This is a genomic window from Paenibacillus mendelii (genome assembly GCF_024498075.1).
Taxonomy (GTDB): Bacteria; Bacillota; Bacilli; order Paenibacillales; family Paenibacillaceae; genus Paenibacillus_Z; species Paenibacillus_Z mendelii.
Genome location: NZ_JANHOF010000003.1, coordinates 1 through 115343 on the forward strand (window position 1 = coordinate 1; position 115343 = coordinate 115343).

The following is a 115343-nucleotide window of genomic DNA, read 5'->3' on the forward strand; positions in this document are numbered from 1 at the left end:
AGCCCGTATCGTTCAGCTGCAAATTCGAAGGGGATCCGAAGCCGTCTGTCAGCGTGAAAATATGTGCGTGGAGCGATCCGGAGACGGTGGAAGCGATGACGGGCAATCTGGAGGGCAGCGTTCTATGAGTCACGGTTATGACCGAATGATAAACGAAACCGGCTGCGGAATGGCTTTCAAGCTGACCCAGTACGATGGAGCCAAGCCGATCCGATCAGCAACGGGCAGCTGGGCGGAATCAAGCGGCGAACAGCAGCTTATTCTGGGCGAGTCGTTGTGGAATGTCCGTTATTCCTCGCAATCGGTCGAAGGTAATAAAGAGGCGATCGATTGCCAAGCAACGTTTAAGGTTATCAAGGGAAGCTTGAACGAAGCGGGTGTATCGGTCGGACTGAGGCTGGACCGTTGGTCGCAGGAAGACTACCTGTTGATGCCGGCGGCAGCTTACAACGGCAACCGTTATCGGGTAAGCAAACAAGCGTATCCCCCGATGCTGAGCCTCGAGGATGAGATCGGTCTCGACATTCCGACGACGATTACCGATGTGCCGAGACTCAATCGGAATGAAGGGCCGTCGAAAATCGAATTGCGGACGGGGGATCTGGCTTCTCCAGCCGTCGGGTGCTTCTTGCATCAACAGCAGAAAGGCTTGTTTATGCTGACTTATCAGCGAACGGCTCTAGGCGATTCCGGCTTAACCGTTGAAGAGAATGGCGATCGTTCGGAAGCGCTGATCTCGATTGCGGCTCCTGCAGTGAGAAACTTTACCTACTCGATGTGCAATACGGAAGAGCCTTCCGGCGATCGCGGATACGATTTTCAAGAACAGGACGAGGTGACAATCAAGTTCAGGCTTTATCTGTTCGATTGTCCCGGCATTCCGTCGTTGTTCGATTACTTCTCGCGTATCCGGAAAGACCTGACCGGCCCATCGGCGTTTCGGCATGAAATCCCGTTCTCGGCTTCGTGGGACATTCTGGAGGAGAAATATAACCGGGACAATTGGCAGTCTGATTCCGGCTTTTACCGGTCGTCGACTTCGCCGGATCCGGTGTTCGGCGAATGGCAGACCGGCTGGGTCGGCGGTGCGATCAATACTTATCCGATGCTCGCCATCGGAAGCGGATTGTCCAAAGAGCGATCGATTAGAACGTTGAATTTCTTGTTCGATTCGATCCAGGCTCCTTCGGGATTTTTCTACGGTATCTATTGCAAGGGAAATCGATATGGCGACGCTTTCCGTCGACATGAGGAAATTTCGATCGTTCTGCTGCGCAAAAATGCGGATGTCCTTTACTTTATGGCCAAACAGCTGATGCTGCTGGACAAATTAGGTGAAGAGATCCCGATCGGTTGGAAAGAAGGATTGATTCGGGCTTGCGATGCGTTCGTTCGCTTGTGGAACAAATACGGTCAATTCGGCCAGTTCATTGATCTGGACAAGGAAGAAATCATCATAGGAGGCAGTGCTGGCGCGGGAATTGCTCCTGCAGGGCTAGCATTGGCAGGCCGATATTTCAACCGGCTGGATTACGACTCGATAGCGCAGCAAGCAGGCCAATATTATTACGATCATTTCGTGAAGCAGGGCGTTACGACGGGCGCACCGGGTGAAATATGCCAATGCCCGGACAGCGAGTCGGCATTTGCGCTGTTGGAGTCTTATATCGTCTTGTACGAAGCGACTGGCGACCGCAAATGGCTGGGCATGGCTGAAGAAACGGCAAACCTATGCGCGACTTGGGTTGTGTCTTACGATTACGAATACGCTGAAGAAACGGAATTTCACAAGCTCGATTTGCGTTCATCCGGCGCGGTCTGGGCAAGCGTGCAAAATAAGCATGCGGCGCCGGGAATATGTACGTTATCGGGCGCATCCTTATTTAAGCTGTATCGTGCGACAGCTAACGAATTTTACCTGGAGCTGCTCCAAGATATTGCGCATAACCTGCCGCAATACATGTCCAGGGAGGACCGGCCTCTTCGTATTTCATGGGGCGGCAACCGCAATGGAACCCAATACTCGCCTCCGGGATGGATGGGGGAGCGCGTCAATCTGAGCGATTGGGAAGGCAAAGAGAATATTGGCGAAGTCGCGGGCGGTTCTTGCTGGTGCGAAGTTTCCAACATGTTAACGTATTTGGAAGTGCCCGGCGTGTACATTCAGCCGGATACGGGGAACATTCGCACGATCGATCATGTTGACGCAGAGATCGTTGACAATAATAACGCAGCAATGACGGTGAAGCTCGCAAACCATACGAAATTTACGGCAAGGGTCCGAATATTTGTGGAAAATTCGGACGAGATGAAAAAGGTGTTAGGAGAAAATACATTGCTCGATCATCAAATTATTGTCATTGAGCCTTTCTCCCAATATAGCTTGACAATTCATAAATAGTAAAAACATCTTGCATCGTTCGCGAACTGGAGGCTGAGCTCGACACGGAACTTGGCTATGTAAAGTGGAGCAGCGAAGTTATTATTATTTGTGGCGGAGTGGATGGCTGCTCGTTAACTTAACCTTTGGACGTGAGGGGATATCTGTAACAAAATCTTATTTCAAGCAGATGTGAGAAGGATCCGCCATCGGATCCTTCTCAGGTTTGTTATTGAACTCTCGTACTCCGAAAGCTTAACGTAGAAGAGAATTAGATTTGTTTATCCTCAAGTAACATTCAAATTGACCTTACATTCGTACAAAAAACAGGCAATCTGCTAAATACACCTTTCACCTGTTATGCTATTTTATTGTTGAAAGCAAATAAAGGATGCAACCAAGTGGAAAGGGTGTCATACAGTGGATCCCAAATACTTATTGACTGACGAACAGGTCATTCGGTTTATTACGAGAGGTTACTTAGTGCTCGAGAACGATCTCCCGCCCAGCTTTCATCAATCAATATTGGACAGCATCGCATATCGGTTCGCCGAAGAGGGCAACCCGGGAAACAATATACTCCCGAGTGTCCCACAGCTTGAGAAGTGCTTCAATACACCGGTCGTACAAGGTGCGCTAACCAGTATATTGGGTGACAACTACTACATGCATCCACATCGCCACTGCCATTACAACCAACCGGGTCAAGCCGTCGCGCAAGGATGGCATAAGGACGGTTACTGGAGCTCGATGCGGAGCCATCGGCCATGGTGGGCGATTGTGTTCTACTATACACAGGATATAACGGAAGAGATGGGACCGACCGAGATTATGCCGGGCTCCCAGTATTATGAGAAGTATGCAGGCGAGGATATGGAAACGGGATTGCCGTATGGCAAAGCCGGAACCATGGTCTTGGTTCACTTCGACATGTGGCACAGAGCCTCGCTTAATCGGACGAATATCGACCGGTATATGCTGAAGTTCCAATTTGTCCGGTTGGAACAGCCGGCATATCCCACATGGAATCACCAGAATCCAGAGCTGATCGTACCCGAAGACGCCATATCGCTCTATGATCACCGGCCAATTTGGAATGATGTATGGAATTGGATGCTCGGCCAAGGAAATGAGCGCCGCGGAGGCACAGCAATAGCCGTTCAAGAGCACACCGCGATTCTGCAGGGTGATGATGAGCCGGCGGCATTGAATGCGGCGTATACATTAGGCCAAATGGGAACCGAAGGCGCAGCCGCCTTGCTTGCCGTTATGCGGGACGGCGAAGAAGCTGCAGCCCTCCGTGCCGCATACGGGGTATCGACAGCCGGTCAGGATGCGGTGCCCGGACTGATTGAAGCGTTGAAGACAGAGAATGACAGGCGGGCCGGATATGCGGCATTCGCACTCGGTATGCAGGGGCATACGGCACACCTGGCGGTTCCGGCTCTTATTGAATCACTGGATCACAGCTCCAAGTGGGTCCGGCGGAATGCCGTCGAGGCGTTGGGTATGATCAGACAGCCAGCGAATGAGGTCATTCCGGCGTTAATCCGTGCGCTGAGCATTGAGGATGAGGACGGCAGCGCGGACAAGAGAGCGGATAATCAGAGATATATTCTGCATAAAGTACGATATGCGGCGGCCCTGTCACTCCTGAGAATCGGCCAAGAATCGGCAGCCCGCGCGGCTGTGGCTGCGCTGCGCGACGCTCTGGAGGATGAAGACCGCTACGTAAGGGCGTATGCAAGCGAAGCGTTGACCTTTATCAAGTCTGATGAGGCCGTCGAAACGCTGATTGCATTCTTCCGCAAATCCCGCTGGTGCTCCTCCACCAACAAGAGCAGTACATTTTAGAGAGTGTTAGATAAGATATGCGTTAGAGTGAGGACTTCATTATTCGGAAGTCCTTTGTTTCTTTGCGTGCATGGTTTATGAACAGCAGAACAAGACCATTCTGCTCCGGTAACGGATGATGGAAGGATTGGAAGAACCAAGCGTGAATAATTAATAGGATAGAGATCATAGAGGGGTAGGCCGGCCCACACCGGAGAATATAACGCGGCTTTATGACTGGCAAGCAAACAGCAAGCTTCATTAAGAAGAGCTCCCAGCCTGCAGCAGGAGTCCCTGGCAAGGTTATTCATCTCATAAATTGGAGGAGAGACCATGAAAATTACGAAGGTCGAAAGCTTCGTCCTGCATGTGCCGATTACGCCCCCGATTACAGACGCGATTAATGCCGCGACGCACTGGGGGCTTGCCGGAATCCGCATCTATACGGATGAAGGGATTACCGGGTATGGTTACACGGGCACTACCGCCAAAGGTGACGAGATGATCGTCGAAACGATCGACCGTTACTATGGACCGGCGCTGATCGGGAAAGATCCGTTTATGGTCAAGGAAATTTGGGATGAGCTGCGCTTTGGCAGCATGCACTGGATTGGCCGCGCAGGCATCACGCATATGGCGCTTGCCGCAGTGGACATCGCCCTATGGGATATTATGGCGAAAGCGGCAAACAAGCCGCTGTGGCAGTATTTGGGCGGACATAAGTCCAAGAAGATTAAGGCTTACAATACGAACGGCGGATGGTTAAACTGGAGTAAAGAGCGTTTGATCAAGGACGTGACCGAAATCGTAGAGTCCGGCTTTACCGGTGTCAAAATCAAAGTCGGCAAGCCGGATCCGCGCGAGGATTACGACCGGTGCAAAGCGGTGCGCAAGGTCATCGGAGACGACGTCATCTTTATGATCGACGTCAATCAGCAGTGGAACATCAATACGGCGATGACATGGGGCAAGAAACTGGAAGAGTTCGATCTCTATTGGCTGGAGGAGCCGCTCAACCCGGACGATGTAATGAACCACCGCAAATTGGCCGATGCGCTGAATGTGCCTATTGCGCTTGGCGAGCATGTATACAGCAAGTACGCATTCCGCGATTATATCCATCAAGGAGCGGTCGAGTATGTACAGGTTGACGTGACACGCGTAGGCGGCATTACCGAGTGGATGCAGGTGGCGGGGCTTGCAGCTTCATACGATTTGCCGATATGTCCTCATGTAGGCGATATGGGACAAATTCATCAGCATCTCGTCGCCTCCACGCAGAATGCGATTATGCTCGAGTACATCCCTTGGATTCGCGACATCTTCGTCGAGCCCGCAACCGTTAAGGACGGCCATTATGTGCTGCCGGAGCTGCCGGGGGCTTCGACAGAAATCATTCCCGCATATTTTGACAAATATCGTGTTAGATAAAGATGATTTGTATTCTCTTTCCGGAAGGGGAAGCTTGCAAAAATGGCTGATCCAGTGAAGGCGGTGGAAGACGATAGACTTCTCGCAGCTGCATCCCTATGTCTACTTCGCCACGCGCTATTCTTTTGTTAAAGAACAGTCCAGCTTGTCCAGGATGTGCTATACCAGCTCCCTGTACCTGATCAGCGAGGGGAAGGGGGTTATCCGTACAGACGGACGCAGCTATGAAACAAGTGCGGGAGCCCTGGTCTATATTCCCGCCGGGCAGCCTCACGACTGGATCGCCGACCCGCTTGATCCGATGGTTCATATTTGCTGCTATTTCGACTGGCACTATGTGGACCGCAAGCAGGAATTCGAGTGGCCTAGCTACATTTGCTATGATCCCGAGCTGTTGCGTCCTTCGCTTGTCGGTCCGAAGTTCCCTTTTGCCATTCCGGAATATACGAAGGTAGAGAATCTTCAGGTCTGGATAGATTGGTTTCGCAGCTTCTATACGTCCAATAAATATTCGAGCGAGGCGACGTATATGCGAAGCCTGAACGTTCAGAGCCACTTCCAGCGGTTTATCGAATACTTTCTCGCTTACGTGCTGGATCACGACAAAATTCCTGACCCGCGTATGGATAAAATCTTGGAGCAGCTGGAACGGGACCTGCTCAGCGGGCCTCCCAAGCCGCTCAAAACGTACTACGAGAATCTTCATATAAGCGCGGGATATTTTTTTGAGCTGTTCAAGAAGGGGACGGGCTTCACCCCTATACAATATGTTCATCGCTTCCGAATTAACCGATCCAAGGACGACCTGCTGCACTCGGAGCTTAGCGTAACGGAAATCGCGCAGAAATATCATTTTGCTTCCGTGCACTATTTCTCTAAGCTGTTCCGCAAGGTAACGGGGCTTTCGCCTCGCGAATACCGGGATCAGATGGGAGCCCATGACCGCTGAAGGATGTACAGTTCTGCTTTGCCGAGTAGACGCGTTAACACCCATATGCGTTGTTTCATATTAATAAGAAGCGGACCGGTGTTGCGAACCGGTCCGCTTCTCCTATGTTGTCGGAACGCAGACCATGAATGCCGCAACAAGCGTGTCCGAATTATTAAGCAAACCTTTAGGAGAAAGGGTGCAACATAAATTTGACCAGAGACGTTATGGTTATGAATTGGGCCAGCAGCTGTTATCATATTAGTAAAAGTGAAACAACATGCTGAAACGTGTAAGAATATATTGACGAAACCGAAACATAATGAATAAAATGGATAGTGTAAGGTCATACCAAAGGATAATTATCGCAGGGGGCTGAAATGCTAACGGAAGAGCGTCGACAACAAATATTGGAACTGCTTCAACGGAACCAACGCATCGTTGCCAAGGATCTTGCCGACATGTTTCAAATATCGGTCGACTCCATACGCAGAGACTTGACGATTATGGAAGAGCAGGGGCTGCTGAAGAAAACGTACGGGGGAGCGATTCCGGTCACGCAGCTTCGAAGCCCCCCACTTCCGGAGTCCTTACGTTATGGAGAAGGGGCGTACCATCAGAACGCAATATCCAAGCTGGCTGCCACCTATATAGAAGAAAATGATAACGTGTTTATCGGCGGCGCCGGTATTCACTATGGCATGCTGAAGTATCTTTCCAGAACGATGCCTTTCACCGTCGTAACGAATTCGCTAAAAATTGCCCAGACGATTAGAGAATGGGACAATATCGAATCCTATTTGATCGGCGGAAGGCTCAGATCGGCTTCCGGGAATCTCATCGATCCGTTAGCGATTGAACAAATCCGCCGATTCTCGTTGGATGTGAGCTTTCTAACAGGTGGAGGAGTATCATCCAAAGGCATAAGCACCACAACCCCGGATGGAGCTAGCTTTGCCCGGGCGGTAAGCGAGATATCGCGACGAAAGATAGGCCTTGCCCCCCATGAGAAATTAGGGATCGATATGTTCGCAAGGACACTGCCCATACACGAATTGGATTTGGTCATCACGGATGCGGAAGCCCCGGCAAGCGTCATCCAAGAAATCGAAGGCAAAGGTGTGGAAGTGGTTATAGCTGCCGTGGAAGCTGATTCGAGCGGGTTATAGCCTTCCACCTCTATCACAGACCAAGAAAGAAGGGGAAAAAACATGAGATGGATCGAAGTGGAACGCGCTTCGGGCTTGAATGGGACAGTCAAGATCCCCGGCTCCAAGAATAGCTCATTAGCTTTACTGGCTGCCGCCTGCTTGTCGGATGAGCCTGTGAGATTGATAGGTATACCGGAGATTGCCGACTTTAAGGTGATGTGCGAAATCGCTGAAGATATCGGAATACAGATGTATCGCGAGTCATCCGGAGAGGTGTATATTGATCCGCGCCATATTCAAGCCGCATCGATCGATCCCCACAAAGCAGCTATGTTCCGTACATCCTATTATTTTGTCGGAGCGCTTCTTGCCAAATGCGGGAAGGTCACTGTCGGGTATCCCGGCGGCGATGATTTTGTGAAACGCCCTATCGACCAGCATTTCAAAGCGTTAAAGTCACTGGGAGCATCCGTTGCGCATTATCAGCATCATTATGAAGTGAAAGCCAAGGAACTGAAGGGCTCGGATGTTTACTTCGATATGATAACGTCCGGCGCGACCATTAACAGCATCCTGGCAGCCGTTCGCGCCAAAGGTCAAACGGTGCTGCGAAACGCCGCGAAGGATCCTGAGGTCGTCGATACCGCCATACTCTTGAATCAGATGGGTGCCAGAATCAGCGGTGCCGGAACGGACACGATTCGTATTGAAGGCGTCCGGTATCTTCGAGGCTGTACGTATACGGTCATACCGGACCGGTTAATTGCAGGATCGTTCCTGATTTCCGCCGGCATGACAGGAGGAGCAGTAACCGTCGAGGATGTCATCCCGGAGCATCTGAACTCCTGTATCGCGAAGCTAAAGGAAATCGGTTTGCATATCGAGACAAGTGCGAATGCAGTCACGGCATATTCAACTGGAGCATTAAGAGCTACGCGGGTTAGGACGGCCATGTATCCCGGCTTCGCGACCGACCTTCAGCAGCCTCTGACAGCCCTGCTTACCCAAGCACCGGGAAAAAGCATCATCAGCGACAGGATCTACCCCCAAAGATTCAATCATGTGTATCAATTAAGACGGATGGGAGCGAATATCGACCTTCGCGCGGGAACCGCATTTGTGAAAGGCGGCGCTCCGCTTCGGGGTAATTTAGTGCATGCAACCGATATTCGGGCGGGCATTTGCCTTCTTCTTGCCGGTTTGGCTGCGGAAGGACGAACGAGCATTACCGGCATTCAACATTTCGAAAGAGGCTACGAGAACATTGTTGAAGCATTCCGTTCCTTGGGCGCGAACATTGGGGAACATGATTCGAACGATGGCCATATGGAGCTGTTGCAGGTAACACGATCTTAATCAAAGTCGTATGAAAGACTGCCGCGGGGCAGTCTTTTTGGCTTTCTCTGACGAAGCATGAAGCTGTTATCTTCGAAATTTGGAATAGAATATCCCCCGTAGCCCATGTAGAATATGGAATAGGGAGTGTGATCCAAGTTGAAAATCAAAGTCATCATTGCCGATGACAATTCTTTCGTCCGGGAAGGGATGAAGATTATTCTGAACACCTTCGATGAGTTCGACATTCTGGCGACCGTGGAGGATGGCGAGGAAGCCGTACAATACTGCGAGCACCATGCCGTGGATGTAGCGCTGCTGGACATTCGAATGCCGAAGATGAACGGGGTGGAAGCGACCAGGCTTCTGTGTGAGCGAACGGCAACGAAGCCGCTCATCTTGACCACGTTCGATGATGATGAATATATTCTCGATGCAATTAAATACGGAGCCAAGGGCTACCTGCTGAAGAATAATGATCCGGAACGGATCCGAGACGCCATCAAGACCATCTATAACGGGCATCATGTGCTGCAGGATGTGGTATTGGATAAGCTGAAATCCGGTCTCGTCACAGGCAAGGAAAGCGCGACCAGCGGTGGGGACAAGATCGATAGAAGCCAATTCACGGAGAGAGAACTGGACATTATGGCGCTGATCGCCAAGGGGCTGGCCAACAAGGAGATTGCGAAGAAGCTGTTTATTTCGGATGGAACCGTGGCTAACCACATTACCTCGATCCTGAGCAAGACGGGACTGGAGCATCGGACGCAAATTGCCATCTATTATCTGACAGGAGAACGAAACTGAGTGTACGAACGAGGAACGTCTATGGAGTTCTGGACAATCATCAATAAGATCGTCCTGATGCTCTACGTCATAAGTCTGACCTACGTCTCCGCAGCCGAAATAACGCCATGGTATACGTTATCCGTTCTGCTGTACCTATGCTTGAATATCGCGGTCTATATTCTGAAGGCTAACGTAATGCCTCTGATATCGGCGCTTACCGTCGCGCTGATTGCCACCGTATTTGTCTACGTCCACCCGCTGCTGATCCTTCTGCTCCCGGTGAGTCTATATGAGCTGGTATCGTACTATAGCAAGAGAAGCGTCATCGTCTTCTTGTTGATGCTGGCCCCTTGTACGTTCCTTCCGCATGATCTGCTCATCGAATACGGGTTCATCGCCTTGCTGAGCGGTGCTTATTTGACTCTCCTCAGAACGTACTCGGGGAGAATCAAATCGTATAGGGAAGAGCTGGAGCGCATGCGCGGCGATCTCCATCAATTAACGAACCGTCTGCACGAGAACAATGATTATATCAGGCAGTCGGAGTACATGTTCAAGCTGGAAGAACGCAATCGGCTGTCTCAAGAAATCCATGACAGTATCGGGCATTCCATGACCGGTGCGCTCATCCAGATGGAAGCCGCGAAGCGATTGATTACCGCAGATGCGGAGAAGTCGGCCGAGCTGCTGCAGAATGCAATCCATATTTCCAAAGACGGGATCGAGAGCATCCGCCTTGTACTCAAGAATATGAAGCCGCCTACGGAACAGCTCGGCATCAACCGCATGAGAATATTCATCGACGAGTTCGCGGCTAAACATCCGATCAAGCCCGCATTCACCTACGAGGGCAATGTCGATCTCATCTCCCCGTTTCATTGGAGAATCATTCAGGAGAATGTGAAGGAAGCATTGACCAACACCATGAAATATTCGAGCGCTACCGCGATTTCCATACATATTCAGGTGCTGAATACGCTTATTAAGGCTCAAGTATCCGACAACGGCAGTGGAGCGTCGAAAGTGGTCAAAGGACTAGGGATCATCGGCATGGAGGAAAGGGCGGCGGCCGTTAACGGCACGGTTATTGTGGACGGCTCACGGGGCTTTTCCGTCACTACTTTGATTCCATACCAGGATCAATGAATATTTGGGGATCGCATAACATGAAGATTCTCATGGGTAAGGATGAACTTGTGCACTACCGCAGGTTCATCCTTTTTTTGTACGATAAGAGTAACTTAAAGACGAAGCGGGAGGATGCAGCGTATGAACGTTCTTGAGATCAATAAGCTTACGAAACAATTCGGTGATTTCATCGCCGTGGATAATCTATCGTTGTCCATCCAGGATGGCGAGATATTCGGATTTCTCGGGGCGAACGGAGCGGGCAAGAGCACGGCGATCAATATGATTACCTCGCTGCTGCCCATAACCAGAGGCCAGATCGAAATCCTCGGCAAGAACATCGTGAAGCATAGCAAGTTCGCGAAGGCGAATATCGGTATCGTGCCGCAGGAGCTGGCGATCTATGAGGATATGACGGCGTATGAGAACGTTCAATTTTTTGCCGGACTCTATGGATTAAGGGGTTCGTTATTGAAGAGCAGGGCAGAAGAAGCGCTCGCGTTCGTCGGGCTCGAAGACAAGCATCGGAGCTATTCAAAAAATTTCTCAGGGGGCATGAAGAGGAGGCTGAATATCGCCTGTGCCATCGCCCACAGGCCGAAGCTGATCATTATGGATGAACCGACCGTGGGCATCGACCCGCAATCCAGGAGCTATATTCTGAATTCCATCAAGAAGCTGAATGAGATGGGAAGCACGATTATTTATACGAGCCATTACATGGAGGAGGTCGAGGAGATTTGCACCCGAATCGCCATCATCGACCATGGCAAGATTATTGCGCAAGGGACGAAGCAGCAGCTCAAAGCCATCATTACGAACCAGAAGAACATTAGCATTGAAGTCCGATCGGTCGAGCAGCTGGATGTGGAGAAGCTAAGGGATATCGTCGGCGTCAATACGGTCGAGTTGGCCGATGCGGTCATTAGAATCAGCTCCGATGCCGAGATTAACAACCTGAACAAAATCATTCAACAATTGATGGCAAGCGGGATGGAAATCCGTTCAGTGGAGGCGGATGAGCCGAATTTGGAGACGGTGTTTCTGACATTGACCGGCCGGAGCTTGAGGGACTAGGAGCCGATTTAACCTTAGGGGGCAAGAGTAATGAATATCCTTCGAATTGCGATAAAAGAATTGAAGGTCTTCCGGGATTTCAAGATGGCTGTATTCATGTTGATTACACCTGTTGTACTTATACTCATATTAGGTACAGCGATGTCGAATATGTTTAACGGCAGCATGGCAGTGGGCGATATTCGTGTTCTGTATCAAGACAATAGCACGCCCGGCAGCGCGATAGCCAAGCAGTGGGAATCCTTCGCCCGGGAGGCTGGAAAATCCGGCATTCTCTTCGAGAAGGCGGGAGGGGATAAGGATGGCATACTGGAGGTGCAGAATAGCCAGTATACCGGGTTTACGGTAATTGCCGACAGCGGACTGAGTTATTACGGGAACAACCGCAGCAGTGTTGAAGGCAGTATCGTTCAAGGGATGCTTGCGGCCTTCGCGGATCGTTATAAGCTGGCCGCCGAAGTGGCGAAGGCGGACTTGAAGCTGCCGGCGAACCCGGCTCAGCCGGGCGCGGGAGGCGGGGATTACGTGCAAGAAGCCTCGCTTGATGCAGCGAAGCAGCCGGGTTCCTTGGATTACTTTGCCGTCGCAGTGACGACCTTGATCATCTTGTACAGCGCACTATCGGCCGACCATTTGATCAAGAGCGAGAAAAAACGTCATACGGACATTCGATTGATGGCGTCTCCGATAACCAAAGCGGAAATTTTGACGGGAAAGATTGTGGGTACATTTCTGCTTAATTTCCTGTTCATGATCATCGTTGTCCTCATCAGTAAATATGTATTCGATGCCAATTGGGGCGACAATATGGGCCTGGTAATCCTGGTCCTATCCACAGAGATTGTATTCGCTCTCGGCTTGGGACTTGGGATCAGCTATATTATCAGAGGGGAAGCGTCGGGAGCGGTTATTATGATTATTATCCAGATTGCGGCCTTCGTGGGAGGATCGTACTATCCGAGCGAGGATAGCACGGGAATCTTTCGGACATTATCATCCTATTCACCGCTGCAGTGGACCAACGACGCTATCCTGCAGTTGATCTATGCGGATCATATCTCGGCATCCATAACCGCCATGCTGCTTAATATGGGCGGCGCTGCGCTGCTGCTGACGATTGCTGCCGTAACAATGCGAAGAAGGGAGGGGCTGTAAATGAGCGACACATTATGGTTGATCCGCAAAACGTTGATCACGACCTTCAAAAACTACAAAAATTTACTGCTGTATATCGGCATGCCCATCGTTGGAATTCTATTGGCTAGTCTCATTCATGGCGGTTCGGGAGAGACCACGCTGCGCCTTGGTATCGTCAATCACGATGAAGGCCAGACGGTGACGGAAGATACGGTTCAATTCATCAAGCAATTGGATCATGTAGAGGCAAGCGGGATCAAGGAGTCAGAAGCGAATGATCTCATCGTGTCAGGGGAATTGGATGCCGTTCTGATCTTTCAAGGCGGTTTCGCAGAAAGCTTACGGAGCGGCAAGCCGGAAAGCGTCCGGATCGTCTCGATCAAAGGGACGCAGGTTACGGGATATGTCAGTTCGTACTTGAACGCCTATATTGACAATTTGGCCACTATCGGCCGGACGGTTCAAGGCGATGCGGCATCTTTTGACGTCATCTATAACGGATATCGGCAGGCGGATTTCGAACTATCGAAGACCATGGTAGAGGATCGGTCCGTAAGTCAAGGAATGACCAAGCAAACCATCGGCTATCTCCTTATCTTCATGCTGTTCTCGGCAGTCAATTTGTCGGGCATTATCATCAAAGAAAAAGAGAACCGGACCTACTTCCGGCTCCTAGCCTCGCCGATTAGCGCCCGAACGTATGTGATCTCGAATGTGATCGTGAATTTATTCATGATGATGATCCAAATTGCAGTGACGCTGATCGTCATGATCCGGATGTTCGATATTGATCCAGGTATTCCGTTCTGGCAAATGTTCTTGATCCTTCTGCTGTTTGCTCTCGTAGCGGTTGCCTTGTCCCTCGTGATCGTGGCGTTCGCGGGCAGCTCCATGGCGGCAAGCGCGTTGCAGAATATGCTCATCATGCCGACCTGTCTTCTTGCCGGATGCTTATTTCCGATCGAACTCATGCCGGCATCCATTCAGCGCTTCGCGGAATTTCTGCCGCAGCATTGGCTGCTGGATACGTTCAGCAAGCTTCAACTCGGTAGTTCACTCGACAGCGTATTATTGAATCTTGGGATATTGCTGGCATTCGCCGCGGCGCTGTCGCTAATTGCTATCTATAAGTTTGGAAGGAATCGAGATATGCGAAGCTATATATAAGCGCGGATAGAATGCAATTGCTGATAATAGACTCCGAACGGAAGGGCTGCCGGTTGGCGGCCCTTCGTGTTGGATGGCAGGAACCCCATTGATCGTATCCATATCCACATCCACATCTTCAAGCAGGGCAGGCTCAGAATAAAAAGCGAGGTGGGCAGAGAAGGTCAGCTCACACTCGCTTTTTTTGTAGACGCTTCAAGCCAATGGGGCGCTTGTCGTTTTTTTAATAATCATTTTACCCGCGAACAAAATTTTCTCATAGTCCGCAGCGGGTTGTTCGGAGCGTCTTTGCAGCATTTCGACCGCTCTTCTGCCCAGGGCGTTCTTAGCGCTGAGAACTGTCGTAATCCCAAAAGAATGAGCGTCAAGGTCATCGAATCCGGTAACGGAGCAATCACGCGGAACTTGAAGCCCCATTACTTGAAGCGTTTCAATAACGACGTCGGCCATATGATCGTTAATGCAAACGAATGCTGTGGGAAGAGCGTTCTTGGATTGGAGCGCAATAAACTGACTCAACGCCGCTTCACGAACCTTTTCCGGCTGCATATCGAATAATTTGAGCAGGTCGGGGTGTTGATTCGAGGCGATTCCATTATCCTCCAACGCCGCCGAATAGCCCTTCCATCTGTCATAGTAGCTTCTGATAATGGAAATATCGCCTACGAATTGCAGGTTACGGTGGCCGAGACCGATCAAGTATGAAGTAAGCTGCCTCGTGCAATCGAAATTGTTCATGAAGATCGAATCCGATGGGATAAAAGGATCCTCATGATCGACCAGTACGAAGGGGAGGCCGAGATTGTTGATTTCCAGAACGATTTGCGTGGGGATGAACCCGACGCATATATAGCCTAGCAGCCCTTCTTGGTTAATGGCCGAGAATAAATGATCGGATAGCTGCTCGGTGATGAGGATCATGTTTAATTCTGCTTTTTCGATGCTCTCCGTTATGCCTTCAAGAATTTTTCCCCAATAGGGATTGTCCTTGGTCTGATCCCTTAAATTCGGAATAACGACGGCGATGACTCTCTTGGCAGGAGCGCTGCTTTGGATCTCGCGATCTTTCGTTTTCGCTTTATGCGATTTCGACAGTTGGTTGAAATATCCGAGCTTCGTAGCGGCCTCGATGATTTTGTCGCGCGTATCGGGAGTGACTCCCGATTTCCCCGCTAGCGCCCGAGAAACAGCAAACTTCGAGAATCCGACTGAATCGGCGATACTTTGCAGTGTTACTTTACGAGACATCTTTCTCTCTCCTTCTGAAAACGAACAAATCGATGATCTTCTACCCTTAATCATATAAAAAAAATAACGAAATAACAACCTGATCATTGTTATTTGTTGTATTTTCATTTTTGTTAGATAACAAATTTGAATTAATATTCCGCTGTCTAAAGGAGGTTAACACTGGTTTTGAGCTGGTTTCGTTACAAAAAGCAACAGGTTAGTTAGGCTGAATAATAGGGTTTTTAAAATAACGTATTGACTTTTGTTTTCCCTATGTTATTCTTAAAAACGAAATGTTAGATAACTTATATGATAATTTTTTGGTCTTTATCTAATATTTTGGATTTCTGCAAACGTTTGGAGGCGGAAAGCGGATGGTGTGAAACGAAGCGATAGGTTGCTGCAGAACAATGCACGGAATTCATACTTATATTGGGGGTTAGGTAAATGAAAGCTGTGAAAGCGGTTTTATCATTAAGCTTGATTATTGCCATGCTGGTGGTTACGGCGGCGTGTTCGTCAGGAAACTCCTCTTCGGAGACGAATGCAAGCAAAGGCGGCGCGGATAATGATGCGCAGCAGAATGATGGGTCGAAGGAAGTTACAATCAAATATTCGCGTTGGGCTACTGGAGAAGAGGAAGTGAATTTCCGGGCATGGTTGGATGAGTTTGAGAAATCTCATCCGAATATTAAAGTGGAGTCTGAATTTATGCCTTACGATACATACAACTCCAAAGTGAAGACGGATCTGATTTCGGGCAATGCCCCGGACGTCATCGGTCTTACTGCCAGCGACTGGTCAGCCTACATCTACTCGAACGTTTTCTTGGACCTGAATACACTGCCGGGAGCAAAGGAAGTTTTCGGTCAGTTAACTGAGGATTCGGTAACCGCTTTCAATGTAGAAGGTGCACAATTAGGGGCTCCGGTCGGTGTAGGCCGTAGGGTTCCATTCATCAATAAGGATTTGTTCGCCAAAGCCAACGTGCCGCTTCCTTCCCAGACAGAGCCCATGACCGCGGCTCAATGGGTGGACATGATGAAGAAGGTTCAAGCGGGACTTGATGGCGACATGATGGCGGCCAATTTATTTCCCGAGGAGCTATTGGATTCCTTAGCGTTAAGTGCCGGTGCTCCGATTCTTTCCCAAGGCGGTAAGAAGGTGATGATCAATACGCCGGAGGGAGTAAAAGCGATTCAGGCATTCAAGGATATCATGGCAAGCGGAGCGCAAGTACCAATTCTCGATGTATGGAAGGGCGCTTATGGAAATCCGGACAGCGCGTTATCAACCGGAAAAGTGGCGATTGGCTGGACAGGAACCTGGAGCGTGGGATCGATGAAAGAAGGCAGCATCAACTACATGTCCATTCCGGCACCAATCGTGGAAGGCGGGAAAGTCACGCAAGTCGGCTATCTCAACTCGCATGTCATCCCTGCCGCGTCGAAGAATAAAGAAGCCGCATGGGAGCTTGTCCAATGGATGGTTTCCAAAGAAGGGCAGCTTTCGTTCGGTAAATTTTCCGATCTACCCGTTCACAAGGAAGCGCTGGATGAGACACAGAAGGCGCTTGAAGCTGAGGATCCAGACGCCTTTACCGGATTCGCCGCTGCTAAGGCAAGCGTCGTTCCGACTCCTCCATTCCCGTCGGACTTTGACACGCTGCGGAAGGGACTTCAAAGCAAAGTCGTTTCGGATAAAGTGACGGCGCAGCAATTCGCCGAGCAGCTGGAGAAAGACGGCCAGCCGATGCTGGACAAGTATCAAGCAAATATCGGAAAGTAAGCTGCAGCAGAAAGGGAATGCCCTCCGGGTCCGGGGGGTATCCCGATTTCCGGACGTGCAACGTCGCAGCAGTTGGGGGGAAACAACCTTGGGTTTAGGCAGAGGTAAAATGGGGATTGAACGGCGGGAAAAGCTGGCGGGGCTGCTATTCGTATCTCCTTGGATGGTAGGCTTCCTGCTATTTGGAATTTTTCCGATGGCAGTCTCGGCGTATCTTACGTTCGTCAAATGGGATTTTCTGAGGGAGCCGCGATGGGTAGGGCTATCCAACTATGTGGAAGTGTTCCAAAGCCCGATTTTCTACAAAGCAATGGTAAATACACTAATCATTACATTCGGAAGCAGTTTGATTTATCTGGTGCTCGGCGTCATCGTCGCCGCGATGCTGGCCAAGGACTATCTGGGATCGAACGTCTTTCGAGCAATCATCTTCCTGCCATCACTCGTCATTGGAACGGCCTTGGCCATGATGATGGGGCCGGTATTCGGCAACGGCAAATACGGGCTTCTCAATCAAGTGTTGAGCATGCTCGGCATGCCGAACCAATCTTGGTTGACTGAGCCTGGTCAAGCCGTATGGGTCATTGTCGGCATGAGCTTCTGGTATCTGGGCAGCAGTGTCATCATTTATTTGGCGGGAATCAAAGGGATCGATCCTTCCTATTTCGAAGCGGCCATGATTGACGGTGCTACCGGTTTGCAGCAATTTTATAAGGTAACCATTCCGCTCATTACGCCGGTTCTCCTGTTCCAGACCATTATGGGGATTATCGGAGGCTTGCAGGTGTTCGATTTGGCACTGACGCTTTCATCCGAATTCAAGACAGGCGGAATGGGCAACGACAACTCGTTGGCAACGTTGGTTTTCTATCTATATTCACTGGCATTCCGCGACTATGACATGGGTTCGGCGGCTGTCGTAGGCTGGACCATTTTCATTATAAGTTTACTGCTCAGTATGGTGATCTTCAGGCTATCGAGAAGGTTCCAGTTGTTCGGTGAGGAGGAGAGCAAATGAGAATTAAAAAGGGTCTGAAGACGGGAGAAGTATTCGTCTTTTTGTTTCTCGCCTTATTGTCGTTCGTGATTCTCGTTCCATTCGTTTACCTGTTTACTTCGTCCTTAAAGACGAATGCGCAATATTTTAAAATACCGATCGAATGGATTCCATCACCGGCCTTATGGAGCAACTATTACTACGTGTTCGTAGATCTTAAATTTTATGTCTATATGTGGAACAGCACGTTCCTGGCCGCTAGCTCGGTCGTTTTATCTGTTCTAAGCTCCTCATTGATCGCTTATGGTTTTGCGAGGTTTAGATTTCCGTACCGCAATGCGATGTTCATCGTCGTTATTGCCACGATGATGCTGCCGAGTCAGGTCAGTATGATCCCGCTGTTCATTTACTTCAAGTCGATCGGTTGGCTAGACAGCTACAAGCCGCTGCTCGTTCCGCAGTTATTCGGTTCTGCATATTTGATCTTTCTGATCAGGCAGTTCTATATTACGCTGCCGCGGGAGGTCGACGAAGCAGCGACGATCGACGGATGCGGTTACCTGCGCATATGGTGGCATGTGATCATGCCGCAGGCCAAGCCGGTTCTTGTTGTGTCGGCTCTGTTCGTCTTCCTCGCCTCGTGGAAGGACGTTTTCGGACCGCTCATTTATTTGAGTGATAGAAGCGCTTATCCGCTGGCGGTGGGGCTGCTGTACTTTACATCCCCTACCTCCAACGCCTATACGCTTATATTGGTAGCCATCGTGATCGCGTTAATTCCAACGCTGTTGTTTTTCATCCTCTCTCAGAAGTATCTGAATAAAGGAGTCAACATCGCGAACTTAAAATAATAGCACCGCAAACAATTAAATAACGGAGGGTATCGCATGCGCCACAAATCCTTATGTTTGCTAGTTGCGTTAAGTCTTCTATCCGGTGTATGGCCAAGCGGCAGGGAAGTGGCGGCAACCGCCTCATCTCCTTACGCATTTGACGGGAAAATGTCCCAAGAAACGCTCAATCGCTATTTGTCCCGGTCCGTGCAAATCATGGACATGTTCTGGTTCAATCTGGATAACGGAAAGAAGCAGGAATGGCTGCGGTTTATTCAAAACACCGGCGCCAAGCTGATCGGCCGGGCTGCTATGATCTGGACGAACTTCCAGGATGACGAGACGATGTTTACGAATGCCGGGCAGATGGCCGAAGCCGTTCATGCCCAGGATCCGGAAGTTATTCTACAAGCGGCAATCTTCGAAACGACGGCACAAGCGGTGAATCAAATCCCGATTCCGGCATGGGTGTTCGAAGAATTCGGGCTGCAGCCGTCAGCTCGAAACTTCAATTACGATTCGATGCTGTTCCGCGATGGGAGATATGTGAATACCTGGGGAGCGGGACAGTCCATTCCTGATATTACGTCTTTGGAAACACAAATGTTTTTCTACTACCGGGCGAAGAGATTTATCGATCTGGGCTACGAGTCGATTCACTTCGGGCAAGTAAAGCTGATGGGCGAAGCGGATCCGTTCTATCTGAACTGGAACCGCCTGTTGAACCGTGTCCGTGAATATGGGGAAGCTCATGCTAGAAGGCATAACGTGTTGTTGGATGCCCATGTGAATGAAGTGTACGATAACGCGAGCCCGTTATGGCATACGGCTAAGGGGCAGTTCAGATCCGAAGCTCCAGGAGATACGAGTAGTTATTATAATGGCGACGCATCCCGTTTAAATCGCGAAGACGGGGTTCAATCGGCGGATGGGCATTACATCGTCTATAAATTGGAAGGCGCGACCGGATTTGAAGTGATCTCTGCGAACTGGGCAGGCGCCGGCGATCATCCCGACGGCTTCGATCTATATTCGTCTCCGGATGGCCAGAACTGGACGCCGGTCAGCAAAGCGATTCAAGAAATACATCGGACAGAGCACACATGGCCGAATTACAAAACGACGAACGGAAGCGCGCTGCCAGCCGGCACGAATTTTGTGAAGATAAGCTGGAAGGTCATGCCGTATATATGGATGATTCAATTGTTGGACGTGAAGATTAACGCCGCTGGCGCCACCCTGCATGACACGCTTGAACAGCCCAATCCTGCAGTTAAGAAGCTTGCTTTCGACTTTGTGGGGTATCCTGCCCGAATGAAGGGAATACCGAATTTTCCACAGGAAACGAAGCTGGATGCGAATTACTTGGACAGCCTGTATGGAAAAACGATCGGAGGCTTAAACCCTCAAGGGTGGGTGACTCCGCATTCCCCTTATTTGATCGAACTGGACAATTACGGGGGAAGCAACGGATCTCCGGGAACGGACTCGCCTTACTGGCCGTGGGGATATGACGAAATCGCATGGTTTGCTCATCAGAACGACGATTATCGGCGCTCTTGGTTGAAATATGCCTATGATTGGTTTAGAACGAATGACTCGTATGGTCATTTGCAAATGCCCGCATATCGAACGTTGGGCAATGCTCCGGTCAATGGGAGCGATGTGTACAATGCGATAACGACGAGTGCAGTTTACCCATCGGCTGTCAGTGACGAAGAGGCCATTAAAGCGATCTGGAGCAGTGCGCGGAACAATGGAGCGATCGAGGACGATGTGCGTGATTTGACGAAAATATACAGGCTTAGCTCGCAGCTGATCAAGGACGGCAGCAGCTCCGGCTCTTACGGAGGGGACAGCACGAGACTGACCAGAACGGCAAACGCTAGCGAATATGTCATCTACAAGGCTCCCTATGTGACCGATCGGACTAGACTGACCGGCTTCGTGGTCGATACCTGGTTCTCATCTAATGAGCCTATAAAGGACTTCAAGTTCTATACCTCACCGGATGATTTAACTTACACGTTGTATACGCCTATGAAAAAGACGGTGAGCGGGGATAAGAACAAGGTCACTTACGTTGGTAGCAGGCTGCCGGGCGATACCAGATACGTGAAGATCGCGTTTAACGACGGTATGGCGGGTGCAGCGAATCCGCAAATAGGGAATGTCTTGACATTCTATGCTTCCGCGGTGAGTTCCAATGGTGAAATCGATGATTTCGAAAGCTACGGAGGGTCCGATCTAGCGCTCCAAGCGGCTTATACGGTTAATCCGAATACGGATCCGGTCACGATCTCGTTGGATACGACGCATAAATACGGCGGGGATTACAGCTTGAAATATGATTACAATGTCGGAGTCGTAACCTATGGCGGAATGGCATTGGATCTTGGAGACTGGATTGGTCTGAATACGATACTCTTCGTTTCTGGTTCAAGCCCGACGGCTCTAATCGTAATCTCACCATTCAAATTCAAACCGCCAGCGGAGATTATTGGGATAAATTGCTGGATTTATCGGATGCGACGGCAAGGATGATCGAAATTCCGTTCAATGATTTCGTGCGGCCGTCATGGCATAACGGCAGCGGCCCGATGGTCTTGTCATCGGTCGCCAGTCTCTCCCTTTATGCAGGAGTAGGGGCTGGTAGTCCTGGTTCGGGCACGTTGTATTTTGATTCGATTGAAGTGATCAAGAGCTAAGGGAGGACTCTCGATGAGTTCCGATATGTATAGGCTGGAGGATAAGTATGTTTGGGATTTCTGGTACGCCCGGAAGGGCGACGAATACCATGCCTATTATTTGCAGTATCCAAGGGAAGGCGACCCGGAGCATATTCATTCCCGCCAGTCGGTAGGCCATGCGATATCGAGGGATTTACTGCATTGGGATGAGCAGCCGGCGGCACTGCAGCCGCTCCCGGAAACATGGAACGACAAGGGAATCGCTACGGGCAGTGTCATCTTCAAGGACGATGGGTGGTATATGCTGTTCACTGGAAACTCGAACCGGGACGAAGGGGGAATCGGGCTCGCCTTGAGCCAAGACTTGATGAACTGGTCCAAAGTCGGCGACGCACCGGTCATCCCGAAACCCTGCTCATTCACCGCGAAGTGGGATGGAGAAGCAATAGTGGCGTCTCCGCTCGCTGATCCGTTCGTTTATCCGGAAATGATAGACGGGTGGCATTATATGGTGATCAACTCGCATGCGGTTCAAGCGCCTGAAGGCAGCCGGGGCTGTCAGCTTATGCTGCGTTCCCGGAACTTGACGGACTGGGAGGCGCATACGATCGCCGCTTATCCCAAGCGGTTCGAAAGAATGGAAACATCCCAAATCTGGACTCATGACGGCCGGTGGTATATGTATTTCGGCGGCGTGACCTCTGACAATACATTCGAGAACTGGATCTACGTCGCCGATCGATTCGACGGGCCCTACGAAGCTAAGCCTTGGTCTAGAATAACACTGCCTGACGTCAGTTACTTCTACATCGCGAAGGTCATACAGGATGTGAATGGGGAAGATATCTTCCTTGCCAACAGCGCGATAGAGTCCCTTCTGAGAGGCTACAGAATTGTCTATGGAGAAGAGGGCTCTATTACACTAGAAGGGCGGTAAACCATGCGAAAGCTCATCATAGTCGTGGTAGCGGTGAGTTTGCTGGCGGGAATCTGGACGTTAAGCGTCGAGAGGCGCAGCGGGAAGAAAGATGTTTCCGGCTATGCGTTCGACGGCAGCATGCCAGAAGAGGTGCTTCATCGTTATTTGTCCCGGTCCGTGCAGATTATGGACCTGTTCTGGTTTAACCTGGATCCGGGCAAGAAGCGGGAATGGCTGCGGTTTATTGAGAATACGGGCGCAAAGCTGATCGGACGGGCGGCGATGATTTGGGCGAACTTCGAAGACGATGAGACCATGTTTGCGAATGCCGGGCAGATGGCCGAAGCCGTCCACGCCCAGGATCCAGAAATCATTCTGCAGGCTGCCATCTTCGAAACGACAGCAGAATCGGTGAACGATATCCCGATTCCGGCTTGGGTATTTGAGGAATACGGGCTGCCGCCGGAGAAGCGGAATTTCAATTATGAAGCGATGCTGTATCCGGACGGGAGATATTTGGACAACTGGGGAGCGGGAAAATCGGTTCCGGATATTACGAGTCCGGAGACGCAGCTGTTTTTCTTTTACCGGGCCAAGAGATTTATCGATCTTGGCTATGAGTCCATCCACTTCGGGCAAGTGAAGCTGATGGGGGAAGAGGATTCTTCCTATGCCAATTGGAACCGATTGTTGAAGCGGGTTCGAAAATACGCTGCGGAGCACGGAAGACGGCATAACGTTCTGCTTGATGCACACGTGAACGAAGTCTATGACGATAGCTTGGGCAATTCTTCATCCGATTCGAATCCACCCGTTAAGCGGTTATCGTTCGATTTTGTCGGTTATCCGGCGCGCATCAAACCGCTTCCCCGGTTCCCTCAGGAAACGAAATTGGAGATGAACTATATCGACGCGATCTATGGGAAGACGATTGGGGGAATAAGTCCCCAAGGGTGGGAAACTTCCCATACGCCTTATCTAATCGAAATGGATAATTACGGAGGCACGAATGGCATGCCGGGTACGAATCAACCCTTCTGGCCTTGGGGATACGACGAGATTGCCTGGTTTGCCCATCAGAACGATGCTTATCGCCGTTCTTGGCTGGCATATGCTTACGATTGGATCCAGGCGAACGATCCGAACGGTCATATTCAGATGCCTGCTTACCGGACACTCGGCAATGCTCCCGTCGGCACCAATACGGAATACAATGCGATTCAATCAAGCGATGTGTTCCCGGCGTCGTTCGGGGACGAGGAAGCGATCAAGGCGATATGGGGGGCTTCCGATGGATCTGGTGTGGTGGAGGACGAGCTGCAGGATTTGACCAAGACGTACCGGCTGAGCAGCAGGCTGGATTATGACCGAAGCCCAGCCGCCTCGTATGGAGGAGATCGTTCAAGAATAACGACGAGTGAATCCGCTTCGGGCGAGTATGTGATTTATAAGGCTCCCTTTGCATCAGGGCAAAGCCAATTGACCGGTTTTGCGGTCAATGCCTGGTTGAACAAGGATGAGCCGGAAGCCAAGCTTATGTTTTACGTTTCCTCGGATGATGAGAATTACAGCTTGTACACACCTGATAACAAGCCGGCGGCGCATGCAGAGAACCAGGAGGTTTATTCGGGCAGTCACCTTCCTGAGGGAACGAAGTACCTGAAGATCCGGTTTCCAGATCACCCCGGAGCTGCGCAGATCGGCAAAGTAACGCTGAACTACGAGAATGCCGAAGACTAGACATAATGAAAAGGATGAAACTACACAGATGATGAACACAGTCGTATTCTATGACGCTTCTTTTCCTTATGATGGACAGCGTCCGGACGATGCGGTAATAGATAAGCTCCAGAGCACGTACAAGGTGGTCGGCGCGCATGAATTGGCCGAAGCGCTCGATATCGCGGACAATTACATTCATGTTCACGGCCCCTATTTTCCGAAGCAGGCATGGGAGTCCATCGTCCAGTATCTTAAAAAGGGGAAAGGAGTTGTTCATTTGGGTGGAGGCGCGTTTCGCAAGCCCGTCTATTACGAGCAGGGAACATGGCACGTAGAAGGGGAACAGACGGCTTATCATCGACAGCTTCGCATTCATGAGATGCTGGAAGTGGATGCGGACCGAATAACCAAGCTGGAGGCTAATCCGGACATTCCCTTGGTTGCTGGCTCCGAGGCGTTGTTTGCCATCGAACCTACTTATGCGTTCACGCTTCACATAACCCGGACGGAAGACCATCCTAGTGAACTGGGGTCAAGCGGGCCGATGGATGGCCATATTTATCCGCTGTTATACGGCGTTTCGCATGATGGGAGGAGGCTGTCCGCTCCAATCGTATTAATCGAGAATACGAAGGGGGTGTTCGCAGGAGGGCGATGGGTGTTCGTCAATCAGCGAATCAGCCAAGCATTCTGGGAATCCGGCGGCCTGGATGCTATCCGCGACTGGGGAGCGTATTGCGCGGAAGGCGTTACAGAATTATGGCTGAAACCGAATTATTCCTGTTATGAGCCTGGCGAGCAGCCTATCCTGAGCTTGCACATGCAGGAAATGGGGCCAATTCCTCCTACCTCCAAAACATGGCGTTTCAATCTTGCTCTATATGCGGATGGGGAACGTGAGGCGCTGTGGGAGAAGGAAATTAGCTTGAAGTCTTCCCGAGAGCTCAGGATCGAAAGGGTGCCGGTCCCCGTGCCGGTTGCTCCGGGCTTCTACCGCGTCGTCTGTGAGGCGTTTTCCGATTCGGGGGAGCGGCGCGTGCTGCGGCAAGGTTTCTGGGGACGCGGTAACCGATTGCTGAGCGAGGGTGAACGGATGACCGTCAATCGTGATTACTTCGTGAAGGCGGGCAAGCCGATGCCGATCGTTGGCATGACGTACATGGCGTCCGACGTCGCGAGGAAGTTTCTGTTCATGCCGAACGCCGGATTGTGGGACGCGGATATGGCTCACATGAAAGAAGCCGGCATCAACATGATTCGTACCGGAATATGGACGGCCTGGCGCCAGGTCATGTTCGTTGATGGCCATCCTTATGAGGAAGTGCTAAGGTCGATCGACTCCTTTATATTAACAGCCAAGAAGCATGACTTGGAAGTGGTCTTTACGTTCTTCGCATTCACTCCGGAGATGTGGGAGGGTGTCAATCCCTATCTGGATCCCAGAAGCGTGGCTGCCCAAAAACGATTAATCGCCGCGGTCGTGTCCCGTCATGTGGCCTCGACCAACGTTCATTGGGATTTGATCAATGAACCGGCAATGTTCGATCCGAAACGATTGTTCTCCGGGCCTCGAACTGTCGGAGATGTCTATGAGCAATCAGCCTTCACGGAGTGGCTGCAGAATCGCCACCGTACCGTTCGTGAGCTGCAGGAGCGTTGGGATATGACCCCCGATGAGCTTCCTGGATTCGCTTCCGTAACGCTGCCGCAGCCGGAGGACATCAGCTTCGACATCATGGATAATGGATCTTCGAAGAGAAATGGAATATGGCTGGACTACAGCTTGTTCACGATGGAGATGCATAACCGATGGGCCAAGGAATTAACCGCTACAATCCGGTCGTATAACGAAGCCCAGTTGGTGACGGTAGGTCAGGATGAAGGACTTGGCTCGCAGAGGCCGTCGCCGTTCTTTTATGCCGAGGCCGTTGATTATACGACGGTGCATTCATGGTGGCTGATGGATCACCTGCTGTGGGACAGTATATTCGCCAAAACAGCGAACAAGCCGAATTTGATTCAAGAAACGGGCATCATGTATGCCGAAACGCCGAACGGGCGGGCGAAGCGGTCGGAGCTCGAGATCAGAAACATATTGGAAAGAAAATACGCCTATGCTTTTGCGGCGGGCGGAGCCGGTGCGGTTCAATGGATTTGGAATACGAATTATTATATGAACAACGTCAATGAATCGAATATTGGCGCACTGCGCGCCGATGGTACGGAAAAGCCGGAAGCCGACGTATCCTATGACTACGGCCGTTTCATGGGTGAAATTGGACATCTATTCACGAATCGGGAGCTTGAAGAGGTCGTCGTCGTATTCCCGTATTCGAATGATTTCTCGAATAGACGCCTCGCTTTCGACGCGACCACGAAGCTGACGCGAGTCCTCGCTTACGATATGAATGTTCCGTTCCGGGGAGTCGGTGAATATCATCTGGAATCGCTGGAGCAAGCACCACCCAAGCTGATCATCGTGCCTAGCCCGCATAATTTCAGCAGGGAAGCACTTGATACGATTATTCATCATGTGAAGACGATAGGCGGAACCGTACTGTTCACAGGGCCGATCGGGCTTGATGAATATTGGAGGCCGGAGTCCCGCTATGTGGAGGAGCTAGGGGATTATGTGCTTAGCAACGTTATGCGGGAGGAGGCCATTGAGGTTGACGGCAGGGTACTGCCGGTTTCTTACGGGGCCAAACGCATTGCAGAGGTGAATAAGGAACTGCCTGAGAGCGGCACCCGCGCAACGGGATCTGCTGCGGTGCGGAAGTCGGAGATTGGACAAGGGGTCTTCATTCATTGTCCGCTCCCGATCGAATTAAACGACAGACCGGAAACGATAGCCGCGGTGTACGGGTATGCTTTGTCAGCCGCTGGATTCCAATCCTCTATGGAGTGGGTGCATGGCGGAAATCTGCATGGGGTGTTCGGATCCAAGATCGCTTTCGGTGAGGGAGCTTTGTTCATGTTCGTGTCGGAATACGCCTATGATGCCTCGATTGAAATTATAGATCCCAAGACGGGCAAAGGATATGCGTTCGAGCTGGAAAGCGAGCGGACGGTACTGTTTGCTGCGGACGCCGAAGGGCGGTTGTTATCGGTGTATAGAGGGGATGAAGTCCTCGTACGGGAGTATGAGGCGGAACCGGTCATGTAAGCTGCAAGTGACAGGATGAAATCACTGTAAATGAAGAAACGGTCCTTGGCTTTAGGCTAAGGGCCGTTTCTTGTATTGTGACGATCAAGGGTTCTAAATGTACCGCTCGGCATAGCGGCGATAACTATCCTAGCACGCCTTAAAACAGGTCAATCTTCCGTTTCAAATCTTCCCGCAGCGTCACCTTGGAGTCATTCCGTATATAATGGCAGACATAGGATCTGCGGAATCTGTCCTTCGTTTTGTTGCGGGTGGAGGAATGGACGAGCAGACTGTGGAAAAACAGGATATCCCCTTTGTCCATTACAACGGGTATTTCTGCCGTCAAATCCACGCCTTCCGTCTCTGTAGTCCAATCTGCATGCTCCAATAGATTCTTCACCTTACCGTGGCGCAGAGGTCCCAGCTTGTGGCTGCCCGGAATAACGCGAAGGCATCCGTTCTCTTCATCCGTTCTCTCCATCGCGATGGAGGTAGCAATCATTGTGTTCGGCTCATGATGGATATATTCATAAGTAGAAAGATGACGATGGACAAAAACAGATTAACACCGAGTGATAAGACTAGAATAACGTATTCGGCGGAGTCTTTGTTCCGTTTCAGCGTCCGATCACGGAGCCTCACCCTGATTTTTGCTCAGTTAACTCCAACTAACGGCCTTACAGCTGAGCATTTCAGCATATGCGATGCCTGTAACGCCGTTTTGTTCTGTTTCAGCAGCCCGATCCGTAACGGGGCACCTTATTATGAGATGAGTACAACGAAGACGAGGGTACATGGTCGTGCACGGCGAGAAAAAACTCTAGTTCCGAAGAGGCTATCCTCAAGCTCAAGCTCAGGCTACCCTCATGCTCATGCTCTCAGGCTATCCTCGTGCTCATGCAGGAATTGACATCTCCTTTAGAGAAGTAACTACTAGTGCAGTTGAGAGTCATAACCAAGTGGCTTCAATGGTCATAGTTAACCTGACGGACGTTTGATAAGTAACCATGTTGATGTAGGGGGAATATATGGGTGGCGGCATCCAAGGAACTTTCACTAACCGATCTGGAGTCAGTAGAAAACTGCGTCGGATCGCTCTTAACGGTTACAAGAATGTCGAGTGGATATAGCAATGACAATTACATACTTACGACAAGCCAAGGCAAGTACAGACTACGAGTACCGCAGTATTCAAATCAGTTAGACCAATTGATTGCAGAACAAACGGTTTTGAAATGGTCATCAGAAGAAAATCATACGATTGTTCCTCTTCTTTATCTTGATACACTGCCGAATGGTACGTATGTAAGTGTATTTCCATTCCTTGATGCTGACCCTACGTTTGATCTGCATAACGAGCAGCTGGTGTTTAGTGCTGGCCAAGCTTTAGCTGAATATCATGTCTCTATTGCGGAGTATGAGGGTAAATTACCATGGGAGACGTTGCCCGAGTCATTCCATTCGGATCCGGAAGACATGGATGAATTAAAGATGACGATCAATGAACAATCGATATCGGAGTACCCTGAATTTTGGCATGCAGTAGAAAACTTATTGTCCAGGTTGAACAAGCTCGGGAAGCAAATGAACGAGGAACCATACCGTTCATTACCTCATCTTTCGTGCCACGGGGATTATGCACCTGCTAATCTACTAGCTCACCATGAAAAAGTAGTCGGAATTATCGATTTCGAGTGCTGTCGACGAGCACCGAGAGTACTTGATTTGGCCTCCTTTCTGCAAGCTTTGCAGGAAGATGAGGGATATGAGGCGTCCATGTCATCCTGGTTCCTGAACGGGTACCAATCCACAATAACGTTATCGGAGATTGAACTGGAGTTGATTCCGGTTTTTCAAATGTCGCGTTCCTTGGAAGCAGCTAAACGTCACTTTAATAGGGTTATTCAAGGAGAACACCACGTACATGCGGGCTTAGTCATGTATTGGGATCGTATTACTTCAAAGCTTAACGATTGAGTCCAATTTGGACTGGACATGCAGCCTGCATAGCGGTTGTTGTGTGTTCAAATCATGCGTTACTTCTAATAAGGGCTTTAGCTTCTTATCCACCTGTCGCGTTTCCCGAGAAAGAAAAGAGACCCGATTAGGAGAGCCCTGCACAATTCTTCTTTGTCAGAACAAGAAAAATAATCAAAGAAAAACGAGCCTCTAGAATCGCTTCTAAGACTCGTTTCGCATGCAGGGGGTCATATTGGATCCCCTTAATTTTTGATTTTTTCATATATACTATTTTTTGCAACGGTCTCGATTACTGGTCTCTAAAATTGAAAAAGCGTAGGCGGTCGCCAGGGGTTCACCTATTACAACCAATGCCTTAAAACAGGTAGATTTTTCGTTTCAAATCTTCTCGCAGCGTCACCTTGGAATCGTTCCGTATATAATGACAAACATAGGATCTGCGGAATCTGTCCTTCGTTTTGTTGCGGGTTGAGGAATGGACGAGCAAACTATGGAAGAATAGGATATCGCCCTTTTCCAGTACAACAGGTATTTCTTCCGTCAAATCCACGCCTTCCGTCTCCGTGGTCCAATCCGCATGCTCCAATAGATTCTTCACCTTACCGTGGCGCAGAGGTCCCAGCTTGTGACTGCCCGGAATCACGTGAAGACATCCGTTATCTTCATCACTTTTCTCCATCGCGAGAGAGGTAGCAATCATTGTGTTCGGCTCATGATGGATATATTCATAATCTTGATGCGCTGCTTGGCCTTTTGAACCGGGTTCCTTGAAGAAGTACATGCTCTGCACGCCAACCGCTTCATCGCCCATCAATTGGGCCAACGCTCCTCTTATAATAGGAAGCTTGAGCATCTGCAAGGAGAAGCTGTCTTTCAGATGGGGATTAAAGACCCGGAAGGAGAATGTAGCTTTCTCAGCCGAATCCGGTTGATCGGGTATGTCATTCTTAGCAAGATTGTACATATGCCGGTTATAGATATCGAGTAAATCGTTGCTGCAAGCCTGACGGAGAATAAGATAGCCGTTAGTGGCGAAGAAAGAAATCTGTGCATCATCCAGTGGGGAAATACGGTCGATGGTTTCTATCATAAGCTCACCCTTCTCAAAAGATTTTCCTTCGGTATCAACCTAGCGCTGGGAGCTGCGGTTTCGCTCCATCCATTCAAGTAGAAAGATGACGATGGACAAAAACAGATTAACACCGAGTGATAAGACTAGAATAACGTATTCGGCGGAGTCTTTGTTAACAATAAATAGTAAGAGGACGATCAAGACTATGAAAAAGACACAAATCTTAAAGATTACTTTACGGTAGCTATGGTCCATTGCGGTACCTTCTCTACGTGATGACATGACACAATCGTATTGCCGTAGGGCATCAGTGACGGTGCGGTTTGCTCACATGTCTGGCTCGCGTATAAGCATCTTGGATGAAAGGAGCAGCCGGACGGCGGATTCATAATACTTGGCATATCTAAGCTTTTCAGCGGCAATTCTCTCTTCGCTTTGGCGATCCTTGGATTAGGGACCGGAACGGCAGATAGAAGCGCTTGCAAATAAGGATGCTTCGGAGCGGCAAGCACATCATGCACACTTCCTTGCTCAACAATCTTTCCCAAGTACATGACGGCCATCCGGCCATACTGCGCAATATAGCGTGCGGTAGCCAAATCATGCGTAATATAGATAAAGGCAATGCCAAGACTCTTATTCAAGTTCGACATTAACCGCAGGATCGCCATTCGTAAAGAGACATCAATCATGGACACAGGCTCGTCGGCGACAATGAGCTTCGGCTTCAAGGAGATCGCTCTTGCAAGCAGCACCCGTTGTCTTTGCCCACCGCTCATTTGATGGGGATACTTCTCGATATACTGCTCGGGCGGCGTCAAGCCAACCGTATCCAGCAGTTCACACACCCGATCATATGCCTCTTTGCGGCTGCGAACCAATTTATGCTGAAGGATGGGATCGGATAGCGATTGGAAGATGGTTCGCATCGGGTTCAAGGCCGCATAGGAGTCCTGCTGTACAAGCTGCACGCTGCGACGGTACTCGGAAAACTCTGCTTTATTCATCTTCCATACGTCTTTGCCTTGATACAGAAGCTGCCCTTCGGTCGGCTTATGCAGGCCTGTGACGACTTTGCCTAGCGTGGTTTTGCCACAGCCGCTTTCCCCTACAAGTGCTACAATCTCCCCAGGCTCGAATGATAACTGAACATCGACCATAGCGGGGATGGGTGTCGCTTTGCCAAACAGCCCCGATTTTTGCTCGAAAACCATGCTAATGTTGTGAAGTTCCAGCAAACTGCTCAAGCCAGCATCTCTCCCTTCTCATTCAAATGACATGCAGCCAAACGATCCTTCCCTACAGAAATTGCACGAGGCTGCTCCAGCTTACAGAGATCTGTTGAAAATTCGCATCGTGGATGGAAAGCACATCCGGTCGGCAAGTTTAATAAATTCGGCGAGGATCCTTTGATGGATTTGTTTTCGCTAACATCATCTAATATGGAGGGAGCCGCTTGGATGAGTCCCGCCGTATAGGGATGCTTGGCATTCTCGAACATCTCGAACGTTTCCCCAAGCTCCACAATCTTTCCGGCATACATGACGCCAATGCGGTCAGCCACTCTGGCAACAACAGAAATATCATGTGATAGAAGAAGCATCGTAATGTTCATTTCCTTATGAACCTTTAGCAGAATATCAAATATGTAATCTTGTGTGATGACATCGAGTGCGGTTGTCGGCTCGTCCAAGATGACCAGCTGCGGGTCAAGCAGCAGACTGAAGGCGATCATGACACGCTGCTTCATACCCCCGCTTAATTCATGCGGGTAAGCCTTCAGCACGCGGCCTGGCTCAAGCCGGACATAATCGAGCAATTGCGATGCCTTCTCGATGATCTCCGGTTTACCCATCTTTTTATGAGCCAGAACAGTCTCAATCATCTGCTCTCCAATGCGCATGACAGGGTTCAATGCGTTCTGTGCAGCTTGAAATACCATGGATACATCCGACCAGCGATAATGGCGTAATCGATTGGCGTTGTACCGCAAAATATCCTCTCCATTAAGAAAGATACTTCCGTTCTTGATGGTTCCTGGCGCTGAAACGATATTAAGAATAGCGGAAGCCAGTGTCGATTTGCCACTGCCGCTTTCTCCGACCAAGGCTGTCACTTTTCCTTTCGGAATATCAAGCGAAACATGGTCGACAGCTCGAATCGTTCCCGAGCGAAGTTTGAATTCGATGGATAAATCTCTAATTTCAATAATATTGTTCTCGTTCATGGCGTCTCCCTTCTATCCCCTTAGCCTAGGATTGAGTGCTTCATCGATCCCATTGGCAAAGAAGATCGAACCCAGTTGAAATAATGCCAGACAAAGAATTGGCGAGAACAGATAAATGAAGCCCAGCGGATTAAAGATACCCCCTGTTTGAGAAATGGCAAGATTAAGCATCTGGCCCCAATTGGTCGGGGAGTAGGGGGCAAGCCCCAGCATCATAATACCTACGCTGCCTGTAATGGCACCGCGCATTGTCATTATAAAACTGATCGATAAGAAGGAAGTGATGCTAGGCATAAGCTCTTTGAAAATAATATGCGGCTTGCTCATCCCCATAACCTTACAGATGACGATGAAATCCCGTTCCTTCAGTGAAATAATTTGTGATCGGACAGCGCGTGTCAGACCGGGCCAGCTCCAGGCGCTTAATACAAGGGCGAAGGAAATGGGGTCTCGGATTGAGAATATAGCCGCCATAATGATCAGAATCGGGAAGCTGGGGATCGTAAGAAACAAATTGGTAATCAGCATAATACCCGCATCTAGTCTTCCGCCAACAAGTCCGGAGATTGTCCCGAGAAGCGCGCCGACAAACAAGGTGAAGAAGGCGGCTAACAAGCCGACAAGAAGAACTTCCTTGGATCCGTGCACTAATTGAATAAACGTATCTCTTCCGGCAAAATCGGTTCCAAGCCAGTGCTCGAACGATGGTGTCAGGTAGCGGTTGTTATAATCGACGGTCATATTAAGCTTAAAGACAAAAGGCCCGACAGTCGCCATCAAAATGAAAATGACCAAAATGATTAACCCAATAAACGACCTTTTGTTATGGCAGATGATTCTGAAAAAATCGATCATTCCTCGCATGGTATGATTACCCCTCTACCTTGATTCTCGGATCAAGCTTGGAATAAACCAAATCTGCAATGAGATTGGCAACGATCATCGTGACACTGAGAAACAACATGATTCCTTGCATAACTGTATAATCTCTTGTTCTCGTCGCTTCCCCTAAGAAGTACCCGATTCCAGGGTATTGGAAGATATTCTCGATTAGCGTTGCTCCGCCAAGCATTCCGCCGAAGGTGACGGCCAGCATCGTGATCATCGGCAGCATCGCATTCTTCATGACATAGCGGTTCATGATGACAGAGTCGGAAATTCCTCGGGCCTTCGCTGCGATAATATAGTCTTCGCCAAGTATGCTTACGGCATTGCCTTTCATCATGAGCGCCCATCCGCCGATATTGGTTATAACGAAGGTTAAGATCGGCATTGCTGCGTAGTAGAGCACGCTCACAATAAAGTCGATGTTGAAGCCGGGGGTCACGAAGGGATCGTATGCCCCGTTAACGGGAAACCAGTCTAACCCGTATGCAAACACAACCAACAATAGAATCGCAAAGATGAAATCCGGTATGGCTGAGGTAATAACAGTAAATAAGGAAACCGACGGCTCTAGAATAGAATTTCGTTTCCAAGCCATTCTCACGCCCAGCAGCATCCCGATCACAAAGCTGATAAGGAGTGAAATGGTTGCTACGAAAATCGTCCAAGGCATTGCGTTTGCAATAATGGAGTTAACCGTAATTTGCTGGTAAACCATTGAAACGCCAAGGTTTCCCTGGAGGAGACCTGAAATATAACGAATAAACTGTTCGTGTAACGGTTCGTTCGGATTGTAATTAATCATGGCTGCTATACGCCGGTAGGCTTCTTCCAATGTAATCCCGAATTGAGTTGCATAATCACGGGCCCATCCGTCAATAGCGTTACCCGGTGTTAAGCGGAGCAATATGAAGGTCATCACTGTGGCTAGGCATACTGTAACGAAAGCCATCCCAATTCTTTTTAACACAATGACGAGTGTCACATTCTGGCCCTCCTTCAGAAAATGGGGTGGGTTTCGGGCTTCACAACGATAGACAACGTACACAGGTCGGATGATCGACGTGAAGCCCGAATAGGGTTTGATCATGGAGAAGCGTTAGTCAAATCGAAAGCTCGAAATCAGGGTTACTCCCTTGGCGATAATCTGCCTTCAACGAAGTATGTGATTCCCCCGAATCCAAAGTTGATCTCAGAAACTGCATCGATGTCGTCAGGCTCAGTCGGCACCGGCAAGCTGCGATCGTACTTTTCGAATTCATCCTCTCTCGGCCAGCCCTTGATCGTTTTTACATTCTCGAAATACCCGGTCGTATTTTGGAAGAAGCCTACTCCATAGGCGTTCTCATTCGTAATCCATGCCAGCTTGAAGATGGCGTCCTTACGCTCCTCATCCTTTTGCAAATAAGGCATACTCTGTAATGTCTTCTCAATGTCAACAACCTGCCCGTCGGGACCTGGCAGCTTCATATTCAGTTTTCCTTTGTCCGGGCCATCCTTAAATTTAGGCAGATGAGCCATATTTCCTATGCCGCCCCAGTAGAAGTTCCGCAAGGAATTCCACGGGAACATGAAGCCCCAGGAAACGTCAACCCAGTCGACAGACATATGGTAAGCACCTTTGTCCTTGGTCGAGTTGTTATAATACACACTGCCATCGACAGCCAGCAATTTCGTCGGAAGACCGAATTTCGTCATCTGCTCGGCAGCGATCTGGGCAGAGTTCACTGCCTGCAGCCAGCCTCCGCTTACCCCGATAATAAAGTTCGGCGTTGTGCCGCTCGGGTCCGCCCAGTTGCCGTCAGCACCTTTCTTCCAGCCTAGCTCGGTTAAGAGCTCGCCTGCTTTGTCAGGGTTATACGTGAATTTCGTCATGGTCTCGCGGTTCTCCGGCGTGATCCATTTGGTTAGCTCGGATTGCGGCATCCCGGTCATTGAGACATCTGCTTCTTGCCCATAGTAGTTGCCGACCTCGCGAATCTTCGTTCTATCCAGCGCGTACACGACGGCCTGACGGAATTTCTGATTATCGAATGGCGGTTTATCCAGATTGAATACCATTCCGATTGTCGCAGGGTCAAACATACGGTAATGTACAAGATCCTTGTTGGTAGCCAGCATATTTTCCAATATATCTCTTGGTGGCGTACCCGGATATGTATCGATCTTGCCCGATTTCAGCAAAGCTAAGCCGGAGGAATCAGACCCCGGATTCTTAATAAAGATCCGGTCAAAATGAATATTCTCAACCTTCCAATAGTTCTCGTTCTTCTCCAGAATCATATCGGAGGCGGTTACTTTCTTCACGATAAACGGGCCAGTCCCGACAGGCATCTTAGGACCCGCTGTCAAAAAGTCCTGCCAGTTTTTATCGATATCTTTGCGCAGCTTATCTGTAATTTCCAAGCCGAACGGCCCTTTTTTATTGGGATCGTCTGTCTTCTTGGCTTGCTTTAACAATTCATCCACCTTATCGATGTACTTACCATAGAGATGATAAGGAATTGTGGCCTGTTGATCCTGCGCAAGGAACAAATCCTTCATTTCCGTAAACGGTGAGGGCTCCTGCCACTTAAAAGTAATTGTCGTATCGTCGACGATTTCAATGCTGGTCAGATGTTTGGTGATCTCGACGCCGTTATTGAGCATGTAATAGCTCCAAACATCCTTGCTTGTAAATGGCTTTCCGTCCTGCCAGGTTACACCCGGTCTTATTTTGATGATGGTTTCATTCCCTTTATGCTCTACCGATTCAGCCAGACGTTTGTAAATCTTATCTGTTGAGCGAACGATCTGGAATAGTCCCTCGAACGTATACTGCGAAGCTTGGCCTACACCACCGGAGGCGAAAGGGTTGCCTTGAAATAACGGAGGCTTTGGCCACCCGCCTAAGTCCCGGAACACCTTCGTGTTATCTTCCGTACATCCATTCAAAACAACGGTGGCAACCAGTACAAATGAAAGCAATAAAAGCTTTAATTTCCTTGCTCGCATCAACAAACCTCCTTTTTTATTCTAAAATATTCCAATTAGCAGACTTACATCTAGTTTATAAATGTAAGCGTTTACTAACTATTCTAAGATTATAATCAATTCCGTTTATTTCCGTCTTTGTATATTAAAGACGCATTATTGCATTCTTACGCCATGCTCCAATCCAATGCTGTCAGCCCTAATGCACACCTGATCCAATATCGGCGGCAGTTGTTCCTTCTTTTTTTTGGATTATTCCGTTTGTTATTGCAGCGTTAAGCTTCAAATGAAATAATGCGTAAAAGCGACTATGAGTCTCTTAATTCGCAAAGCTCTCTGGCGCAAATACATTAAGATTTACTGGGTCGGGAATATAGTAATATTGTTTTAAATTGGAAGAGTGGGAAGGGTAGAGAGCTCACATACACTAACTGATAAGGAAGATTACAGATGAGAGAACGATTCTATTTCATCGTATAACTGTCGTATTGATGATCAGCTGCGGATTTAGCGAGATACGTTGGCTCGGATGGAACCTACTACGATGATGTTTCCAGCTACTGCTTTTGCGTAAGTACAGAAGACGATGAAGCACGGGGGTAAGTTAGCACTGTAAAAATCCCCATTACGGTTGACACAAGAAATATGTCGATCGTAATGGGGATTTTACTATTCAAACTTATCAACTTTACCCGTACCTAAACAAAAATAGAGGTTTTTTCGCCTCATATTCCATCACCTCCCATAACGTTTTTATTTGACGGCTATTCAAATAGTGTGGCGCTTCGGCCAAGAAAGTTTCGTGAATGGTCCTCCAGCATACATAAATCGCCATAAGCCCTTTACATATGTATTTAATGTTCCTACAACCAATTCCCGCGGCAGCCTAAGTATGATAATAACACCAAGACATCAGTACATAAGATCAAATTTTGAGCAAGTAAAAAGGACCCGCCGCGGCGGATCTTTCTGCTGTTTAATTGAGCTATCGTTTCTTGTGAAATTAAAGGGTCTTAATGGAGACCACAAGTACATATAGCGTTATAGATTCTCCTAATCGATCAGGGCTGTGATTCCCATCTTGATCTTCATTAACCTCCCTGCTCACCTTCTTTCAAAAGCGGATGGAAGTGAGTGGTTAAGTTTATTCAGTATGATCACTATCATAAGGTATACGTTGAACAAAGCATTGAAGAATTACTATGGAGCCAGCAGCTAGACACGCTAGATCATTGAAAGCTATATCAGCAGGCTGCCGTACGGCTGGTTGGGTAGTTGTTGACATATTACTCAACATGTGTAAAATGAGAATTACTGGAAGGTGGTGGCATCCTTGAGCGAATTTGGTGAACTTCTCCGCAATCTGCGAAAGCAGCGCAAGGTAACACAGCGGCAGCTTGCTGAACGCGTAGGCATTGATTTTACCTATATCAGCAAGATTGAGAGCAGCACGATGGATCCACCGGCAGAAGATAAGATCATCCGTATTTCGGAAGTGCTTCAAGTAGAGCCGGAGGAGCTTATTCTAGCTGCAAAGAAGGTTCCGAAGAGCTTTCAGAGGCTCATTACGGAGAATAAAGAGATCCCGGTCTTTCTGAGGAAAGCCTCCGACCTGTCTTCCGCGCAATGGAGGAAGATTAAGGAGATTATCGACGAGGAAGGCGAGGGGTAATCTGCTATGAAATCCTCCAGATTCATTACGCGTGAACAGATGGAAGCGCTAACGGAACAGATCCTGGAAGATTACGGCTACGACCCGCGCGGCAAATTCATTCAACCGGTGTTGGTCAGCTGAAGCGATTAGGCCGTATCCATCTCTCGAATCTATATGGATTGGCTGATTGTTTTCGGGTCTCGATCTCTGCGTTATCGGTGCGATTAACCCAACTTCAACTGCTGCGCATCGATTCCAACGGTAATGTCAGTCAGCCAGATCCGGCAGTTGGCAAGGGGGAATATGAGCAGCTGAAGTTGGATTTTTAATTTTTTTTACCGTGAATGTTGAGTTGAATATCAACACAACTTTATAGAATAAATGATATCGGAGGTCGATGATGATGCCTTACCCAAGCAATCAAGACCATGCTCCTATCCGGGAATGTTGTTACAACGCCGCTCGCAAACGTTATGGAGATGAAGTTCCCGAGGCTGTCGCTTCTCGTTTGGAGGAGGAGCTCCAGCATATCCTCAGGAACGGGTTCACCGAGCCTTATATGATTGCCGCCCGTATCGTGGACAAAGCGGCTGCCGATGGATATATGATGGCGATGCGGGGCTCTGTCGGATCCAGCTTCGTGGCTTATCTGCTTGGCATAACGGAGATCAATCCGCTGCCACCCCATTATCGATGTCAGGAATGTAGTCGTATTGAATGGGCAGGAGACGACGTAGCCAGCGGTTTTGATTTGCCGAACTTGCTGTGCTCTGCGTGCGGAGGGGAGTTCGTGGGAGACGGGCATCGCATTCCATATCAGATGTTTCTGGGGGTGGATGGTAATACCCCTCCGAATATCGATTTATATGCGGCCTGGGAATATGAAGAGCATGCGAAGAATGAGCTGGAATTTCATATGAGTAATCGCGTATGGAAACGTACGATCCCTGTACCGGATATCATCCCGCACAACGATGAGTCTATCATGAAACGGTTGCACGCACTCACGGGTGTTAACCCCCGAAGCATTCCGATGAACGATCGTGCTGTGTTGAGCTTATTTCGGTCCACTGACGCGCTTAATGTGACACCGGAACAAATCATGAGCGAGACGGGAACTTACGGTATTCCGGAAATGGGTATCGGCTGTGTGCGGGACATGCTAAGGCTGACGCAGCCGGCATCGTTTAGCGATTTGGTTCAGATCAGCGGACTTTCACATGGCAGCGGAACCTGGGAAGGGAATGCGAGGGAACGGATCCAAGCAGGGACTGGCACACTCCGGACATCTTTAGCTTGCCGGGACCAGCTGATGATGGAACTCATTCAATATGGCATGGATAGCGAGTCAGCCTACGCCGTCACAGCAAGCAAGAGGAAGGACCTCCCGGTTTCCGAGTCGATTGAAGCGATGCTGCAGAGCAAAGTACCGGCGTGGTACCTGGAATCGTATCGGAAGATTGAATACTTGTTTCCCAAGTGGTTTGCGGTCTCCTATGTGATCTCGGCCGTGCGGAATGCGTTCTATAAGCTGCATTATCCGCTAGAGTTCTATGCGGCCTATTTCTCCGTGTACTCCGTTCATAATGATGATGCAGATATGGAATTATGTACCCAGGAAGGCGATGCCATTAGGAAAAGTCTGGAGGAGATTCAGCATGAAGGTTATCATCCTCTGCTCGAGCTGGCACTGGAGATGAATTCAAGAGGGCTGCGAGTCAAGAAGGCACCGTCGAGCACAGGCGATAGGTATAGGATCGAGAGTGACGCCTACGGCTCGCTTGAAATCCCGTTCATGCCCAATCAACAAGGTAGTCGATTAATTAGTAGGGAATGAAGCATGGGTTTCGATAGGAGTACAGGTAATGTTTCGGAATTATTCGCGATTTCAGTCGATGTGGAGATGCTATACCCCGATTAGACCATGTCGAAACAATTATTTGACTATTGTTTGCATAATAATGCAACCTTCGCCATTTTTCTGCGTCTATCATTTGGTAACACTATCACTTGATCGAGGTGGATAATGAAAAGCAAGGTTGCACTACTATTAACGCTATTCTTTGTTCTATTCGTCGCTATTCCCAATGCCCAAGCTGCAACAGCCGCACCGGCTGCTGCAATAAAGCTCTACCTCAATGGTCAAGAACTCACATCAACCATTCCGCCGCGTGTTATCAAGCAGACGACGATGGTCCCGATCCGGATTATTTCGGAAGGATTAGGTGCGCCTGTTTCATGGGACAAGGCCGAACAGACCGTTAACATAACTCAACAACAAACCGTTCTTGTGCTGGACATTTCTAATTCTCAAGCCTATGTTAACGGACAAGCCGAGAAATTGGACCAACCTCCGACTGTGGAGAAGGGGACCACACTGCTGCCCATCCGTTTTGTGTCCGAGCGTCTGGGTGTAACCGTAATATGGGATGCGCCTACGAATTCGGTACATTTATGGAAGGATGATTTGAATGTCCCCGGCAGTGATCCAGCAGTCAACCCGGACGGCGAAGTTACTCCCGAGATTCCATCTACATATCCGGCTTTACAATCGATTAAGCTGGTCAATAATCAACTGCTGATTCAAGCGAATGGCAGCCTTACGCCCAACGTATTTACCTTAGCGAACCCGGATCGTCTCGTGATTGACCTTCCAGGCCTACAATTTGGCGATCTAATCAGCAATCCGCTTCCGGGTACGACGGGGGTACTCGTGGATCTTCCGGCGGACAACCCTTCGGTTGCCAACATTCGCTACGCGATGAGTATTCCTGAAACCTCCACGATCCGTATTGTGGCGGACCTCAAACAACCGATCAACCATCAACTGGTCCCTACAGGAGATACAAGCAATCTGACGATTAACCTAGAGCCTTATACCACTGTAACGCCAGGGAATGCAGCTGTTCTTATCTACCATTCGCATAATCAGGAATCGTGGTTGCCGGAATTGCCGGGCGTAACCAATCCGAATTTAGCTTACAGCCCTACCAAGAATATCACTACCGTGGGTGAACGGCTGGCCATGAACCTGCAAGGCATGGGAATGGAAGCTTTTCATTCTGCAGAAGACTATCAGAAGAGTTACGGGAAAAACTATAAGAGCTCGCAATCCTATATCTATTCCGAGAAAACCGTCAGAGACCATATGACTTCACATCCGCAAATCAAATATTTAATTGATATCCATCGTGATTCCAGCTCTCGCGGATCAACTACACTCAATATCAACGGCGTGAGTTATGCCAAACTCTATTTCGTCATCGGTTTGGAAAATCCGAACTGGAAGCAGAACGATGCGTTCGCGAAGCAGATTCAAAGTATGATGAACGAAAGATATCCCGGCATCTCCCGAGGGATTTATTACAAGGACCGAAAATCGGGGAACGGCTGGTACAACCAACAGCTTTCACCTACTAGCGCTTTAATTGAAGTTGGCGGCGTTGAGAATACAATCACCGAGTCGAATCGCACGATCGATATTCTTGCCGATGTCATCAACCAAATACGCATTGGCAACCAACTGAGTTCTGAAATTAAATAAGCATTAATCATAGAGGAAGCCGTGGATGAACGTTGTTCATTCCACGGCTTCCTATTTTATTAAAGGTAAGACTTGTGATGGCTGCGGCCTCATATAGTTCGACGTAATTATGTGATAATAATCTTTTTTTCTAAGAGAAGAGATGATGTAGTATAGATAAAATGAATGGTGTCCGCATCCGCCTGCGGACGGAGTCTAAGGAGAAACTGTTATTGAGATTCCGATCCTAGTAAGAGGAGCTGATAGCTTGACTTTATCTGGTCTTATAAACATTGTACTCAATGTTTTGTTGATGGCTTTGCTTGTATTCGGACTTGTACAGTGTAAAAAGCATTCCTTTATGGCTGGCTTCTATTTCTTTCTCATCCTCATTGTTAATCAGATTGCACCTTATCTTTACAGAAATTACATGTATACATTGATAGAAAGAGACACATCTCCGCCTATGGGACTGAGTATTGGCGAACTGGTCATGTGGCTTTCTCTAATTTCTAGATTTATTGAAGTGGTCGCTTTCAGCTTCATCGTGATTGGGCTGTTCCGGTTGTGGAAATCGAAGAAGACCGTTGAGGATCGCTAGAAGGCTGCATGAAGAGAATAAAGTTTAATTGAATAACAGGCAGATGACCGACCTCGCACCCAGGATTGTCACTAAATATATATTGACTTGAAGAGAGGCTAGGTTTATTATTTTCACATTAATTGATAATAATTATCAGTTCTGAACGGATGTCGGAGGAAGATGAATGTGAACATAAGGGTTGCAAGGTTAGTCCGCTTGCCCATGTTGATTCTTCTAATGGTCCTGTACCTCTTTGGCCAGTCGGACGTCGCCTCCAAAGCTTATGCCAATGGCAACATTGGGAACGAGTCGGAGATATCCGCGCAAGTCGACCAAATGTATGCTGACCTGGAGAAGAAAGACAACAAGAAAGCCGAAGAAGCGTTTAAGGCAATCAAGAAGTGGTGGACGCTGAACAAGGCGGTGGTCAAGTCCAAATCCTTTGATCTGGCACTAGAGATCGACAAGCAGATCGCTGCGCTATCCTTAGCCATGCTGACAGAGGATAATTCCAAGTCGTTGGACAGTGCGGCTTCCTTAAGATTCTCGCTCCACAATTATGAAGACGGAGCTTATGTTGGCGACGATGGGAAGTCGAACATGACGCTATCTGCCTTTATAAGCAAGCTGTTGCAGGCCAAGCAGTTGGCCGACGACAGGAAGTGGGATGAAGCTGAAGAGCTCATCAAGCGGCTTCAGAGCCAATGGCTCTCTGTTGAGGGCGACGTAGTTAGCCGTTCCCAGAAAGTCTATAACAATACGGAACGGGATCTCGTCATGGTAGATGCCTATCTCACTAATGAAGGCCAGCGTTCGCAGGCGTCAGCGGTTCTCGCCAGAATGGCAGACAGCCTGACTCCCCTCGTAGATGCGGGCTACTCCTGGTGGGATGCTGCGCTGATTCCGCTTCGTGAAGGGCTGGAGGCCGTACTGGTTGTCGGTGCTCTGCTTGTAGCAGCGGGACGTTCCGGCTCCAAGAAAGCGAAGCGCTGGGTCGTGGGAGGTGCAAGTGCCGGTGTAATTATCTGCCTTGCTGCCGGGTTTGCTGTGTCCATTCTTCTCTCATCGGCTGCGTTCGGAGGCAGCAACTCGCAGATCAACGGATGGACTGGCGTCATCTCCAGTATCATTCTCTTGTATGTTAGTTACTGGCTTCATCGTAATGCGGATATTAAGAAATGGAATTCCTTCCTGGGGCAGCAGAGCCATAAAGCATCTTCAACGGGGAGAATGATCAGCTTTGGTTTCCTCGCTTTCTTCGCCATCCTGCGCGAAGGGCTGGAGACGGTGCTCTTCCTGATTGGAATGGCAGGCAAAATGCCGGTTGGAACTTTGGCTGCGGGCATGGCGGCAGGGTTCGGTCTGCTCGTTGTTCTGGCCTGGCTGATGCTGAGAGCGGGTTCGAGGCTGCCTGTGCGTCCTCTCTTCCTCGTATCGAGCCTGGTCGTGTTTTACTTGTGCTTCAAATTCCTCGGCTCCGGTATTCATAGCCTGCAGATGGCTGGCGTGATTCCACCCACAGTGGAGGATTACCTGCCGGAGATGGCAGCGATCAGCCTGTATCCGTCCTGGTACAGTACGCTGCCGCAGCTGGTGTTTGTCCTCATAGGTCTTGCAGTCGTGCTGCCGCAATTTGCAAAGCGAATCTTTAGCCCAACAAGAACGGTTTCATAGGTATGATCAGATATTAGGGGGTTCTTATTCGACATGTTTAAACGTACTCAAGTCTTGACAGCTTTATCTCTTGGCGGCGTTCTGCTGCTCTCCGCTTGTTCTGGCAATAACAACGATCCGGGCCAAGCAGCCCAAAATACTCCGGGAGTCCAACAGCCGGCGACAGACCAGAATGACAGCGGACAAGGTGGAGATCAGGCCATCTTGGACGGCACAGCCAAGATGAAAGAAGAAACGGTGAAGCTGCAAGCAGCCTTGACCAAGCAGGATACGGACGAAGTGAAGAAGCAGAGCAAATCGATCAACGATGTCTGGCTTTCATTTGAAAATACTGTGCGCAAAATTTTTCCCCTCGAGTATACAGAGGTAGAAAAGTACGAAATGCCGATTTACTCTGCATCTGCTTATGACAAGGTGGATTTTGCTTCACTCACAACCACAGCGCAGAATCTGATGGCAGCGCTGGAGGCATTAGAGCAGGCTAAGCCTTCGAGCGGCAGTTCATCGGAACTGCTGAACAAGGCTGTTGCGAATTATGAAGCGTTCGTGAAGGAGCAGGCCTCCAAGTTTGCGGAAGAGACCAAGTTGTTCACAGCTGCGGTTAATGCCGGCAACGTTGAGGAAGCGAAGAAGGAATACACGAAAGCCCGTGTCTACTTCGAAACGATCGAGCCGGTGGCGGAGAGCTTCGGTGATCTCGATCCACGCATTGATGCGCGTTTGGCCGATGTGGAGGACGAGACCACATGGACGGGGTACCACCGCATCGAAAAAGCTCTGTGGTTGGATAAGTCGCTTGAGGGAATGAATGTATATTCCGACCAGCTGGTGAAGGATACCGAGGAGTTAGCAAGCAAGGTCCAATCCATCAAGCTCGATGCCAAAACGATGGTAGCCGGTGCGATTGAGCTCATCAATGAAGCCGCTACATCCAAAATCACTGGTGAAGAAGAAGTGTTCTCCAGAACGGACTTGGTTGACTTGGCAGCAAACATCAATGGCTCCAAAACGGTGTACTTGGCCATCATCCCGGCGCTTAACGAGCATAACCCGGATCTGGCTACCAAGCTGGATAAACAGTTCCAAGACATGGAGTCCATGCTGCTGACGTACCAGAAAAGTGGTGAATTCATCACATACGATCAGCTCACTACGGAACAGATTCGTGAGATCAGCGACAAGCTGAGCCAGCTTTCCGAACTGATGACCCAAACAGCAGCGATTTTGTAAGTCCACAAGGTACAGAGAGGAACGGGGTACGACCATGAAGGAAAAACAATCCCAGGTGTCTCGGCGAGATTTTCTCAAGATGTCGGCGGTAGCCGGAGCCGCGTTTGCCCTCGGAGGTGGAGGCGTGGGCACGGTCATGTCGGCACTCAACCAGAAGACGGCTTCAGCGGAAGTCTCACCGGCCAGTCAGGTGGCATTTTACGGCACTCATCAAGCAGGTATTGTTACTCCCCAGCAAACCTATATGTATCTAGCTAGCTTCAGGATCATTTCCAAATCCAGATCCGATCTTATCTCCATGCTTAAGGAATGGACACGTTTCAGCGATCTTAGCGTGGCTGGCGGATACAGGCAGAGCAGTGGCAATGAGCAGCTTCCCCCGTCGGATACGGGCGAGACGATAGATCTGGGGGCTTCGAACCTGACGATGACTTACGGATTCGGTGCGGGCTTTTTTATGAAGGACGGCAAGGACCGGTTCGGTGCAGCGTCCCGCAAGCCGCTCTATCTGCAGGATATTCCCCGAATGCCTAATGATCATATCGACGCCGATTTTCAGGCCGGGGACATTGTTGCACAGATCTGTGCGGACAATCAACAGGTTGCCTTCCATGCGCTGCGCAACCTGATCCGTCTTGCCTCCGGCCAAGCGGTGGTGAACTGGATTGAGGAAGGCTTTATTAGTGCACCTGAGGGCAAGACGCCTCGAAATTTATTCGGCTTCAAGGATGGAACCGCCAATCTCCAGCATCAGAACCCAGAAGGGTTTAATCAGGTCGTATGGGCGGATGCCGGAGAGCCGGCTTGGATGAAAGGCGGTTCGTATCTGGCCTACCGAAAGATTCGCATGCTGCTTGAGGTGTGGGATCGTACATCCCTGAAGGCCCAAGAGGATACCTTTGGCAGGGCCAAGGAAAGCGGGGCGGCTTACGGGGCCAAGGAGGAATTCGAGCCTGTGCAGTCATCAGAGCTGCCGCCAACTTCGCATGTCTTTCTTGCCAAACAATCCAGGCAAGCTATTCATCGCCGGGCTTATTCCTACACGGGTGCAATTGATCCTCGGACAGGACAGCTCGATGCCGGGCTGCTGTTCCTGAGCTACCAGCGCAATCCGCAGGAGCAATTCATCCCTATGCTGAGAATGATGCAGAGCAAGGACAAACTCAACGAATATACCCAACATATCGGCAGCGCCATGTACGCATGCCCTGGCGGGTTACTCGAAGGACAATACATCGGCCAGGCGTTACTCGAAGGCTGAACAGGACAGTAGAAGGGGTATTTCCGTATATTACGGGAATACCCCTTTTTAGCCATGAGTTTGTCACGCGTGGTGCACCAGCTGCCAACACACCACTTTGTTGCGCGGGCTGTTCATGGGATAACAACGAGAACGCCCCCTGCATTCACTTGGATGACGTCCCCCGAAACAAAATTTACAATCCCAACGTTAAAATGTAACCCTTCTGTAACAACGTCTTCATCTTCCGCTAATGTTAGGAGGGTATAATGTAACTACCCCCCCTTTTTATTGATATAAATTTGGAACCCGCAGCTACGGCTGGCGGGTTTCTGTGCGTTATGGGAAGCGAGGTCAGCCCGTCCACAATCGCTGTATGGCAGGCGACTCCTGGTGAAAGGAGAGCTGGTATACATCCGGATTAGATAAGGCCGCCCACTCGCGGAATCCGATATGAGGATCATAATATTTCAGCAGAAGTGATATCAGGTTTCCATGCGAGACGATCAAGATATTGTCGTAGGCGCTGTTCAATGCTTCATCGACGACAGCAATTGCGCGGGTCATGGCCGTGCGGCTGGACTCTCCGCCCTCATAGCAAAGATCCAGATCGTCATAGGTTCTTCGAAGTCTTTCACGCCACTCCGGATGATTAGGATTGGATAATACGCGTTCCGTTAAGCGATCCTCTAATCTGACATCCACTCCGAGCTTGCGGGCGAGCGGCTCAATAGATTTCGTTGCCCGTTCGTAGGGGCTCGAGAGGATATGCTGGATATCCCGATCGAGGAGGAATTCAGCGAGCTGATCGGCCTGTTGCAATCCGGCAGCTGTCAAGGGGGCATCAGCCGCTTGACCCTCTGCCTGGCAGTGTCGAACAATATACAACGTTTTCGTGTGTTGTGTTTGTGGATTCATGCAGCAGCTATCCTCCCCGCTTGATGGAATAAATCTCTATTATATTAGTTGATATCCCGATCTAATTCACCTCTTAGTTTTTCTTTCCATTTCGTAATGTTATCGATGGCATGGCGTTCACCGCCCAGGTAGATGTCTTCAATGGTCATGGACCACCATCTACGTTCACGTTTCCTATCTTTATTGGGAAGCGGATTGGTTATTTTGCTTAAGTTGGCTGTGATTTCCCGATTTTTCTTCAGTATGTACGAGATGCTCCAATCGTTATCATAGGCCTCAATGAATAATTGAACCAAGAGTTTGTAGCCTTCAACGGTATAATTAGACGGGTGTTGGATCATGTAACAGGATACAAGCCAAAAATGCAAGGCGTATAATTCGGGATCATTATGCTCCCAAACAAGGGGGAAACCAAATAGATCAAAACAGGATAGCCCATCGATCTCTTTGGCACCACATTCGATACATCTTCCCGCTTCCATAACCGTATTGTTATCGACCGCCACGATCATTTCAACCACCCTTCTAATCTACAATATGTAATCATAACAAGAAAGCCGCCGATCCCGTTACGGTCGACGACTCTCGTGCGGACTTGTTATTGTAGGCGGTAATCGTCTATTTTCTCGCCATCCTCCCAGATCTCGACGAACAGCGCATCGCAATTGTCAAAATCAGAGGGGCTCAACGAGAGTGCTTTTTCCTCGTCCTCACCGACATACACATTGTCCATCCCGTCCTCATTGAACGAAAGAACGACATAAAGTTTCATACGGTAGACCTCCAACCATTCGATATGGTGAATTATAACATAGCGGCGGAGCTGATGCTTTGTTTAGAAAGCGGAAATCAACGAACGCTTCAGCAGAGCTTTCTTTTTCGAGGGGGAACAGCGTCTGAAAGAGTCTGTACAGGAGTGGAGATTGATAATGCGTTCATGCAGAAAATACGAAAAAACTGATGATTTCCCACGAGGCGAGCTGCAGCGAATAGAACGGAAACTAGAGATTTAAAGTGCTGTATAAGCGGTAACCGGATGCTTATTTTCCCCCGACCCTAAATTTCCATTGACTGTCTTAGTGATTCGATGATAGAATTGAAAAAATTTACCCAAATGAAGGGCAGGGGGATCCCGCATCATGGCAACGTATTACAACGAACCATCAAGGACGTTTAGCGAATATTTGCTCATTCCGAATTTAACGACTAAGGATTGCAATCCATCGAATGTGAGCTTGAAAACACCACTGGTTAAGTTTAAGAAAGGCGACAAACCGGCCTATTCGCTTAACATCCCGTTCTCCTCGGCGGTCATGCAGTCGGTCTCCGACGATAAGATGGCGGTAGCGCTTGCAAGATGCGGGGGCATCTCATTCATCTTCGGCTCCCAGCCGATCGAGGAACAGGTGAATATGGTCCGCAAGGTCAAAAGCTATAAAGCAGGCTTCGTCGTCAGCCGCTCTAATCTTACCCCTGACCACACCCTCCAGGATATCCTGAACCTGAAAGAAAAGAACGTACACTCCACCTTCGCCATCACCCACGATGGTACCGCTAATGGCAAGCTGCTCGGCATCGTAGCCAGCCGGGATTACCGGATCAGCCGCGATGCACGGGATAAGAAAATCAGCAGCTTCATGACCCCCTTCGATTCGCTCGTATATGGTAAAACGGGCATTACGCTATCCGAAGCCAACGACCTCATCTGGGAACACAAGCTCAATTGTCTGCCTATTGTGAATGAAGACCAATGTCTCGATTATCTCGTCTTCCGCAAAGATTATGACGCTCACAAGGAATATCCGTATGAACTGCTGGATGCGAACAAAAGCTATATCGTAGGAGCGGGCATTAACAGCAAGGACTATAAAGAACGTGTACCGGCGCTCGTGAACGCTGGCGTAGATGTACTTGTCATCGATTCCTCGGATGGATACAGTGAATGGCAGCGTGAGACGATCGAATATGTGAAGGCGAACTTCGACGTGAAGATCGGCGCGGGCAACGTGGTTGACCGTGAAGGATTCTTATATCTGGTGGAAGCGGGAGCGGACTTCGTGAAGGTCGGCATCGGCGGCGGTTCCATCTGTATTACTCGGGAGCAGAAGGGAATTGGGCGCGGTCAAGCGTCGGCAGTTATCGAAGTTGCTGAAGCGCGCGAGCAGTATCTCAAAGAAACGGGCATCTATGTCCCGATCTGTTCGGACGGCGGGATTGTTCACGATTACCATATTACGCTCGCACTTGCCATGGGTGCTGATTTCGTGATGATGGGGCGTTACTTTGCCCGCTTCGACGAGAGCCCAACGCGCAAGCTGAAGGTCGGCAACAATTTCGTGAAGGAATTCTGGGGCGAGGGCTCCAACCGTGCGCGCAACTGGGAACGGTATGATACGGGCGGCAAGTCCGGCCTGTTGTTCGAGGAGGGTGTCGACTCTTACGTGCCTTATGCGGGCGGCATTCAGGAGAACCTGGACAAGACACTCGGCAAGATCAAGTCCACGATGTGCAACTGCGGCTCCAAATCCATTGAAGAGATGCAGCGCAATGCGCGCATTACGCTAGTCTCGGCGACGAGTCTGGTCGAAGGCGGCGCTCATGACGTCATCTTGAAGGAAAGCAGCTTGTCGGGCGAGTAGGACGCATAAGTTTCGTGAGAAGAAAAAGAGGGCAGGCGCTTTGCCCTCTTTTTGGTTTATACAGCGAGGCAAACGAATGCGCTCTAGCGCATTCCGTTGCTGTAACGCCCAAAAGCGGCGTAACAGCTTGCATTTGGCCGCGCAAGAAACGCTGTAACGCCGCTTTCTACCGTTACAGTGCCACAAACGAATGCGCTCTAGCGCATTCCGTTGCTGTAACGCCCAAAAGCGGCGTAACAGCTTGTATCTGGCCGCGCAAGAAACGCTGTAACGCCGCTTTCTACCGTTACAGCGCGGCGCATTCATGCCGACTTATGCCGGCAGCATAGGGTTGATGGTTATTTAGAGGAACCAGCTCATCAGTACCAGGGAACGCTTAACTTCGGGCTCGTATTCGTTCTCGTTCTCGGCCCGTGCTTGTGCTCGAGCTCGAACTCGAGTTATCAAGTTGATCATGACGCTGTTGTTCAATTTAAGAAGTATCTTTCAAGTGTAAGGAACCAGCAGCTATTGAAGTGGGGTGAAGGGATCCATAATATACAGGCGATTGTGCTGGATCTGGATGGAACATTGTTGAATTCGAATAAAGAAGTGTCCAGCAGAAACTTGCAGGCGGTTATGAACGGCCATCGAGCGGGGATGAAAATCATCATTGCGACAGCTCGTCCCCCTCGTTCCGTCAAAGCGATGCTGCCCCTGGAGCTGCTCAATCTCTCCTCCTTAATCTGCTATAACGGCGCATGGGTATGCGATGCGATGGCGGGTATTGAGGAGCATATTCCTATATCTCAGACGGCAACAGCGAGAATCATTGAGTTCTGCTTGGAGCATTTACCCCGGTGCATCATCAGTCTGGAAGTGCAGGACCAGTGGTATTCCAATCAAGACATAATCGACTCTACGATTTATGATCCTCAATTTCATCCCATTATGTCGACAGTCGATCAGTTGAAAGCCTATCATGCAACGAAAATCCTCCTGACGGAATTCGACGCGTGGGATCATCTGCAGCTGTTATTTGGTGAGGAAGCGAATATTGTTGTAACCGATCAAGGGAAGCTCATTCAGATCATGAATAAATCGGTGTCGAAGGACACGGGCATCATGAAATTATGCGGTCATTATGGGATCAAACCAGACGAAATCATCGTCTTTGGCGATGATTATAATGATATGGAGATGTTCCGGATGTCCGGTTATTCGATTGCGATGCAGAATGCCGTTCAAGAATTGAAGGATATCGCAAGCGAGGTAACGGCTTCGAACGATGAGCACGGAGTAGCGATTATTTTGGAGCGACTGCTCAGCGAACGAATATCCCCGGAATGAATGCACCCAGAGCGCTGTATTGGAAAATAACGTCGCAATTTAGTACACTTTGGATTAAGGAGTGGATGCGACATGGACAAGAAAACATTTACTTTGAGCGAAGCGAATGCGCTGCTTCCACAGCTGAAGGCTGATCTGGCGCAGCTGCAGAATCTAGCCAAACAGTTTGAAGAACGTTATTTGGAGCTGGAGAAGGCGAAAGCTCAATACGAGCCGTCATACGGCCGCGCAGAGGATGCGAAGGATCCATTCTTCGAAGCTGAGGGTCAGCTGGACTTTATGCGGGTTGAAGCAGATCTTCTGGTGGCAAACTTTGAGCGTAAAGGGGTGCTCCTGAAGATGGTCAATCCGGGCTTAATTGATTTTCCTGCGATCGTCAATGGGGAGCATGTGCTGATTTGCTGGAAAGAAGGGGAAGAACGCATCACCCATTATCACGGCTGGCATGATGGGTTCCAAGGACGAAAGCCGCTCCCGGATGCTTGACAAATAATGACTAGCAGTAGTGATTCGTTAATAAAAAGGCTTGACGGAATTCTTGAATTGCTTATAATTTAACCAACAGGTATCATATCGGATCATGCCTATGAAGAGAATCCAACTCGGAGGCGTTTTCGTCAAGAGCATTCCATATCGAATGCATCCTAAGTCAGCCGGCACCGCCCGTTACCGCGGAACCAAGAGGATCGAATGGTGTTCATCACCGTTCGGTCAAGTTGGGTGGCACCGCGAGCAAACGCTCCTCGTCCCAATAGGACGAAGGGCGTTTTTTGTTTGTCCAAAAGGATACGAGGAGGATGGAGAAGATGAATCGGATCTATAACTTTAATCCAGGGCCGGCGGCTCTTCCGCTGGAGGTGCTCCTTCAGGGACAACAAGAATTTAGCGAGTACGGCAAACACGGCATGTCGATCATGGAGATGTCTCACCGCAGTAAAGCGGTGGAAACACTGAACGGGGAGACGCAGCAGCTGCTGGCAGAGACGCTGAATTTGCCCGCAGGGTATCGCATCTTGTTCATGGGAGGCGGAGCTAGTACGCAATTCGCCTTGGTCCCCTTGAATTTGATGAAGGCTGGGAAGGTTGGGCGATATATCCTATCGGGAAGCTTCTCGGAAAAGGCTTACCTGGAGGCGCAAACCGTTGGCGCTGCAGCCGTTCTGTCCAGTACGAAGGAACACGGCTGGAGCCGGCTTCCTGCCGTGAACGATATCCGGTTAGGAACGGATACGGCTTACGTTCATATGACGACCAACAATACGATTGAAGGCTCGCAGTTTCAGGACTTTCCTGCAACGGCTCCGGTACCGCTCATTGGCGATATGACGAGTGACCTCTTGAGCCGCAGAATCGACTTGACGAAGTTTTCGATGTTCTATGCAGCCGCCCAAAAAAATCTCGGCCCCGCAGGGGTAACCGTCGCGGTCATTCATGAGGAGCTTCTGCAGGAATGCGCCGAACGGATTCCGACTATTTTCAAATACGGTACTTATGCTCAGCATGACTCGCTGTACAATACACCATCGGTTCATAGTATCTATATGATGAATCTAGTTCTTCGATGGGTGAAGGAGCAGGGAGGTGTTGAGGAGCTAGAGAAGCGGAATATTGAGAAAGCTAAGCTGATCTATGAGGTCATGGATACCAGCGGCGGCTTCTACAGTGGCATGGTCGAAAAGCCGTACCGTTCGATGATGAATGTGACTTGGCGGATGATGGACGCGGAATTGGAGGAACGTTTTGTGAAGGAGTCGCAGCTCCACGGATTTGACGGTTTGGCGGGTCACCGCAGTGTTGGAGGCCTGCGCGCTTCGGCATATAATGCGGTTCCGGTCCAATGGTGCAAGGCACTTGCTGAATTTATGATTGATTTCCAGAAGCGCAACGGCTAATATGATACGCCGCAGTTTGAGCTCATCCCCCATCAAGAAAAGGATGGGGAATGAGCCGAATTAACCATATATTATCAATTGTTAATAATGGTAAAATCAGGAATGTAAGCGCTGTATAAAAACTCGGAATGGGGTGGTAGATCTGTAACCGTGAGGTTGACTTGCTTCAAGGACATCACGATGAGCAGACGATGAGGACAGATATTCACATCAATTGTCGAGGAGGCGTAATTAATGAGTGCAGTTCACCAACGAAAGTGGATCACGTATGTGATGATCGTCAGCTTGGTTATATGGATGCTGCCGGCTAACCAAGGGATCAGTGCCGTCGAAGCTTCCGCTGAAGTACCTGAGGCAGCAGCCGCACCGCCCTTTGTGATTTCCAGCTTCGAACAGGATCTGGAGGGCTGGACAGCCGGGGAGAACGTGGCGGAGCTAACGAGAGTGGATTCGTTCAAGAACGGTCCGTTCAAGCCCCGCCGCGGAACGTATGCACTGGATGCCAGCTTCGTGCCGGGATTGAACACGAATCAATGGCGTTCTATCCATAAGACATTCGACCAACCGGTCGACCTGAGTTACCGGCCCATTATTGCTGCAGATTTCAACAGCTGGGGCACCGCATGGCTGGGCGGCCAGGAGAATTATGTCCGCATTCGCGTATATAGTGGCGATCAGGTCAAGGACAGCGGAGAGATCGTGTATACGCCGGATCAGTGGAACAGTATACATTTTGATATGACAGGCTGGGCTTATTTGCACGCCATCGACAAAATCGAAGTGATGTACCGCGCCTCTCTCGACTTGGTTGATTCCAGATGGGATGAGGCGCACATGCAGATCGACCAAGTGATGGCCGTTTCGGATCCGGCAACGGTAGACTTTCCATCTCCTGACTACACAGCCGGCTACAGCTTTGATGCGGCCGTCGGCGCGACGATGTTCGACGATTCCGGCAGCGGGCTTGATGCGGTCCATACGTATAATGGAGCGGATACGGCCCCTCAGCTTGTACCGGGCAAATTGGGCAGCGCGATTGCCTTGGATGGAAGCGCGTCTGATTATGTGCGAATTCCGGACGGATTGACGCAGCGGCTCAATGGTGATTTCGCATTCACCGGCTGGGTGAAGCCAGCGGCAGCTCTTCAACAAGGCGCAGAAGTCTTCAGCTTTGAAGCGGAGGATGGCTCTTTCATGGAGCTATCGACCGCCGCGAATGGGGCCCTGGCGTTCATGCTGCGCAAGACAGACGGAAACCAGACCGACTCGATTAGCGGAGGCGCGCTTGAGCCAGGCCGCTGGAATCACATCGCGGTCACGATGACCGTCGGGCAAGCGAAGCTATATGTGGACGGGGCGGAGGCAGCCAGCGGCGACGGATTCGTTCTTCGTCCGTCTGATATCGGTGCGGCGGCTGACAGCCGATTGGGACAAGACCTGAACGGCCAGTTGGACGAATTCCGGTTCTACAGCCATTCGCTCAGTGCGGATCAGATCGCCGATATGAGTATGTTCAGTCTGTATTATAAGTTTAACGATGGAAGAGGAACTACGGCCAAGGATGCTTCGAAGTTCAAATTACATGCCGAATTAATCGGCGGCGCTACGTTTGGCGTTGGAGCCAAAGGTGGCGCGGTTGTCCTAAGCGGCAAGAATCAATACGTTCAGCTCCCGCAAGGCATCATCGAATCACTAGCCGGCAAGTATACATTCAGCGCTGGCGTAAGGCTGGATGATAAAGGCAGCGGAGGCGACAAGCTGTTTAGCTTCTCCAGCGGCAGCGGGCAATTATCACTGAGCCTGACCGGCAGCGGAGATGGTCCTGTCTTCACGATCGAATCTGGTGGACAGCAGGATGTCATTCGAGCCAACAATGCAGCCGTCCGATTAGGTGAATGGACTCATGTTGCGGTCACTGTCGACGGTAATGTCGGTGTGCTGTATCTGAATGGCACGGCAGTCGGAAGCAATAATCAGATGACGCTCAGTCCGCGCAGCCTGGGGACGCAAGCCGAGGGTGTGATTGGCAAATCGGACCGTTCCAGCTTCATGAAAGGGCGTGTGGACGAGTTTCGTGTGTACGACACTACGCTGACCGCGGAAACGATCGCGGCGCAAGCGGCCGAGTTCCACAAGCAGGATCGGTCGCCGCAAATTCCGATCACGAATGCGAATTGGAGCGCAACCGATGCACTGGGACGCAAGCTTCCGACCTATGAGGAGGTCGGGCCGACCCGGGAAGGCAAATATGTCGGGGTATTCTATTACATTTGGCATGGCACGCACGGAAATCAGATCTATGATAACACGAAGATTCTGGCTGCTAATCCAACCGATCCTCAGTATGGTCCTATGCATGCCTTCCATTTCTGGGGAGAGCCGGAAGCCGGTTATTATCAAGCGGATGATCCGTGGGTGATCCGGCGAAACCTGCACATGCTGTCCAATGCAGGCGTCGACTTTATCTATTTTGACGTGACGAATGCGTTCACCTATCTGGATGTAGTGGCCCAACTCGCGGACGTCTCGATGCAGATGCGTGAGGAAGGCATACAAACGCCGTATTTGGTATTCACGACTTCCTCCAGCAGCGGAGCGGTCGTTAATGAATTGTACGACAAGCTTTATTCCAAGGAGCTTTACAAGGACTTGTGGTTCATATGGGACGGCAAGCCGCTCATTATGGGCAACATTGCGGATCCGGCACTGTCGCAAACCGCCAAGGACTTCTTCACATTCCGCTATAGCTGGGCTTGGACCGACGCGAAGAACCAGCCCGACCATTGGCAGTGGGTCGACGAGTACCCGCAGGATTATGGATGGCATGAAGATCCGTCTGTCCCCGAGCAGGTTGCGGTGGCAGCTGCCTCTCATCCAATGAACAACATCGGGCAGAGCTATCAGAATGGGGCGCAGCCCGACTACGATCCGCTGACGAGATTAACGCCTTATACCGGGCAAGGCCGCCATCTGGCGGAGCAGTGGAATCGTGCGCTTGAGGTCGATCCGGAGGTCGTTATGGTAACGCAGTGGAATGAATGGGTCGCGCAGCGTTTCATTATCGATCAAAGCACGCTTGGCATTGAATTTCTGGGTAAGAGGCTGAACATCGGGGACAGCTATTTCGTCGATGACTATAACGAGGAGTACAACCGCGATATCGAACCGATGAAGGATGGTCATACCGACAACAATTATTATCAGCTGGTTTCTTATATCCGGAAGTTCAAGGGGATGGAAGCGCCGCCGCAGCCTGGCTCCGGAGAGAAGGAGAAGATCAACATCGACGGCAAGTTCAAGGATTGGAAGAATGTAGGCACTGTCTTCACGGATCCTGCCGGCGATACGCTGCATCGCGACTGGAAGGGGTATGACCCAACCACCCAGTATACCAATGCGACCGGCCGCAACGATATCGTGGAAAGCAGAATTGCCTACCACGACAATGACGTTTTCTTTTATGCCCAAACAGCGGACCCGCTTACGCCTCATACGGATCCGAATTGGATGCAGCTGTTCATCGATACCGACCAGTCGAAGGAAACGGGCTGGGAAGGCTATGATTTTGCCGTCAATCTAGACGTTATCAGCGACAAGAAGACGCGAATCAGCCAGTATAAGAACGGGGCTTGGACCGATGCGGGCACGGCAGATTACCGTTATGTAGGCAATGAGCTGGAAATTCGGCTGCCGCGCAAGCTGCTTGGGCAGAAGAGCGGCAATAAGCCGCTGGCGCTTCAGTTCCACTGGGCCGACAATATGCAGAAGCAGGGCGATATAACGGAGTTTTTCTTGAATGGGGACTCTGCGCCGGACAGAAGGGCCAATTTCCAAGTGGGTGATCCCATCCAAGGTGAGGGAGGGAACCACCACTGAAATAAGCTCTATTGTCAGAAGTTAGGAACCGTCCCGATAGCGAGAACCGTCTGACGAAATAGCTCTTAATGGAGCAAGACCGCTTTGCGGAGGGTCTTGCTCTTTGCCTTTCTTCGTCGACGCATGGGCGGGATAGAATAGCTATATCGATTATTTCCCAGCCGCCGAAGGCACCTTTTGCTACACTAGTCGTACAATCATCGATTGAAAGGGGCTCGTTCGGTGGGAGCTAACCTGGAGAGTGGATATGCATTAATAAGAGCGAATCCAAGGAATTTTGCCATTCATTACAGCACCTATCGGGAAAATATATTTTTCAGACAAAGCTGGGAGAAGCGATTGGCTATCTTCGGAGATGACGCTCCTTGCTATTGGATTACATTTCGGACACGACGAATAGGCGGTGTTTGCATAGAAGCCAATGAGCTCTCCTCCTTCTTCTTAGAACCGCCTTATACAGACCTTCATCAGGTACTGCCCGTACTAAAGAATTACTTAATCACTGTTTCCGACATGGAAAAGCCCATTCAAGTGTATGGGATTCTTCCGTATCAATCCGAAGCGTTCATGCGTCTGGGCTTTGTATTGTCAGAAAGCCGCCGCGTGATGATCCGGCCGACAGAGGCCTGTCCCTCCCCCGATTGGGGCACTTCATTGCGTGTTATATCGCCTACTCCTGAACATTCAGAAGATATGGCAAGGCTCTTTCTGGAAGCCTATTCAGGCAAAGACCAAATTGGCTTGCCTGCGGACAATACGATCGACCAGCATCATTCCTATTTGTCGTACTATTTTGCACATAACACAGCTGAGATTGTAAAGAATGCATCAAGCTTGGTATTTGATAAGCGGAATAACAAGCTGGCGGCAGTTTGCTTGATTTCGATCTGGGAGGATCTGCCGCTCCTATCGAATATCGCGGTCCTGCCCGAATACCGCGGCAAACAAATCGCCTCCAGATTGATCACGCATGCGTTGACCGTGTTGAACCAAGCGTATGAGGTGCTTCGCCTGTTTGTGACCATTGGCAATCCTGCGGAATCGCTGTACCATCATCTTGGGTTTTATTCAGGAATGGAGCAGATGACCTTGTATTTACCACCTGATAAGGTTGGCGATGTGCAAATGGATGAATGATCTGAACAATCCGGCAAGGAAGATTGGGCTGATTTTATATAAAAAAAAGGGCTGGTTGTCGTGTATACGATGGCCAGCCCTGTTTGATGTTGCGAGCGGAGCGGGAAGAATGATTCTGGAGAAGCGCTAGCGGTCGCCTTTGTTCCCGAATATCGACCAATTAGTAAAAAATTCAAAGAAATTCGGGAACAACAGCGATCGTAAGAACATGCTGCCCGCGCAGCGGTATGTGTGTTCCAGCCACTCGTTCATAGATTGAACGAAATCAAGGATACGAATAGCGGAGCGGGAAGAATGATTCTGGAGAAGCGCCAGCGGTCGCCTTTGTTCCCGAGTATCAACCAACTAGCAGAAATTCAAAGAAATTCGGGAACAACAGCGATCGTAAGAACATTCTGCCCGCGCAGCGGTGGTTTATGTTCCTATCCCTTCGATCTCACCTAAACGAGCTTCTTATCCATCGCCTTGCAAATCAGTGTAGCAAACAAACTGTTGGACCAGGCGAACCACTCTCTGGAGAAGTCGGATGGATCATCCGGATGGAAGCCTTCATGCATGTAGCCGGTATCTGCATCCGTATTGATCAACATTTCGATCAATTCCTTGATTTCCTCATCATTATCAGCAGTCAGCGCCTGCATGGACAGCGCCATATGCCATACGTAGCCGCCCGGCGTATGCGGACTGCCAATCCCCTTGGCCTGCTTGCCCTCGAAGTAGAACGGATTGTCAAAGCTCAGCGCAAAACGGCGCGTGTTCTGATAAATCGGATCCTCTACCCCTACATAACCGATATAAGGAATCGAGATCAGCCCCGGCGTACCCGCGTCATCCATCAGGCAGTAATTGCCGTAGCCATCCGTTTCATACGCATAGATTTGTCCATATTTGGGATGATTGACGATGCCGTACGCACGAATGCCATAATCGATTTCCCTGCGCAGCTTGTCCGCCCGTTCAGCCAGACGCGTATCTTGGTAGATCTCCGTGGCAATTTCAATAATATGTCCAAGTACGACCACCGCAAACATATTGGCCGGAATATTGTACCCGAACAGGTTGGCGTCATCGCTCGGACGGAAGCCGGACCAGGTCATGCCCGTATAGTTGACGGGAAGTCCGCGTCCCTCGTTCTGGAGCGTTTCGGTTTCCTGCTTGGTTTGACGGATAAAATGGTATGTGGAGCGCTGTTCATGACGCTGCTCGGTGATCATCACCTGCACAATGGAAGTGAGCGCCTGATAGCAAGCATCGGTGAAAATGTCGGTTTGCCCGGTTTCCCTCCAGTACGAATACAGCAGCTGCACCGGAAAGCATAAGGAGTCCAGTTCATATTTGCGCTCCCACATCCACGGACTCAAGCCGCAATCATCGGTTGCCAGATAATGACGATCGTTAGCGGTCTCATTAAAAGCGTTGGTGTAGGGATCGATGTTGATGTAGAAGATCTGACGGGCAATCGACCCGCTGATAATGCGCTGCAGATCCTTGTCGTTCTTGGCAAACGGAATATAATGACGGACCTGTTCGGTGGAGTCGCGCAGCCACATGGCTGGAATGTCGCCTGTGAATACAAAGGTCGTTCCATCGTCCAGCAGCTTTGTTGTCGTTTCGAGTGTGTTAGGAAAACAGTTTCGGAACAATTGCTGCAGCTTGGGACGATGTGCAAGGCGCTGATCGGCTTCGTTCATAAACTGGGTGATCGAGTTTGGAAGTGTCATCATGAATGTCTCCTTCAATGGTTTAGACTCTCTATGGCAGGATTGCACATTACCGATGACACAGCAATATGTATCATTTGCGGTTGAAACCGCAGGACAAAAACGACATATTAGACCACCGGCGAATGAATAGCACCTCTTGTCAAATGTGCTTTCACGCAGGCAGGGCGATAAGGGCAAAGCCTTGATACATCTAGGTTTATTAGAACTCGATCGAACGTCATGCAGAACCTACATATTTACCGTCACTTCAATTCTTACATACAATTCAATGTGTGAGGCGGTTGTAACGGTTGTAAGCGGTGACAACGAAATCACAACGAGATCGTGAAAGAGGAAGGAGAGAAGAGATGAAGGGAACGGGGCAGCAAGCTGTACAGCCAACTCTTCGACCGTCAGGCGGAATCGGTAAGAAAATAAGACAAAACTGGGAACTCTATTTATTCATAGCTCCTGCATTTTTGTACTTTGCCATCTTCCATTACGGACCCATGTACGGCATTCAAATCGCATTCAAAAACTTTATTCCTTCTAAGGGCATTTTCGGAAGTGATTGGGTAGGCTTTCAGCATTTTGAACGTTTTTTTAACTCGCATTATTTTTGGGACTTGCTTTGGAACACCTTGAGCATCAGCTTCTTGGAGCTGGCCATCGGGTTTCCGCTTCCGATCATCCTGGCGCTTGCATTCAATGAAGTGCGAAACGGCTTTTTTAAGAAAACGGTGCAAACGGTTACTTACGCGCCGCATTTCATATCAATGGTTGTTATGGCGGGAATGATCATTACCTTCCTGTCGCCATCCTCCGGGATGATTATCCGGTTGATTGAGATGTTCGGAATCAACGCACCGCAGTTTCTGAATGAGCCTGCCTGGTTCAAGACGGTTTATGTGCTTTCAGGCGTGTGGCAGAGTGCCGGCTGGGGGACAATTATTTATCTGGCTGCTCTATCGGCCGTCGATCCGCAGCTGCATGAAGCGGCGATTGTGGATGGCGCTAGCAGGTTCAAGCGCATGCTGCATATCAATTTGCCAACCATTGTTCCGACCATTACCATTCTGCTCATTCTCAATACAGGCAATATTCTGGGCGTAGGGTATGAGAAGATTTTGCTGCTGCAAAACTCATTGAATATGGAGTCATCAGACGTCATCTCCACCTTTGTTTACCGTTCAGGCCTGGTTAGCGCACAATATAGCTTCTCCACTGCAGTCGGTCTTTTCAACTCGATTGTGAATGCGATTATGCTAATTATGGTGAACCAGATTGCGAAGCGAACGAGCGAAACAAGCCTATGGTAAAGGGAGGGGAATGGAACTATGGTTACGACATTCAAGGAGTCCAAGAGAGACAAGCTATTTCTGGCATTAAATTATCTTTACCTGACGGTGGCGCTCGTTCTTGTATTGTATCCGCTTCTCTACATTGTCAGCGCCTCGATCAGTAGTCCGCAGTATGTCAATACCGGAGAGATGTGGTTGTTTCCCAAGGGATTCACACTGGATGGATACAAGCTTGTTTTTGATAATCCGAAAATATGGAACGGCTACATGAACACCGTTATTTACACTGTGTTGGGTACACTGCTGAATCTGGTCGTTACATTGCCTGCAGCATATGCACTTAGCCGATCCGATTTTGTTGGCCGCAATCTGTTTATGGGCATGTTTCTGGTCACGATGTTTTTTAATGGCGGCCTGATCCCTTCCTATTTGTTAATTAAGAACCTGGGACTGATCAACACCATGGGAGCGCTCATCTTGCCTGTGGCTGCTTCTGTCTGGAACATCATTGTGGCGCGAACCTTCTTTCACTCTACGATTCCGAAGGAATTGCAGGAGGCGGCCCATATTGATGGCTCAACCAACATGAATTTGTTTATTCGCATTGTGCTTCCGTTATCCATGCCAATCATTGCTGTTATGGCCTTGTTCTACGGGGTAAGCCACTGGAATAGCTACTTCCCTGCCTTGATTTATTTGAATGACGAGAGCAAGTATCCGCTGCAGATGGTGCTGCGTCAAATTCTTGTTCTTCAGGAAATGTCGGCGGAAACAACAGGGGCGGCCATTAGCGGCGATATCGCCGAGGCGATGAATAACAAGGCGGAAATTGCCTCACTGGTCAAATACGCCGTGATCATCGTGTCTACCCTGCCAATTGTTATTCTGTATCCGTTCCTGCAGCGCTACTTTGTCCAAGGGGTCATGATTGGCTCGGTCAAAGGCTAATCGCCTGGCTTCTATATGGAACGAAAGAGCGGAGCAGGAAGAATGATTCTGGAGAAGCGCCAGCGATCGTAAGAACATGCTGCCTGCGCAGCGGGCTGTATTTGAATCATTCAATTTGCCATTATCCAATCGGTAGTAAATGAAGGAAAATGCATTATGCCTTCGTTTGTTATAGCATTAAGAGAATGAAAAGGGAGGATTATTCATGCAACAGAAAAGAAAGGGCTTTGCCCTGCTCGTATCGGCAACCATGCTGGTCGGGCTTCTGGCAGGCTGCGGTTCGTCCGACAACAACAAAGAAGGCGGCGCAAGCCCGTCAGTCGAGGTCAGCAAGGAAGGGTTCCCGATTGTGAATGAGAAAATTTCATTGACGATGATGGCGCCTGATGTAGGGCTGCAAAATTGGAACAACATGGCGGTTCTGCAGCAAATGGAAGAAAAAACGAATATTAAGATGGTCTACAATAATGCGCCGAAGGATAGCTTCGAGACAAAGAAGAACCTCGTATTTGCCAGCGGCGAATATCCGGATGTCTTCTATGCGGCGGGTCTGACGCCAGCCGAGCAAATGAACTACGGCGAGCAGGGCATCCTGGTTCCGCTGGAAGATCTGATTGAGAAGCATGCCCCGAACTTCAAGAAAGTGCTGGATGAGAATCCGGGTGTGCGCAAGTCGATCACAGCGCCTGACGGACATATCTACTCGCTGCCGGTTGTGGAGTTCAACCAGCCTTGGTACCGCAACCCGATGTGGTACAATGGCGATTTTCTGAAGAAGCTGGGATATGACAAGCTTCCTGCAACGACGGAAGAGCTGTACACCTTCCTGAAGAGAGTAAAGGATGAAGACGCGAACGGCAATGGCAAAGCGGATGAAATTCCGCTGTCTTCGGTCAACCTGCGCGATATCCGCACCTGGCTGCTGGGCGCATATGGCATTTATGAAGAGGAAATTTATGTAGACGACAAGGACGTTGTTCACTACACGCCGATTGAGAATGGATACAAAGAGTACCTGACGTTCCTGAACCGCCTATGGAAAGAGAAGCTGCTGGATCAGGAGACCTTCTCCCAAACGGCTGAGCAGAAGAAAGCCAAAGCGCAAAACAATCAAGTGGCCTTATTCTCCGATTGGCATGCTTATATGACCCTTGGCGGCGAGCAGAGCATGGATGATCCGATGTTCGCACCTGTCAAGAGCGACATGGTAGACGCTCCTGTCATTGCGAAGAACAGAGGCGTAACAACCGGCGCATTCTCGATCTCCAGCAGCAATGCGTATCCGGAAGCATCGATGCGTTGGGTGGATTACCTGTACGGCTATGAAGGCGCCCTGCTGTTCAACAAAGGACCGGAAGGCACGCTGTGGAAGTACACGGACAAAGCCTCGCTGACCAAAGAATACCTGCCTGTACCAGGCGGCGGCGACCGTGAGGATTACCGTGCTACTTTAACGCCAAACTACGGCATTCCGGCACCGACGATTTCGATTCCGGAAACCTCTAAGGGACTGCTTACGGAATTCGACTCATGGGTAGAAAACGAATCGAAAACGAAGCTGCTCGACAAGGGTGCGAGAATCCCTTATCCGACACTGTTCCTGACAGCTGAGGAGCAAGCGGAAGTGACGACGTTAACCTCCGACCTCACGACCTATGTACGCCAAATGGAAGCGAAGTTTATTACCGGCGCTGAGCCAATGGCTAACTGGGACAGCTACATCAAGACGGTAAACAAGATGGGCGGACAGCGGATGGCCGAGATCTATCAGGCTGCTTATGATCGCTGGAAAGAAAGCTAATATACCAAGACATCTGTAAAATGTTTAGTCCAGCTCTTACGGCTTGTGGACAAGTCCACGGCCGGAGAGCTGTTGGTGTCATCCATTACAAATCATGTATGAGGCCTCATGAAAGGGAACATGCATCAGGAGGAATAACGATGAAAATTACCAGACATCCCAACAATCCCATTGTCGTGCCGGGAGGCTATGACTGGCGCAAAGTGACGGTGTTCAACCCGGCTGTCATCATTGATAATGACAAGTTCTATATGATTGAACGGACAGCGGAATCCTTGACGCCCTGCAAAAACTTTCTGGGGCTGCTGGAAAGCGAGGACGGCGTTAACTTTACGCATGTTAAGGACGAGCCGATTGTCACGCCGGACATGCTGGGCTTCCCTTATGGCAGCGTACAGGATCCGCGGCTGGTCAAGATTGACGGCACATTCTATCTGAACTATGCGCTGCGCCCTTGCGCCATGAGCTACTATCCGACAGGAGAGGGCGTGCCTGAACGCTCTATTCCGAAGTACCCGGACGGCTGGGGCGAGCAGGAGGGACACTGGCTGACGCGCTCTTCCATTCTGAAGTCCGAGAATCTGATTGATTGGGAGTTCGTTGCCGATACGACGCCGCTGGACATTAATGACCGGGATAATATTCTGTTTCCTGAGAAAATTAATGGTAAGTTTGCCCTGCTGCGCCGTCCCGAGGAGTACGTGGGTGAGGCATACGGTACGGAGAAGGCCGCCATGTGGATTACGTATTCCGAGGATTTGGTTCACTGGGAGGAGCCTAAGCTGCTGATTAAAGGGGAGAACCCTGGTTGGGAATCCCGCAAGATCGGTGGATCGACGCCGCCGATTAAGACAGACAAGGGCTGGCTGGTGCTGTATCACGGCGTGGATGATCAGATTGTATACCGGGTTGGCGCGATGCTGCTGGATTTGGACAATCCGGAGAAGGTCATTGCCAGAACGCATAATTACATTATGGAGCCGGAAACGTATTACGAAAAATTCGGCTTTCAGATTCCTAACGTCATCTTCCCGACCGGCAATGTCGTGAAGGACGGCCTGTTGTATATTTACTATGGCGTCACCGATACGGCCATCGCGCTGGCGACCGTGCCGCTGGATGATCTGGTGGACTATATTCTTAACGAGCCGCAATAAGACAAAGAAAGGGGCAAACGGCAGGAGTTAATCTGTCCGCTTGCCCTTCTAGTCGTCTTATCGTCTATTCATCCGCCTTGCTGCTGCCGCTGTTTTGCTTGCGGTATTGGCCGGGCGTCATGCCGGTTTCCTTCTTGAATTTGCGGATGAAGTTAGGCGCGTCCAGATAGCCTACGCTTTCTATAATGATCTGGAGCGGATCGCTGGTTGTCACGAGCAGCTGCATCGCTTTATTGATGCGCAGCTGCCACATATATTGCGAGAAGTTGATGGCGGTCTTCTCCTTGAAGCTGCGGCTCAGGTAAGAGGTGGAAACGGAAAACTTCAGCGCAATATGTTCCAAGCTAAGCGTATAGTCGGCGAAATTCTGCTCCACATACAGGACGATATCGTCAATCAGGGAAGGCTGATCGGTTTCGGTATTGCGCTGCGCTTGCTGGCAAATCCGCGAAGCGAGCGAAACCAGCATTAACTCGAATTCCTCCAGCGTCTCGAAGGAAGTGAGGCTTGGAATGCTGCCGAATTCTTGGTTCATTCGCAGATCCGCAGCTGTACGCAGCAGCGTATTGAGAAGATCGTAGCAGATCAGTCTCAGGACAGGAACTGCAAGCCGCTCCTGCTTGATCTCCTCGATCATACCGGCAATCAACGGCAAAGTGACCGCTTCATTGCCTTGCTTGAGGCTCTGTTCAAGCTTGAGTACGGATTTCTTGGATAACCAGAAGGTTTCCTGGGCCGTCGTTTGCAGCGCGTGCAGCTGCTCGAAGTGCGTAATGCGCTCGTGGCTGCCGGATACCCGGTATTCAAGCGCGGTGGACGCTTCAACAAAGGATTGATTGATATCAGATAAGGTACTGTACAACGTTCCAACGCCAATGTATGGGAGCGTGTGCGAATGATCGAGCAGCATGATCGTAATGGCATCCAACACTTGCAGAACCAGCTGCTTCTGCGTTTCCGGCGATTCTGCCGGCAGTGAGACCATGAGCACAAACCGGTCGCGAACCGAGAATTCCACGCCGTAGACCAGGGCGTTCAATTCTGGAAATTCAACCTGGCTCAGCAGCTCCTGGTGCAGCAGCTGATCCGTGCGCTGCGGGTCATCCTCGTGGGAATCCTCCCAAGCAAGAACAACGGAGAAGTAAGCTCCTTCGGAACCGGGCCGCTCCAGGCCGGTGTCCCTGACCATGCGCTCAATTTCCGGATCGTCCGGCTTCCCGTGCTTGAGCAGAAGCATTAGGCACTGATTGCGGACGAATGGCTCCTGCATGTTGATCCTCGCATCGTAGTCGCGAATGGTGTGGCTGATCCACTCCCATTCGTTGCGGATCTTGACCGCTTCGCCGCCGGATTGCAGACGGGCGAATTCCATCAGGTTCTTGATCGGATGATACTGCCGCTTGGCCAGAAACATGGCTGCGATGATTCCGGTCACCACGGTGATGGCAAACACCAGCAGAATCAAGGTTTGAATATGGGCCACGCGTTCAAAGAACTGATAGGTAGGCATGGTCGTCACGTAGCCCCAGCCGTTCTCCTGGGATCTTACAACAACGACCGAATTTTGTTCGCCATCCAGCTTGATGCTGTGAATGCCGGGCTTAAGCCCTGAGAGGGATACGAGTGCTCCGCCGGACAGACTCTTGCCGTTAGTGCTTCGGGTCAGTACTTGTCCGTCAGGATCAAATATAAAGCTGCTGCCGGAAAAACGGTTCAGGATCGAGTCCATGATGCCCGTCAGCTTGGATTCCTTCAGCAGGAACATGACGGTTCCATAGGGATATGGATCGTTCGGCTTGATCGGGATCATCAAGGTTAGCAAGGTTTCCTGACGGGAATAGATCGATACTTCCTCCGCAGGGCGGATGAACGGCTGCGTGGATTCATGAAGCGCTTTCAGAAGCTCACCGCTGTCCCAGTTCTGGTACTTGTACACGCGGTTAAACATATAGCTGGCGTCCGTCATCCCTTTATACGAATAAATATGGTCGCTGCCATGATAGGAGAGAAACAGCTCTTCCACTATGCTGCTGTTGGCCGTGTAATTCGCAAGCGTTGTAATGGCTTCTCTGCTATGGTAAGGATGACTGGCCATATAGGGAGTCAAATGCTCGTCATAAGAAATTCTGCTGGCGATTTCGTACAGATCGGACATGTGGCCGTCAATCGTCATTTTGACCTGACTCAGCTGATTGACATTGGACTGTTCAATTTCGGACCGTAGATTGGACACGGCATTCTCATAGACGAAGATGGTAACGCCCGTAAGCGGAACCAAGAATATGACAATGTAGGATAGTGCGTATTTCACAAGCAGCTTGGATTTGAAATGGCTCCAATGCGTTCGGATCTTGGCCGCAAGCGATGCTGCGCCCCTGAATGCTGCAGGCACGAGAATCCCCCTTTATGATTGAACTGAATATAGAAATCGATATATAGGGCTGAATGAATGTTTATGGGTAAACGACACATTTAAACATTATAACGTTATATTCATTTTAATTCTATAATGTGATAAGCTATTTTTGGATAATAGAGATTGGGATATTTAGTATATAGCTTGGAGAGGTGGACGGAAGCCATTATGGATCTGTTATTGCGCAATGTAAAGCTGGTTGATGGCCAGCCGGCAGATATTGTCGTTAACAATGGCATTATTGATCAAATCGCTCCTGCCGGCATGGGAGAGGGCAAGCAGGTTGTGGACGGTACGGGCCTGTATGCTTCTAGCGGCTGGATTGACCTGCATGTTCATGCCGACCCCGAGCTGGAGCCCTATGGCGATGAGATCGATGAAATCGGCATTAGGCAGGGGGTTACCACCGTGGTGGATGCAGGAAGCTGCGGGTCCGACCGGATTGGCCAATTGGTAGCCAATGCAGGCCGCGCCAAGACGCGCGTGCTGGCCTTTCTTAATATTTCGCGGATCGGGCTGCTGCGGACAGATGAGCTTTCACGCCTGGAATGGATCGACGAATCTCTAATCGGAGAGGCCCTCAAGCAGTACGCTGATTTTATCGTCGGTTTGAAAGCCCGAATCAGCCAAAGCGTCGTCAAAGAGCAAGGTCTGGAGCCGCTGCGGCTGGCGCGCGGGCTTGCAGATATATACGGCCTGCCGCTTATGGTGCATATCGGGTCTGGTCCGCCTGCTATTGGTGAGGTGCTGCAATTGCTGCAGGAACGCGACATTGTGACCCATTATCTGAACGGCAAGGCCAATAATGTCTTCGACGCGGAGGGGAAGCCTCGGCAGGCGCTGCTTGATGCAATGGACAGAGGCGTTCATCTGGATGTCGGGCATGGGACGGCGAGCTTTTCGTTCCATACAGCGGAGCTGGCCAGACTAGCGGGGATCAAGCCGCATACGATCAGCACGGATATTTACCGGGGCAACCGGCTGAACGGCCCGGTATACAGCATGTCCGATACGCTGTCGAAGTTTCTGCTGCTCGGCTATCCGCTGGAGGAGGTCATTTCCATGGTGACGGCCAATGCCGCGGCCTGGCTAGGCAGACCGGAGCTGGGACGGATTCGGGCGGGAGAGCCTGCCAATCTGACGCTGTTTGCAGTAGAGAACGGAGTGAAGAAGTTGCGAGATTCAGAGGGTGAGGAGCGAATAGCCGATCACTATATTGAAGCCAGGGGAGTTGTTGTTAATGGGACATTCACTGCATGCTAAATATGGGCTCAAGCGGGTCGTCAATGCGAGCGGCCGGATGAGCATTCTGGGTGTATCCGTACCTACGGACAGCGTTATGGAAGCCATGAAGCAAGGCGGGCAGCAGTATGTAGAGATGGCGGAGCTGGTACGCCGTTCGGGCGATTATGTTGCGGGCATTCTGGGTGCGGAAGGAGCGGTGGTCGTCAACTCGGCGTCCAGCGGCATCGCCTTGTCCGTGGCTGCCGTGGTGACTCAGGGCAATCCCCGTGTCAGCATGCGCCTGCACCAGGAGCCTGTTCTTAAGAACGAGATCATTATGCTCAAGGGGCATAATGTGCAATACGGCGCGCCAGTGGAAACGATGGTCTTCCTTGGCGGCGGCCGCACAGTGGAAGTAGGCTATGCGAACGAGGGACGCAAAGAGCATATCGAGGAAGCGATATCCGGTCGAACAGCCGCCATCCTGTACGTCAAGTCCCATCATTGCGTACAGAAGAACATGATTAGCGTCGAAGAAGCCTGGGAAGTGGCGCAGCGCCGGGGAGTACCGCTCCTTGTAGACGCCGCGGCGGAGGAAGATATCCACAAGTATGTACAGTGTGCGGACTTGGCGATTTACAGCGGGTCCAAAGCGATTGAAGGTCCCACTTCCGGTATAGTCGGCGGCAAACGCCAATATATCGAATGGCTGAACGTTCAGCTTCACGGGATTGGACGCAGCATGAAGGTAGGCAAGGAGACGATATTCGGACTGCTGCAGGCGCTGGACGAGTATGTGAACAAGGAAGACAAGAGCCAGCAGGAGAAGGCGGCACTGGAACCGATGCATGCCTTGTCCAGCCTGGCGGGAGTAAAGGTCAGCATCGTGCAGGATGAAGCGGGACGTGCCATTTACCGCGGTAGAGTCCACATCGACGCGGAGGCGGCGGGTATTGGGGCCAAGGCGGTGAACGATCAGCTTCGCGAGGGAGATATTGCCGTTTATACGCGCGATTATGGTGTGCGTCAAGGGTATTTTGACATTGATGGCCGCTCGCTGCAAGGTGACGACCTGCAGGTTATTATTCATCGAATTCAAGAAATTGTAGGGGGAACAACTCATGTCTAGCATCTATGCACGTTTATACAAGAATAGAGCAGCATTGAATGTGCTGACGAACTCGATCGATAACGCCAAACAGGTCTATGAAGCGGCGGAAGGCCAGGTTGTAGTAGGGGTATTGTCCAAGAACTACCCGACTGCGGCTGCTGCTGTCGAGGCGATGAAGGAGTACGGCGCCGCTATTGACGATGCGGTATCTATCGGTCTGGGCGCGGGAGATAACCGTCAGGCGGCTGTTGTAGCTGAAATCGTCAAGAGCTATGCAGGCAGCCATATTAATCAGATCTTCCCCGCTGTCGGTATGACGCGCGCCAATCTGGGTGCCAAGGACAGCTGGATTAACAGTCTGGTGTCGCCAAGCGGCCAGGTCGGATACGTTAATATCTCGACAGGCGTGTTCAGCGCAGGCGTTGCGGAGAAAGCGATCGTACCCGTCAAGGCGGCTATTGCGCTGGTACGCGATATGGGCGGCAATGCGCTGAAATATTTTCCGATGCAGGGATTGAAGCTGGAGGATGAATACAGGGCGGTCGCCAAGGCATGTGGAGAGGAAGGCTTTGCTTTGGAACCGACAGGCGGCATTGATTTGGACAATTTCAAACCGATCGTGGAGATTGCTTTGCAAGCGGGTGTGCCGCAGATAATCCCGCATGTGTATACCTCGATCATCGATCCGGCGACAGGCGCGACCAGAGTAGAGGATGTGGAGCTGCTGCACCGCACCTTGAATGCGCTGGTTGATCAATATGAGTAAGACGGCTGCATTTGGCGAAGTGATGATGCGTCTGGAAGTCCCCGGCTACGGAACGCTGTCACAGGACAATCAGTTGAAATACTCCTTCTCAGGTAGCGGGGTCAATGTCATGTCGGCATTGGCCCGCTACGGACATGAGAGCTATCTGGTGACGACGCTGCCCGATAACCCGCTCGGCGAAGCGGCGCTTTCCTATCTGCGCAAGCTCGACATTAGAACCTCGCTTGTTCATCGGGGCGGCAAATATGTGGGTATGTATTTCTTGGAGCATGGCTTCGGTGCGCGTCCGAGCAGGGTGACATATACGGATCGTCTGGGCAGCAGCTTCAATACGGCGGCTTATGACGACAGTCTGTTCGGCAAGGCGGCGCAGCAGGTTGAGCTCATGCATTTTTGCGGGATTACGCTTGCTATGAACGACAATGTTCGGGGAGCGATGAAGCGGCTTGCGAGGGAGGTCAAGCGCAGCGGGGGCCAGGTTGTATTCGACTGCAATTACCGGCCATCCCTGTGGGGCGATGGAGACTATGACCAGGCGCGGCCGCACTACGAGGAAATGCTGGAGCTGGCGGACATCGTCCTTATGAATGAGCGGGATGCCCTTCTTACCCTTGGAATGGAATCATCCGTGCAAGGGAGAATGGCCCAGTTACAGGATTTGGTCCCCCGGGTGGCGAAGCAGTACAGGATCCAGACCATAGCCGGCACGCATCGGCAAATCAACGGGGACAATACGCATTCGCTCACAGGCTACGTCTACGGTAACGATGCGTTTTACTTTGCAAGAGAGAGGACTTTCTCGGTTTATGACCGCGTAGGAGCGGGAGATGCGTTTGCCAGCGGCATTATCCATGGCGTGCTTCAAGAGACCCCGCTTCCGCAGGCGGTGGAGTTTGCAGCGGCGGCTGCGATGCTGGCGCATACCGTGTCGGGCGATACGCCGATTGCATCCAGCAATGAAGTGTTGAAGGCGATGACGGATCATATAGGCGATGTGGAAAGGTAGTGTGATAGCCGTGTCCATTACACGGAAGAACGGGCCCTTATATCTGCAAATCAAGAAGATCATCAAGGATCGGATTCTGCATGGCATCTATCCGCTGGGCATCCATATTCCTGCTGAACCGCAGCTGGAGCAGGAGTTTCAAGTCAGTAAAATGACGGTTCGCAACGCAATCAGAGAGCTTGCGGAGGAAGGCTATGTAGAGAAGAAGAGCGGAGTCGGGACCATTGTTCTGCGCAATACTTCGTTGTCCAGATTGTCCAAGGGCAAGCGATTTACCGAGCTCCTGGTAGAGTCGGGACACCGGATGGAGAAGCGGCTGATTGCATCCGGACCTGCTTCCCTGCAGAGCGGAACGGAGCTAAGGGAGCTGTTCGGATCTTCCTGTCACCGCATTGAACGATTGTATTTGTTAAACGATCAGCCCTATATCCATTTCATCCATTACATCACACCGGTGATCGGCTTTCATAACGAGCGGGCAGCGTCGGAGCAATTGTTCTCCTCCCTGTACGACTGGCTGGAAGAGAAGAAAATTGCGCTCGAAAATTTTCGCGACCGGTTTCTGGTCGAAACGGCAGCGCCGGATACCGCCCAATTGCTGGGGATCGAGGAAGGTGCCGCAGTATTGAAGCGATTGCGGTATTCCTATGACGGCGAGGGGAATGTCATTGAATGCAGCATCGGCTATTACAACACGGCCCTCCATCCGTATCTTGTCGATTATGATGCTTAACGAATCCATCGAGCGTGGTGCAAAGTGCTAAGATCCATATGCGGCAGACTCCGCAGGACGTGTTTCCATCGTCCTGCGCGAGATGCCGCATATTTGCTTACGGTTTTTTACGGCTGCAAGAGGGATATACAAAGAATTAATGGCATTTGCTTCTTAGAACTTCTATAATGAATAATGGTAAAGGAATGGGATGATCTTCAGGAGTGGGTGGATAAATGCTGCAGGAAGAGCGCTATAAGAAAATTCAAGAAATTTTGAAACAAAATGAATCTGTCAAGGTGACAGAGCTGGTCCAGGTTCTGAATGTTTCGATCGATACAGTCAGGCGCGATTTGGAAAATATGGAAAGCAAAAAGCTGCTCAAGCGTGTGCACGGCGGAGCTATTCTTGCCGCGGATCATGGCGATCGCAATGCATTTTCCTATAGAGAAAACAAGAACAAAGATAAGAAGATGGAGCTGGCGCAGCTGGCTTGCGAGTATGTATCGGAAGGGCAAGCGATCGCATTGAATGCGGGGACCACTAATTTGGAAATCGCCAAGAAGCTCTCCGAAAACTTTGAACGGTTGACGATCATATCGAACGGATTGCGTATTATTGAGCATTTCTCCAATAAGCCAGGCTTTACGGTTATCGTGCCTGGAGGGATACTGGATCACGAAGAATACGCACTGTACGGAAAGAAATGCGAGGAAGAGATAACCGGATACAATATCGATCAGGCGTTCATTTCAATTAATGCTATATCGATAGACAAAGGTTTAACAGATTTCCGTATTCACGAAATCGATATTATTAAAGCCATGATGTCATGCGCGCGGCAAAAAAATGTAGCAGCTGATTCCAGTAAATTCGAAAAGGTATCGTATATGAATGTTTGTCCGCTAACACAGATTGACCGGATTATTACGGATTCCACAGTAAACGAAGATATTGTAAAAATGTATAAGGATTCGGGTATTTCAGTATCCTATAAAAAAGGCTAATTCAAAGCGAATGCAAAATAATATTGTAAGCCAAACGCCTCCAACACCGCTGCAGAAGCGGGTAACGATGCGTTTTTTTGTGTCTTCATTTTTGAAAACAAGATATTCAAATGTTAAAAAGTATAAAGATGCACATTTTATTGATTGTTAATGCTTTTATATGCTATATTTGTTGCAGTTTTTAGTGATTCAGAGGAGGATGGACTTATTATGGATTCTATACCTGCAAAGAAAATAGGAGCAGTCATATTTGATTGGGCCGGAACGACGGTGGATTATGGCTGCTTCGCTCCACTTGCGGCTTTTATCCAATCATTCGAGCAGCAAGGAATTTCAGTGACGGAGGACGAGGTCCGCGGTCCGATGGGGATGAAGAAAAAAGATCATATTCGTGTACTGCTCGGTTTGGAAAGTGTGAAGCGGCAGTGGGTGGAGAAATTCGGCAAGCTGCCGGATGAGAACGATGTCGACGATTTATACGCAAGCTTCGAACCGATGCTGATGAAGGTGCTGCCGGCTTATACGGATGTTATTCCAGGTGTACTTAACCTAATGAACAACTTGAGGGAAAAGGGTATCAAAATCGGTTCTACAACCGGGTACACCGCTGACATGATGCAAATCGTGACGGCAGAGGCGGAGAAGAAGGGCTACAAACCCGATTATATGATCGCTTCGGACGAAGTTCCTGCCGGACGTCCGGCTCCTTACATGTGTTATCAGAATGCGCTTCATCTGCAAATGTTCCCTATGGAAGCTTGTGTGAAGATTGGCGATACGATAAGCGACATCCAAGAAGGCATAAATGCGGGCATGTGGAGCGTAGGCATCATATGCGGCGGGAGCGAGTTCGGCCTGACAGAGCAGCAAACGCTGGAGCTTGGCGAAGATGAGCTGAAGCAGCGCATGGCTGTTGTCCGCAACAATTTCGAGCAAGCCGGGGCGCACTATACGGTTGATTCCATCACGGGATTAGAGGACGTTATTGAACGAATCAATCAGAGGCTGGCGCGCAATGAATACCCTCAGACGAGCGGGAGGGCTGTAGGATGAGGCTGAATAGGGGAAGATACTACAATCCGGTTGAAACTTATTTTGGCACAGGAACCATGGAGCAATTGTCTGTGATTATAGACGCTGATGGCGGGCCGATTGACAACGTATTGCTGATCACAAGGGGAGGAGATTTTGACAAAACGGAAGATTGCCGCAAGCTGATGAATCAGCTGCGCAGCAAGCATGTTTTCGTATATCCGGTTCAAATTGCAAATCCCGATGTGACCGACCTGTTCGCACTGCTGCAGGCCGCAAGCTCCATTGCGTACGATCTGGTCATCGCTGTCGGTGGGGGCAGTGTGCTTGATTTGGGGAAGTCAATCGCTGCTTTCAAAGGACTCCACTATGGCAATGCGGATGAGCTGCGTGAGGCGATCGTAACACGGGCGTACCTATCCAACGAGCAAGCATGCCGCTGGATCGCTCTGCCGACAACTGCGGGAACGGGATCGGAGGTCACGCCGTGGGCGACGATTTGGGATAAAAGCAAGGATTCGAAGTACTCGGTAGAAGGAAAGAATCTGTTTGCCTGGATTGCGATTATCGATCCGGCATTAACGCTCAGTCTGCCCGTTCGAACAAGCATTATATCCGGGCTGGACGCCATTTGTCATGCTACTGAAGCATACTGGTCGAAGAATACCAATGAAATATCCAGGCAGTTTGCGCTCCGTGCGATTCGCTGTATTGTGCCGCATCTGGCTAGCCTCAATGACGACCCGCATAATATCGAAATTCGCACGAAGGTTGCATTAGGAAGCTTCCTGGCGGGACTGGCGTTCAGCAACACGAGGACCACGGCCTGCCATTCCATTTCATATCCGATTACGCTGCTCTACGGAATCGACCACGGTATTGCCGCCAGTATGACGCTGGACAAGATGATGAAGTGGAACAAGGAGGAGCTGATTGACGGCGAACAGCTTGTCGAGGCGTTCGGTGCTGCGAACGTCGAGGAAATTGGAGAGGTGCTCGGCCGCATTTACGAGAAATCGGGCTTTTCAAGGCGGCTTAGAGATTACGATGTACCTCAGGACGGCTTACGGCTGATCGTCAATAAGGCTTATACCAAGGGGAGAATGGATAATAATCCGAAGAGCATCGGCAAGGAGGAGCTTCACGAACTGCTGCTGGGCGTTTATTAAGGATTAGGTATACGATCGATCTGGCTTCTGCATATATTGAACTTGCATGTTCGATGTGTGCAGAGGCTATTTGTGCTTTATTAGTGATGAAATTCGAACATTTTCTTCTTTTTTGCGATTTTATAATGGATACTCTTGTTTATTGTATTAATATACTGTAAAACAACGCAAAATGTATTGCGTATAAATGCTTTATTTTTATATACTTTGGGAAGTGGCATGACAACCAATCAGAGGGAGTGAGCAGGTACGAGGCAGCATGGGCGAAGCGTTGGCCAAGCGGAATGAAGATGACGGTGCTGCTAGGCACCCATGGTTATGTTATTGTCAGGCACATCTTGCAGAGGAGAGAAAACAATGAAAACAATGAAAACAATGTCCTTATTGATGATCACGTTCTTGATCGCCATTCTTACAGCATGTAGCAGCAACTCAGGTGATACGACTACTAATGAACAAGGGTCGGCGTCTGGAGATAACCAGTCTGCTGTACAAACAGGAGACAAGGTGACGATGATCTGGCTGCCTAATGAATCCGGCGGCAACATGAAGGAAGCGCGTGACGAAATCGGCGCTCTTGTTGAACGGGCAACAGGTAAGGAAGTCGAGCATAAAACAACGACCGATTATATTATTGCCGTGGAGTCCATTGCCAATGGCAGTGCGGATCTGGCTTACCTGGGGCCGCAAGCGTACGTGGAGGCCAAGGGGAAGAACGATAAGGTCGAGCCGCTTGTTACGAACAGCGGCGAATCCGGTACGCTTGACGATGCCATGTATTACAGCTGGTTGGCGGTGAAAAAAGGAAACGAGGATGCATACAAGCAGGGTGATGCTTTTGCGATTGACAATATACAGGGAAAACGGTTCTCTTTCGTATCGAACAGCTCGACATCCGGATTCAAAGTACCAACGTCCAGCATCGTTACTCATTTCAGCACGAATAAAGGAATGACCGATTTGAAGTCTGATGATTTGCTGGAAGGCGGCGACGATAAGTTTTTCAGCCAGGTGCTGTATGGAGGTTCTCATCAGGGCTCGGCAGTAAACCTGCTATCCGGTAAAGCGGATGTGGCGGCATTCTGTGATACCTGTGTCAACAATTACGTGGAATTGGTTTCGGGGGAAGCGAATACCGCCGGTGCGGTTTATAAGGTGAAGGCTGATGCTGCTGCACCTTTTAACACGGTTGCTGGTGAGGAACTGGTTGTTATATCTTCCACTCCTGTATTGAATCAGCCGTTCGTCGTTAATACCGAAACAATAAGCGAGGATGATATCAAATCGATTACGGATGTCATGGTTTCCGATGAAACGGCTCAAAACCCGAAAATCTTCGTCCCGAAAGATTCTGAATTCAAGGGGATGTTTAAACAAGCTGGCGAATCAAGATTTCTGAAAGTGGAGGATGCATGGTTTAACCCGATCCGTGAGCTGAGTAAGGTGACGGCGCCATGACCGCATTATTGGAATTGAAGCATGTAGCGAAGAAATACAATACCGGTACGATGGCGTTGTCTGATGTTAACTTTTCGGTGAGCAAGGGAGAGTTTGTTTCCATCATCGGCCCTTCTGGGGCGGGCAAATCGACGCTTATCCGCTGCATTAATCGTTTGATTGATGCGAGCGGAGGAGAAGTCCGGCTGGACGGCGTCAATGTACTGAATTTGAACAAACGGGCGCTGCAGCAAACAAGGGTGAAGATCGGCATGATCTTCCAGCATTACAATCTGGTTGAGCGGCTTAGTGTCATCGACAATGTTCTTCATGGAAGACTCGGCTATAAAAATGTCATTACCGGATCGCTGGGCATCTATACCTCTGATGAGAAAAAGCAGGCAATCGAAATCCTGCATTCGCTTGGTCTTGAGGAGCAAGTGTACAAACGCTGCGACCAGCTAAGCGGCGGCCAGAAACAGCGTGTAGGAATTGCGCGGGCGCTCATTCAGGAGCCTAAGCTGCTCTTATGTGATGAGCCTATTGCCTCCCTTGATCCGAACGCCTCGAAGGTAATCATGGATCATCTCCGCAGCATATGCTCAAGACTGGGCATTACGGTACTGGTTAATCTGCATCAGGTCGATGTTGCGATGAAGTATTCGGATACGATTATCGGGATGAGAAAGGGAAGCGTCGTCTATAACGGATCCGCTCAAGGAATGAAAGCAGAAACGATCTTTGATATTTATGGTTCGGAAGCAAGCGATCTCGGCATTGAAATAGGAGTGACTCATGCAAGCTAGCTATTTTTTGAAAAAAAGGTTGAGCACCGCATTATTTATCATCATCCTGCTCGCCATTACCGCAGGAGCGGTTATCCTTACCGGGTTCGATTTCATGGCTGGCTTTGCTTCAATCCCTAAAGCGGCTGAATGGGGAATAACCCAGTTTTATCCGACTGCTGAGTCGCTGGACAAGCTGCCGGACATACTGGACAAGCTGCTGGAGACGATCATGCTTTCCATTGCTTCTACAACAATTGCTGGCGGAGCGGCTGTTATTCTGGCTGTTCTCGGATCAAAGACGATGCAGGTGCATGTCATATTCAGTGTGATTTGCCGCGGAATCGCCTCGGTTTTCCGGAACATTGATGTTTCCGCATGGTCGCTTATATTGCTGTTTTCGTTCGGCCAGCATGTGTTGACGGGATTCTTTGCCTTGTTTTTCGTTAGCTTCGGCTTTCTGACCCGCGCATTCACGGAAACGATTGATGAAGTAAGCTCTCATGCTGTAGAAGCGCTAAAAGCGGCCGGAGCCGGTTATTTTACGATCGTGTTTCGCTCGGTTATCCCATCGGCAATCCCCCGAAAACTAAGCTGGGTGCTGTTCATGATGGAAACAAACATCCGCAGCGCCACGTTAGTGGGGATTTTGACAGGGACGGGAATAGGCTTCTCGTTCGATCTGTATTATAAAAGCTTTAATTACCATGCGGCGAGCCTTGTAGTCATCTGCATCGTAGCAACGATCCTTGCCATTGAGTTTGTATCTAACACGATACGAAGAATGATTTTATAAATGCTATAGCGGAGGTGAGGAAAGATGTCGTCGATGAGCTCCAAGTCGGACGGTGAAATGTCTAAGGGGATTCCGAACCTGGCGAAGAAGCCGTTTGATAAAGCTTCTTTTGTTCTGAGATTCACGCTGCTCTCGATGCTGGTGCTGACCATCTTCAGTTTCATAAGCTTCGACTATAAAGACATTCGAGTGTTTGCCGCAATCGGTGAGGCCATTAACAATCTCGTTGCGATGTTTTCGAAGGCCCAATTTACGAACTTTACGTTCCAGGATGCTCTGCTTGCCGTTCTGGTAACGATCTGCCTGGCCTTATTGACGACTGTTTTCGGGGCAGTCATTGCGCTTTTCTTCGGTCTGTTGGCAGCGCGCAATCTCTCCAGTCCGCTGCTCTCTTCCTTAATTAAAGGCGGAGTAGCCTTTATCAGGGCTGTTCCAACCGTATTGTGGGTTCTCATTTTCGCCGTTCCTGCGGGGCTTGGGAGTGTGGCGGCTGTAATCGGCATGACGTTCCACTCTATCGGATACTTGATTAAAGCCTACTCGGAGTCGTTCGAGGAATTGGATAAAGGCATGATCGAGGCGCTGCGAAGCAGTGGCGCCGGTTGGTGGCATATCGTGTTTCAAGCGGTCATCCCTTCCTCCAAGTCTTATCTTATGTCGTGGACGTTCATGAGGTTTGAGATTAATTGCGGAGCGGCGGTTGCGATGGGAGCAGCTGCCGGAGCAGGCGGAGTCGGCTTCGATATGTTTATGGCGAGCTCATTCTATTTGGATATGCGTGAAGTGGGAGCGATCACTTGGCTCATCTTGTTATTCGCACTCGTAATGGAAACGTCGGCTACCCATTTGAAAAACAAGCTTAAATAGAATATCCGAGCCAAAGGGGAAAAGGACGATGAAGATGAAAATGAAAATGGCAAGATTACTGACACTTACTCTAGCGATATTAATGCTGATGTCAAGCTCTGTGTTTGCTTCCACTCAAGCAGAAGAAGGCCCCTCCACTTCGCCGCAGGCTGCTGAGCCAAGCCATATCGAAGGGCTGATCTTTGATCCAGCGAAGAGTAACTCCGTCCAGCTTCAGAAGAAGCTGGACAATATTCCAGCCACATTTGAGATGCGCGCGAAATTTGCAGTAAATCCCAATCACCGCCAAATTTTGTTTGGGAATTTTCGCTCGGGAGCGAGCACTTCGTTTGGGATTGAGCTTACCGTCAATAATCAGCTTCGTTATTTTGAGCTTATCAATGGCAATGTGATTGATAAATCGACCGTTGGCAAATCGGTTACGACGGGTGAATGGACCCATCTGGCTGTTATAAGAGATGCTGCGAATAAGAGAATTACCTTTATTCAAGATGGTGCTGTCATTGATACTTTTGAAAATCTGGATTTGCCGGAGCAGGTTCAGCTCGTGAATCTGCATGGCATCGGTGCGGATACAAGAGACCAACATCACATAAGAGCAGAGGTATCGGAAGTGAGATTGTGGAACGATGTTCGTACGTTGGATGAAATTAAGGACAATGCCAGCGTAGGGATTAAAGGTGATGAGGAAGGATTAAAGCATGCTTGGACGCTTGACAGCTCCGTAGAGAACGGCCTAAATGTGGTACATGATAAAGCCGGTAAAAATAATGGCACCGCAATCGGATTCCAAAAAGAGGTTGAGATCGAAACGCCTTATGTGAGCGAGTTTACAGGAAGCGGCATCGATTTTTCCGATGGCCAATTGGAAATTGCGGCAAAAGAACGTCTTTCTGCTGCGCCCCGTACGGTTGAAGCATGGGTGAATGTGCCTGCTAATACGCCAAGCGAAAAGCGTGTGGGAGTTATTTTAGGTAATTATTTTGATCATTACTACCGCGATATCGCACGCTTTAACTTTGAAGTTACGACCAACGGGAAGCCAAGAATCTATTGGAAATCCCACGCTGATTATGAGCTGAGTTATACGGCGAATGTCAATGTTAATGTTGGCGATTGGGTGCATGTCGCGATGGCATTGGATGACACAGACAATACCGCGACTACATATATCAACGGTAAAAAGATTAATGAGGCCTACATGACATCACCTATTCCAACCAGCATACCCGTTAGTGAGCTGAAAATCGGTTCGGATTATAGAGGATATGCCGAGGATGGCAAGCCTCTTATGACATTCAACGGTCAAATCGCCGATGTTCGCGTATGGTCTACAGTTAGAACGGACGAAGAGATCAAAGCGAATTACAATGTTTCCTTGCAAGGAAATGAAACGGGATTGATGGGGAATTGGAAGCTGAATAACGGCAGCCACGATGTATATCCAGATACATCCGTCAATCAGAACGATGGGCTGGTCTACGACGATGAGACGGAAAATTGGCTTGAGCCTGAATTTGCACAAGGAGATTATACGATCGCCGTATTGCCAGACACACAGTATTTCGTGGAGCACCATCCGGCTGCGTTCAAAAATTATATGACCTGGATGAAGGACCATGCGGACGATATGAATATTAAACTCGCAATTGGTGTAGGCGATATCGTTAATAATCCGGGAAGCACGGCGGAATGGAATACGGCATCCGAAGGGATGTCCATCTTGGATGGTACCCTTCCTTATGTGTTTGTGCCCGGGAATCATGATTATAACAATCAAACGGGTCGAATTACGACGAATTTCAACAAATATTTCCCATACAGCAAGTATTCCCAAGCATCCACCTTTGGCGGAGCATATGTAGAAGGGAAAATGGACAATACATACCATTACTTCGACATTAATGGGATGAAGTATATGATTATTGCATTGGAGTATGGGCCGGATGATAGCGTATTGGCTTGGGCCAATGAATTAGCGGCAGAAAATCCAGACAAAAGAATTATTGTGACTACACATGCTTACATGTATCACACGGGTGAGCAGATTTCTCTTGAGCATATGGATGACCCTGGTTCATACATGCCTGGCGGTAATAACGGTGACGATATGTGGAATGAATTTGTAAGCAAGCACGAGAACATAGTGCTGGTATTATCCGGACATATTGGTTATCCTGATCTAATTGTAAGAGAAGATATCGGCGTGAATGGCAATGCTGTTAAGCAGGTTTTAACGGATGCCCAATTCATGGCGTATGACTTGGGTATGGTGATGTTAATGACGTTCAAGGAAGGCAGCGACGATGTCGAGGTCAATTGGTATTCCGTTACGAAGGATAAGCTCTTCCGTGCAAAAAACCAGTTTTCGATGGAATTGAACTTGACTGGCGATGAAAATTCGAATCCGAACCCCGATCAGATGCTGCTTGCTGCAGCAGATCAAACGGTGAGCAAGGGCAGCACCTTTACGGTACCGGTTACGGTTGACCGTGCATCCAAATTAGTAGGCATTGAAGGTCTCATTAATTTCAATAAAGATCTGTTAGCACTTGAAAAATTTGAGTTTGCTGCTTTTAAGGAAACAAGTGCGCATAACACAGCTGTGCCAGGCAAAGTGAGCTTTGCAGGTGTATCTAATACGGCGGTAGGAACCGATGAGAACACGGTGATAGCTAATATAGTGTTCCGTGCAAAAGCCGACATTGTGAATAATGAAAAGGCGACGATTTCTTTTGCAAATGTACAAGCCGTAACGGAGAATGCTGCAGGCGACCCTGAGCATACACCTATTGGTACAAAGGATGCTTCTATTACGATTACCAGCTTCACATTAGGCGATGTCAATGGGGATCATAAATTGGATATCTTGGACGCAACAGAGATCCTGAAGCTGATTGTTGCTGCGCCAAACGAAGAGAATGAAGCAAAGCTTGCTGCTGCAGATGTTAATGGTGATAACGTTGTCGATACAGCTGATGTTCTATCCTTACTGCAGATGATTGCGGATCGGATTGCCGCGCCTGTTAACCCATAAACTTACCGTATACAGGGAAGGCAGCGAATTGCCTTCCCTGTATGCATAGAAAAGGACGATCAATATGAAGAAGCGAAGCTTATTGATAGCTTGTTCTCTTATCCTATCACTGATGGTTCAAAGCATTGTATTTGCCGAACCGGCACCAGCCTCCGCACAACCTGAATTGGAGGTCAAATCTGCACGTGCTTATGCCGGCAATACCTCGACTGTCGATATTGTATTAAATCATCCGAAGGGACTCCAAACATTTGAGTTTCAACTGGAATATGATCACGCTGCTCTCGAATTATCGAATGAAACGGCTGTAAAAGGGAAAGATGTGGCGGATTGGCTCTATCAGTACAAGGTCGATCCGGTCCATGGAACGGTGAGAGTCGCTGCTGTCAATTCCACTGGTTTTCAGACGGATGAATCGGCTGTCATTATGAGTATGACGTTTAAAGCCAAAGGCACTGCAGGTATAAAAACGTACATCATCACGGATTTGAAGGGCTTTATCGACATTCATACACCAGCAGACATAACAAGCAAGACCGGGACTTTCGAAATTATGTCATCTGGCGTCATTATGAACCCGACACCAGAAGAACCAACGGATAAGCTCAAGGAGAAGATCATACTTCATCCGATTGTGGACTCCAATGGGCATGCAGCTGCCAGTGTCGATGACAAAGATATTGCTGCAGTTATCCTAAATGACAAGTCGGGAAGCGTCACGATTAAAGTTGATGTTCCAACATCTGCAGCAAGTGTTGAGGTAGGGTTTGGCAAGACATCTGTTGACCGTATGGCCGCGAGTGACAAGAAGCTCGTCATCCATACCCCGATCGGCGATATTGCACTGGATAAAGCAATGCTCACACAAGTTGGAGGCAAGGACCTGGTCATCAAGATCGAAAAAGCGGCGGATGTGGATCACAAGCCGGCTAGAACCCTTACTATTGTAGCAGATGGCAAGCCTATAGCTGTTTTCAATGGTGTCATTAAGATTTCTATTCCATATGTGGAAGAAACGACTGAAACAAGTGAAAATATCGTCGTGTATCGTCTAGACGGCAATAAAAAAGTAATAATCCCTCAAACGATAGTGATCGATGGCAAGGTTGTATTTGTAACACAGCAGGCCTCCACCTTTGCGATCGGTTATAATCCGAAAGGTTTCACAGATTCAACAGGGCATTGGGCGAAGAATGATATCGATTTTGTAACGGCAAGAGAACTGTTCTTAGGAGTTGCAGACCGAACGTTTGCACCGAATAAAACGATGACTAGAGGTATGCTGATAACCGTACTCGGCAGACTTGATAAATCTGAGACGGACGGTCAAACACCAGGCTTTACAGATGTTCATACTGGAAAATACTATGCACCCTATATTGCATGGGCAAACGACAACGGAATTGTTAAAGGGACTGGCAATGGCAGGTTCGCTCCGGAAAAGGCTGTAACCAGAGAAGAAATGGCATTAATGATTGCGAGCTATGCTAAATATTCCAAGATGACATTAGTCCAAACAAGTGTAGAGCGCAAATTTGCAGATGAAGCCGAGATATCTTCTTGGGCATTGCCAGCAATAAAAGCCATGCAAACCTCTGGTGTCCTCACAGGCAAGCCAGATAACAAATTTGACCCCAAGGGGACAGCAACAAGAGCAGAAATAGCAAAAGTGATTCGTATGATGATTGACCAAACCGTGCAGTAAAGGGCAGTTGAGTGTCGATGGCGGGTATAGGCTTACAACACGGCCCTGCATCCGTATCTTGTCGATTTGATGCTTAACGTATCGGAGCAAGACTACTCTTGGGAGGGTCTTGCTCCTTTCTTCGTCTTCGCAGCATTCAGCCATAATAATATGAAAAACTGAAGTAAAAGAAGAAAGAGGTTTATCATCTGGATACAACCAGCTTTTTCCAACTTTTTCTGCGTTTTTTTGGGTTTGTTTAATAGTAGGCCGCCTGCTACAGTTATGGCTGATACGTTTTGTATTAGGTAGGGATACGATACGTTTCTGACGCTTTAACTATTCGAGATTGGAGTGGTGATCATTCTACGCAAGCTTATAGCGACCATCATCTGTATGGTGCTGCTGCTCGGGGCAAGTCTTCCCGCTGCAAGCGCAAGCGGGCTCGGCCAGTGGATCTGGTGGACGGAACAGGGCGATTCGTACACGACACTTGGCGCGAATTCCAGTATTACGATTCATACCGGCAAGATGCAGATTATACCTCATTGCCCTGAGGGTACTGCTGATGGAATCAATTCTTGGACCGACCTCTATATCGTGGAGAGCGGGAGCATAACGGCATTGTCCAACGGCGATGAACTCGAAGATGCCGGGGGCGGCGGTCCAAACTCCGTCATGGCATTGTCGAGCGGCATCTTCATCTCGGAGACGATCGGGTACACAGGTCCGGACGGGAAAATTCCACCTGGGGAGTATGCCATTGTCTTCGATGAATGCCAAGATGGCAAATTCAATTACCTGATAGACGGAGTCATTGATCCGGCATTTAAGGTGGAATATACGACGGGCGTCGTTCCGCCGCTTGATCTCACGAAGCTGAAGGAAGCAGCGGAGAAGGAAGCAAAGCGCTGGGAAAAGTACAAGAAGTACGCAGAAAAGCTGTTCGCTCTCCAAAAAGCTGCCGATGCGGGCAGGAATCCGAATGAAAAGTTTGTGGATTTCCTCATGCGAAGCGGCCTCCAAGACCCCCGTACCATGGCGACGCTTCAACTAGCCAACCAAGCAAAGCATTATCAAGGCATTGCCGATGATCCCCCGGATCCGGACTTCAAGCATATCACTCCTCTCGGCAATAGGCCGATTCTTGATTTTCAAAGCAATCATCCTCTCGATTCAACCATGCAATCACTCGCTAACGAAGCTGCAAACGAGCAAGCGATCACCCGTCAGCTGTGGACGCTGCTAGAGAGATATCAAGGCGCGCAAGCAGCCGGCGACACGAATTGGGCGTTAACCCACGCATTGGCGCTGAATGACAACATCGACCTCCTGCTTAGTCAATTGCAGCGTACGAGTCAGCGTGTTTCACAATTTAACCAAGCCTTATCAAGCGATACCCAGCCGCTGAATGACAAAGCCGCGGGGCTGGAGCAGCTGCGTACGAGAGTAGCCGCCTCCGGGCTTACAGACGATGAAACCCGCTATTTGCGCAATCTGAACATGAGTGATACCGAGATCGCACAATTCAAGGCACAGTTCATCGCTGGGGATTTCTTCTTCACGAAGCAGGAGATGCTGGCCGAAGGTTCTGGAATTGTTAGCGATCATAACCTGCTTGGTACGAATCTGGTGACGTTCGGCTCCCATATTGTCAATGTCATCAATCAGCTTCTGCAGGATCCGACTGTCCGCAACGACGATCCGGTCGCGAAAGCAGGAGGACCTTATACCGCGAATGAAGGAACTGCGGTTATGCTGGATGGTTCGGCTTCGGCCAGCCCTGCCGGGATAACGGGATTCCAATGGGATTTGAACGGTGACGGCGTATATGGGGATGCTCAAGGTGCATCGGTATCCCATACGTTCACGTCATCCTTCCAAGGTTACATCGGACTGAAAGTAACCGATGCAGCCGGTAAGGAAGCGGTTGATTATGCGAGAATAACGATTACAGACGTTAACCGCGCGCCTGTCATCACGGCTCAATCGCCGGCTGGGCGTCAAGTAGAGCAGTACATTGGCATGGCGGAAGCATTCAGCATAACGGCAGCCGATCCGGATCATGATGCAATCACGATTGAATGGTTCGTAGACGGCGTCTCTTCCGGTAACGGGAGCTTGTTTACATACCGGCCGGCCAGCGTGGGAATCCATGCGATTGACGCAGTCGTGACCGACGGCAGCCCGCTTGGCGGGGCCGTTCGCACCGGCTGGACAACGAAAGTGCTTCAGACACTGCCGGCGACCGTAACACTATCACCGCAGAGCAAGACGCTTCGAGTTGGCACTGTGCACACATTAACGGCAGCCGTCCTTGATGATCAAGGCCAGGCCGTTGCCGGAATGCCGGTGACCCTCGACATAACCGGGGCAAATCCGGCATCGTTTACGGAAGCGACTGACAACAATGGTATCGCGACATTTCGTTATACCGGTACGAACGCAGGCGATGATCAAGCGACGGCCCAAGCAGCAGAGCTTACATCCAATACCGCCAGCGTACAATGGACGACAGAAGATCAATCTCCACCGGTTACAACGGCCACGCTGACTCCGGCAGCGCCAGACGGCGCGAACGGCAATTATAAGTCCTCTGTCTCGATTATATTCGACGCACAGGATGACAGCGGGATTGAGAAGACGGAATACCGTGTTAACGGCGGAACGTGGCAGATCTATCAGTCAACGCCAATTGTCGTAGCAGCCGAGGGTGACCATCGGGTTGAATACCGGAGCATCGACTTGATCGGCAATGTCGAAGCCATCAAGCAAGTATCGTTCACGATTGTCCTGCCGAAGCAGCCGCAGGCGCTCTTCTACCCGGCTGGCCCCGGGAAGAACGTTGCCTTGCTGGAAGAACGCGCGAAGATAGAAGCCGTATCCAGCAACTACGACAGCGGCCACAGTGCGGACAACATGTTGAAATTCACCTACCATAACCCTTGGGCGACAAAAGTGAAGGATAATCAGTGGGTGAAAATCAGCTTGGCTGACGGGAAGCAGTACCTCATCGACCGGATCCAGATCAAGCCGCGTCCATCTTTTGAAAGCCAGCGGGTAAAAGATTTCGAGGTTGCCATCTCGACAACGACCTTGGATGATGCGGCGTTTACGACTGTCATTAAATCGTCAACCGCCAACAATGGAGAGCTGCAGGAATTTAAGCTGCCCAAACCGATGTGGGCCAAATATATTCTGTACCGCCCGCTTACGAATCATGGGAACAGCTCTGTGACTTCCACCCAGCAATTCAAAGTGAAAACCAGCCTGATCAGCGGTCAAACGGTCACCTTCAAGAACCTGTCTACGGATGAAGACAACGATATTGTGTCCTGGAAATGGGAATTCGGTGATAACAGTCCCATCAGCGTCGAGAAAGAGCCGACGCACACCTTCCCTGGCGCCGGAACGTATCCGGTTAAGCTGACCGTAACCGATTCGCAAGGACATACAAGCAGCTATACGCTGGAGCAGACAGTTGAACCGGCGGATTTCGAATTTTCGCCTCAGAACCCTAAGGAAGGGGAAGCCATTGCCTTCGTGAATACTACGGCAGGCTTCGACGAGGGGCTCATAACGTCCAGCAAGTGGCTGTTTGGAGATGGGGCGGCGGCAACGGGAATGTCCGTCACCCATTATTACGAAGATAATAAAACCTACTCCGTGCAGCTTGATAACGTGATGAAGGATGGGAATGTGCACCGGATTACCAAAGACATCACCACAACAAACGTGGCGCCTACCGTTATCGTCGACAATGGCGTGACCTTGCTTGGCGGGCAGAATTATAGGACGGGTATACGTGTAACTGATCCGGGACGGCAGGATCGGTATACCTGCCATTGGGATTACGGCGACGGATCGACGTCATCCTCATGCAGCTTCGATCACGCCTATGCAATCATGGAGAAGGATGCGCCGGATAAGCAATACGAGGCAGTCGTAACGGTTCGCGATGATGACGGCGGCGAGGCAAAGGCAAGCATGATATTCACCACCCGCGCCGAACGGACGCCCAAACAGATTGCATTCTACACCTTCGACGGGACGTTCGAGGACTTCTCGGGCAACGGCAATCATGGGACGCCTGCTGTAGGGAAGCCGACATTCGTCGATGGAATCGTCGGGAAAGCCGCGAAATTCGATGGAAGAAGCGGCGTTCTGGTCGAAGACAGCGATTCGCTTGATTTGTCTACGTCCTTCTCCCTCTCGATGTGGCTGTACAAAGAGGATGCCGGGGCAGGAGGCTACGCGCCGATCTTGACCAAAGGAAACACGTCCGACTACGGGCCGTATTCCTTCCTGCACGATCCTTCCGGCAAATCACCGGGCGTGCGGCTGGTCAGCGGCGATCGTCCGGGATATACGCATCTCTTTCCCGATACGCCTGTAGGCTTCAAGGAATGGTACTTATCTACGGTCACATGGGACGGTAAGATCATCAAGTACTACATTAACGGTGAACTGCGGGCAACCAGAGCGTGGACGGGAGTATTCAAGAATACGACCGAGAAGGTGACGATCGGGTTCGATCCCCCTGGGGCTACCGAATATTTCCGCGGGTTGATGGATGATTTCCGGATCTTCAACTATCCGCTGACCGAGAAAGAGGTCGAGGATCTCTATGACAGGAAGAACCCGGATATTATTCCGCCGGTTACCACTGCCGTCTCTACATCCACCAGCGGACCCGATCCCATATCCGGCTGGCACCGGTCCGACATTACGGTAACGCTCACGGCGACGGACGATAGTTCCGGGGTGAAGATGACGGAATACCGGATGAACGGCGGAGCATGGATGGTATATACCGAGCCCGTGGTATTGTCGCAGGACGGGGTATACGCCTTCGAATACCGCAGCACCGATCATGCAGGCAACGTCGAGAGCCTCCAATCGACGGAGCTGAAGCTCGACAAGTCGGCACCAATCACGCTCTATCACTTCGACCCGATCATGGCCGTCAATAAAGCAGGGAGACCTTATATTAGCGGCTTTACCGTTACTTTGCGGGCGGAGGATCCAACCAGCGGATCCGGAGTGAAGGGCACGGTTTACCGGATTAACGGCGGCGCCTGGATTCCGTATACCGGTTCATTCACGGCCACTGCCGGCATCACGCATATCGTGGAATACTACAGTACCGATCATGCAGGAAATCCAGAAGTCGTTATGAACAAAATGGACTTTACCAAAGGCATCTTCACAGGTGCTGGGCGATTCTAATCGAAGGGAGGAAGAGATGTGAATCACAACAAACTGGCTTGGACCAAGCCCGAGCTGGAATGCTTGGATGTCAAAAAGACGGAGTATTGGGAATATGTATTTAACCCCGATACGAATTTCTGGGAAGAGGTCTGGGTCAATGAGAGCTAATGGTCCGTTCTCGGTATCCTCTGTCTCTGGTGCCGTAAGTTTGATACGAGTTATGGAGTAATTCTCCCAACAAGTACGCTGGAATTCATGGATGACTCGCGCGTCTCTTAAAGCAAGCCCTTGAAATCGTAGATTTCAAGGGCTTTTGGCATTTCACAGTGAAGCCATGGCAGGTACTAAAGAAAGAGCCGCAGCCGCTAGTAAAGGGGTTGAATCTGCTTTCCACCCGCTGTACGTTCCTTGAAAAGCTTGATGTATTCGTTCATCTGCTGCAAGTTTTCAGTCGCATCCGTAATGGCTTCAGACGAAGTATCAGCGAGTTTTCCTTCGAGGTACGAACAATGATGATGATAAGGCGCCTCTTCGTTCAAGTAATTCATGATGAGCGGGATGCTCGTAGCAAGACCTTGATTCTTGGGATGCATCACCCAGTCCATCGATTTCCAGTCCAGAATGCCTTCAACCGTCTTTACAGGCGTGCTATAATGGGCATCTTCCGAAATATCGGCTGAATAGAGAACCATTCCCCCAAACTGCTGATGATCCACCGTCCACGAGACGAGCCCCCTATAGTTGAGCTGATACTCGGTCTCAGACAGAAGGGTTTCCTCAACTATTTCACGAATCATCGATTGCCGTGGCGTTTCGTCACGTTCTATTTTTCCGCCAACACCGTTCCAGCAGCCCATCCAACTCGGCGATTCTCTGTTAAGCAGAAGTACGTGATTGCCTTGTCTGATGAAACAAATCGTATACGTAATCATAGGTCCTCCAGAATGACAAAATGATTATAAAGGTATTCGCAATTCTATGTAAAAACCCTTTTAATTAATCCGCTAGATGGAGATGAGCGGCTTGTAGCTGATCGGCCGGGTTAACATCGGCAATGTTGCCCGCGGGGCGTGGGAGAGCTGCACGATCGGCTATTTTCTAGATGAACAACGCAATGGACAAGGATTCATGACAGAGGCTGTCGGCTTGGCGGTCCGATATTGCTTTGAGACTGCCGGCTTGCACCGGGTTCAAGCAGCCGTAATGCCCCATAATGCCGGTTCTATCCGGGTGCTTGAGAAGGTTGGCTTTCGATATGAAGGGTTCTTTCGAATATTATTTGAGAATCAACGGGAACTGGGAGCATCATAACACGTACAGCATAACCCGTGAATATTGGACGCCACAGCTCAAGTCTTCTAGCTAAACAAATAAACCAATAGCCGGGAGCTGCCCGGACTATTGGTTAATGGACTTCGAGCTTATAGCTGCTTCGTCAAATAGGCAATCCATTGTGCCCGCAGCTCTGCTTCGGAGCAGTGGAAGATGCCCTGAAAATCATCCGGATTCCGAATGATCTTGTTGAGCGAATCCAAGCCGTGTTCCTTTACGATGAACTCGACCATTTTATAAGAGAATTGGAATCCACCGGTCGTCTGCAGCTCGAACGAGTCATTCTCCAGCTCGTGCAGCGTGGGGACGGATCCCTTGCGCACAGTCTCTCGAATGCTGTCCTTGATGAAGGTTTGCGACATCTGATCAGCTTCATATCCACCCAGCCCCTGCCGAATCCACCGGGGTGCGCGAGGGTTGATATCGGTGACAAGCCACATGGCGAATAAATGTGTAGCCGATTTGAGAATCGATTGGTACGTATGCTCCGGTCCCGGATTCAAGGGTGATACCATCTTAATGATGTTGTCTTCATAGGTGCCCATGAACCAGTCAGGCGCATCCGCTTCTCCAACGGCGGCGTGGAAGGTGGGAAGATCGGGATAAAGCTCGATGACAACCTTCTTCGTGGGCTGATGATTCAACTTGGCCGCAAGCCGGTTGACGCTGACGTTCAGCTCGTTGAATAAGTCCTCGTACACATTGGTTTGGCTCTCATTCTTCGTACCTTCAGGCGTATTCTTGCTTACGATGGATATCATCTTCTGAATAGACATATGGTTTAATCCCTTCCAATCTTTTAGTTCGCTTCTTAGCTTTTCTAAGGAGCGGTATAACCTGTTTTTCACTGCGCTCTCACGCATATGGACGATCTCTGCGATCTCGGATAGGGTGCAGTCCACGAAGAAACGCAGCGTAATGATTTGTTGATCCAATAGGCCCAGCTTTTTTAGAGCGGCACTCATATCGATTCGAATTTCCAGATTATTAGCAAAGTCCAACGTGATGAACTTTGAGCCCCAATCGATCCCGTCAAAGGACGTCTCCTGCGTGCGGGACCGTTTGCGAAATTCGTTTTTGAGCGTGTTGTGCGCGATGGTGTACAGCCAGGTGAAGAGGCTCGAATCCTGGCGGAAGGTGTGGTAATTTTCCATAGCCTTCAAGAACACCTGCTGTGTGAGATCTTCGCTGCTGGTCGAGTCCAGCTTCATGGCGAAATACTTGCGGATCCGCTGGTGATATTGGTCGAAAATGAATGCGAAAGGTTCGTGCTCGCCCTGCTTATCCGGATAAACAGGGGGCCTTGCGTCATGAGCTCCTGACATGGATGGTACCTCCTCTTGCTTTACCATACATTAGACACCTCAGTTATGAAAAAAGCCACATTGTAACCGCAAAATAGGAGCATACGCCCGTTATTTATTTTCGTACTTGACCAAATGACAATGAGGCTATATAATGTTGAGCCATATACAAGCAGGCGATAATCAAAGACATGATTTCATTTCTAAGCTGTACAGAGAGAGGGGCATCAGCTGCAAGCTCCTTCAGCGACTAGCTATGGAATTACCCCTTTGTAGCCGTGTCTTTGAACCGCGTCAAGGCGCGCAGTAAGGGATACCGGATCATCCCCGTTACGGATGTGATCGAATGAGAATCCGTTCGTGTGAGCATCTTCATGGCAGAAGTGCCGGCAGATCGAGCGCAGCGGATTGAATTAGGGTGGAACCACGAGCTAAGCGCACTCGTCCCTTTGGACGAGATGCGCTTTTTTGTGTTTTCTAACTTAATTCACGAGAGGAATGATGATCATGGCTATGAAACTAACACTACCAGATGGCGCAGTCCGAGAGGTGGAGCGCGGCACAACGCTGGAGCAGCTTGCAGCATCCATCAGCTCCGGCTTGAAGAAATCGGCGATAGCCGGTAAAGTCAACGGCCAATTGGTCGACTTGAACCGTCCGATTGACGAGGACAGCGACGTGGAAATTATAACGCTTGATAGCAAGGAAGGCTTGGAGGTTTATCGTCACAGTACGGCGCATCTCATGGCGCAAGCGATCAAACGCATCTACGGTGAGAAAGCCGTAAAGCTTGGAATTGGCCCCGTTATTGAAGACGGCTTTTACTATGACATTGATATCGAGAAGCCTTTGTCCACGGACGATCTAAACGCCATCGAGAAAGAGATGGAGAGAATCGCGCAGGAGAACCTGCCGATCGCCCGCCGTGTCGTCAGCCGTGAAGAAGCGATCCGGATCTTCGAAGAGCTGGAGGATCCGCTGAAGCTGGAATTGATTCGCGACCTGCCGGAGCAGTCCGTCATTACGATTTACGATCAAGGCGAGTTCTTCGATCTCTGCCGCGGCCCGCATCTGCCGTCGACAGGCCGTATCAAGGCATTCAAGCTGCTGTCTGTAGCAGGAGCTTACTGGCGCGGAAATTCGGATAACCAAGTGCTGCAGCGCATCTATGGCACAGCTTTTCCGAAGAAAGCCCAGCTGGATGATCATCTGCATCTCCTCGAGGAAGCCAAGAAGCGCGACCACCGCAAGCTGGGCAAAGAGCTGGAATTGTTCATGTTCTCGGAAGAAGCGCCGGGCATGCCGTTCTACCTGCCGAAGGGAATGGCGATCCGCACGGAGCTTGAGAACTTCTCGCGGGAGCAGCAGGCGAAGCAGGACTATGATGAGGTCCGCACGCCATTCATGATGAACCAGCGGCTGTGGGAGCAGTCCGGTCACTGGGATCAATACCGGGAGAATATGTACTTCACCGAGGTGGATGAGAACAAGTTTGCGCTGAAGCCAATGAACTGCCCGGGCCATATGCTGATCTTCAAGAATAAGCTGCGTTCCTATCGCGAGCTTCCGATCCGGCTGTCCGAATTCGGGCAGGTGCACCGTCACGAGCTGTCGGGCGCGCTCAACGGGATGATGCGAGTGCGCACCTTCTGTCAGGACGATGCCCATATCTTCGTGCGACCGGATCAAATCGATGGCGAGATCGGCCGCGTCATCGAGCTGATTGACCGGATTTATAAGGTGTTCGGCTTCGAATACACCATCGAGCTGTCTACCCGTCCAGAAGACCGGATGGGCTCGGAGGAGCTGTGGGACCAAGCGGAGGGTGCGCTTCAGAGCGTGCTGGATAAACGGAATATTAACTACCGGGTGAATGAAGGGGATGGGGCGTTCTACGGTCCGAAGATCGACTTCCACATCCTCGACGCCTTGAAGCGAAGCTGGCAGTGCGCAACGATTCAGCTGGACTTCCAGATGCCGGAGAAATTCGAGCTTTCCTATATCGGGGAAGACAACCAGAAGCATCGGCCGGTCGTAATCCACCGGGCGATCTATGGCTCGATCGACCGCTTTGTCGGCATTCTGACCGAGCATTACAGCGGTCAATTCCCGCTATGGCTTGCGCCGGTACAAGTGAAGCTGCTGCCGGTATCGGACAATTTCGTCGACTATGCATATGAGGTCAAGCAGGCGCTTAGGCAGGCGGGGATCCGGGTTGAGCTGGATGAGCGCAATGAGAAGCTGGGCTACAAGATCCGCGAAGCGCAGCTGGAGAAAGTTCCGTACATGCTGGTGCTTGGCGAGAACGAGCGGTCGGAGCAGTCGGTAGCGATCCGCAAGCGGGGCGAGGGCGACATTGGCACCAAGGGGCTGTCGGCGTTCATCGAGCAAGTGATTGAAGAAATTAACGTCAAACAATAAACTTCTATTATATAGAAGGAATAATCGGGTACGGTCCGCTTCATAGGTCTGCCCGCGAGCGTTCTAGCATACAAACAACCGGGTGCCGATGAGCACCCGGTTGTTCGTTGTTCGCCCCAGATTAGACGCTGCTATGATTAAGCCCTTCAATCATTCATTTGCGCTTCCTGCCATTACTCACGATTAACGCTGTAATAAAGGAAAGCTGCAGCGAGCAGATCATGGCGACAACAAGGACTAAGCCGGTATCGGAATCCGGCCCCAGAAGCCAGGTAAGAAGAAAGAAAAGAATCACACTGATCATAACAAAGCCGCAGAAGGTGGGAAACGTATATTTGTTCATGTAGCCTCCTCGATAGAAGGATGATGGTTGCAGCTTGTAATCCGTTCTAGGTGAATGCGGCTGCTTATATGCGAGCTGTCTATACAGCTTATTCTCAGATTATTGTCTCCGCCTGTCAATATACTTATAGAAGTCCTTCCTGCGGCCGCGTTTTCAACACCGCACGGAATATGACTTTTTCTAGGATCGCAGCAAGTCGCAATTCTACACTTTACTTATTGATTGGGCGCGCTTACAATAACCGTGTTGTCACTCCTAAGTCCGTTATTTTGTTCAGGTCTTATGAATTCAACATAGGCATGAGGAATGAAGCCGTTCAAATTTTATATTTCATGTAGGAGGTTAGAGGAATGAGCAAGATTCGCGTAGGTATGATTGGTACGGGAGGAATATCGCAATGGCATGCCCGTCAGCTGCTCGAGCTGCCGGAGGTCGTAATCACCGCTATAGCGGATACGAGTGTCGAGACCCGCAATTCATTCGCCGAGAAATTCAGCTTGAAGGACGTCAAGCAATTCTCCGATTATACGGACATGCTGGATCAGGTGGAGTTGGACGCGGTTGTCATTTGTTCACCTCATACCCTACATTTTCAGCAAGCGACCGATGTTCTGGAGAAAGGCCTTCACGTCTTGATCGAGAAACCGATGACCTGTTCGTCGGCGGAAGCGGAGCTGCTCATCCGAACGGCCGAGAGAGTCGGCAAGATCGTTCAAGTATCGTATCAACGGCACTTCCAACCAGAGTTCATATACATCCGGGATGCCATCGCCAAGGGCGAGATTGGCAAGCTTACTTCCATAACCGCTTCGCTATATCAAGAGTGGAAGCAGGGAACGCCCGGCACATGGCGCCAGAACCCGTCTCTCTCCGGCGGCGGCTTCTTGATGGATTCCGGCAGTCACATCATCGACGTGCTGCTGTGGACGACAGGCCTTACCCCAGTAGAAGTGAAGCCACAGTTACATATGCATGGATCACCGGTAGAGATCGATACCTTCACCTCCATCCGGTTCGCCGAGGGAGCTGTTGCGGGCCTGAATCTTGTCGGGTACGCACCTTGCTGGCATGAGACATATGTATTCTGCGGAGAAGATGGCGCTATTTTCTATGATAATGGAAAAATCACGCTGCGCCGTCTTGGTCAAGAGGCCATCGTGCCGGAGCTTCCAAAGTCGACCACGAATCAGGACAAGAGCTTTATCGACGCCATTCTCGGCCGTCATGAGGTGCTTGTATCCGGCGAGTTCGCATACAAGGTCGTTAAGTTCTCGGAGATGGTCTATCAGGCTGCCGGTTATGTACCGGTCGCAGCAGCTGAGATTGAAGGTGAGAAATAGGCATGAACTTCAAAATAGGAATGCGCATACCGCCTAAGATGGGGGCGGAAGGAATCGAGAATGTGGCGAAGTGGGCGGCTGCTAATGGTCTGGACGTCCTGGATGTGCCGCGGCTGACACCTGAAGTGAAGGCGGCTTGCGAGCAAGCTGGACTTGGAATCGGTTCGATCGATGTGGACTACACGCAGCAGCTGTTAAGCCGGGATGAAGGACGCCGCGGCGATGCGGTTCAGGCGTTGAAGAAGCAGATGACGGAGGTCTCCCAATTAGGCGGACGCGTACTGTTCATGTGCCTCGTACCGGAGGATCTCACGCTTCCCCGCAAGGAAGGATTCGCGATCTGGAAGGAGACGTTCCCGGAGATCGTCCGCCATGCCGAGCAGACCGGCTTGTACATTGCCATTGAAGGCTGGCCGGGACCTGCACCGCACTATTCTACGCTGGGATGCACGCCGGAAATGTGGAGAGCGATGTTCGAAGCGATTCCGTCCAGCCATTTTGGCCTGAACTATGATCCCTCCCACTTGGTACGACTGGGCATTGACTACCTGCGAGCGCTATCGGAATTTGGCGAACGCATTAATCACTGCCATGGGAAGGACACCGAAATCCTTCATGACGAGCTGTATGAATGCGGTGTGATTCCATCTACGTTCGGCGAGAAGTACGGATTCTCGGAAGGCTCTTGGCGGTACACGATTCCCGGACACGGTGAAGTAGACTGGGGTAAAGTGGCCGTCCGGCTGGATCGTCTCGGCTACCAGGGCGCCATCGGCATCGAGCTGGAGGACCACCGTTTCTGGGGCACGCTGGATGCCGAAAGACAAGGAATTCTGAAAGCAACCGAGCATCTGGCAAAGTATTTTAGATAATCGTTCCCCATGTTTGATGAACAGCCAACTAATGTGAAGCCTCAACGCAAAAATACGGCTAAATCAGCTAATTTTTGCGTTGAGGAATGAAACAGGACGGTGGGCGGGACAATAGATCCAAATGACGCTTATTTGTTTGCGTTTCCTTCATTTTTTGATTGCCAAAAGACCTCCGTTTAGGTTTATAATAGATGGAGCAGTAAACAAGCTTTATGTCGAATTTTGATTTCGCAATCTTCATGAAATCTATGTGATTAATTTCACTAGAATGGTGCGGATGTGGAATAGAAAGATCTTAATAACAATTATTAACTACTTATTACGAACAAAGGAGAAAAGTGCAAATGTCAGAAACAAACGTTCAGAGTTTGGAACTTGAAGCTTCCGCGCAAGGGAGCGCAAAGTCAGATGTACTGGATCAACTGTTGAAGCCTGAAGTACAGGAAGCGTTGACGGTATTGGTGGATCAACTGCCTAAGTTGTCCGAGATGATGGCCCTGCTTACGAAGACCTACGACTTGGCACAGAAAGTAGCAACAGACCGCGTCCTGATTCAAGACATGGTAGGCGGCATTCAAGAAGTAGTTAAGCCTCTTGAAGAGAAAGTGAAAGGCTATGCATCCGCTGCGATTGAAGCGAATGACCGTGCAGAGAACAGCGATTCCACGATCGGTCTCTTCGGCATGCTAAAATTGCTGAAGGATCCGGAGCTTCAGAAGATGCTTCGCTTCGGCCAAGCTTACCTCGATATTCTAGGCGAAAGAAAAAAATAATTCTAAAACGAAGAACGGAGGATAAACGTGAGTAAACAAATTTTGATTTTGGGTGGCGGCTACGGCGGTTTGTTGAGCGCTCTTTCCGCACGTGCACATTTTACACCAGAAGAAGCTAGCATTACCGTCATCAACCGTGTGGATTCGCACCAAATTATTACCGAGCTTCACCGCCTCGCTGCAGGCAACGTAGCTGAGAAAGCCGTTGCTTTGCCGCTGCAAAAGCTGTTCAAAGGTAAAGACATTAACGTTCAAGTCGGCTCCGTTCAATCGATCGACTTGGAAGGCCGCAAGGTAACGGTTGAAGGCGGTTCGTCTTACAGCTATGATTCCCTTGTGCTGGCACTTGGCAGCGAAACGAACTACTTCGGTATTCCAGGGCTTCAAGAAAACAGCTTCACGTTGAAATCCGTTGCGGATGCGAACCGTCTGTTCGCCCACGTGGAAGCGCGTATTGCGGAATACAGCAAGACGAAGAATAAAGCGGACGCTACGTTCGTTATCGGCGGCGGCGGTCTTACCGGCGTTGAGCTTGTTGGCGAGCTGGCTGACGAGCTTCCAGGCATCTGCAAGAAGAACGGCGTAGACTTCGCAGACGTTTCCCTGTACTTGGTTGAAGCAATGCCAAGCATTCTGCCAATGTTCTCCCCTGATCTGATTGCCCGTGCACAAGACAGCTTGGAGAAACGCGGCGTAGAATTCTTGACAGGCCTGCCAATTACCGAAATGAGCAAAACGACCGTAAGCCTTAAAGACGGCAGAACGATCGAAACAAATACTTGCGTATGGACCGGCGGCGTTCAAGGTAACTCCCTCGTTGCAAACTGCGGCATCGAAGTAAACCGCGGCCGTGCAACGGTTAACGAGTTCCTGCAATCCGTATCGCATCCAGAAGTATTCCTTGCCGGCGACTGCGCAGTCGTATTTGGTCCTGAAGGCCGTCCATACCCGCCAACAGCCCAATTGGCTTGGCAAATGGGCGAGCTTGCGGGTGCCAACATCGCAGCTTACTTCAATGGAACGACGATGGACAAATTCGAACCGGTCTTCTCGGGTACCCTTGCTAGCCTGGGACGTAAAGACGGTATCGGCGCCATCGGCGGCAGCGGCATTGAGCTGAAAGGCACGCCTGCTTCTCTGATGAAGAAAGCAAGTAATGCCCGTTACCTGTCGCACATTAACGGATTGTTCTCACTGGCTTACTAGTAGCATTAACAAACCATAAGCGGTACATGCAAGAGGCGCTGTTCACATTGATTTGTGAACGGCGTCTTTTTTGTCATGCCATCTTTAGTAATGATGCGTTCTTGCTTGTTATTGTCAGGCCATGATTATACGATCCAATATCGGAATATTACAAGCATGATAACTAGTGCTTTCACAATAAATTAACCTGAGGTTAGCTCTCCCCTAACATTACAGGAGTAGGATTCTACAGAATGGATTAGAATTTGCAGCCTGTCTTATCTATCGGGGACCACAGGTACGATCCAAACGGAAATCAGGGGGGATTGCGGATAGCCGAAGAGATGATACGTGATGCGCCAGCAGCAATATCCGTACATGGTGTTCTGTGGGGGCAGAGCAACCTCATGATGTACATACGAGTTATTCCGATTAAAACGCTATAACCAGGAGGTATGATGACAATAATGATACGACAGAAACGCAGTTGGGCTCTTCTATTCTCATTATTTATGCTAACATCGCTCTTCCCTTATTATGGACAAGCCCAGGCCGAGGCACTTCCACAGGCAGGGTTTGGTCAAGTTTTGGATACCAGGCAGATGGAGATCGGCCCGGGGGCCTATTATACCTGGCAGGATCGGCAATTAGCGCAAGGTCTGGAGAAGATTCATTATGTTGAATTCGATCCGAAGAATCCGATGCTGGATCTGCAGCCGGGGACAACGAACGGCAAGGTCTATGGCATGGAAGGCGTATCGAAGATGGCGAACGACGCCGATCGCGCGGGCAACCGGGTCATCGCGGCGATCAACGCCGATTTCTATGATATGACGACAGGCGTTCCAATCGGTATATTCATGGGCGATGGCGTTATTCTGACGAGCCCTCCTGATGATTGGCAAGCCTTCGGCTTGAATGAGGATGGCACCACCATCTATGGATCAAGTCCGAAGCTTACGAGAACGGTATCGATCGGAGGCAAGGAGCTTCCTCTATCCTCCATCAACCGGATGCGATTTAATGATGAAGCGCTGATTCTGTACAGCTATGACTTCCATACCTCTACGATGACGAATGATCTTGGAGATGAGGTCGTGCTGGATGTTCTGTCCGGGGAAGTGAAGAGCGGAAGCACGCTTCAGCTTAAAGTCGCGGAAATACATAAGAACAAGGGCAATTCGCCGATCAAGCAAGGACAGGTTGTTCTGTCTGCTTCCGGCAAGTACCGGACCGAACTGGCCGGACTGCAGGTAGGCGATGAATTATCGGCAAGCTTCCAATTTGAAGAGAAATGGAAAAATGTCAAGATGGCCGTAGGCGGAACGCCGATTCTCGTGGAGGGCGGCGTGGTGCTTCAGCATGAAGACCCTGCGCTGTATCCGCGTGTCGGCATCGGTACGAAAGCTGACGGTTCGATCGTCATGATCGAAATCGACGGACGGGCGCCGGGCTTCAGTGAAGGCGTGACGTTCAAGGATCTGGGGAACATCATGAAGGATATCGGGGTTGTCGACGGGATCACCTTGGATGGAGGCGGCTCTGCAACCTTCGTCGCGAAGCTTCCAGGCGAACCGCTCCGCAAAATATTGAACCGTCCTTCCGACGGCGGCGAGCGCAAGACAGCCAATGGCATACTGCTTGTGAATAAGGCGCCGGAAGGTGCAGCTTCCAAGCTGGTCGTTCAACCGAATATGGAACGCGTATTAGCGGGCTCGTCCTACACGTTCAAATCGACTGCAGTTGATGCCAATGGACATCCGGCAATATTCGCGGAAACACCGGCTTGGTCGGTTAATGTGGATCCGGCTGTCGGCACCATTGACGCAGCAGGACGATTCGTCGCGGGCGACAATGCCGGCATGGCTGACATTACCGTCAGCGCGGGCGGATTGACGGGATCTGGACAGGTGGAAGTCGTGAGTGAGCTGACCGAATTGAAATTCCCGGATGCGGTCAGGACGTTCACTTCAGGTGCCTCCGTACCGATGTCGATAACGGCATTGCGCAACGGTCAGGTTATCCAAGCGGATAATAGCAAGTTTGAATGGCGTGTAGAAGGACCGATCGGGAGCATTGATGCGGACGGCGTATTTACCGCTACCGGGGAAACAGAGAAGAGCGGGCAAATCTTCGTCAAGTATGGGAATATCGAAGCCTCGATGAACGTCAATATTGGGCTTCCTCCAGTCATTCTCGAAGATTTCGAGAACGGGGTTGGCAATTATAAGGAAACCTCGGGCGCACGATTCAATACGGTAAAGGTCAGCGAGGAAACGGACGAGGATCTCGTGAGATTCGGCACCAAGTCGGCCAAGCTCGAATACGACTTCAAGGAAACGATCGGGATCTCGGGTGCTTATATTGAAGCCGTAGATGCGGATCATCGGATTCAGGTTCCAGGCTATCCGGAGAAAATCAGTGTCTGGGTGTATGGGGACGGCAAGGGGCACTGGCTCCGTGGTCAGCTCAGGGACGGGAACAACGCGGCTGTAGCGATAGATTTTGTTACTGAAAGCGAAAGCGTCCAATTTAAAGGATGGAAGTACTTAGAGGCTGACGTTCCGAAGGGACGGCCGCTTCCATTCACGATGGATATGCCGATTCGTTACATGGAGACGAAGAATGACAATAAGACCGATGGCGTATTGTACATCGATCAGATTCGGGCGCTCTATGGACCTGTACAGGATGATATGGATCCACCGGTTCTGAAGAATTTCACGCCGGTTGAAGGCAGTGTCATCCATACCAATATCCCGCTCATTCAAGCCTTTGGCGAGGATTTTGGCTATGATCCGGCTGTACATCCGGGTACGACGCTGATCGATCCTGATAAAATCCGCTTGTATGTGGACGAGGTTGAGGTACATGCAACATTGTATCCGCCTAAGGGTCAGATTCACTACACGCCGGAGGTGCCATTGACCGATGGCGTCCACATGGCACGTCTCAAGATTAGAGACTTGGCGGGAAATCAGACGGAGAAGGCATGGACCTTCACAGTCGATACCGGCTCTTCGAAGATCGTCTATGACAATCCGAGCGAGGTTTATGCCGGCGGCACGTATGCGCTGAACGTAAGAGCGATTAAAGCGTCGGATATTAAAGACGGTCATATTGCATTTACGTTCGATCCGGCCAAGGTGGAGGATCTGCAGGTGATCAAGGGAGCGAAGTTGGCGGATAGCCAACTGCAGCCTACGATCGATGCCGCAACAGGGAACGTACGGCTGGATTTCAACGGTATTAATACGACATCGCTTGCGGATGAAGATTCCTTGGCTCAAATTCAATATCGCGTGAAGGACAATGCGGCTGGAACGGTTCAAACCCGCTTCACTTCAGGGGCGTTGAAGTTCACGACTACGGAGGATATGAGTGTTGGATTCTTCGGTCTGCCTGTTGAGGCCGTCGTTAAAAACCAAATGCAGCTTAGCTGGAATGAATTTGGCGTGGTGCAGGGCTACACGACTACCTTCAAGGTTGTAGACGAGTCGGGCTTGCCTGTGGAAGGCGCCAAGATTATGGAGAAGAGCGGAACAGAGATCGGCGCTACGAATGCTGAAGGGATCCTGGAGAACAGCATCCTGACGGGCGAATTGCGCCAGTATGAACTGCAGGCTGTGAAAGGACAATGGCTGAGCCCTGTGCTTAAGTTCACGGTATCGAAGCTGGCAGGGTCGCCGATTCCGAGCAATATTAGCGTAACAATGGGTGAAGACACGACGAAATCACGTGCTTTTACCTGGCACACCAATCCTGGAACGGATACGACGGTTGTTGAAGTCGCGCCTGCATCCGAATTTACGGATTTTACTGCGGCGAATGTCCTGAAATTCGAGGGCAGCAGCTATTTGTTCAACACATGGGATATTGGCACCGTGAAGGTTCATAAGGCCGTTGCGGACGGACTTGCGCCTGGAACGAAATATGTATTCCGCGTTGGGGACGGAAACGGAAATTACAGCACGAATGGATCGTTCCAGACAGCAGCGGCAACCGGAGAGCGCACGAAATTTATTTTCCTCGGCGACTCCCAAGCTTCCAATGAAGCGGGCTTCAAGCTCTGGGGAGACGTGCTGAACAAAGCGATTGCGGATCATCCGGATACGGAATTCGTCGTTCAGGGCGGCGATTTGGTCGAGGATGGATTCAAGGAAAACGAATGGAACATGTGGTTTAATGCTTCGAAGGACGTACTGATGAATACGACAGTCGTTCCGGTCGTCGGTAACCATGAGGTGACGGGTACCCGCAAGACGGAGGATTATCTGGCTCATTTCAATCACCCGCAGAATGGGATCGATTCGTTGAAGGGAAGCAACTTCTCCTTTGACTACAAGAATGCGCACTTTGTGGTACTGAACAGCGAGTATGATTTCGAAGAGCAGAAGGAATGGCTGAGACAAGATTTGGCTGCTACGGATAAGAAGTGGAAGCTCATTGCCTTCCACCGCGGACCGTATGGCAGTATGTATGACTCGGAACATATCCGCAGCGTATGGACGCCGATCTTTGACGAGTTTAAAGTCGATGTCGTCATGAACGGACATGATCACGTCTACCTGCGCACCTATCCGATGAAGGATCAGGTTCCGGTTGCCGAGGGAGAGGGAACGACTTACATTGTCGGCGGTTCCGCCGGTCCGAAGTTTTATGCGATAACGGAGAGAAGCTGGCAGAAGGTGACGGATGCCGAGCAGGTGCAGATGTACGTTGCCGTGGAGATTGACGGGGACGAAATGAAGTTTGTCGTGAAGACGGTAAAAGACCGGATCGTCGATCAGTTCACACTGAAGAAAGTGAATAACCCCGAAGAAGTGCAGGTAGATAAGGTCGAATTAGACCGTACGGCAGCCGAGTTGAAAGTGGGAGAACAGCTGCAATTGAACGCCACTGTGCTTCCTGCGAACGCCAGCGACAAGACGGTAATATGGTCTGTGCTTGATTCCAGTCCGTCGAACGTGGCGACTGTATCGTCGAATGGGCTGGTCAGCGCGGTTAACCCGGGTACGGCGAAGATTCGGGCTACGAGTAAAGCGAATGCTGCCCAATATGCAGAGATGACGCTTACGGTGAAGGCATCATCCTCGGGAGGGTATTATCCGCCGGTCGTTAATCCGATTGAGCCTCCGGTGACGGAGAAACCAGATCCGACAGATCCGAAAGTGGAAAATGGAACGATTACCGCACCAGCGGTTCTCGATGCGGCGGGAACTTTAGCATCGGCAGCAATTAGTGCCGATGACATCGAGCTGGCCTTCAAGGATGCGAAGGACAATGGAGCAGGAATTAAGACGGTGCGAATTGACATCGCGGGCGGACAAACAGCAGGCCGTTATGAAGTTTCACTGCCTGCTCAAGCCTTGAACGGCTCCGCTGCAGACCAGAAGCTGGAGATCGCGACGAATCTGGGCGTTGTCACGCTTCCTTCCAACTTCCTGAGCGATGCGGAGGCGAAGAAAGCGAAGATGATCAGCCTCGTCATCGAGAAGGTCGATCCTTCATCCTTGTCAGGCACATTGCGCAGCCAGATCGGCAATCATCCGGTCATCGGCTTAAGCATTATGGTGGATGGTGTGCAGCAAGCCTGGAGCAATCCGGACGCTCCGGTGCAGGTGTCCATTCCGTATAAGCCGACTACGGCTGAATTGAACAATCCGAATGGCCTTGTGATTTGGTACCTTGACGATGCGGGCCAAGCGACCGTCGTCTTGAATGGACAATATGATCCAGCCGCTGGCGCTGTTCGCTTCACGGTCGATCATTTCAGCAGCTATGCCGTCGTGTATGCGAATAAGACGTTTACGGATTTGACTTCATATGCATGGGCGAAAGGAGCGGTTGAGTCATTGGCCGCGCGCGGAATCATCAAAGGTACGGATAACGATCGATTCTCGCCTGCGCTGGAAATCACGAGAGCCGACTTCGTTACGCTGCTCGTCCGGGCGCTGGGTCTGGAAGAGACGGCAGAAGGCAGCTTTGCCGATGTACGGCCAGCTGACTACTACTATGGTGCCGTTGGTACTGCGAAGAAGCTTGGTCTGGTTATCGGAACGGATCAGAACGCCTTCCATCCGAAAGCGAAGATCTCGCGTCAAGAAATGTTTCTGATCGTATCCCGCGCCCTTCAGCAAGTGAAGAAGGTTGAGCTTGCGGGCAATCGGGATGTGCTGGATGCGTTCCAGGATGGCGATCAGGTAGCGGAATACGCGGCTGATAGCATGGCCGGCATGATTAACGCCGGCTTGATTCAAGGCAATGGAGGCAAGCTGAACCCGACGGGTCAGGCTACGAGAGCGGATGTTGCCGTGTTTATCGAGCGTATCCTAAACGAGCTCTACAAGTGAAATCGGACGAGTGATAAACAAGCAAGTCAAGAGAATGCTGTAACAAGAGACTGCTGTGATCAGCAGTCTCTTTGCTGTTGCAATCGAAAGCGTCGTTAGGTGGGTCGTTGAAGGGTTTGCTCAAAGCCAGCAACATCCTATCCATCAGCAGCGTTAGAATAGCATGGGAAATAAAAGCAATTCATAGAGGAGCGATTCATGTGAGCAAGCCTACACACAGACGAATGATCACAAGCGGACTGGCAGTTCTTCTTGCGGTACAAACCATTGGTACAGCACCGGCGGCAATGGCGGCGGTATCACCAGCGCCGGTGAAAGCGGAAGCTGCAAGCGGAGCCGTCAAGTCGCTTCAGCCGATCTGGTCGGTTCCAACGGATTCGAGTGTGAAAACCGGTGATTACGGGGACGAGGGGCGGACCGTCATCGAGCCCTTCAAAGGGATGGCCATCACGTTGAAGGAAGGGCAGATGATTGCGCTTCATGCGAAAACTGGGGAGCGGATGTGGAAATTCGGCGCCAAGCTGCTGCCATACTTCACCATGGGGCATGATTCGGTCTATGCCATCACCCAAGGAGGCAGTCTGGTCTCGGTGACGCTTCAAGGGAAGCTGCGTTGGTCGGTTCCGACGGGAACCTTCGCGCTGGGTGACAAGGTCGTATTGCTTGAAAATATGCTGTATGTGCTGCGAAGCCGCAGCATGCAAGCCTTCGATACGAGAACCGGTAAGCTGTTGTGGAAATCGGTGGTGCCGAACGGAACGTCAACCCCAGTGAACCTAACCTCATGGAATGATACGCTGATCGGGACACGGTGGGGTCAAGGAGCCATAACCACCTTGCAATTATTTGCTCTGGATAAGCGAACCGGTAAGAAGCTGTGGACGCTGAATGGACAAAACTTACCCATATCCTACTGGGATGGCAGCGGCTTATTCACGCAGACACAGGATATTACAATGGGGGCGGCGGAACGCAAGCTTACATTCCGTGTCGTCGATTTACTCACCGGCAAAATTCTGAAAACCAGGGAATACCGTCATACACCGGTCAACATGGAAGGCTTTCACTTCTTGCCTCGTGCCGTACTTGAAGGGAATACGTTGTACATTTTCTGGGGCGATGAGATTGCCGCATACGATATGCTCGACGAATCAGAGAATCCTAAGCCTCTTCGGACATTCGCCCAGCCGAAGGACGAATATCCAACGGGGATGATCAAGTATGATCAATTCATAATGAAGAATGATCGGCTGGGCCGGAATTCAGCGATACGAACGGCAAGCGGCGAGCATATCCAGTGGGATGAGCAGCGTGCACCCCGATACGAGGCGGACATCATAGGTAGAGGGCTTTACGAGAAATACGAGAACGGCCAGCTTAAAGCTTATGATCTCCGAAACGGCCAGCTGGTCTTTACCGCGGCAACCGGTTCCGGCAAGATCGGCAAGGTTTTACGCACAGGTCCGTATCTGGTTGTGGAGAAGGACGGCCGGGTGCTAGGCTATAAAATACCGGAGCAGCTGCATTAAGCAGATCACGAGAGCGGCATTCGAAAGCACAGTGAACAAGGCGACGGACGGATCTGACATGAATGTTGGATATCGGCCAGCCAATCTTATCAAACAGCTATGACGGCACCCCTGAACCGCTTGACAAAATCGCCTGAACCGCGCGATAGTGGGAATGATAAAGCACCTAGATGCGCGCATTCTTGAACCGTTAGGCAGAAGGGATTGCGAATAAGGAGGGAACCATGTGGAGCTGTTTAGTTTGTTCGATCCCAAATGGACAGAAGGCGACTACCGGCCGAAAATCGACGCTTACTACTACAAGCAATGGGTCGATTTCCACATGGGATTCCATGCTCATGCGTCGATTGAAATCATGTATGTGATTACCGGTACTTGCCGCGTCGAGACGAAGCGGCAATCGATCGCGATGGGGAAAGGGGAATTTATTGTTCTGGATTCAGGAGTGACCCACCGTCTCGTCGTGGAGAAGGACACTCCCTGCCGAATGCTGAACGTCGAGTTTACATTCACCGCATGCGGCGGCATTCATCCTTCGCTTGCCCAGATGACGGGCAGCAGCCCGGCGCTTCAGTCTTTGCTCGCAAGGCAGACGGACTATATTCTGCTGTCCGATCCGAGCGATGTGTATCACACACTTAAGAGCCTCGTTATGGAGCTTGACGCAGGTATCGAAGTCGATCAAGCCAGTATGGTTCACCTGCTTATCTCCCAGCTGCTCATTCGTATTGCAAGGCTCGCCGAGGCGGAGCAGATCGACAAGGCCGGCAGGCAGACGGATCGCTATGTCCGCAAGGCGGTCGAGTATATTCATCAGCATTACGATTGCGATATTCAAGCCAAAGACGTCTCAGCAGCAGTGAATTTGCATCCGGTTTATCTGCAGCGGATTTTCCGGACAAGTATGAATGTTACGATGACGGACTATCTGGCGAATGTGCGCATCGGCAAGGCGAAGATGCTGCTGGCGCGGACGGACATTCCGATTGCGGAAATTGCCGATTATGTGGGACTGAACTCGAGGCAGTATTTTAGCGCGTTATTCAAGAAGATGACCGGCGATACGCCAGCGGCCTACCGCAAATCGGTCGAAACCCATAAGTGGCGCGAGCCAAGCCAAGAAGTTGTAATAGTTGACATGCTGGAATAAAACGCGTTGCGATGTTGAAAACGCCTTCACTTCGCCCCTGCTACAATGGGGGTAACAGGCTGGCTACGCCAGTTCATGAAGAAGGAGGCGTTCTTAGTTATGTCGTTTAAAGTGACGTTTATCGGTGCGGGAAGCATTGGTTTTACGAGAGGTCTGCTGCGTGATCTGCTGTCAGTACCCGAGTTTAACAGCATTCAAGTTGCATTTACGGATATTAATCAGCACAACCTGGACATGGTGACGCAGCTCTGCCAGCGCGATATCAACGAGAATGGGCTGGACATTGAAATCCAATCGACGGTGGACCGCAGGGAAGCGCTGCAAGGAGCGCATTATGTGTTCTGCACCGTCCGGATTGGCGGGCTGGAGGCATTCAAGCACGATGTAGAAATTCCGTTAAAATATGGCGTCGACCAGTGCGTAGGCGACACGCTATGTGCCGGCGGGATCATGTACGGCCAGCGGGGGATCGCGGAGCTATTGAATATTTGCAAGGACATTCGTGAGATGGCTGATCCGAATGTGCTGCTGCTTAATTATGCGAATCCGATGGCCATGATGACCTGGGCTTGCAATAAATACGGCGGCGTGCGGACGATCGGCCTGTGCCATGGCGTACAAGGCGGACACTGGCAGATTGCGAATGCGCTTGGTCTGGAGAAGAAAGAGGTAGATATCATCTGCGCAGGCATTAACCATCAGACATGGTATATACAGGTGAAGCATAAGGGCGAGGATATGACCGGCAAGATTCTAGAAGCATTCGAGCGCCATCCGGACTTTAGCAGGACCGAGAAGGTACGCATCGATATGCTCCGCAGGTTCGGTTATTATTCAACCGAATCGAACGGTCATCTGAGCGAATACTTGCCATGGTACCGTAAGCGTCCAGATGAGATCAAGGACTGGATCGATATGGGTTCCTGGATCAACGGAGAAACGGGAGGTTATCTTCGCGTTGCTACGGAGGGACGCAGCTGGTTCGAGACGGATTTCCCGAACTGGTTGAAGGATAAGCCGATGGAATATACGGCTGAGAAGCGCAGCGAGGAGCACGGCTCCTACATTATCGAGGGCTTAGAGACCGGACGCGTCTACCGCGGACACTTCAATGTCGTCAATAATGGCTGTATTACGAACCTACCTGACGATGCCATTATTGAAGCGCCGGGCTACGTGGATCGCAACGGCATCAACATGCCGCATGTCGGTGACCTTCCGCTTGGCTGCGCGGCCGTATGCAATGCGAGTATTTCCGTGCAGCGCTTGGCTGTGGAAGCGGCGGTTCACGGCAATGATACGCTGCTGCGTCAATCCATGATGATGGATCCGCTCGTCGGAGCCGTGTGCAATCCGAAGGAAATTTGGCAGATGGTCGACGAATTGCTCGTCGCGCAAGCGCCTTGGCTGCCGCAATATAGCGCAGCTATTGCAGAAGCGGAGCAGCGCCTTGCATCGGGCGGACTCGTCCCGACTCGCGAAGGATACCAAGGTGCGGCGCGGCTGGCGATCAAGTCGGTCGAGGATATGAAGCAGGACCGCGAGGCCGCTAACAAGAACGCGGGCGAAGCGGATAAAGCGAAGGAACGTCCGGCAGCCGCGCATTAAGGGAAAAGGCCTCAGGAGCTTTGAATTTGAATCCGCCCGCCGCGCCGCGCTTGTCGCGTTATGCCTCGTCAGTTGGTTGCGGTTGTCTGTCCAGGCGGGGCAGTGGATTCCCGAATAATTAATTTCGGGGGAAGAAACAGCTTTCGTTTCTCCTGCGCCGGGTTCTCCATGATAGAGAGGAGCAGCTTGGCTGCTTCCTGGCCCAGCGTCTGTTCCTCCTGACTTATGCAGGTTGGCCTCACGTAATGAAATTCGGACAGCTCAAAATCATCAAAGAAAATGAGCGACATGTCTTGAGGAACGCGTATGTTCATTTCCTCGGCAACCTTCAATATTTCCAGCCCAAATCCCGGATTAATGGCGAATATCGCCGTTAGTTCGGGATTTCTCGTTAAGAAAGCACGTATTTCTTCCTTCTTGGGCACCTCGATATCCAGATGGACGAGGCGATGGCGGTGATCAATCGGTATCTGATGATCAGCGAGCGATTTTTCATAGCCCAGCAACCGATCCTCGATGCTGCTCGTTCCTGTAACCGTTGTGGACACGAAGCCAATGTTGCGGTGGCCGAGTGATAGAAGATGATCGACTGCTTCCTGGGCGCCCCTCACATTATCCGAGCATACGAAATTCGTATCCATGCCGCGCAAATAACGATCCATGACGACAAGTGGGAAGGAGTCCAAGGTTAACTGCAGGATTTCCCGATTGTAAGACTCTCCCTCCACCGGATAGATAATCATTCCCGCTACGCCCATCCCCACCAGATCTCGAATTACGCGTTCTTCCTTCGCTTGTGAATTCTCGGTATTGCAGAAGAGCAGCGGATAGCCGGCTGCGGACACGATGCGTTCGACACCATTCAACAATAAAGCATTAAATTGGTTGTTGATAAAAGGGAGAAGCAGAGCGATTGGACGTTTGTTTGGAGGGGGAGTGGGGGGCCCGTCAGAAGGTAAGCTTTTATCCGGGGGTGAAACAAAGGTGCCTTTGCCTTGGATCCGATAGATGACACCCATCTCCACCAAATCGGTCATCGCTTTCTTGACCGTTATCCGGCTCACCGAAAATTGCTGCATCAGCTCGTGCTCGGAAGGAATCCGGTCATGTGGACTCCAATGCTGTTCATTCATTTTTGAGAGGATATAGGTTTTTATCTGCACATACAATGAAGGCTGCTTGTCGTCTTGTATCATCATTCAGCTCCCAATCTCGTGTATTTATCTTGATATATATCATCTTATAGATTGGTATATTAGTTGTAAATATTATCCTGATTATATGAGCATAACCTAACAAATAAGAAAGAGATTAAGAATTTTGGCGATTATCTCCAATATTCAATCAAATATTACGTGAAATACCTGAAAATAGGAGTTTTTAGACATGTACATAGAAAGATTCAGATGATAATATCCATATCAAGTGCATAACAATAGGTCATTAAAGTCATTGTTGTTATGTCGTTATATGTCAATAATATCAACCACCATACATTATAGGAAAGAATTTTGTCTGAATACCCGTATAGGACGCAGGTTATGTCGGTTCGCTCCTTCGTGTAGGCGTCCTGATCCCTAACCATAGAAATCAGATTGTCGGCCTCAAACAGAAATGAAAGCGCATTCCAGCCTGTGATGAATTGTTCCTGCGGGAGCTTTTCATAGATGGATCGATTTCAAGATAAGGGGGTTACATGATCCAAGCGGCATCATTCTCGGTGAGCAAGGATGGACAACATTTCTAAGGAGGATGTACATGTACAAAGGGATGAAGAATCGAGCTTGGAAGGTCGGGATGCTATCACTCGTAGTTGTCATGATGCTGAGCGCAATCATCGGTTGTTCGTCGAATACGAACAAGTCATCTGAGGGGGAAACGAATGAAGGTGCCAAATCAGAAGGGAAGAATTCAGGAGCGCTAAGCTTCAGCTATGTCAGACCTACGTGGGGTCCCTCGACGTATACAAAGAACGGTGCCTATGAGAAAGAATTGTTCAAGCGGGCTAACGTGAATATCAATGTCCGTATCATTCCTGTCGTTGATTATGATGCGACGATCAAGACAACGGCCGCTTCCGGTGATATGCCTGACGTCATCTGGGGCTGGGGTCCGGTAGATGCATTCTGGAAGGAGCTTCAGGATGAAGGCGCATTCGTTAAAATCAATGATTATCTGGACCAATTTCCGGCGGTGAAGAGTGCGGTTCCGGACGGGATTTGGGACAAGATGGCCGACGATAAAGGCGATATCTATTTCATTCCGAACTTGATCTATCCGGTAGTGCCGTTCTTTATCACTTACCGCGCCGACATCTTCGAGAAATTGAATATTGCGGAGCCGACAACCATCCGGGAGTTCGAGGATGCGCTGCAGAAGATTAAGGACAGCGGGCTTGGCATTGTCCCGCTAACCCACGGCAATACCGTGCCATTCTGGGCGGGCAAGGATATCGGAACCTCGTTCGGCACGACAAGCGGATGGGCGCCTTCCAAGGAGGATCCAAGCAAGATCGTTCCGCCTGAGATGCAGGAAGAACACTTGAATTTTAAATTTTGGCTGCAGGATTTGAAGAAGCGGGGCTTGTTCGACGAGGAAGCGGGCGTGAATCCCGACGCATCGTTCGGCGAGACCAAGTTCAAAGCCGGCCGGGCGGCTGTGATGCTGGGCGGCGGGCTGAATCAAATTACGGAACTGCGGAAGTCCGAGCCGAACGCATCGATCAAGATTATGTCTCCGCTGACCGGTCTGAACGGTGAACAAGGCGGAACGAGGGTCGTCTTCCCGCAGGACCGGGGCTTCTATATTAATGCTAAGGCGAAGGACAAGGTCGAGCAGATCTTCGAATTCTTGAACTGGTCCTTAACCGAAGGCACCGAGTTCAGAAGATACGGTATCGAAGGCAAGACGTTCAAGATTGACCAAGAAGGAAGAAAGGTTCCCATTCCGGATGAGGAGCGGGAGGCTGATTTCAAGAATGCCCAGATCGAGCCGTTAAAGTTTCTGGATCCGATGAGCGAGAAATTGGATTGGGAAGCCAAGGAGCTGGAGTTCATTGGAATTGGTATTCCGGATCAATTCGAGTACTACAAGAGCATGTTCGAGAAATATGCCGCTACGCCTTATAACGACTATAAGGATCCAACCGTTACATCGCCGACCAATGCGGAGATCGGGCCGCAGATTTGGGAGGATTACATGGCGAAGGTGGATGGAAGTATCTTAACGGATTTCAAATTGACCAAGGAGGGCTATAAGGAAGCCCGTCAGAAGTGGCTGGATGCCGGCGGACAGAAAATCATCGATGAAGTAAACGAACTTCAAACCGATAAATCCGAACCGAATTACGTCGACTAACAATGCGGTCCTGGTGGTGGAATAGGGATGCTGGCTTAGCCTCTATTCCGCCCCCTGCCTGCCGCAGGGTTCGGGAGAAAGGAATGATGGCATGAATGCAGATTCCGTCCAAGCTCCACCCGGTATGTCCGGGCAACCGATCGGCAAGAAGGGCAAGAGTCTTCGTTCGCGGATATGGAAGTCGCGATATATTTATATTCTAGTCCTGCCGACGCTTATCTACTTTGCAATCTTTACGTATGCGCCCTTCTATGGGATTACCATCGCTTTCAAGGATTTTAAGATTATGTCCGGTATCTTGGACAGCCCGTGGGTAGGCTTCAAGCACTTCGAGGCGATGTTCACCTCGGAGAAATTTCCGGATTTGTTAAAGAACACGGTCATTATAAGCTTATATCGCCTCGTGTTCGGCTTTCCGGTACCGATTCTATTCGCCCTGCTGCTCAATGAAGTGAGAAGTCTCTGGTTTAAGCGTTCCATCCAGACGATCACTTATTTCCCTCACTTTCTATCCTGGGTCGTCTTTGCCGGAATCATCTATAACTTCATCGGTCCGAGCGGCATCATTAATCTGCTGCTCACCAATGCGGGCTTCGAGAAAATCAACATGACGACCAATGAAGACGTATTCCGGACGATCATTGTGGTGACGGCCATTCTGAAGGAGTTCGGCTGGGGGGCGATCATCTATTTGGCCGCCTTGGCGGGTATCGATTCGCAGCTGTATGAAGCGGCTAAGATCGATGGAGCCGGGAAGCTCAGACAGATCTGGCATGTTACGCTGCCGGGCATCCGGCCAATCATCGCGCTTCTCTTCTGCTTGCAGCTGGCCGGCATATTGGATGCGGGATTCGATCAAATCTTCATGTTCCTGAATCCGGCGGTCTACGATGTTGGCGATATTATCGATACGTATGTCTATCGGTTGGGCATTCTGCAGTCCCAGTTCGAGATGGCTACTGCGGTCGGCTTGTTTAAAGGCATTATCGGGATGATCCTCATCATTACGGCGAACACGATTATTCGCAGGCTGGGGGAGAAGTCGCTATGGTAGAGCAGACTGCGAATTCGAATGTGGAACAGCTGACTGAGAAGGATGTGCTGGCAGGTACGAGCAAGCTGGATGCCAACCCGTGGTGGGCGCAAGGGATTATCTACATTATTCTACTCGGCTCCGGTGTGATCACCTTGCTGCCGATGGTGAATGTGTGGGCGATCTCGCTCAGCGAAGCGCATGAGGTGTTCAAGGATCCCATGATGCTCTGGCCGAAGTCCTTTACGCTGGAGTCGTACAAGTACATCTTTAATACGCAGGTTTTGTTAAAATCATTCGGCATCACGGTATTCGTCACTGTAATGGGCACCTTCCTCAATCTATTATTTACCGCAACGGGTGCTTACGGATTGTCGAAGACGCATGTTCCGGGCCACAAGATCATGCTGTGGCTGATCATTATCCCCATGCTGTTCGGCGCTGGTCTGATTCCAATGTACATCTTGCTGAAGAATCTGGGCTTGTTGAACAGTATCTGGGTGTTGATCCTGCCGAAGCTGGTCGCTTCGTTCAATCTGATCTTAATGCGGAACTTCTTCTGGAGTATTCCGGAGAGCCTGGAAGAATCGGCGCGCATAGACGGCGCATCGGAATTTCGCGTATTATGGAGCATCATTCTTCCGCTGTCCAAGCCTGTTATTGCGACGGTCGGCTTGTTCTATGCCGTGGGGCATTGGAATGATTTCTTCACGGGACTGTTCTTTATTAGCGACAACAGCAAGTGGCCGCTGCAGATGGTTCTGCGTTCGATCATTATCGATTTCAATATGTTGAATATGGGCACGCAGAACACGAATACATTGAATGATGCAAGCAAATTAGTCGTACAGCCCGAGAATATCAAGGCGGCGACCATCATCTTCGCGATCGTACCGATCCTGATCGTGTATCCGTTTCTCCAGAAGTATTTTGTAAAGGGCATCATGCTTGGTTCCGTCAAAGGCTAACCAACACTAAATAGCGATGAGGTGTGGAGAAAATGATGAAAATTACGGAGTATCAGACGACGAGGGAAGAGATTCTGGAGCATTACA

General features: G+C 50.1%; 82 protein-coding genes (1 of these 82 running past the window's edge). 65 read left to right on the forward strand and 17 right to left on the reverse strand.

Going from position 1 to position 115343, the window contains the following annotated elements; all coding sequences use genetic code 11:
• The first annotated feature begins 124 nt into the window (after positions 1 to 124).
• From NNL21_RS10975 to NNL21_RS11025, 11 genes are all read left to right on the forward strand, one after another.
• A complete protein-coding gene (locus NNL21_RS10975; protein WP_204820819.1) occupies positions 125 to 2401 on the forward strand; it encodes a hypothetical protein in 2277 nt (758 codons plus the stop codon).
• Positions 2402 to 2800: 399 nt separating this feature from the next.
• Positions 2801 to 4234, forward strand: a complete 1434-nt coding sequence (locus NNL21_RS10980) for a HEAT repeat domain-containing protein (protein WP_204820820.1) — start codon at positions 2801 to 2803, stop codon at positions 4232 to 4234.
• Between the two features lie 312 nt (positions 4235 to 4546).
• Complete coding sequence (locus tag NNL21_RS10985) at positions 4547 to 5644, forward strand: mandelate racemase/muconate lactonizing enzyme family protein (RefSeq protein WP_204820821.1); 1098 nt, start codon at positions 4547 to 4549, stop codon at positions 5642 to 5644.
• Positions 5645 to 5798: 154 nt separating this feature from the next.
• Positions 5799 to 6593 (forward strand): AraC family transcriptional regulator, encoded by a 795-nt coding sequence (locus NNL21_RS10990; protein ID WP_256555171.1) that lies wholly within the window; start codon positions 5799 to 5801, stop codon positions 6591 to 6593.
• A gap of 359 nt (positions 6594 to 6952) precedes the next feature.
• Positions 6953 to 7741: a DeoR/GlpR family DNA-binding transcription regulator gene (locus tag NNL21_RS10995; RefSeq protein ID WP_204820822.1), complete on the forward strand. Its 789-nt coding sequence runs from the start codon at positions 6953 to 6955 to the stop codon at positions 7739 to 7741.
• Between the two features lie 42 nt (positions 7742 to 7783).
• Positions 7784 to 9079 carry a UDP-N-acetylglucosamine 1-carboxyvinyltransferase gene (gene murA, locus NNL21_RS11000; RefSeq protein ID WP_204820823.1) on the forward strand — a complete coding sequence of 432 codons (1296 nt, stop codon included), beginning with the start codon at positions 7784 to 7786 and terminating at the stop codon, positions 9077 to 9079.
• Between the two features lie 138 nt (positions 9080 to 9217).
• Positions 9218 to 9868 carry a response regulator transcription factor gene (locus NNL21_RS11005; protein ID WP_204820824.1) on the forward strand — a complete coding sequence of 217 codons (651 nt, stop codon included), beginning with the start codon at positions 9218 to 9220 and terminating at the stop codon, positions 9866 to 9868.
• 21 nt (positions 9869 to 9889) lie between these two features.
• Entirely contained in the window at positions 9890 to 10996 is a 1107-nt protein-coding gene (locus NNL21_RS11010) for a sensor histidine kinase (RefSeq protein WP_204820925.1), read from the forward strand.
• Positions 10997 to 11119: 123 nt separating this feature from the next.
• Complete coding sequence (locus NNL21_RS11015) at positions 11120 to 12055, forward strand: ABC transporter ATP-binding protein (protein WP_204820825.1); 936 nt, start codon at positions 11120 to 11122, stop codon at positions 12053 to 12055.
• Positions 12056 to 12085: 30 nt separating this feature from the next.
• Positions 12086 to 13210 carry an ABC transporter permease gene (locus tag NNL21_RS11020; RefSeq protein ID WP_204820826.1) on the forward strand — a complete coding sequence of 375 codons (1125 nt, stop codon included), beginning with the start codon at positions 12086 to 12088 and terminating at the stop codon, positions 13208 to 13210.
• A complete protein-coding gene (locus tag NNL21_RS11025; protein WP_204820827.1) occupies positions 13211 to 14359 on the forward strand; it encodes an ABC transporter permease in 1149 nt (382 codons plus the stop codon).
• A 195-nt stretch (positions 14360 to 14554) separates the two neighbouring features.
• On the opposite strand, the gene NNL21_RS11030 is transcribed toward NNL21_RS11025, so the two are convergent.
• Positions 14555 to 15607, reverse strand: a complete 1053-nt coding sequence (locus NNL21_RS11030) for a LacI family DNA-binding transcriptional regulator (RefSeq protein ID WP_204820828.1) — start codon at positions 15605 to 15607, stop codon at positions 14555 to 14557.
• A 429-nt stretch (positions 15608 to 16036) separates the two neighbouring features.
• Here NNL21_RS11030 and NNL21_RS11035 point away from each other — a divergent pair, with 429 nt between their 5' ends.
• The 7 genes from NNL21_RS11035 (at position 16037) to NNL21_RS11065 (ending at position 27704) form a co-directional block, all read left to right on the forward strand.
• A complete protein-coding gene (locus tag NNL21_RS11035) occupies positions 16037 to 17377 on the forward strand; it encodes an ABC transporter substrate-binding protein (protein ID WP_204820829.1) in 1341 nt (446 codons plus the stop codon).
• Between the two features lie 88 nt (positions 17378 to 17465).
• The gene (locus NNL21_RS11040) at positions 17466 to 18395 is read left to right on the forward strand and encodes a carbohydrate ABC transporter permease (RefSeq protein WP_204820830.1); all 930 of its coding nucleotides are present in this window, start codon (positions 17466 to 17468) and stop codon (positions 18393 to 18395) included.
• Entirely contained in the window at positions 18392 to 19225 is an 834-nt protein-coding gene (locus NNL21_RS11045; protein WP_204820831.1) for a carbohydrate ABC transporter permease, read from the forward strand. Before NNL21_RS11040 ends, NNL21_RS11045 begins: the two co-directional genes overlap by 4 nt.
• Positions 19226 to 21609: 2384 nt before the next feature.
• A complete protein-coding gene (locus NNL21_RS11050; RefSeq protein ID WP_256555224.1) occupies positions 21610 to 21915 on the forward strand; it encodes a carbohydrate binding domain-containing protein in 306 nt (101 codons plus the stop codon).
• A 13-nt stretch (positions 21916 to 21928) separates the two neighbouring features.
• Positions 21929 to 22834, forward strand: a complete 906-nt coding sequence (locus NNL21_RS11055; protein ID WP_204820832.1) for a glycoside hydrolase family protein — start codon at positions 21929 to 21931, stop codon at positions 22832 to 22834.
• A 3-nt stretch (positions 22835 to 22837) separates the two neighbouring features.
• The gene (locus tag NNL21_RS11060; protein WP_204820833.1) at positions 22838 to 24556 is read left to right on the forward strand and encodes a hypothetical protein; all 1719 of its coding nucleotides are present in this window, start codon (positions 22838 to 22840) and stop codon (positions 24554 to 24556) included.
• A 28-nt stretch (positions 24557 to 24584) separates the two neighbouring features.
• Complete coding sequence (locus NNL21_RS11065) at positions 24585 to 27704, forward strand: beta-galactosidase (protein WP_204820834.1); 3120 nt, start codon at positions 24585 to 24587, stop codon at positions 27702 to 27704.
• A gap of 139 nt (positions 27705 to 27843) precedes the next feature.
• On the opposite strand, the gene NNL21_RS11070 is transcribed toward NNL21_RS11065, so the two are convergent.
• Complete coding sequence (locus NNL21_RS11070) at positions 27844 to 28209, reverse strand: phytanoyl-CoA dioxygenase family protein (protein WP_256555225.1); 366 nt, start codon at positions 28207 to 28209, stop codon at positions 27844 to 27846.
• A 509-nt stretch (positions 28210 to 28718) separates the two neighbouring features.
• Here NNL21_RS11070 and NNL21_RS11075 point away from each other — a divergent pair.
• Positions 28719 to 29663, forward strand: coding sequence for a phosphotransferase (locus NNL21_RS11075; protein ID WP_204820836.1), 945 nt, complete (start codon positions 28719 to 28721; stop codon positions 29661 to 29663).
• Between the two features lie 358 nt (positions 29664 to 30021).
• Here the strand turns inward: NNL21_RS11075 and NNL21_RS11080 are convergent, their stop codons facing one another.
• From NNL21_RS11080 to NNL21_RS11105, 6 genes are all read right to left on the reverse strand, one after another.
• Positions 30022 to 30756, reverse strand: coding sequence for a phytanoyl-CoA dioxygenase family protein (locus NNL21_RS11080; RefSeq protein ID WP_204820837.1), 735 nt, complete (start codon positions 30754 to 30756; stop codon positions 30022 to 30024).
• Positions 30757 to 30968: 212 nt separating this feature from the next.
• Positions 30969 to 31985 (reverse strand): ABC transporter ATP-binding protein, encoded by a 1017-nt coding sequence (locus NNL21_RS11085; RefSeq protein ID WP_204820838.1) that lies wholly within the window; start codon positions 31983 to 31985, stop codon positions 30969 to 30971.
• Positions 31982 to 32965, reverse strand: a complete 984-nt coding sequence (locus NNL21_RS11090) for an ABC transporter ATP-binding protein (protein ID WP_204820839.1) — start codon at positions 32963 to 32965, stop codon at positions 31982 to 31984. The genes NNL21_RS11085 and NNL21_RS11090 overlap by 4 nt, the downstream gene beginning before the upstream one ends.
• A gap of 12 nt (positions 32966 to 32977) precedes the next feature.
• The gene (locus tag NNL21_RS11095) at positions 32978 to 33829 is read right to left on the reverse strand and encodes an ABC transporter permease (protein WP_204820840.1); all 852 of its coding nucleotides are present in this window, start codon (positions 33827 to 33829) and stop codon (positions 32978 to 32980) included.
• Positions 33830 to 33836: 7 nt separating this feature from the next.
• On the reverse strand, positions 33837 to 34835 hold the full coding sequence (locus NNL21_RS36480) for an ABC transporter permease (RefSeq protein ID WP_204820841.1): 999 nt from the start codon (positions 34833 to 34835) through the stop codon (positions 33837 to 33839).
• A gap of 143 nt (positions 34836 to 34978) precedes the next feature.
• Positions 34979 to 36844, reverse strand: a complete 1866-nt coding sequence (locus NNL21_RS11105; RefSeq protein WP_204820842.1) for an ABC transporter substrate-binding protein — start codon at positions 36842 to 36844, stop codon at positions 34979 to 34981.
• Between the two features lie 1312 nt (positions 36845 to 38156).
• Between NNL21_RS11105 and NNL21_RS11110 the strand changes: the two genes are divergently transcribed.
• The 6 genes from NNL21_RS11110 (at position 38157) to efeB (ending at position 46748) form a co-directional block, all read left to right on the forward strand.
• Complete coding sequence (locus NNL21_RS11110; protein WP_204820843.1) at positions 38157 to 38495, forward strand: helix-turn-helix domain-containing protein; 339 nt, start codon at positions 38157 to 38159, stop codon at positions 38493 to 38495.
• A 379-nt stretch (positions 38496 to 38874) separates the two neighbouring features.
• Complete coding sequence (locus NNL21_RS11115; protein WP_204820844.1) at positions 38875 to 40314, forward strand: PolC-type DNA polymerase III family protein; 1440 nt, start codon at positions 38875 to 38877, stop codon at positions 40312 to 40314.
• A 189-nt stretch (positions 40315 to 40503) separates the two neighbouring features.
• A complete protein-coding gene (gene spoIIP / locus NNL21_RS11120; RefSeq protein ID WP_204820845.1) occupies positions 40504 to 42021 on the forward strand; it encodes a stage II sporulation protein P in 1518 nt (505 codons plus the stop codon).
• A gap of 748 nt (positions 42022 to 42769) precedes the next feature.
• Positions 42770 to 44257: an FTR1 family protein gene (locus NNL21_RS11125; protein WP_204820846.1), complete on the forward strand. Its 1488-nt coding sequence runs from the start codon at positions 42770 to 42772 to the stop codon at positions 44255 to 44257.
• Between the two features lie 33 nt (positions 44258 to 44290).
• Complete coding sequence (efeO, locus tag NNL21_RS11130; protein ID WP_204820847.1) at positions 44291 to 45487, forward strand: iron uptake system protein EfeO; 1197 nt, start codon at positions 44291 to 44293, stop codon at positions 45485 to 45487.
• A gap of 34 nt (positions 45488 to 45521) precedes the next feature.
• Entirely contained in the window at positions 45522 to 46748 is a 1227-nt protein-coding gene (efeB, locus tag NNL21_RS11135) for an iron uptake transporter deferrochelatase/peroxidase subunit (RefSeq protein ID WP_204820848.1), read from the forward strand.
• A 333-nt stretch (positions 46749 to 47081) separates the two neighbouring features.
• Here the strand turns inward: efeB and NNL21_RS11140 are convergent, their stop codons facing one another.
• From NNL21_RS11140 to NNL21_RS11150, 3 genes are all read right to left on the reverse strand, one after another.
• Positions 47082 to 47645, reverse strand: a complete 564-nt coding sequence (locus tag NNL21_RS11140) for a histidine phosphatase family protein (RefSeq protein ID WP_204820849.1) — start codon at positions 47643 to 47645, stop codon at positions 47082 to 47084.
• 44 nt (positions 47646 to 47689) lie between these two features.
• On the reverse strand, positions 47690 to 48157 hold the full coding sequence (locus tag NNL21_RS11145; RefSeq protein WP_204820850.1) for a DUF5946 family protein: 468 nt from the start codon (positions 48155 to 48157) through the stop codon (positions 47690 to 47692).
• Positions 48158 to 48243: 86 nt separating this feature from the next.
• Positions 48244 to 48417 carry a hypothetical protein gene (locus tag NNL21_RS11150; protein ID WP_204820851.1) on the reverse strand — a complete coding sequence of 58 codons (174 nt, stop codon included), beginning with the start codon at positions 48415 to 48417 and terminating at the stop codon, positions 48244 to 48246.
• A gap of 367 nt (positions 48418 to 48784) precedes the next feature.
• Here NNL21_RS11150 and NNL21_RS11155 point away from each other — a divergent pair, with 367 nt between their 5' ends.
• The 6 genes from NNL21_RS11155 (at position 48785) to NNL21_RS36485 (ending at position 58518) form a co-directional block, all read left to right on the forward strand.
• Positions 48785 to 50284, forward strand: a complete 1500-nt coding sequence (locus NNL21_RS11155) for an IMP dehydrogenase (RefSeq protein WP_204820852.1) — start codon at positions 48785 to 48787, stop codon at positions 50282 to 50284.
• A 510-nt stretch (positions 50285 to 50794) separates the two neighbouring features.
• Positions 50795 to 51613, forward strand: a complete 819-nt coding sequence (locus NNL21_RS11160; protein WP_204820853.1) for a Cof-type HAD-IIB family hydrolase — start codon at positions 50795 to 50797, stop codon at positions 51611 to 51613.
• A 72-nt stretch (positions 51614 to 51685) separates the two neighbouring features.
• Complete coding sequence (locus tag NNL21_RS11165) at positions 51686 to 52099, forward strand: DUF2203 domain-containing protein (protein WP_204820854.1); 414 nt, start codon at positions 51686 to 51688, stop codon at positions 52097 to 52099.
• A 311-nt stretch (positions 52100 to 52410) separates the two neighbouring features.
• Positions 52411 to 53505, forward strand: a complete 1095-nt coding sequence (gene serC / locus NNL21_RS11170) for a 3-phosphoserine/phosphohydroxythreonine transaminase (protein ID WP_204820855.1) — start codon at positions 52411 to 52413, stop codon at positions 53503 to 53505.
• Positions 53506 to 53739: 234 nt separating this feature from the next.
• Positions 53740 to 57381: a LamG-like jellyroll fold domain-containing protein gene (locus NNL21_RS11175; protein ID WP_204820856.1), complete on the forward strand. Its 3642-nt coding sequence runs from the start codon at positions 53740 to 53742 to the stop codon at positions 57379 to 57381.
• Positions 57382 to 57603: 222 nt separating this feature from the next.
• The gene (locus NNL21_RS36485; RefSeq protein ID WP_204820857.1) at positions 57604 to 58518 is read left to right on the forward strand and encodes a GNAT family N-acetyltransferase; all 915 of its coding nucleotides are present in this window, start codon (positions 57604 to 57606) and stop codon (positions 58516 to 58518) included.
• A 440-nt stretch (positions 58519 to 58958) separates the two neighbouring features.
• Here the strand turns inward: NNL21_RS36485 and NNL21_RS11185 are convergent, their stop codons facing one another.
• On the reverse strand, positions 58959 to 60239 hold the full coding sequence (locus tag NNL21_RS11185; protein WP_204820927.1) for a glycoside hydrolase family 125 protein: 1281 nt from the start codon (positions 60237 to 60239) through the stop codon (positions 58959 to 58961).
• 350 nt (positions 60240 to 60589) lie between these two features.
• On the opposite strand from NNL21_RS11185, the gene NNL21_RS11190 reads away from it, so the two are divergent.
• The 4 genes from NNL21_RS11190 to NNL21_RS11205 all read left to right on the forward strand — a co-directional run bounded on the left by NNL21_RS11190 (position 60590) and on the right by NNL21_RS11205 (position 65428).
• A complete protein-coding gene (locus NNL21_RS11190) occupies positions 60590 to 61540 on the forward strand; it encodes an ABC transporter permease (RefSeq protein ID WP_204820858.1) in 951 nt (316 codons plus the stop codon).
• An 18-nt stretch (positions 61541 to 61558) separates the two neighbouring features.
• On the forward strand, positions 61559 to 62470 hold the full coding sequence (locus NNL21_RS11195; RefSeq protein ID WP_204820859.1) for a carbohydrate ABC transporter permease: 912 nt from the start codon (positions 61559 to 61561) through the stop codon (positions 62468 to 62470).
• 205 nt (positions 62471 to 62675) lie between these two features.
• A complete protein-coding gene (locus tag NNL21_RS11200) occupies positions 62676 to 64271 on the forward strand; it encodes an extracellular solute-binding protein (protein WP_204820860.1) in 1596 nt (531 codons plus the stop codon).
• A 140-nt stretch (positions 64272 to 64411) separates the two neighbouring features.
• Complete coding sequence (locus NNL21_RS11205) at positions 64412 to 65428, forward strand: glycoside hydrolase family 130 protein (RefSeq protein WP_204820861.1); 1017 nt, start codon at positions 64412 to 64414, stop codon at positions 65426 to 65428.
• Positions 65429 to 65492: 64 nt separating this feature from the next.
• Here the strand turns inward: NNL21_RS11205 and NNL21_RS11210 are convergent, their stop codons facing one another.
• A complete protein-coding gene (locus NNL21_RS11210; RefSeq protein ID WP_204820862.1) occupies positions 65493 to 67820 on the reverse strand; it encodes a helix-turn-helix domain-containing protein in 2328 nt (775 codons plus the stop codon).
• 192 nt (positions 67821 to 68012) lie between these two features.
• Here NNL21_RS11210 and NNL21_RS11215 point away from each other — a divergent pair, with 192 nt between their 5' ends.
• The 16 genes from NNL21_RS11215 to NNL21_RS11290 all read left to right on the forward strand — a co-directional run bounded on the left by NNL21_RS11215 (position 68013) and on the right by NNL21_RS11290 (position 89856).
• Complete coding sequence (locus NNL21_RS11215; RefSeq protein ID WP_204820863.1) at positions 68013 to 69107, forward strand: amidohydrolase/deacetylase family metallohydrolase; 1095 nt, start codon at positions 68013 to 68015, stop codon at positions 69105 to 69107.
• Positions 69085 to 70197 carry a DgaE family pyridoxal phosphate-dependent ammonia lyase gene (locus NNL21_RS11220; protein WP_204820864.1) on the forward strand — a complete coding sequence of 371 codons (1113 nt, stop codon included), beginning with the start codon at positions 69085 to 69087 and terminating at the stop codon, positions 70195 to 70197. Before NNL21_RS11215 ends, NNL21_RS11220 begins: the two co-directional genes overlap by 23 nt.
• The gene (dagF, locus tag NNL21_RS11225) at positions 70190 to 70945 is read left to right on the forward strand and encodes a 2-dehydro-3-deoxy-phosphogluconate aldolase (protein ID WP_204820865.1); all 756 of its coding nucleotides are present in this window, start codon (positions 70190 to 70192) and stop codon (positions 70943 to 70945) included. The genes NNL21_RS11220 and dagF overlap by 8 nt, the downstream gene beginning before the upstream one ends.
• Positions 70938 to 71951: a sugar kinase gene (locus NNL21_RS11230; RefSeq protein WP_204820866.1), complete on the forward strand. Its 1014-nt coding sequence runs from the start codon at positions 70938 to 70940 to the stop codon at positions 71949 to 71951. The genes dagF and NNL21_RS11230 overlap by 8 nt, the downstream gene beginning before the upstream one ends.
• A 10-nt stretch (positions 71952 to 71961) precedes the next feature.
• A complete protein-coding gene (locus tag NNL21_RS11235) occupies positions 71962 to 72684 on the forward strand; it encodes a GntR family transcriptional regulator (RefSeq protein ID WP_204820928.1) in 723 nt (240 codons plus the stop codon).
• A gap of 215 nt (positions 72685 to 72899) precedes the next feature.
• Complete coding sequence (locus NNL21_RS11240) at positions 72900 to 73670, forward strand: DeoR/GlpR family DNA-binding transcription regulator (protein WP_204820867.1); 771 nt, start codon at positions 72900 to 72902, stop codon at positions 73668 to 73670.
• A 210-nt stretch (positions 73671 to 73880) separates the two neighbouring features.
• The gene (gene phnX, locus NNL21_RS11245; protein ID WP_204820868.1) at positions 73881 to 74723 is read left to right on the forward strand and encodes a phosphonoacetaldehyde hydrolase; all 843 of its coding nucleotides are present in this window, start codon (positions 73881 to 73883) and stop codon (positions 74721 to 74723) included.
• Positions 74720 to 75871, forward strand: a complete 1152-nt coding sequence (locus NNL21_RS11250) for a phosphonoacetaldehyde reductase (RefSeq protein ID WP_204820869.1) — start codon at positions 74720 to 74722, stop codon at positions 75869 to 75871. The genes phnX and NNL21_RS11250 overlap by 4 nt, the downstream gene beginning before the upstream one ends.
• Positions 75872 to 76237: 366 nt before the next feature.
• Entirely contained in the window at positions 76238 to 77329 is a 1092-nt protein-coding gene (locus NNL21_RS11255; protein WP_204820929.1) for a phosphate/phosphite/phosphonate ABC transporter substrate-binding protein, read from the forward strand.
• Positions 77326 to 78114 (forward strand): phosphonate ABC transporter ATP-binding protein, encoded by a 789-nt coding sequence (gene phnC, locus NNL21_RS11260; protein ID WP_204820870.1) that lies wholly within the window; start codon positions 77326 to 77328, stop codon positions 78112 to 78114. Before NNL21_RS11255 ends, phnC begins: the two co-directional genes overlap by 4 nt.
• Positions 78104 to 78889: an ABC transporter permease subunit gene (locus tag NNL21_RS11265; RefSeq protein WP_204820871.1), complete on the forward strand. Its 786-nt coding sequence runs from the start codon at positions 78104 to 78106 to the stop codon at positions 78887 to 78889. Before phnC ends, NNL21_RS11265 begins: the two co-directional genes overlap by 11 nt.
• Before the next feature lie 33 nt (positions 78890 to 78922).
• A complete protein-coding gene (locus NNL21_RS11270) occupies positions 78923 to 79756 on the forward strand; it encodes a PhnE/PtxC family ABC transporter permease (protein WP_204820930.1) in 834 nt (277 codons plus the stop codon).
• A gap of 28 nt (positions 79757 to 79784) precedes the next feature.
• Entirely contained in the window at positions 79785 to 82793 is a 3009-nt protein-coding gene (locus NNL21_RS11275) for a LamG-like jellyroll fold domain-containing protein (protein WP_204820872.1), read from the forward strand.
• 64 nt (positions 82794 to 82857) lie between these two features.
• Positions 82858 to 84498 (forward strand): S-layer homology domain-containing protein, encoded by a 1641-nt coding sequence (locus tag NNL21_RS11280; protein ID WP_204820873.1) that lies wholly within the window; start codon positions 82858 to 82860, stop codon positions 84496 to 84498.
• 336 nt (positions 84499 to 84834) lie between these two features.
• Positions 84835 to 89706, forward strand: a complete 4872-nt coding sequence (locus tag NNL21_RS11285) for an OmpL47-type beta-barrel domain-containing protein (protein ID WP_204820874.1) — start codon at positions 84835 to 84837, stop codon at positions 89704 to 89706.
• An 18-nt stretch (positions 89707 to 89724) separates the two neighbouring features.
• The gene (locus tag NNL21_RS11290) at positions 89725 to 89856 is read left to right on the forward strand and encodes a hypothetical protein (protein WP_256555172.1); all 132 of its coding nucleotides are present in this window, start codon (positions 89725 to 89727) and stop codon (positions 89854 to 89856) included.
• Between the two features lie 197 nt (positions 89857 to 90053).
• Here the strand turns inward: NNL21_RS11290 and NNL21_RS11295 are convergent, their stop codons facing one another.
• Positions 90054 to 90620, reverse strand: coding sequence for an NUDIX hydrolase (locus tag NNL21_RS11295; RefSeq protein ID WP_204820875.1), 567 nt, complete (start codon positions 90618 to 90620; stop codon positions 90054 to 90056).
• Between the two features lie 154 nt (positions 90621 to 90774).
• On the opposite strand from NNL21_RS11295, the gene NNL21_RS11300 reads away from it, so the two are divergent.
• Complete coding sequence (locus NNL21_RS11300) at positions 90775 to 90999, forward strand: GNAT family N-acetyltransferase (RefSeq protein ID WP_256555226.1); 225 nt, start codon at positions 90775 to 90777, stop codon at positions 90997 to 90999.
• 110 nt (positions 91000 to 91109) lie between these two features.
• Here the strand turns inward: NNL21_RS11300 and NNL21_RS11305 are convergent, their stop codons facing one another.
• Entirely contained in the window at positions 91110 to 92345 is a 1236-nt protein-coding gene (locus NNL21_RS11305) for an RNA polymerase sigma factor (protein WP_204820876.1), read from the reverse strand.
• A gap of 486 nt (positions 92346 to 92831) precedes the next feature.
• On the opposite strand from NNL21_RS11305, the gene thrS reads away from it, so the two are divergent.
• Positions 92832 to 94745: a threonine--tRNA ligase gene (thrS, locus tag NNL21_RS11310; protein ID WP_204820877.1), complete on the forward strand. Its 1914-nt coding sequence runs from the start codon at positions 92832 to 92834 to the stop codon at positions 94743 to 94745.
• A 154-nt stretch (positions 94746 to 94899) separates the two neighbouring features.
• Here the strand turns inward: thrS and NNL21_RS11315 are convergent, their stop codons facing one another.
• Positions 94900 to 95088 (reverse strand): hypothetical protein, encoded by a 189-nt coding sequence (locus NNL21_RS11315; protein ID WP_204820878.1) that lies wholly within the window; start codon positions 95086 to 95088, stop codon positions 94900 to 94902.
• A 350-nt stretch (positions 95089 to 95438) separates the two neighbouring features.
• Here NNL21_RS11315 and NNL21_RS11320 point away from each other — a divergent pair, with 350 nt between their 5' ends.
• From NNL21_RS11320 to NNL21_RS11355, 8 genes are all read left to right on the forward strand, one after another.
• Complete coding sequence (locus NNL21_RS11320) at positions 95439 to 96428, forward strand: Gfo/Idh/MocA family protein (protein WP_204820879.1); 990 nt, start codon at positions 95439 to 95441, stop codon at positions 96426 to 96428.
• 2 nt (positions 96429 to 96430) lie between these two features.
• The gene (locus NNL21_RS11325; protein ID WP_204820880.1) at positions 96431 to 97300 is read left to right on the forward strand and encodes a sugar phosphate isomerase/epimerase family protein; all 870 of its coding nucleotides are present in this window, start codon (positions 96431 to 96433) and stop codon (positions 97298 to 97300) included.
• Positions 97301 to 97644: 344 nt separating this feature from the next.
• A complete protein-coding gene (locus NNL21_RS11330; RefSeq protein WP_204820881.1) occupies positions 97645 to 98073 on the forward strand; it encodes a helical membrane plugin domain-containing protein in 429 nt (142 codons plus the stop codon).
• Between the two features lie 27 nt (positions 98074 to 98100).
• Positions 98101 to 99279 carry an NAD(P)/FAD-dependent oxidoreductase gene (locus tag NNL21_RS11335; RefSeq protein ID WP_204820882.1) on the forward strand — a complete coding sequence of 393 codons (1179 nt, stop codon included), beginning with the start codon at positions 98101 to 98103 and terminating at the stop codon, positions 99277 to 99279.
• A gap of 446 nt (positions 99280 to 99725) precedes the next feature.
• Positions 99726 to 105611 (forward strand): phosphodiester glycosidase family protein, encoded by a 5886-nt coding sequence (locus NNL21_RS11340; protein ID WP_204820883.1) that lies wholly within the window; start codon positions 99726 to 99728, stop codon positions 105609 to 105611.
• Between the two features lie 200 nt (positions 105612 to 105811).
• A complete protein-coding gene (locus tag NNL21_RS11345; protein WP_204820884.1) occupies positions 105812 to 107140 on the forward strand; it encodes an outer membrane protein assembly factor BamB family protein in 1329 nt (442 codons plus the stop codon).
• 226 nt (positions 107141 to 107366) lie between these two features.
• Positions 107367 to 108290, forward strand: coding sequence for a helix-turn-helix domain-containing protein (locus NNL21_RS11350; protein ID WP_204820885.1), 924 nt, complete (start codon positions 107367 to 107369; stop codon positions 108288 to 108290).
• Positions 108291 to 108389: 99 nt separating this feature from the next.
• A complete protein-coding gene (locus NNL21_RS11355; RefSeq protein WP_204820886.1) occupies positions 108390 to 109898 on the forward strand; it encodes an alpha-glucosidase/alpha-galactosidase in 1509 nt (502 codons plus the stop codon).
• A gap of 68 nt (positions 109899 to 109966) precedes the next feature.
• On the opposite strand, the gene NNL21_RS11360 is transcribed toward NNL21_RS11355, so the two are convergent.
• Positions 109967 to 111097, reverse strand: coding sequence for a GntR family transcriptional regulator (locus NNL21_RS11360; RefSeq protein WP_204820887.1), 1131 nt, complete (start codon positions 111095 to 111097; stop codon positions 109967 to 109969).
• A 559-nt stretch (positions 111098 to 111656) separates the two neighbouring features.
• On the opposite strand from NNL21_RS11360, the gene NNL21_RS11370 reads away from it, so the two are divergent.
• The 4 genes from NNL21_RS11370 to NNL21_RS11385 all read left to right on the forward strand — a co-directional run.
• Positions 111657 to 113255, forward strand: coding sequence for an extracellular solute-binding protein (locus NNL21_RS11370; RefSeq protein WP_204820888.1), 1599 nt, complete (start codon positions 111657 to 111659; stop codon positions 113253 to 113255).
• A gap of 91 nt (positions 113256 to 113346) precedes the next feature.
• Positions 113347 to 114309, forward strand: coding sequence for an ABC transporter permease (locus NNL21_RS11375; protein WP_256555173.1), 963 nt, complete (start codon positions 113347 to 113349; stop codon positions 114307 to 114309).
• The gene (locus NNL21_RS11380) at positions 114303 to 115256 is read left to right on the forward strand and encodes a carbohydrate ABC transporter permease (RefSeq protein ID WP_204820889.1); all 954 of its coding nucleotides are present in this window, start codon (positions 114303 to 114305) and stop codon (positions 115254 to 115256) included. Before NNL21_RS11375 ends, NNL21_RS11380 begins: the two co-directional genes overlap by 7 nt.
• A 32-nt stretch (positions 115257 to 115288) precedes the next feature.
• A protein-coding gene (locus tag NNL21_RS11385; RefSeq protein WP_204820890.1) for a phytanoyl-CoA dioxygenase family protein crosses the window boundary here: on the forward strand, positions 115289 to 115343 show its 5' portion. Its footprint extends 794 nt past the window's final position; 55 of the gene's 849 nt are visible here — the first part of the coding sequence; it begins with the start codon at positions 115289 to 115291; its stop codon lies beyond the right edge, outside the window.

Excerpts from the sequence above, each read along its gene's own strand:
- NNL21_RS11025 (WP_204820827.1), top strand. The coding sequence starts at position 13,211 with ATGAGCGACACATTATGGTTGATCCGCAAAACGTTGATCACGACCTTC.
- NNL21_RS10985 (WP_204820821.1), top strand. The coding sequence starts at position 4,547 with ATGAAAATTACGAAGGTCGAAAGCTTCGTCCTGCATGTGCCGATTACG.
- phnX (WP_204820868.1), top strand. The coding sequence starts at position 73,881 with ATGGATTCTATACCTGCAAAGAAAATAGGAGCAGTCATATTTGATTGG.
- NNL21_RS11015 (WP_204820825.1), top strand. The coding sequence starts at position 11,120 with ATGAACGTTCTTGAGATCAATAAGCTTACGAAACAATTCGGTGATTTC.
- NNL21_RS11175 (WP_204820856.1), top strand. The coding sequence starts at position 53,740 with ATGAGTGCAGTTCACCAACGAAAGTGGATCACGTATGTGATGATCGTC.
- NNL21_RS11340 (WP_204820883.1), top strand. The coding sequence starts at position 99,726 with ATGATACGACAGAAACGCAGTTGGGCTCTTCTATTCTCATTATTTATG.
- NNL21_RS11045 (WP_204820831.1), top strand. The coding sequence starts at position 18,392 with ATGAGAATTAAAAAGGGTCTGAAGACGGGAGAAGTATTCGTCTTTTTG.
- NNL21_RS11270 (WP_204820930.1), top strand. The coding sequence starts at position 78,923 with ATGAGCTCCAAGTCGGACGGTGAAATGTCTAAGGGGATTCCGAACCTG.
- spoIIP (WP_204820845.1), top strand. The coding sequence starts at position 40,504 with ATGAAAAGCAAGGTTGCACTACTATTAACGCTATTCTTTGTTCTATTC.
- NNL21_RS11020 (WP_204820826.1), top strand. The coding sequence starts at position 12,086 with ATGAATATCCTTCGAATTGCGATAAAAGAATTGAAGGTCTTCCGGGAT.
- NNL21_RS11195 (WP_204820859.1), top strand. The coding sequence starts at position 61,559 with ATGGTTACGACATTCAAGGAGTCCAAGAGAGACAAGCTATTTCTGGCA.
- NNL21_RS11325 (WP_204820880.1), top strand. The coding sequence starts at position 96,431 with ATGAACTTCAAAATAGGAATGCGCATACCGCCTAAGATGGGGGCGGAA.
- NNL21_RS11090 (WP_204820839.1), bottom strand. The coding sequence starts at position 32,965 with ATGAACGAGAACAATATTATTGAAATTAGAGATTTATCCATCGAATTC.
- NNL21_RS11360 (WP_204820887.1), bottom strand. The coding sequence starts at position 111,097 with ATGATGATACAAGACGACAAGCAGCCTTCATTGTATGTGCAGATAAAA.
- NNL21_RS11055 (WP_204820832.1), top strand. The coding sequence starts at position 21,929 with ATGAGTTCCGATATGTATAGGCTGGAGGATAAGTATGTTTGGGATTTC.
- NNL21_RS11060 (WP_204820833.1), top strand. The coding sequence starts at position 22,838 with ATGCGAAAGCTCATCATAGTCGTGGTAGCGGTGAGTTTGCTGGCGGGA.
- NNL21_RS10990 (WP_256555171.1), top strand. The coding sequence starts at position 5,799 with ATGTGCTATACCAGCTCCCTGTACCTGATCAGCGAGGGGAAGGGGGTT.
- NNL21_RS10995 (WP_204820822.1), top strand. The coding sequence starts at position 6,953 with ATGCTAACGGAAGAGCGTCGACAACAAATATTGGAACTGCTTCAACGG.
- NNL21_RS11295 (WP_204820875.1), bottom strand. The coding sequence starts at position 90,620 with ATGATTACGTATACGATTTGTTTCATCAGACAAGGCAATCACGTACTT.
- NNL21_RS11155 (WP_204820852.1), top strand. The coding sequence starts at position 48,785 with ATGGCAACGTATTACAACGAACCATCAAGGACGTTTAGCGAATATTTG.
- NNL21_RS11030 (WP_204820828.1), bottom strand. The coding sequence starts at position 15,607 with ATGTCTCGTAAAGTAACACTGCAAAGTATCGCCGATTCAGTCGGATTC.
- NNL21_RS11115 (WP_204820844.1), top strand. The coding sequence starts at position 38,875 with ATGATGATGCCTTACCCAAGCAATCAAGACCATGCTCCTATCCGGGAA.
- NNL21_RS11095 (WP_204820840.1), bottom strand. The coding sequence starts at position 33,829 with ATGCGAGGAATGATCGATTTTTTCAGAATCATCTGCCATAACAAAAGG.
- serC (WP_204820855.1), top strand. The coding sequence starts at position 52,411 with ATGGAGAAGATGAATCGGATCTATAACTTTAATCCAGGGCCGGCGGCT.
- NNL21_RS11215 (WP_204820863.1), top strand. The coding sequence starts at position 68,013 with ATGGATCTGTTATTGCGCAATGTAAAGCTGGTTGATGGCCAGCCGGCA.
- NNL21_RS11145 (WP_204820850.1), bottom strand. The coding sequence starts at position 48,157 with ATGATCGTGGCGGTCGATAACAATACGGTTATGGAAGCGGGAAGATGT.
- NNL21_RS11150 (WP_204820851.1), bottom strand. The coding sequence starts at position 48,417 with ATGAAACTTTATGTCGTTCTTTCGTTCAATGAGGACGGGATGGACAAT.
- NNL21_RS11205 (WP_204820861.1), top strand. The coding sequence starts at position 64,412 with ATGAAAATTACCAGACATCCCAACAATCCCATTGTCGTGCCGGGAGGC.
- NNL21_RS11265 (WP_204820871.1), top strand. The coding sequence starts at position 78,104 with ATGCAAGCTAGCTATTTTTTGAAAAAAAGGTTGAGCACCGCATTATTT.
- NNL21_RS11255 (WP_204820929.1), top strand. The coding sequence starts at position 76,238 with ATGAAAACAATGTCCTTATTGATGATCACGTTCTTGATCGCCATTCTT.
- NNL21_RS11230 (WP_204820866.1), top strand. The coding sequence starts at position 70,938 with ATGAGTAAGACGGCTGCATTTGGCGAAGTGATGATGCGTCTGGAAGTC.
- NNL21_RS10975 (WP_204820819.1), top strand. The coding sequence starts at position 125 with ATGAGTCACGGTTATGACCGAATGATAAACGAAACCGGCTGCGGAATG.
- NNL21_RS11190 (WP_204820858.1), top strand. The coding sequence starts at position 60,590 with ATGAAGGGAACGGGGCAGCAAGCTGTACAGCCAACTCTTCGACCGTCA.
- NNL21_RS11035 (WP_204820829.1), top strand. The coding sequence starts at position 16,037 with ATGAAAGCTGTGAAAGCGGTTTTATCATTAAGCTTGATTATTGCCATG.
- NNL21_RS11355 (WP_204820886.1), top strand. The coding sequence starts at position 108,390 with ATGTCGTTTAAAGTGACGTTTATCGGTGCGGGAAGCATTGGTTTTACG.
- NNL21_RS11250 (WP_204820869.1), top strand. The coding sequence starts at position 74,720 with ATGAGGCTGAATAGGGGAAGATACTACAATCCGGTTGAAACTTATTTT.
- NNL21_RS11380 (WP_204820889.1), top strand. The coding sequence starts at position 114,303 with ATGGTAGAGCAGACTGCGAATTCGAATGTGGAACAGCTGACTGAGAAG.
- thrS (WP_204820877.1), top strand. The coding sequence starts at position 92,832 with ATGGCTATGAAACTAACACTACCAGATGGCGCAGTCCGAGAGGTGGAG.
- NNL21_RS11105 (WP_204820842.1), bottom strand. The coding sequence starts at position 36,844 with ATGCGAGCAAGGAAATTAAAGCTTTTATTGCTTTCATTTGTACTGGTT.
- NNL21_RS11315 (WP_204820878.1), bottom strand. The coding sequence starts at position 95,088 with ATGAACAAATATACGTTTCCCACCTTCTGCGGCTTTGTTATGATCAGT.
- NNL21_RS11320 (WP_204820879.1), top strand. The coding sequence starts at position 95,439 with ATGAGCAAGATTCGCGTAGGTATGATTGGTACGGGAGGAATATCGCAA.
- efeO (WP_204820847.1), top strand. The coding sequence starts at position 44,291 with ATGTTTAAACGTACTCAAGTCTTGACAGCTTTATCTCTTGGCGGCGTT.
- efeB (WP_204820848.1), top strand. The coding sequence starts at position 45,522 with ATGAAGGAAAAACAATCCCAGGTGTCTCGGCGAGATTTTCTCAAGATG.
- NNL21_RS11185 (WP_204820927.1), bottom strand. The coding sequence starts at position 60,239 with ATGACACTTCCAAACTCGATCACCCAGTTTATGAACGAAGCCGATCAG.
- dagF (WP_204820865.1), top strand. The coding sequence starts at position 70,190 with ATGTCTAGCATCTATGCACGTTTATACAAGAATAGAGCAGCATTGAAT.
- NNL21_RS11280 (WP_204820873.1), top strand. The coding sequence starts at position 82,858 with ATGAAGAAGCGAAGCTTATTGATAGCTTGTTCTCTTATCCTATCACTG.
- NNL21_RS11240 (WP_204820867.1), top strand. The coding sequence starts at position 72,900 with ATGCTGCAGGAAGAGCGCTATAAGAAAATTCAAGAAATTTTGAAACAA.
- NNL21_RS11200 (WP_204820860.1), top strand. The coding sequence starts at position 62,676 with ATGCAACAGAAAAGAAAGGGCTTTGCCCTGCTCGTATCGGCAACCATG.
- NNL21_RS11165 (WP_204820854.1), top strand. The coding sequence starts at position 51,686 with ATGGACAAGAAAACATTTACTTTGAGCGAAGCGAATGCGCTGCTTCCA.
- NNL21_RS11375 (WP_256555173.1), top strand. The coding sequence starts at position 113,347 with ATGAATGCAGATTCCGTCCAAGCTCCACCCGGTATGTCCGGGCAACCG.
- NNL21_RS11330 (WP_204820881.1), top strand. The coding sequence starts at position 97,645 with ATGTCAGAAACAAACGTTCAGAGTTTGGAACTTGAAGCTTCCGCGCAA.
- murA (WP_204820823.1), top strand. The coding sequence starts at position 7,784 with ATGAGATGGATCGAAGTGGAACGCGCTTCGGGCTTGAATGGGACAGTC.
- NNL21_RS11305 (WP_204820876.1), bottom strand. The coding sequence starts at position 92,345 with ATGTCAGGAGCTCATGACGCAAGGCCCCCTGTTTATCCGGATAAGCAG.
- NNL21_RS11275 (WP_204820872.1), top strand. The coding sequence starts at position 79,785 with ATGAAGATGAAAATGAAAATGGCAAGATTACTGACACTTACTCTAGCG.
- NNL21_RS11010 (WP_204820925.1), top strand. The coding sequence starts at position 9,890 with ATGGAGTTCTGGACAATCATCAATAAGATCGTCCTGATGCTCTACGTC.
- NNL21_RS11220 (WP_204820864.1), top strand. The coding sequence starts at position 69,085 with ATGGGACATTCACTGCATGCTAAATATGGGCTCAAGCGGGTCGTCAAT.
- NNL21_RS11140 (WP_204820849.1), bottom strand. The coding sequence starts at position 47,645 with ATGAATCCACAAACACAACACACGAAAACGTTGTATATTGTTCGACAC.
- phnC (WP_204820870.1), top strand. The coding sequence starts at position 77,326 with ATGACCGCATTATTGGAATTGAAGCATGTAGCGAAGAAATACAATACC.
- NNL21_RS11080 (WP_204820837.1), bottom strand. The coding sequence starts at position 30,756 with ATGATAGAAACCATCGACCGTATTTCCCCACTGGATGATGCACAGATT.
- NNL21_RS11065 (WP_204820834.1), top strand. The coding sequence starts at position 24,585 with ATGATGAACACAGTCGTATTCTATGACGCTTCTTTTCCTTATGATGGA.
- NNL21_RS11370 (WP_204820888.1), top strand. The coding sequence starts at position 111,657 with ATGTACAAAGGGATGAAGAATCGAGCTTGGAAGGTCGGGATGCTATCA.